General features: G+C 43.1%; 80 protein-coding genes and 3 pseudogenes. 35 read left to right on the forward strand and 48 right to left on the reverse strand.

The annotated features are described in order from the left end of the window. Positions 1 to 51: 51 nt before the first annotated feature. Positions 52 to 2,109, reverse strand: a complete 2,058-nt coding sequence (locus tag BJP37_RS25495) for a tetratricopeptide repeat protein (protein ID WP_158069772.1) — start codon at positions 2,107 to 2,109, stop codon at positions 52 to 54. A 369-nt stretch (positions 2,110 to 2,478) separates the two neighbouring features. Here BJP37_RS25495 and BJP37_RS34920 point away from each other — a divergent pair, with 369 nt between their 5' ends. Further along, the gene (locus BJP37_RS34920) at positions 2,479 to 4,314 is read left to right on the forward strand and encodes a glycosyltransferase family 2 protein (RefSeq protein ID WP_143727787.1); all 1,836 of its coding nucleotides are present in this window, start codon (positions 2,479 to 2,481) and stop codon (positions 4,312 to 4,314) included. Here BJP37_RS34920 and BJP37_RS37400 read toward each other — a convergent pair. The 4 genes from BJP37_RS37400 to BJP37_RS25520 all read right to left on the reverse strand — a co-directional run bounded on the left by BJP37_RS37400 (position 4,270) and on the right by BJP37_RS25520 (position 12,235). Continuing rightward, positions 4,270 to 4,449: a hypothetical protein gene (locus BJP37_RS37400; protein ID WP_143727788.1), complete on the reverse strand. Its 180-nt coding sequence runs from the start codon at positions 4,447 to 4,449 to the stop codon at positions 4,270 to 4,272. The genes BJP37_RS34920 and BJP37_RS37400 overlap by 45 nt on opposite strands. A gap of 90 nt (positions 4,450 to 4,539) precedes the next feature. Continuing rightward, the gene (locus tag BJP37_RS25510; protein WP_075903016.1) at positions 4,540 to 5,037 is read right to left on the reverse strand and encodes a DUF6209 family protein; all 498 of its coding nucleotides are present in this window, start codon (positions 5,035 to 5,037) and stop codon (positions 4,540 to 4,542) included. A gap of 421 nt (positions 5,038 to 5,458) precedes the next feature. Further along, entirely contained in the window at positions 5,459 to 6,142 is a 684-nt protein-coding gene (locus BJP37_RS25515; RefSeq protein WP_158069773.1) for a sulfotransferase domain-containing protein, read from the reverse strand. A 213-nt stretch (positions 6,143 to 6,355) separates the two neighbouring features. After that, positions 6,356 to 12,235, reverse strand: coding sequence for a tetratricopeptide repeat protein (locus BJP37_RS25520; RefSeq protein ID WP_143727789.1), 5,880 nt, complete (start codon positions 12,233 to 12,235; stop codon positions 6,356 to 6,358). A 748-nt stretch (positions 12,236 to 12,983) separates the two neighbouring features. Between BJP37_RS25520 and BJP37_RS25525 the strand changes: the two genes are divergently transcribed. From BJP37_RS25525 to BJP37_RS25555, 7 genes and pseudogenes are all read left to right on the forward strand, one after another. Then, positions 12,984 to 13,478: a TIGR00725 family protein gene (locus BJP37_RS25525; protein ID WP_075903022.1), complete on the forward strand. Its 495-nt coding sequence runs from the start codon at positions 12,984 to 12,986 to the stop codon at positions 13,476 to 13,478. A 378-nt stretch (positions 13,479 to 13,856) separates the two neighbouring features. Beyond that, positions 13,857 to 14,963, forward strand: a pseudogene (locus tag BJP37_RS25530) (NF041680 family putative transposase); the annotation flags it as partial. A 148-nt stretch (positions 14,964 to 15,111) separates the two neighbouring features. After that, the gene (locus BJP37_RS25535; protein WP_198954181.1) at positions 15,112 to 15,276 is read left to right on the forward strand and encodes a hypothetical protein; all 165 of its coding nucleotides are present in this window, start codon (positions 15,112 to 15,114) and stop codon (positions 15,274 to 15,276) included. Positions 15,277 to 15,374: 98 nt separating this feature from the next. Further along, positions 15,375 to 15,755 (forward strand): hypothetical protein, encoded by a 381-nt coding sequence (locus BJP37_RS25540; RefSeq protein WP_075903026.1) that lies wholly within the window; start codon positions 15,375 to 15,377, stop codon positions 15,753 to 15,755. A gap of 201 nt (positions 15,756 to 15,956) precedes the next feature. Next, positions 15,957 to 16,154 carry a DNA-binding protein gene (locus BJP37_RS25545; protein WP_075906455.1) on the forward strand — a complete coding sequence of 66 codons (198 nt, stop codon included), beginning with the start codon at positions 15,957 to 15,959 and terminating at the stop codon, positions 16,152 to 16,154. 328 nt (positions 16,155 to 16,482) lie between these two features. Continuing rightward, positions 16,483 to 16,881: a hypothetical protein gene (locus tag BJP37_RS45340; protein ID WP_198954182.1), complete on the forward strand. Its 399-nt coding sequence runs from the start codon at positions 16,483 to 16,485 to the stop codon at positions 16,879 to 16,881. A gap of 139 nt (positions 16,882 to 17,020) precedes the next feature. Then, complete coding sequence (locus BJP37_RS25555) at positions 17,021 to 17,641, forward strand: hypothetical protein (protein ID WP_075903028.1); 621 nt, start codon at positions 17,021 to 17,023, stop codon at positions 17,639 to 17,641. 23 nt (positions 17,642 to 17,664) lie between these two features. Here BJP37_RS25555 and sodX read toward each other — a convergent pair whose 3' ends face one another. From sodX to BJP37_RS34925, 3 genes are all read right to left on the reverse strand, one after another. Further along, the gene (sodX, locus tag BJP37_RS25560; protein ID WP_075903030.1) at positions 17,665 to 18,012 is read right to left on the reverse strand and encodes a nickel-type superoxide dismutase maturation protease; all 348 of its coding nucleotides are present in this window, start codon (positions 18,010 to 18,012) and stop codon (positions 17,665 to 17,667) included. A 280-nt stretch (positions 18,013 to 18,292) separates the two neighbouring features. Next, positions 18,293 to 18,766, reverse strand: coding sequence for a superoxide dismutase, Ni (gene sodN, locus BJP37_RS25565; protein ID WP_075903032.1), 474 nt, complete (start codon positions 18,764 to 18,766; stop codon positions 18,293 to 18,295). Between the two features lie 154 nt (positions 18,767 to 18,920). Next, the gene (locus BJP37_RS34925; RefSeq protein ID WP_143727790.1) at positions 18,921 to 19,244 is read right to left on the reverse strand and encodes a hypothetical protein; all 324 of its coding nucleotides are present in this window, start codon (positions 19,242 to 19,244) and stop codon (positions 18,921 to 18,923) included. A gap of 212 nt (positions 19,245 to 19,456) precedes the next feature. Between BJP37_RS34925 and BJP37_RS25570 the strand changes: the two genes are divergently transcribed. Both BJP37_RS25570 and BJP37_RS25575 read left to right on the forward strand, forming a co-directional pair. Then, positions 19,457 to 19,669, forward strand: a complete 213-nt coding sequence (locus BJP37_RS25570) for a hypothetical protein (protein WP_008181887.1) — start codon at positions 19,457 to 19,459, stop codon at positions 19,667 to 19,669. Between the two features lie 82 nt (positions 19,670 to 19,751). After that, a complete protein-coding gene (locus BJP37_RS25575) occupies positions 19,752 to 21,977 on the forward strand; it encodes an RNA degradosome polyphosphate kinase (RefSeq protein WP_143728025.1) in 2,226 nt (741 codons plus the stop codon). Between the two features lie 15 nt (positions 21,978 to 21,992). Here BJP37_RS25575 and BJP37_RS25580 read toward each other — a convergent pair whose 3' ends face one another. The 6 genes from BJP37_RS25580 to BJP37_RS37410 form a co-directional block, all read right to left on the reverse strand. Then, on the reverse strand, positions 21,993 to 22,676 hold the full coding sequence (locus BJP37_RS25580; protein ID WP_075903034.1) for an HAD family hydrolase: 684 nt from the start codon (positions 22,674 to 22,676) through the stop codon (positions 21,993 to 21,995). A 528-nt stretch (positions 22,677 to 23,204) separates the two neighbouring features. Further along, entirely contained in the window at positions 23,205 to 25,130 is a 1,926-nt protein-coding gene (locus BJP37_RS25590; RefSeq protein WP_075903038.1) for a thiamine pyrophosphate-binding protein, read from the reverse strand. A 33-nt stretch (positions 25,131 to 25,163) separates the two neighbouring features. Next, complete coding sequence (locus tag BJP37_RS40065; RefSeq protein ID WP_158069774.1) at positions 25,164 to 25,310, reverse strand: hypothetical protein; 147 nt, start codon at positions 25,308 to 25,310, stop codon at positions 25,164 to 25,166. A 161-nt stretch (positions 25,311 to 25,471) separates the two neighbouring features. Further along, positions 25,472 to 26,356, reverse strand: coding sequence for an acylneuraminate cytidylyltransferase family protein (locus BJP37_RS41525; RefSeq protein WP_438941512.1), 885 nt, complete (start codon positions 26,354 to 26,356; stop codon positions 25,472 to 25,474). Beyond that, positions 26,343 to 26,558 carry a hypothetical protein gene (locus BJP37_RS37405; RefSeq protein WP_143727791.1) on the reverse strand — a complete coding sequence of 72 codons (216 nt, stop codon included), beginning with the start codon at positions 26,556 to 26,558 and terminating at the stop codon, positions 26,343 to 26,345. The genes BJP37_RS41525 and BJP37_RS37405 overlap by 14 nt, the downstream gene beginning before the upstream one ends. Before the next feature lie 503 nt (positions 26,559 to 27,061). After that, the gene (locus BJP37_RS37410; protein ID WP_143727792.1) at positions 27,062 to 27,253 is read right to left on the reverse strand and encodes a hypothetical protein; all 192 of its coding nucleotides are present in this window, start codon (positions 27,251 to 27,253) and stop codon (positions 27,062 to 27,064) included. A gap of 225 nt (positions 27,254 to 27,478) precedes the next feature. Between BJP37_RS37410 and BJP37_RS25605 the strand changes: the two genes are divergently transcribed. After that, positions 27,479 to 27,937 (forward strand): hypothetical protein, encoded by a 459-nt coding sequence (locus tag BJP37_RS25605; RefSeq protein ID WP_075903042.1) that lies wholly within the window; start codon positions 27,479 to 27,481, stop codon positions 27,935 to 27,937. A gap of 174 nt (positions 27,938 to 28,111) precedes the next feature. Here the strand turns inward: BJP37_RS25605 and BJP37_RS43935 are convergent, their stop codons facing one another. After that, complete coding sequence (locus tag BJP37_RS43935; RefSeq protein WP_269087066.1) at positions 28,112 to 28,237, reverse strand: hypothetical protein; 126 nt, start codon at positions 28,235 to 28,237, stop codon at positions 28,112 to 28,114. A gap of 11 nt (positions 28,238 to 28,248) precedes the next feature. Here BJP37_RS43935 and BJP37_RS25610 point away from each other — a divergent pair, with 11 nt between their 5' ends. Further along, positions 28,249 to 28,641, forward strand: coding sequence for a hypothetical protein (locus tag BJP37_RS25610; protein WP_075906459.1), 393 nt, complete (start codon positions 28,249 to 28,251; stop codon positions 28,639 to 28,641). 202 nt (positions 28,642 to 28,843) lie between these two features. After that, on the forward strand, positions 28,844 to 29,221 hold the full coding sequence (locus BJP37_RS25615; protein WP_075903044.1) for a hypothetical protein: 378 nt from the start codon (positions 28,844 to 28,846) through the stop codon (positions 29,219 to 29,221). A gap of 141 nt (positions 29,222 to 29,362) precedes the next feature. On the opposite strand, the gene BJP37_RS25620 is transcribed toward BJP37_RS25615, so the two are convergent. Continuing rightward, positions 29,363 to 29,938: a CAP family protein gene (locus tag BJP37_RS25620; protein WP_075903046.1), complete on the reverse strand. Its 576-nt coding sequence runs from the start codon at positions 29,936 to 29,938 to the stop codon at positions 29,363 to 29,365. 142 nt (positions 29,939 to 30,080) lie between these two features. Here BJP37_RS25620 and BJP37_RS37420 point away from each other — a divergent pair, with 142 nt between their 5' ends. Continuing rightward, entirely contained in the window at positions 30,081 to 30,221 is a 141-nt protein-coding gene (locus BJP37_RS37420) for a hypothetical protein (protein ID WP_158069776.1), read from the forward strand. A 15-nt stretch (positions 30,222 to 30,236) separates the two neighbouring features. On the opposite strand, the gene BJP37_RS25625 is transcribed toward BJP37_RS37420, so the two are convergent. Further along, positions 30,237 to 30,935, reverse strand: coding sequence for a PEP-CTERM sorting domain-containing protein (locus BJP37_RS25625; protein ID WP_229415447.1), 699 nt, complete (start codon positions 30,933 to 30,935; stop codon positions 30,237 to 30,239). Between the two features lie 136 nt (positions 30,936 to 31,071). Here BJP37_RS25625 and BJP37_RS25630 point away from each other — a divergent pair, with 136 nt between their 5' ends. Then, complete coding sequence (locus BJP37_RS25630; RefSeq protein WP_075906463.1) at positions 31,072 to 31,602, forward strand: GNAT family N-acetyltransferase; 531 nt, start codon at positions 31,072 to 31,074, stop codon at positions 31,600 to 31,602. A 344-nt stretch (positions 31,603 to 31,946) separates the two neighbouring features. On the opposite strand, the gene BJP37_RS42865 is transcribed toward BJP37_RS25630, so the two are convergent. From BJP37_RS42865 to BJP37_RS25645, 3 genes are read right to left on the reverse strand one after another with little or no spacing between them, the layout of a single operon-like run. After that, positions 31,947 to 33,443, reverse strand: coding sequence for a tetratricopeptide repeat protein (locus BJP37_RS42865; RefSeq protein ID WP_081431329.1), 1,497 nt, complete (start codon positions 33,441 to 33,443; stop codon positions 31,947 to 31,949). Further along, positions 33,443 to 34,900 carry a caspase family protein gene (locus BJP37_RS25640; protein WP_075903048.1) on the reverse strand — a complete coding sequence of 486 codons (1,458 nt, stop codon included), beginning with the start codon at positions 34,898 to 34,900 and terminating at the stop codon, positions 33,443 to 33,445. The genes BJP37_RS42865 and BJP37_RS25640 overlap by 1 nt, the downstream gene beginning before the upstream one ends. After that, positions 34,897 to 36,093: a hypothetical protein gene (locus tag BJP37_RS25645; protein ID WP_075903050.1), complete on the reverse strand. Its 1,197-nt coding sequence runs from the start codon at positions 36,091 to 36,093 to the stop codon at positions 34,897 to 34,899. Before BJP37_RS25645 ends, BJP37_RS25640 begins: the two co-directional genes overlap by 4 nt. Before the next feature lie 14 nt (positions 36,094 to 36,107). Here BJP37_RS25645 and BJP37_RS25650 point away from each other — a divergent pair, with 14 nt between their 5' ends. Next, complete coding sequence (locus BJP37_RS25650) at positions 36,108 to 36,272, forward strand: hypothetical protein (protein ID WP_158069777.1); 165 nt, start codon at positions 36,108 to 36,110, stop codon at positions 36,270 to 36,272. Between the two features lie 522 nt (positions 36,273 to 36,794). Here BJP37_RS25650 and BJP37_RS25655 read toward each other — a convergent pair. After that, positions 36,795 to 37,028 carry a hypothetical protein gene (locus BJP37_RS25655; RefSeq protein WP_075903054.1) on the reverse strand — a complete coding sequence of 78 codons (234 nt, stop codon included), beginning with the start codon at positions 37,026 to 37,028 and terminating at the stop codon, positions 36,795 to 36,797. 599 nt (positions 37,029 to 37,627) lie between these two features. On the opposite strand from BJP37_RS25655, the gene BJP37_RS25660 reads away from it, so the two are divergent. The 3 genes from BJP37_RS25660 (at position 37,628) to BJP37_RS43940 (ending at position 39,471) form a co-directional block, all read left to right on the forward strand. Further along, the gene (locus BJP37_RS25660) at positions 37,628 to 38,251 is read left to right on the forward strand and encodes a DUF938 domain-containing protein (protein WP_075903056.1); all 624 of its coding nucleotides are present in this window, start codon (positions 37,628 to 37,630) and stop codon (positions 38,249 to 38,251) included. 725 nt (positions 38,252 to 38,976) lie between these two features. Beyond that, entirely contained in the window at positions 38,977 to 39,180 is a 204-nt protein-coding gene (locus BJP37_RS45160) for a RelB antitoxin-like protein (protein WP_081431526.1), read from the forward strand. A 168-nt stretch (positions 39,181 to 39,348) separates the two neighbouring features. Beyond that, positions 39,349 to 39,471: a hypothetical protein gene (locus BJP37_RS43940; RefSeq protein WP_269087067.1), complete on the forward strand. Its 123-nt coding sequence runs from the start codon at positions 39,349 to 39,351 to the stop codon at positions 39,469 to 39,471. Here the strand turns inward: BJP37_RS43940 and BJP37_RS25670 are convergent. Both BJP37_RS25670 and BJP37_RS40075 read right to left on the reverse strand, forming a co-directional pair. Further along, a complete protein-coding gene (locus BJP37_RS25670) occupies positions 39,446 to 40,918 on the reverse strand; it encodes an aldehyde dehydrogenase family protein (protein WP_075903058.1) in 1,473 nt (490 codons plus the stop codon). The two genes, BJP37_RS43940 and BJP37_RS25670, sit on opposite strands and share 26 nt — an antisense overlap. A gap of 67 nt (positions 40,919 to 40,985) precedes the next feature. Then, the gene (locus tag BJP37_RS40075; protein ID WP_158069778.1) at positions 40,986 to 41,138 is read right to left on the reverse strand and encodes a hypothetical protein; all 153 of its coding nucleotides are present in this window, start codon (positions 41,136 to 41,138) and stop codon (positions 40,986 to 40,988) included. Between the two features lie 132 nt (positions 41,139 to 41,270). On the opposite strand from BJP37_RS40075, the gene BJP37_RS40080 reads away from it, so the two are divergent. Next, positions 41,271 to 41,429, forward strand: coding sequence for a hypothetical protein (locus BJP37_RS40080; RefSeq protein WP_158069779.1), 159 nt, complete (start codon positions 41,271 to 41,273; stop codon positions 41,427 to 41,429). Here the strand turns inward: BJP37_RS40080 and BJP37_RS25675 are convergent. The 8 genes from BJP37_RS25675 to BJP37_RS25705 all read right to left on the reverse strand — a co-directional run bounded on the left by BJP37_RS25675 (position 41,422) and on the right by BJP37_RS25705 (position 49,541). Next, the gene (locus tag BJP37_RS25675; RefSeq protein WP_143727794.1) at positions 41,422 to 42,309 is read right to left on the reverse strand and encodes a phytanoyl-CoA dioxygenase family protein; all 888 of its coding nucleotides are present in this window, start codon (positions 42,307 to 42,309) and stop codon (positions 41,422 to 41,424) included. The genes BJP37_RS40080 and BJP37_RS25675 overlap by 8 nt on opposite strands. A gap of 108 nt (positions 42,310 to 42,417) precedes the next feature. After that, the gene (locus BJP37_RS25680) at positions 42,418 to 43,224 is read right to left on the reverse strand and encodes an SDR family oxidoreductase (protein WP_075903062.1); all 807 of its coding nucleotides are present in this window, start codon (positions 43,222 to 43,224) and stop codon (positions 42,418 to 42,420) included. A gap of 15 nt (positions 43,225 to 43,239) precedes the next feature. Continuing rightward, positions 43,240 to 44,313, reverse strand: coding sequence for an N-acetylneuraminate synthase family protein (locus BJP37_RS25685; protein ID WP_075903064.1), 1,074 nt, complete (start codon positions 44,311 to 44,313; stop codon positions 43,240 to 43,242). Between the two features lie 276 nt (positions 44,314 to 44,589). Next, positions 44,590 to 45,528, reverse strand: a complete 939-nt coding sequence (locus BJP37_RS25690; RefSeq protein WP_075903066.1) for a glycosyltransferase family 2 protein — start codon at positions 45,526 to 45,528, stop codon at positions 44,590 to 44,592. Positions 45,529 to 45,570: 42 nt separating this feature from the next. Then, positions 45,571 to 46,335 carry an FkbM family methyltransferase gene (locus BJP37_RS25695; RefSeq protein WP_075903068.1) on the reverse strand — a complete coding sequence of 255 codons (765 nt, stop codon included), beginning with the start codon at positions 46,333 to 46,335 and terminating at the stop codon, positions 45,571 to 45,573. 19 nt (positions 46,336 to 46,354) lie between these two features. Continuing rightward, entirely contained in the window at positions 46,355 to 47,326 is a 972-nt protein-coding gene (locus tag BJP37_RS25700) for a glycosyltransferase (protein ID WP_075903070.1), read from the reverse strand. Positions 47,327 to 47,607: 281 nt separating this feature from the next. After that, entirely contained in the window at positions 47,608 to 47,826 is a 219-nt protein-coding gene (locus BJP37_RS37435) for a hypothetical protein (protein ID WP_143727795.1), read from the reverse strand. 26 nt (positions 47,827 to 47,852) lie between these two features. Beyond that, a complete protein-coding gene (locus BJP37_RS25705) occupies positions 47,853 to 49,541 on the reverse strand; it encodes a capsule biosynthesis protein (RefSeq protein ID WP_075903072.1) in 1,689 nt (562 codons plus the stop codon). Positions 49,542 to 49,846: 305 nt separating this feature from the next. On the opposite strand from BJP37_RS25705, the gene BJP37_RS25710 reads away from it, so the two are divergent. From BJP37_RS25710 to BJP37_RS25730, 5 genes are all read left to right on the forward strand, one after another. Then, on the forward strand, positions 49,847 to 50,653 hold the full coding sequence (locus tag BJP37_RS25710; protein WP_075903074.1) for an ABC transporter permease: 807 nt from the start codon (positions 49,847 to 49,849) through the stop codon (positions 50,651 to 50,653). Further along, entirely contained in the window at positions 50,654 to 51,403 is a 750-nt protein-coding gene (locus BJP37_RS25715; protein ID WP_075903076.1) for an ABC transporter ATP-binding protein, read from the forward strand. It begins immediately after the preceding gene. Positions 51,404 to 51,546: 143 nt separating this feature from the next. Beyond that, positions 51,547 to 52,518: a glycosyltransferase family 2 protein gene (locus tag BJP37_RS25720; protein WP_075903078.1), complete on the forward strand. Its 972-nt coding sequence runs from the start codon at positions 51,547 to 51,549 to the stop codon at positions 52,516 to 52,518. A gap of 125 nt (positions 52,519 to 52,643) precedes the next feature. After that, positions 52,644 to 55,982: a glycosyltransferase gene (locus BJP37_RS25725; protein ID WP_075903080.1), complete on the forward strand. Its 3,339-nt coding sequence runs from the start codon at positions 52,644 to 52,646 to the stop codon at positions 55,980 to 55,982. Positions 55,983 to 56,179: 197 nt separating this feature from the next. Next, positions 56,180 to 57,634, forward strand: a complete 1,455-nt coding sequence (locus tag BJP37_RS25730) for a class I SAM-dependent methyltransferase (protein ID WP_075903082.1) — start codon at positions 56,180 to 56,182, stop codon at positions 57,632 to 57,634. A gap of 125 nt (positions 57,635 to 57,759) precedes the next feature. Here BJP37_RS25730 and BJP37_RS25735 read toward each other — a convergent pair. Further along, positions 57,760 to 58,059 (reverse strand): annotated as a pseudogene (locus BJP37_RS25735) (IS4 family transposase); the annotation flags it as partial. Positions 58,060 to 58,228: 169 nt separating this feature from the next. Here BJP37_RS25735 and BJP37_RS25740 point away from each other — a divergent pair. Both BJP37_RS25740 and BJP37_RS25745 read left to right on the forward strand, forming a co-directional pair. After that, on the forward strand, positions 58,229 to 59,257 hold the full coding sequence (locus BJP37_RS25740; RefSeq protein ID WP_081431330.1) for a glycosyltransferase: 1,029 nt from the start codon (positions 58,229 to 58,231) through the stop codon (positions 59,255 to 59,257). Further along, positions 59,254 to 59,961, forward strand: coding sequence for a class I SAM-dependent methyltransferase (locus BJP37_RS25745; protein WP_075903086.1), 708 nt, complete (start codon positions 59,254 to 59,256; stop codon positions 59,959 to 59,961). Before BJP37_RS25740 ends, BJP37_RS25745 begins: the two co-directional genes overlap by 4 nt. A gap of 83 nt (positions 59,962 to 60,044) precedes the next feature. Here BJP37_RS25745 and BJP37_RS25750 read toward each other — a convergent pair whose 3' ends face one another. Continuing rightward, complete coding sequence (locus tag BJP37_RS25750) at positions 60,045 to 61,403, reverse strand: hypothetical protein (protein WP_075903088.1); 1,359 nt, start codon at positions 61,401 to 61,403, stop codon at positions 60,045 to 60,047. 521 nt (positions 61,404 to 61,924) lie between these two features. Here BJP37_RS25750 and BJP37_RS37440 point away from each other — a divergent pair. Then, positions 61,925 to 62,125 carry a hypothetical protein gene (locus BJP37_RS37440; RefSeq protein WP_143727796.1) on the forward strand — a complete coding sequence of 67 codons (201 nt, stop codon included), beginning with the start codon at positions 61,925 to 61,927 and terminating at the stop codon, positions 62,123 to 62,125. Positions 62,126 to 62,202: 77 nt separating this feature from the next. Here BJP37_RS37440 and BJP37_RS43945 read toward each other — a convergent pair whose 3' ends face one another. Continuing rightward, positions 62,203 to 62,337 (reverse strand): hypothetical protein, encoded by a 135-nt coding sequence (locus BJP37_RS43945; protein ID WP_269087068.1) that lies wholly within the window; start codon positions 62,335 to 62,337, stop codon positions 62,203 to 62,205. A 632-nt stretch (positions 62,338 to 62,969) separates the two neighbouring features. On the opposite strand from BJP37_RS43945, the gene BJP37_RS34955 reads away from it, so the two are divergent. After that, positions 62,970 to 63,950, forward strand: coding sequence for a hypothetical protein (locus tag BJP37_RS34955; protein WP_143727797.1), 981 nt, complete (start codon positions 62,970 to 62,972; stop codon positions 63,948 to 63,950). Between the two features lie 491 nt (positions 63,951 to 64,441). Here BJP37_RS34955 and BJP37_RS25760 read toward each other — a convergent pair whose 3' ends face one another. The 5 genes from BJP37_RS25760 to BJP37_RS40085 form a co-directional block, all read right to left on the reverse strand. Next, positions 64,442 to 65,308 (reverse strand): hypothetical protein, encoded by an 867-nt coding sequence (locus BJP37_RS25760; protein WP_075903090.1) that lies wholly within the window; start codon positions 65,306 to 65,308, stop codon positions 64,442 to 64,444. Between the two features lie 96 nt (positions 65,309 to 65,404). Next, positions 65,405 to 66,523, reverse strand: a complete 1,119-nt coding sequence (locus BJP37_RS25765; protein WP_075903092.1) for a glycosyltransferase family 4 protein — start codon at positions 66,521 to 66,523, stop codon at positions 65,405 to 65,407. A 430-nt stretch (positions 66,524 to 66,953) separates the two neighbouring features. Continuing rightward, positions 66,954 to 68,003, reverse strand: a complete 1,050-nt coding sequence (locus BJP37_RS25770; protein ID WP_075903094.1) for an FkbM family methyltransferase — start codon at positions 68,001 to 68,003, stop codon at positions 66,954 to 66,956. Positions 68,004 to 68,023: 20 nt separating this feature from the next. Next, the gene (locus tag BJP37_RS25775; RefSeq protein ID WP_075903096.1) at positions 68,024 to 68,719 is read right to left on the reverse strand and encodes a class I SAM-dependent methyltransferase; all 696 of its coding nucleotides are present in this window, start codon (positions 68,717 to 68,719) and stop codon (positions 68,024 to 68,026) included. A 25-nt stretch (positions 68,720 to 68,744) separates the two neighbouring features. Continuing rightward, positions 68,745 to 68,882: a hypothetical protein gene (locus BJP37_RS40085; RefSeq protein WP_158069780.1), complete on the reverse strand. Its 138-nt coding sequence runs from the start codon at positions 68,880 to 68,882 to the stop codon at positions 68,745 to 68,747. 136 nt (positions 68,883 to 69,018) lie between these two features. On the opposite strand from BJP37_RS40085, the gene petP reads away from it, so the two are divergent. From petP to chlG, 3 genes are read left to right on the forward strand one after another with little or no spacing between them, the layout of a single operon-like run. After that, a complete protein-coding gene (gene petP / locus BJP37_RS25780; protein WP_071106221.1) occupies positions 69,019 to 69,213 on the forward strand; it encodes a cytochrome b6f subunit PetP in 195 nt (64 codons plus the stop codon). 42 nt (positions 69,214 to 69,255) lie between these two features. Continuing rightward, on the forward strand, positions 69,256 to 70,356 hold the full coding sequence (locus tag BJP37_RS25785; RefSeq protein WP_075903098.1) for a Get3/ArsA fold putative tail anchor-mediating ATPase NosAFP: 1,101 nt from the start codon (positions 69,256 to 69,258) through the stop codon (positions 70,354 to 70,356). A gap of 9 nt (positions 70,357 to 70,365) precedes the next feature. After that, positions 70,366 to 71,337: a chlorophyll synthase ChlG gene (gene chlG, locus BJP37_RS25790; protein WP_075903100.1), complete on the forward strand. Its 972-nt coding sequence runs from the start codon at positions 70,366 to 70,368 to the stop codon at positions 71,335 to 71,337. Positions 71,338 to 71,610: 273 nt separating this feature from the next. Here the strand turns inward: chlG and BJP37_RS25795 are convergent, their stop codons facing one another. Next, the gene (locus tag BJP37_RS25795; protein ID WP_075903102.1) at positions 71,611 to 72,363 is read right to left on the reverse strand and encodes an FkbM family methyltransferase; all 753 of its coding nucleotides are present in this window, start codon (positions 72,361 to 72,363) and stop codon (positions 71,611 to 71,613) included. Positions 72,364 to 72,377: 14 nt separating this feature from the next. Here BJP37_RS25795 and BJP37_RS37450 point away from each other — a divergent pair, with 14 nt between their 5' ends. Further along, complete coding sequence (locus BJP37_RS37450) at positions 72,378 to 72,596, forward strand: hypothetical protein (RefSeq protein ID WP_143727799.1); 219 nt, start codon at positions 72,378 to 72,380, stop codon at positions 72,594 to 72,596. 77 nt (positions 72,597 to 72,673) lie between these two features. On the opposite strand, the pseudogene BJP37_RS25800 reads toward BJP37_RS37450, so the two are convergent. Both BJP37_RS25800 and BJP37_RS25805 read right to left on the reverse strand, forming a co-directional pair. Beyond that, positions 72,674 to 73,096: pseudogene (locus tag BJP37_RS25800) on the reverse strand (SPFH domain-containing protein); the annotation flags it as partial. 20 nt (positions 73,097 to 73,116) lie between these two features. Further along, a complete protein-coding gene (locus BJP37_RS25805) occupies positions 73,117 to 74,424 on the reverse strand; it encodes an RNA-guided endonuclease InsQ/TnpB family protein (RefSeq protein WP_075903104.1) in 1,308 nt (435 codons plus the stop codon). Between the two features lie 136 nt (positions 74,425 to 74,560). Between BJP37_RS25805 and tnpA the strand changes: the two genes are divergently transcribed. Continuing rightward, on the forward strand, positions 74,561 to 74,758 hold the full coding sequence (gene tnpA / locus BJP37_RS44720; protein WP_158069781.1) for an IS200/IS605 family transposase: 198 nt from the start codon (positions 74,561 to 74,563) through the stop codon (positions 74,756 to 74,758). Positions 74,759 to 74,993: 235 nt separating this feature from the next. Here tnpA and BJP37_RS43950 read toward each other — a convergent pair whose 3' ends face one another. From BJP37_RS43950 to BJP37_RS25820, 3 genes are all read right to left on the reverse strand, one after another. After that, the gene (locus BJP37_RS43950) at positions 74,994 to 75,116 is read right to left on the reverse strand and encodes a hypothetical protein (protein ID WP_269087069.1); all 123 of its coding nucleotides are present in this window, start codon (positions 75,114 to 75,116) and stop codon (positions 74,994 to 74,996) included. Between the two features lie 102 nt (positions 75,117 to 75,218). Continuing rightward, entirely contained in the window at positions 75,219 to 76,400 is a 1,182-nt protein-coding gene (gene hpsP / locus BJP37_RS25815) for a hormogonium polysaccharide biosynthesis glycosyltransferase HpsP (protein ID WP_075903106.1), read from the reverse strand. A gap of 446 nt (positions 76,401 to 76,846) precedes the next feature. After that, complete coding sequence (locus BJP37_RS25820; protein ID WP_075903108.1) at positions 76,847 to 79,030, reverse strand: DEAD/DEAH box helicase; 2,184 nt, start codon at positions 79,028 to 79,030, stop codon at positions 76,847 to 76,849. A 455-nt stretch (positions 79,031 to 79,485) separates the two neighbouring features. Between BJP37_RS25820 and BJP37_RS25825 the strand changes: the two genes are divergently transcribed. After that, the gene (locus BJP37_RS25825; protein ID WP_075903110.1) at positions 79,486 to 80,028 is read left to right on the forward strand and encodes a cysteine hydrolase family protein; all 543 of its coding nucleotides are present in this window, start codon (positions 79,486 to 79,488) and stop codon (positions 80,026 to 80,028) included. On the opposite strand, the gene BJP37_RS25830 is transcribed toward BJP37_RS25825, so the two are convergent. From BJP37_RS25830 to BJP37_RS41530, 3 genes are all read right to left on the reverse strand, one after another. Then, positions 80,011 to 80,697: a hypothetical protein gene (locus BJP37_RS25830; protein WP_198954183.1), complete on the reverse strand. Its 687-nt coding sequence runs from the start codon at positions 80,695 to 80,697 to the stop codon at positions 80,011 to 80,013. The genes BJP37_RS25825 and BJP37_RS25830 overlap by 18 nt on opposite strands. A 128-nt stretch (positions 80,698 to 80,825) precedes the next feature. Beyond that, positions 80,826 to 82,136 carry a zinc-dependent metalloprotease family protein gene (locus BJP37_RS25835; protein ID WP_075903114.1) on the reverse strand — a complete coding sequence of 437 codons (1,311 nt, stop codon included), beginning with the start codon at positions 82,134 to 82,136 and terminating at the stop codon, positions 80,826 to 80,828. 1,621 nt (positions 82,137 to 83,757) lie between these two features. Further along, a complete protein-coding gene (locus tag BJP37_RS41530; RefSeq protein ID WP_214607778.1) occupies positions 83,758 to 87,699 on the reverse strand; it encodes a baseplate J/gp47 family protein in 3,942 nt (1,313 codons plus the stop codon). Positions 87,700 to 87,782: the final 83 nt, after the last annotated feature.

An 87,782-nucleotide genomic window follows, 5' to 3' on the forward strand; every position in this document is an offset into this window, starting at 1 on the left:
GCCTATTCCCTATTCCCTATTCCCTATTCCCTACTCCCTACTCCCTACTCCCTACTCCCTACTCCCTACCTTGCCTTGTTTTTCCAAAACCCTGGTCAACTGAGCGTTTACTTCATAATTTTCGGGTTGGATCTCGAGGGCGATTTGGTAGAAAATAATGGCTTGGTCTAACTGATTTTGTTTAACTAATGTATTGCCTAACTGTAGATACAGTTCAGGATCGTTGGATTGTATCCCTAATGCCTTGTGATAATTATCGAGATTATCTGGATTAGTCCGAATGGCTCGACGATAACAGCTGATTGCTTGATCTAAATCTACTTGGACTCTTTCTCGAAGCACATTTCCTAATTTTTCGTGTATCTCGGGGTCATCTGGCTTTAACTGTATAGAGCGACGGTAAGACGCTACCGCCTGATCGGACTTTCCCAATTGAACCAATACACTTCCTAAACTACTGTGTAACTGAGGATGGCCTGGATTTAATTCAATAGCACTGCCATAGGCGGTAAGGGATTCATCCCAACGGTGGAGTTTGCTGAGGGCATTTCCTAAGTTTTGGTAAAATTCAAAGTACTGGTTGGGGGATAGGCCTATGGCTTGGTTTAAGGCAGCTACTGCTTCGTCTAACTTGCCGTGTTCAGTTAAGGCTAGCCCTAAATTATGGTGAGACCAGGGATTGTAAGGATTGAGTTCTATAGCTCGCTGGTAAGCTATTGCTGCTTCATCCCAATTCTGTTGTGTTAAGAGTAAATCCCCTAACCAATGGTAAGACTCACAACAGTTGGGATTGATATCGAGAGCATAGCGATAGGCTGCGATCGCTTCCGCTATTTTTCCCTGTTCTCGCAAACTATCTGCCCATTGGTGAGCCGCTAGCCAAGGGTCTTCTGATGGCGGTTCATAGTCTGGTTCTTGCCACTGTCCCAATGCTTCCAATGCTTTGCGCAAGGGGTAGTATAAATCAGGATTTTCTGGACTGAGGTCAATGGCACGACTATAAGCGATAACTGCTTCCTCCCAGTGCTGGAGTTGGGTGAGAGCTTCCCCTAATTTTTGGTAAAACTCAAAGAACTGGTTAGGGGATAGGGCTATGGCTTCTTGATAAGCAGCTACGGCTTCTTCTAGCTTCCCTTGTTGGGCTAAGGCTAAGCCTAAATTATGGTGAGTCCAAGCATTGTAGGAATTGAGTGCTATGGCGGATTGGTAAGCTGCTGCGGCTTGCTCCCAATTCTTGTTTTCTCGATATAAATCCCCTAGCCAATGGTGAGACTCAAACCGGTCGGGATTGGTGTCAATAGCATCGCGATAGGCTGCGATCGCTTGATCCAATTGTTTGGTTTCTCGCAGAGCATCGGCTAAGCTCTCTTTAACCCCATTGATGGTGGGGTTAATGGCTATAGCGCTACGGTAAGCGGTAATGGCTTCATACCATCGAGTTTGCAAGCTCAGACTATCCCCGAGATTTTGGTAAACCCAAGCTGGCTGGTCTTGATTGAGTGCGATCGCATTTTGGTAAGAGGCGATGGCATCGTCTAAATTTCCCTGTTGCTGCTGACATTGTGCCAAGTTAGGATATACTACTTTGCCATTTTCTGGGTCACACTGACTTGCTTCCTGGTAAGCGCAAACTGCTTGATCAACTCGATTGGTTTGCCTCAGAGCATCCCCAAGATTTTTGTAGATCCAAAACGGATGGCTAGGATTGAGTGCGATCGCATTTTGGTAGGATGCGATCGCATCGTCTAAATTTCCCTGTAGTGCTTGAGCTTGTCCTAAATTGTGATAAAAATCCGGATGGTCTGGCTCGAACTGCATCCCATTCTGGTAAGCCACCATCGCCTCATCCAGTTTTCCTTGGGCTCTCAGAGCATCCCCGAGATGTTTGTAGACCCAAAACGACTGTTGGGGATTGAGGGCAATTGATTTTTGGTAGCTTGCGATCGCACCTTCTAAATCCCCCTGCTGAGCCTGAGATTGTCCCAAAAGGTGATAAATTCCTGGATTATCTGGCTGTAACTCAATTGCTTCCTGGTATGCTGCAATTGCTTCACTCTGTTGTCCTTGCTGTCTCAATTGATTTGCAATACTTACAGAAGTTTCAACCATAGCTAGTTCTAGTTGGGAGCGCATCCTAATACTGTTTTTTTATACAATTATTTAACGATGGTTAAATAATTGTATTCGTTCTAGCAGTTTCTCATCGAATTGATTGTGGGATCTTAGGGATTTCGCCAAAACTTTATTATAGCTAATCGCTTATACCTAACCGATTCTATTTTCTTATCTAAAATAGCGTTTGTATTGGATATATAAACCTTTGAGGTCTTTTTTTCTTAGACAATAAAACTTCGGAGCTCTTTACCCTGTTGCCTTTTGGCTCTTGCATGCATGGCTTTTTCGGCAACAAGTGTGTTTACAACTCATATACAAACTCTATAACCATACCATCAATATCAACCATTAGCAATCAGCAAAATGGCGCAACCGTTGTATATCAAGCCAGATATTCGATCAACCCTAGGCATCAGCATTTTCACCATACCTAAGCCTTTTCTAGGTAACATTGGTATCATCCAGCACAACGCTATTACCAGCTGGACTTTGCTCAAACCCAAGCCAGAAATCATTTTATTTGGTGATGAAATTGGTACAGCTGCGATTGCTCAGGACTTAGGACTTAATCATGTTCCTGATATCGAGTGCAATACCGATGGCACTCCTCTACTCGATAGTGTGTTTGCCCAAGTCCAGGAGCAAGCAATTCACGATATCATCACTTACATCAACGCTGATATTCTTTTACTGAAGGATTTTACCCAAGCCATTGAACAGGTCTGCCAACACCTAGACACATTTTTAATCACTGGACGACGCTGGAATCTTGACTTGTCCAAGCCCATAGAATTTCAGTCCCCCACCTGGGAAGAAAGCCTGTGTCAACAGGTCGATCAGACCGGTTGTTTAGGGGCTCATGATGCTAAGGATTACTTTATCTTTCCTAAAAATTTATTTCCTACTATTCCTAAGTTTGCGGTAGGACGGGGATATTGGGATACCTGGATGGTCACTACTGCGGCTATGAAGGGTTATCCCATAGTCGATGCCAGCGAAGTGGTGATGGCAGTGCATCAAAATCATAGTTACGGTCATCTGATCGGGGGCAAAAATGAGGCTCATATGGGTAAGGAAGCGCAACAGAATAAAACCATTGGCAATGTCCAAGGACAAGGCACGATTGCGGACAGCACCTGGCAGCTAAAACCCTGGCGTAATAACTATTCACCACGAGTTAGTGTGATTATTATTAGACGTCTTTCAGACGTTGGGAACAGGGAACAGCAGGGAACAGGGAACAGGGAACAGGGAACAGGGAACAGTGGACAAGAATTCAGGGAAACAGTATCAAAAAACTACTTTGGCAAGAGGTCTATATTTGTTCAAAACAATAGCGCGATAGTTAACCGAGCAGTGGAGAGTGTGCTCGCTCAAAACTATTCCGACTATGAAATTATTGTGGTGGATGGGGCTGGTAATAAGGGAGTAGGGAGTAGGGAGCAGGGAGCAGGGAGTAGGCAGCAGGGAGTAGGGAGTAGGCAGCAGGGAGTAGGGAGTAGGCAGGGATCCCCCCTAGCCCCCCTTAATAAGGGGGGAACAGGAAGTAGGAACCTTAGTAAGGGGGGAATTGTTATTAAAGGGGGATGCGTTCGCGTAGCGTGGCCTACGGCCAATCGCAAATGGGGGGCGTTGTGCGATCGCGGTCTTGAGATGGCTCAAGGAGAATTTGTCACTTTTCTCGATAGTGACAGTGTTTTACTACCAGATGCCCTAGAGAAACAAGTAGCAGCATTTGACCGGGAATCCTCTACCCTAGATTTACTATTGAGTGGGTGGCAACTGGTTGAGGGAGACAAGATCACCCAGGTAACGCCATGGCAAGACTTACCGGATTTAGAAGACTTACACATCTGGAAGTTAGAGAAACTGTGGCAACCGTTGCGTCAAAGTAATATTATGTTTCGTCGCAGTCGTTTAGACCTAGTAGGAGGCTTCAATAGGGAATTAAATCAAGAGGCTGCGATAGTAGAAGTAATAATAAATCTAGTATTTTTGAGAGGAAGCCGAGCCCTGTGGTTGCCAGAAGCAACCTGTCGCTATTTTGGGCAAGGTAATACTATTGAGAAACAGTCTAGTCCAGTTGCTGAAGATATGAAAGAGGTGATTGATAGTATTTTTAAGCAACCAACTGTCAAGGGATGGATGCAAAAATTAAAAGCTAGAGCCTATCCTAAGGGAGTAGGGAGTAGGGAGTAGGGAGTAGGGAGTAGGGAATCGGGAATCGGGAATCGGGAATCGGGAATCGGGAATCGGGAATCGGGAATCGGGAGTAACAAAAAACATTGAACCTTTAACAACCTTATTGAAAAAGCAATGCAGCGCGCGCTGCATCGCTTTTTCAGTTGCTTCCTTGGGGAGAATTCCAGTAGCAAAGGCTAAGTTACTTCACTGCTGAGAATTTGCTCCAGACTCAACAACTTATTATTTGCAAGTCACTGGAAAAGAGTAATTTTGGCCGAAATCACTATCGTAACAAATATTGCCATAGTCGTCGATGCCACTGAACCAGATCTGGATCTCTTCACTACCGTAATAGCACTCAGGGGTAGTAAACACTCCAACCTTGACGTAACTCACTGCAGAGCGGCTAAGGGAATTAAGGCGGAAGTTAGTAACATCGCCGCTGTTATCAGACATCACGTGGCCTGTTACAGTAGTTAAATCATCAAACTTAGGACAACTTCGATTTGCAGGCGAAGCTAACCTGAGGGAGTCATAAAAAACATTAACTTTCTGCTTCGGCGACGATATCGGACCGCTTTGGAATTGAACAAAATCCCCTGTTCCGGGCTGGATTGAAAACTGGAGTCCAGGAATATATTCAGCAGCCTGTGCAGAAGCTACCGTAAAGGAAGGCATCCAAGTCAGAGCTATGGCAATAACTAATGCCAATAGCGCATTGCGTAGTTTTTGCATCATTAAATTTTCTTTCCTTATCGTAATGATTTGCTTGGCAAGTAATTAACCGAAAGGTTAAGCACCTCGTAACTATTTTTTCTGTACCCCTACAGAAGTTACTGCCCCAGCTTGTTTCTAGTAGGAGCTCAAGTAACCTCCGGTTACATAGATTAAAGGAAAAACACTTGTCAAGAGGAAAGAAAGGAAATCTGCGGCGGGTGGGAAGTGTGGGAATTTTACCGGGAATTTTTGCCAGCGGCAAAAGGGGGTTTCACCCACTGGGGCTTTGCATAAAGACCGTGAGATTTACCCGATAGGGAGTGGGAAAAACCTTAAACAAATTTTAAGAATGTAGAATTAAGAATTAAGAATTTAGAATTCTACCTTAACCATTCTTAATTTGGCCTTGACCATTCTTAATTCTGCCTTCTGACAGACCACCTTAATTCTCATATCCATACTTGATCAAAATAGCTTTAAAACATTCATTAAGCTGACCAATAGTGGCGGTTTGCAACTTTTCTTTATAATCTCCTGGGGTGACTTTACGGATGTGTGAAGCGGGATTTTCTTTAGTTGGAAAAATATCGTGTTTTTTAGCTATTTGCTCTATTTTGCTATCCTCAAGCTCTAATTCCAAAAAGCTAATAATATCTGCAACCCACTGACGCTTCTTGAAAACGATATCTTCATACCTAAACAGTTTGAATAACTGATCTTCAATCTTGCTGTACCTTTGAATTATTTTGCGAAATATAGGTGCTTGTTGAATCGCATACTGGTCTATATCCATCTCTTGTAGTCGCTGGCGATTTTTTGAAAGGGTATCACCTATCTTACCTGGGGGAATAACATGACTGTTCTTCATGGAAAAATAATGGGATACTACAATATCCCTGGGATCGCGAATCAGTAATATTTTTTTGAAACCACTCAAATCGAAATCATTAAGATAGGCAGGGAGATATCGAGAGCCATAAAAGCCATATCCAGTTTTGACAAAAAGGTCACATATATCCTTACCAAAGGCACTTTCTTCTACCCCTTGATTAAAGGAAGTTTTGGCAACACTAATCAGTGGTATTTTTAGGGTAAAACCGATATCTTCAATAATTTTGTCCTGCATCACACTCCCTGATTTGTGGAGCGCGAAGACGAAGAAACTAGGAAGATCACCAGGGGGAGGTACCTCAAGATAAACTTTCTGATTGTCTCGTGTATATATAATTTTTTCCATTGATCTAAAGCTACTAGATAGCAGTTCTCAAATCGGTTTTGAGAACTGCTATAGATATTTTTATTCCTAGAGATAGTTTTATTCTATTACTCGATTATGCCATTAGCCTTCAGCTGGTCCAATGGTAACCGACTTCACTAATAGGCTAGCTAATCTCGAATCAATAGATGATAACTTACCTACCCCTGGTGATTCGATCGATAGCACAAATGGAGCGTTTAAGGTTACGCGGCCAGAGGGAATAATTCCTTCAAACACCCAAGATTTATCAGATTGTTCTTGAACCTCTCCATCAATAGCGTTGCCATTTACCTTAACTAGCATATCGCTAATAAACCGTTTCTCCACCGCCATCATTCCTGAAACTCGCACTTGCAACGGCTTGATAGTATTAATACCGTCAATAATCACACTACCTACCTTCTCCATCCAGCGAACTGGTGTGCCATTTAATGTATCAGGTGATAACCAACCGATACCATTGAGATGGTCATCCATGAGGATGGATAATTGATTGCGTTCCCGCAACGGTTCCCAATCGAGTTGCTCTGTAAATGTAATTCTCTCAATCAGTACCCCTAAATGACGATTGGACTGATCAACATGATAGGTCTCGGTCTTCAGGGAAAATAAATTGAAGCCTTCAAGTAACGAAATCGGTAGGGTAAATACATTAACTTGATCGATCCCAGAGTGATGCACTGCCACCCGCAATAGTAACTTACCCTGTTGCCAAACTTCAAGGAACTGACCCTGGGAGACGTTACGGCAGGCAATGACTAGCTGACCTTTCCTGGGATTATCGGCAATGATGGCAAACTCTCCCTCTGGCCACAGTAACCACTGGCTGGGACGAAAAAGACCAATTTCTGGCAAGGGTTGTTCTAATGCTCCAAAACCCTGACGGGTATAACCTTGAATACCAACCCCAGAGATAATACTACTGTTGTTTTTGGGAATGCCGCTTTTAATCGCTAGGGGTTGAGTAAGTTTGGGAGAGTCTACTAAAAATTTACTTGCCCTGGGAATTTGGATCTGATCGACCCAACCGCTTTGGTCTAAGGCCACCATAAAACTGTGATAGCTCGACTGTAAGGAGAAGTGGTTGGCAATATACATAGCTGCGGTTTTCCCCAACAGGTCTAATTTGTCGGGGTCATAGTACAATTCTTTGATTACCTTAGCTAAGGCTTCTGGGGTTTTTTGGGTCACTACTCGTCCTGACACTCGATTCAAGATGGCTTCTTTGACACCACCTACTCCATAGCCAATGGCTGGTGTGCCACAGGCTGCTGCTTCTATAAAGGTTTGACCAAATGCTTCTTGAAGGGATGGCCCAATAAATACATCGGCAGCGCTGTAGTAACATGCTAGAATAGAGGGGTGGTAAATATATCCTGTACTCCAAACATTAAGGTTTTCTGCGATCGCAGAGCCATGACCAAAACTCACCAGTAGGATATTATCGAGATTGGCGATGTCTAGGGCTTTGAGTAAATACTTAAATCCTTTGCGCTGATCGTTTACAGATTGACTACCAGTGAGTATAATAAATTTATCGAGAGGTAAATTTAGCTGGCTCCGACATTCAGCCTGGTCTAAGGGCCTAAAGATATCTAAATCGATGCCATAGTAAATGCTCTGAAATTTACTTTCGCATTCTTGGAAATTCCGTCGAGGCTGGTGATAGTCAAAGGCATAACGAGCCCAATTAGTGGTCCAGTGACTATCTCCTAGCACTAACACAGTTTTATAGCTCCCTAAAAGCCGATGTTTTTTATGAAAAGCATCGGCTATTTTCTCTGATCCTAAGCTCGGGTACTCATGGCTAGTGGGACATTCGTGATCACATAGGGTGGTATAATTCTCACAATCCCCTACATAAGCACAGCGTCCGGTAAGTAACCACTGGTCGTGCATCACAAAGATGGTGGGGAAATGAGTGGTAAGTATTTCCAAAATGTCCAAGGGATTGGTCATATTATGGATATTTCCCACTACGACTAAATCCGGATTGAGACTAGCAATTAATTGATAAACCTCTTCTGCTGTGCAGTCTACGGGAGTCAATGACCAGTCTAATGTGCCTGCAACGGGAATTACTTGATGTCCTGCTAAGGCTAAGGATTTGGCAATGCGTTGGTGAGCAATCCCAGCCCCTCCCAGAAATCCGGTATCGTTGAAGCACACAATGCGGAGGCTGTGGCGTTGCCCAGGCTGTTCTGTCGCTTCAGACTTAGGACAGTTAAATTTAGTCCGTAGAGCCTCTGATACTGATAGTAATTCCGGCTCATACTTATCTTTAGTGCTAGTCTTTTGGTTTTCATGGATACGGTATTGAGCTACGGGATAACCAATTACTTGTAAGGTGGCTCCCTTAGCAGCAAATCGCGCCCACAACTCGTAATCCATACTGTAGAATAGGGATTGATCTACTGATGCACCACACTTTTCCCAAATGGTGCGGGTAAACATAACTTCTGGCTGATAAAAGAATTTCCCTGTTAGCCAATTCCTTTCTACATCTAAGATTTCTTCAAGGCATATCAGTCCATTAGCACAGGATGTCAAGTGTTGCTCTAGGGCTACGCCATCCTTAAACAGTTGACAGACACCGGCTACCACATCAGCACCACTGGTATAAAACCCTAGGGCTACCCTATATAATGCTCCTGGCGCTAATCGGTCATCACTATTAAGCCAAGTCAAGATTTCCCCAGATGCGATCGCAAATCCTTTGTTCAAGGCTTCACTTTGACCACTATCGGGTTCACTAACCACATAGGTAAGGTAGTCTCGATATTGATTAACAATGGTCATGGTTTCATCAGTAGAGCCCCCATCAATTAGGATATGTTCGACATTGGGATAGTGCTGATGAATCACTGATAATATAGTTTCTTCGATAAACTCACCTTGATTCAGCGAAGGGGTAACAATCGATATCTTTGGCCAGGGGCTGCCATCGGGGAGAGTTTGGGGGGGATGATAGGGTTCAATGAAAACGTGAGGCCACTTAGAGATATCGTCTTTTGTCCTAAGCTCTGGATTGCTATGTCCAGGGAGCAACCTAGAGTTATCGTCTTTTGTCCTAAGCTCTGAATTGCTATGTCCAGGGAGCAACCTAGAGTTATCGTCTTTTGTCCTAAGCTCTGAATTGCTATATCCTTTTCGTTCTAAGGCTTCCCCTAAATTCTGGTAGACGGAAACATGAAGACTGGGGTCAATATCAATGGCTTGTTCGTAACAGATAATTGCTTCATCCCACTCGCCAATTCTGGCTAAGGCTTCACCGAGATGGCTATAGGCGTTAGCAAAATTCGGGTCAAGTTCGATAGCTTTACGATAGGCTGCGATCGCATCAAGCCACTGTCCGGTTTTTGCTAATGCTTGTCCCAAGTTATAGTAAGACCATGGCCAATCGGATTTCACCTCAATCCCACGGCGATAGGCAATAATTGCTTCATCCCACTGCTCCAAGGCTTGTAGAGCATCACCTAAATTTTGATAAGACCAGGGGAAATCTGGCTTGAGTTCAATGGCTTTTCGGAAGGCATTGGCTGCGTCTTGCCACCGTTCTAACTTAAGCAAAGCATCGCCCATGTTGTTATAAGACCAGGAAAATTCTGGCTGTATCTCAATGGCTCGACGGTAAGCTGTTACTGCTTCTTCCCACCGTTGCTGCTTAACTAAGGTATCTGCCAAATTATGATGGGCTTGTGCAAGATTCGGTTGCAGTTGAGTGGCTTTGAGATAACAAGGGTAAGCTTGCTCCCATGCTTCTTGGTCTGTGAACAGGTTTCCTAAATAGAAGTAAGCTTTAGCATCTTGGGGATTGTTTTGAACTGCTTGCTGATAAAGGCTTAGCAGCTCTTGCTCTTGTCCTTGCTTTTTTAGCAAATCCCCTAGTCGATGGTAAGCTTCAGACAAATTAGGTTTCAATTGAATTGCCTGACGATAACAGGCTATCCCTTGGGCTAATTTCCCTTGGTTAGTTAAGGTATTACCCAAATTCAAGTGTTCTTCAGCCGATACGGTATTTGGTTCTAAGGTCAGAGCTTGATACCAATAATCCGCTGCTGCTTCTGGTTGATTGGTTTGAGTTAGAACTTTTGCTAAGTTACGGTAAGCTCCAGCAAAGCTGGGATTAATTGCGATCGCTTTTTGATAACATGCGATCGCATCTTGCCACTGCTGCCGCTGAGCATAAGCACTACCTAAATTTGCCTGGACTTTAGCTGAATCTGGATTTTGTTGAGCTGCCTTGATAAACGACTCAAGCTCTTGATCTAGGTCTAGATTAGACTGAGACGTTCTAGAGTTAGGAAGTTGGAGATGATTGCCGCCGCAGAGTCGTGGTGTGCGATCGCGAATTCTGTCCAATTGGTCTCGGTCTAATTGCTCTGGCTTTAATTGCTCTGGCTTTAATTGCTCTCGGTCTAATCGTTCTGGAGCAGTAGGGATAGGCTTTACGGTTGGATTGGTGGGATTAACGGTAATTTGAGATGGGCTAGGCACGATGGCAACAGTTGACGCTTTTATCGTCCCTCCTCTGTAACGTTTAGGGGGAGTAATTGACACCTGCTGCTGCTTCTGGTTGTCTACCAATTCAGGAACAATAGCCTGTTTCAGGGCATCAGAGGCGTTAGCTTGATTGTGGGTGTGACCATTGATCTGACTAGTTAACTGACCATTTATCTGATCAGCTGGTAACTGAGAAGCTGTTAACTGAGAAGCTGGTAACTGAGAACCGGTTCGATAAAATTGCAGTAATTTACGATAGCAAGCATTGGCCTCTTGCCATTTCCCCTGGCGATTCAATGCTTCTGCCAGGTTTTGGTAAGCTACCACCGACTGGGGATTCCGCTCAATTACCTGGCGGTAACAAGCGATCGCTTCTGTTACCAGACCTTCCTTAAATAACTGATTGCCTAGATTAAGGTAGTCCTCTGGTTTAGATTTATCCAACTCTAGCATCAGCTGATGATAACAGCATTTAAGCACTTCCTGTTGGTTTCCCACCTCAGTCCATACTTTAGCTAAGTTGCGATAAGCCCCAGTCAAATCGGGTTTTAGGTTAATCGCCTTTTGATAATAGGCGATCGCATCTTCCCAATCCTGCTTACCAGCACACAAGCTACCGAGATTAGCATAAACTTCGGCAAAATCCGGCTCAATTTCCAAAGCTTGGCCATAGTGACCCATAGCTTCAGTAGTCTGACCCATAAACTGTAGCGCATTTCCCCAAATCTTGTAAGCCTGAGCCGTATCTGGGGCAATTTTAATGGCTCGCTCACAGGCAGCGATCGCCTGTTGCCATTGTCTTTGGTTCAAGTAAGTCTGCGCCTGTTGTAGATAAACCGTGACTGCTTCCAAAAGACCTCCTGACTGATATTGTTTACAATCGCCCTCACCAGAGCTAGGAACACATTGATCTATAGATTGTTCTCTTGATTGTGACCGATCTAACTTGACGGTTTCTAGTCCAGCCAATTCAATCGCTTTGCGATAATAGGCACTGGCTTGTTCAAATTGACCTTGTTGCTTTAAAGTTGCTCCTAGACGTTGGTAACCCAAACTCGATTTAGGGTCTAGTTCAATCGCTTTGTGATACTGGGTCACTGCTTCATTTAGTTGACCTTTTGCCCACAGGTAATCCCCGTGATTAATACATGATTCCGCTGTTTTCTGTTCTCCTGCTAGGGGGATAGTTCCTAGTTGCGATGCTCCAAAAGAGCCGCTACGCGAATGCTGATTATTATTTTGATTATTGTTTTGTTCTCTAGATGCTTCTGATGTCGATAACCAGTTAACTAAAGCAACAGGGGGCAGATCACCATTAGTCCCATGCCAATGAGGATAATGGAGTCGATGGGGAGTGATCAGGGTATCTTCTGCCATTGAGGGCAACAGATGATGTTTGGGGGATGGCGAACTAATCAGAAAGTATCGTTTGAGTCGATGGAACATTTCCAAAGGCAACAGAGAACAGCTGATCTGGGAGTAGGGAGTAGTGAGTAGGGAGTAGGGAGTAGGGAGTCGGGAGTCGGGAAAGAGAGGAAAGAGAGGAAAGTGTGGGAGGTGTGGGAGGTGTGGGGAGATGGGGAGATGGGGAGATGGGGAGGGGTAATAAAATTGACTATATCTGACCCTTACTAGGAAACGCTATCCTCTCAATCTACAAATTAGATATCGCTAGGAATTATAGCTAATTTTTATTAAAAAATGGGTTAATCAGTTATTGATAACTCAGTTTTGTTAAGGAAATTATTGGCAAACAAAATTATTAGCAGATAACTCCAATTGTCTGTGTGATTTAATTGACAATTAAGCACACCTTTACCTAAGTTTTACACAAGGTTTACAGACGCTTCATACTATAGCATTCAGCCGTCAGCCGTCAGCCGTCAGCCTAAGGCTCATGCTGCTTGAGGTGCTTATTTTATTGAAAAGCACCTCAAGCAGCACCATTTGTAGCACATACAGCGGTTTGCACTTCAATTAGGTACAAATTTATGGGTTTTTAGGGAGCAGGGAGCTTCGGAGCAGGGAGCTTCGGAGCAGGGAGCAGGGACTGAGGCCGTGGGCCACGCTACGCGAACGGAAGAGGAAAGAAGGAGAAAATCCTGTGTACTTGATAGTTATGCAAACCGCCGTAAGCTGATACGCGACACGCTGATAGCTATCTTAAGAGTTACTTTATTAACAGTCTCTGAGAGTTAAATAAGCCATGAGAAAAATAGTGGTTGGGGTAATGGGGCCTGGAGACAAGGCCACTGCTACTGACATTAATCGTGCGTATCGTCTCGGTCAACTGATTGCTGAGAATGGCTGGGTACTGCTGACCGGTGGCAGAAATGTGGGAGTAATGGATGCTGCGAGTCGGGGAGCCAAAATGGTTGGTGGCTTAACGATTGGTATCTTACCCACCAAGGACACTAGGGCCATGTCTGAAGCGGTGGATATTGCCATCGTTACGGATATGGGCAATGCTCGCAATACGATTAATGTACTCTCCAGTGATGTGGTGATTGCCTGTGGTATGGGCATAGGAACAGCATCAGAAATTGCTCTGGCTCTCAAAAGTTGGAAAAAGGTTGTTTTGTTGAGTGACCATCGAGAGAGTCAAGAGTTTTTCTGTAGTCTGTCCCAGGAGAATGTATTTCTGGCAACAAGTCCAGATGCTGCTATTGAGTTGGTTAAAACTATTTTAAGTCAGGCTTAGATCTGGAGTTTAGACTATGACAAAATAGCCCAGTCTTCTTTTTGGGCTGAGAGTTTAGTCTGGAGTTCAGAGTAACTGAGGTTTCCCAAGACTGCGATTGCCTACCGCACCAGCTTCCGCTGATCGCTAATCGTGGCCAACGCGATCACTAATCCAGAAATGCGATCGCTAATTCAGAAACGTGATTGCCTACGGCACCAGCTTCCGCTGATCGCTGAGCTTAGCAACAGCGTGCTCACTCTTTGGGTCACCTGATCGCCAGAGGCTGGAGTGAGTCACGACTATCGGAGCCTTATCCGTTACAAATATTCATAAAAACACCCATTGTAAAAAGGGAGAAAATTGAAAAGCTAAAACAATAAAGTTACTCCCTCACTTATGAATACTAGCATAAGTAGACTGCAACAATTTAGAATTGATAGTTATAATTTACTGGGTCGGGCATCCGATGCTACAATGGATTTGATTGATGCAGTTTTAACTACAAGAACTGCCAATTCTTTGGCTGACTTTTCTCTGTCTCCAGTATTTAGAAGAGAATGGTCTTCTACCTATGAATCATTACAAGATTGTCGTCCATTACGACAAAAGTTAATGAAGAGGTATCTAGAATAAGTAGGAAAAGATACAGATGAATCATCCTATTTGATGGTAGCAATTGACCATACATCGAGTCCGAGAGTAGACTCCCCAACATTGAAAGACCGAGGTTACCATCACTCGCCATCGGCAGAGAAAAAAGTCACGACAGGACATAGTTATAGTACTATAGCATGGATACCAGAAGAAAAAGGCAGTTGGGCACTGCCGTTAAGACACGAGAGAATAACAAGTTTTGAAACTCCAATTAGTAAGGCAGCGTGGCAACTAAAACAAGTAGCAAAAAATTCAAAACAACCAATTTTAGCCCTATTAGACAGTGAATATGGCAATGCCTCTTGGGTCAACACAACAAAAGATATCGAAGCGGATTGCTTGATCAGAATTCGCTCAAACTGTTGCTTATATGGGTTACCAGGAAAGTATAGTGGTCGAGGGCGACCCAAAAAACATGGTGATAAATTTAAGTTAAATGATGAAAATACTTGGTGGTCAGCCAAGGAAACTATCGAGGTAAATGACCCAAAATTAGGTCTCATAAGAATCCGAAAGTGGTCAAAATTACACTTTCGTAACTCTTCATCTGTGTCAAGGGAGTTGATTTTAGTTGAGAGGCTTAAACCCAATAAACAAGGCATCTTACAAAAACCATTGTGGTTAGTTTTCATTGGTCAAAAAAGGCCGACATTAGAAATGATATGGAACAAATATTTAAGACGTTTTGCCGTTGACCATTGGTATCGGTTCATTAAACAAAGATTACATTGGACATTACCCTCCCTAAGTACACCACAGCAATGTGAAAGATGGAGTGATTTGATGCCATTAATGACTTGGCAGCTATGGTTAGCTAGGGATATAGTGAAAGAACACCATCTTCCTTTGAAGTTACCGTAAGAATAGTGGAGCCTTTATAGTTGATCGGCTATGGGTATCAGGGTTAAATCTCTTGCAGTAAGGCTCCACTATTCTAAGGTTTCGTCTCCGGCAAAAGCCCCAGTCAAATCTAACGCCTGGAAGAGTTGCACAGTCGATGTTAGGACTTTTAGTTGAGATTGGAACTCCAGCACAATCTCCCAAACCCCGTGGAAAATCAACGGGATGGAAAACTGGTAAAAAAAGAAACAAACGAACCCGTTATCCAGTAGTTAAAAAAGGAAAAAGTAACGACAAAAAAGCTAAAAACAAGAAGACTTAGACACTTATTTTGAGTCAATTTACTCAACTCTCAGCCCAAAAAGAAGACTGGGCTATTTTGTCATAGTCTAAACTCCAGTTAACCGTTACCTTGAAAAATTGACCAAAGACTATGGTAATGATTGGCGTATCAGTCAAGAAGAGTCCTTATTCGACTACGCTTCTGGTCAATCTACTCAAACCTTTACCTTGAATAACTTTCCTGATGAGTATCTTTCCCTTGAGCAACTTTCTTCCACTGAATTGAGAGATGCTAGGAAAATCTGTACAGATAGAAAAGTAGAACCAGAGCTTATGGAAGGTTGTATCTTTGATGTAGCTTTTTCTGGATATAGTGATTTTGCTCGCGCCGCTGCAAGACTATCTGAAGTTGCTAACCTTTTACGTGATATTGGTATTGATATTCCTGGTATAAAACCAAAGCCCCCAATACCAACAACACTTCCAGGGGGTATTAGAATACCAAAATTACCATTTTAATCATCATAGTGTGATATTGTTGCTTGACTCCATCGGTTTTACGGGATTAGCGTCCCGTTTTTTTTATGAGTCTATTAAACAGCTTTTTAAAGGACGCACTAGCTTAGTGATTGCTCATCGACTGTCTACTATTGCTGATGTTTAGTTGCCCACCTCTCCATAAATGCTATAATTGCCATACCCGATTAAGCTTTAATGGCTATGAGTTCTATCCAGATTACGATACCGGATGAGCGTTTGCAACAACTCCAAGACATTGCAGCTAACCTAAATGTTTCTATAGAAGAGTTAGTGTTGATGAGTGTTGAGCAATATTTAACTCAGTCAGAACTATCTTTTAATGATGCTACAGCATACGTTTTGCATAAAAATGCCGAACTTTATCGCCGACTGGCTTAATGCGTTATCTCACCGTCAGTGAAGTTTTAGAACTCTACTATCGAATTATTCACACCACCAGCGCTGGGACTTTACTCCCATAAACACCTTCAGTAGCGTGAGCCTAGGGAGTGTTTTCTTGCCTCGGAGATCCCCCATTATCCCCCTTAAAAAAGGGGGACGAGCGAGTATGGCTCCCCCCTTTTTTAAGGGGGGCTGGGGGGGATCATAATCTTGCGGAAAACTTTGAAAACACGCCCTAGCGCATTAGCTGATAGCTGACTGCTGATAGCTGAATTCTTACTATGATAGATATGCTCCTAGAGACGATATCACACTACTCTAATCAATGCCCACGCTGTTGAAATTGGCAATAATTGCCGCCCATCTATCGGTCTATCTGGTTGCTGCGGTTAACATCTGGATTTTTTCTTATCGGAGTCAATTCTATACTTCTGTTGTCAAGCTGCGATCGCTACCACTGATCTACTGTGGCTATGCTTGTTTTGCGATCGCTAACTCCTACGAAATTGCTGAACACATCGGGGATGACTGGATTTATGTCAGCCAAGTTTCTGATCTCAATCAGTTATTCTATACCTTCATTACTGCTGGCATGTGCTTGATTGCCCTAGGACTGAAAAAATCCCGCTTTCTGGATTTGATCTTAGTTGCCAGCACGGTTGCTGTTCCCCTACTTTATGGTGTTCAAGAGGGCAANTTTGAGTATGGCTCCCCCCTTTTTTAAGGGGGGCTGGGGGGGATCATAATCTTGCGGAAAACTTTGAAAACACGCCCTAGCGCATTAGCTGATAGCTGACTGCTGATAGCTGAATTCTTACTATGATAGATATGCTCCTAGAGACGATATCACACTACTCTAATCAATGCCCACGCTGTTGAAATTGGCAATAATTGCCGCCCATCTATCGGTCTATCTGGTTGCTGCGGTTAACATCTGGATTTTTTCTTATCGGAGTCAATTCTATACTTCTGTTGTCAAGCTGCGATCGCTACCACTGATCTACTGTGGCTATGCTTGTTTTGCGATCGCTAACTCCTACGAAATTGCTGAACACATCGGGGATGACTGGATTTATGTCAGCCAAGTTTCTGATCTCAATCAGTTATTCTATACCTTCATTACTGCTGGCATGTGCTTGATTGCCCTAGGACTGAAAAAATCCCGCTTTCTGGATTTGATCTTAGTTGCCAGCACGGTTGCTGTTCCCCTACTTTATGGTGTTCAAGAGGGCAAAGAATTAATGCAGTTGGTGCAATTAGTTCCTTCGATAATTTTTGTCTATAACTGGTACGTAGTTATGCGGGACTGGCGAGTTTTTCTATTCCCATTATTCTCAAATGTGATCACTGTTGGTTTTGGTATTGCCCTGATTGTTACCGGACAGCAGGCGCTTCATCTGTTCGTCGGTTCTGCTTCAGCGATTGGCTTGCTAATTCTTGGGCGAGTGGCGTGGGTAAAACCAAAAAGGCATTCCAAGGGATAGCTTTGGGATGTTAAAGAAAATGACTAAAAAAAACGACTGGTTACTTTACCAATAATTTGTTGAGAATCCACTAAACCAAAAGAGCGGCTATCGGTACTTTCTAATCGGTTGTCTCCTTTCAGGAAACAACGTCCATCTTCGAGCACCAAAGTTACCCGTTTCACCAATCGCAAGTGGTTTTGGTAAGGGTGTCTAGCAACAACAATGTCACCAACTTTGGGCGGAATGTGCCGATAAGCTCTCGGATCAATTAAGATTTCCTCTCCTGGTTTGAGCAGGGGAGTCATGGATACTCCTGTAACTCGGAAGCGCAACCGTTTTCGCAATATCAACAGTGCTAGCTCAGGAATACTGTTTTTGGTAAAAAGCATTTGAATTAAGAATGTAGAATTAAGAATTAAGAATTAAGAATGTAGAATTAAGAATTAAGAATGTAGAATTAAGAATTAAGAATTAAGAATTAAGAATTAAGAATTAAGAATTAAGAATTAAGAATTAAGAATTTTACATTCTGCTTTCTGCCTTCACCATTCTGCCTTCACCATTCTGCCTTCACCATTCTGCCTTCTACATTCTGTCTTCTAAATTCTGCATTCTACATTCTTAATTCACCATTCTGCATTCTACATTCTTAATTCACCATTCTGAGGTTTAGCTAGCCTTATACCAGACGATATCGCGATTCTTGGTTGCCCAGAAAATCTTGTGGATATTCTCTACTGCATCAAGTAGCTCATTGGCGTGCTCAAGGCTAACTTCCACCTTGCAGGCAGAGCATAACTTTGCAGCTTTCCAGAAGGTATCGTGTAGGTCTGGGAACTGCTCCAAGTGTACTGGCTTGAAATAGTCTGTCCACAGGATCAGTATTTCCTCTTTAGTCTTCTGAGCCTGCTCTTCCTTAATAGCAATGAACCGGGATAGGGTATTGTTGTAAGCAGCTAATGCCGGTTGATCATTACTCGCAGGTGGCTCAAGATCAAGGATCTTCTTGGTCATGGAGAGTACTGCCTCAGCGGTGATACGTGCAGCAGCTGGGTCATACACCCCGCAAGGTCCGTCGCAGTGGGCATGGACTTCTGGAGCAGGGAACCAGTCTTTGAGCTGGGCAATAACTTTTTTCAACATATTTTTTAGAGTTCGCTTGTGGTCAGAGCACATGGTAAATATCGGTAAGGGAGGAATAGCCCCAGGATAGCCAATGGCTAATTAGGGTTTTTGACAACCGACTAGACTAAGTTAGTTAACTAACTTAGTTAGCCCAATCTATTCCATCCCCCCCCTACCCATAGTAAGTTATAGCAAGTTGTGTTCTAAATGGATAGTAGATCTGAAGATATGGAATCGGGAATCGAGAGTCGGGAATCGGGAGTCGGGAATCGGGAGTCGGGAGTCGGGAGTCGGGAATCGTGGGAGGTGTGGGAAGTGTGGGAGGTGTGGGGAGATGGGGAGATGGGGAGATCTTATAGAGTTTTGCTTTCGCGTTTGGCCTACGGCCACAAGCGTGACCATTCGCGTAGCGTGGCCCAAAGGCCAAGGTCAATCCCGTAGCGGCTCCAAAGGAGCATCCCACTAAGTTAACTGATGTAAACCCCAGATATAGCACTAGGCATTAAAGTTAGGAAATTGATAGAAGCCGAAAAGCTAATGCACGTGAACTTTTGCCTCTTGCCTCTTGCCTCTTGCCTCTTGCCTTTTGCATTTTGCCCTTGCGCGAATTTTTATACCAGATAACTATTCTAATTTAAAATAAGTTTACAGTTATTAACATTACGTGTTACCTTATTTAAAAAATTAGACAAATTTCAAGTTAAATTGATGAATAGTAAAGAGTTAGCGCAATATATAGAAGCTACTGACGGCATCTCCAAACCCTGGTTACTCGTGCAACTGCGCCTGAAGAAGCTTCAGGAGCGGCGCGCCACCCTATCATCGGAAGCTTATATCAGAGAACTAGAAGATATTCACCAGGATTTGATGAATTTAGGTCAGTGGTGGGTAGGTAGAGAAGACGAAGTTTTTAATCCTTGAGGTTCGTTTAACGGTAGAATCTCACTGACTATTCTCTCGTTGCCATAAAAGAGCCTGATCAAGTGGGTTAACTCTGAGGATGATGGGTAAAGCTAAAAAGAATAAGTCTGAAGTTGAAAATATCCATTTTAAATTTACAAATAATACGCCTGAATTTGAACAGACCACAGCACAGACCACAGCACAGACCACCATTGAGCTTAATCTGAGTGACCCTGACTATTACTTCAATCGAGAACTGAGCTGGTTGGAGTTCAATAACCGAGTATTACATGAAGCAACGGACCCCCGAACGCCTCTGTTAGAGCGTCTGAAGTTCATGGCCATCTTTAGCTCCAACCTTGATGAATTCTTTATGGTGCGGGTGGCTGGTTTGAAACAACAGGTGGAAGCACAAGTTAGTAAACGGACATCCGATGGTCGCACACCCAGTGAACAACTCGATGCCATCAGAGTGCGGCTGTTACCGATGGTAACTCAACAGCATCAACACTGTGAGCAGGAACTGCGACCGCTGCTAGCCAAAGCAGGGATTTACATTCTCGACTACGTGGACTTGAACCAGAAACAGCGGAATTACCTGGAAAACTACTATTGCGAGCAAATTTTTCCAGTTCTGACTCCCCTGGCTGTGGACCCCAGCCATCCCTTTCCTTACATGTCCAATCTCAGCCTGAATCTGGCGGTAGTGGTCAAAGACCCGGAAACGGGAGCAGAATTGTTTGCTCGGGTGAAAGTTCCTAGGGTCTTAAAGCGCTTTGTTCCCCTCCCGGAAAAATTGCAGCAACAACAGAATGGAAAAACGACTAGTTGGACTGGTGTTCCTATCGAACAAATCATTGCCCATAATTTAGAGTCTCTGTTTCCAGGGATGAAGATTCAGGAGTGTCATCCCTTCCGTATTACCCGCAATGCTGATTTGACAGTAGAGGAGTACGAGGCCGATGACCTGCTGATAGCGATTGAAGAGGAACTACGGAAACGACGGTTTGGACGTTCTGCCGTGCGCATGGAAATTCCTGTGACCACCTCCAAGTTAGTCAGGAAAACCCTGATGCGAGAGCTGGAACTTGAAGAAACCGATGTCTATGAATTCGACGGTCTGTTGGCACTGGGTGACTTGATGTCGTTGATGGCATTGCCACGGCCAGAATTGAAAGACCCTGTGTGGGAACCAGTGGTGCCCCGACGCCTGCGCTTTCCGATCGGGGAAGAGAATGTGGAAGATATCTTCAGCGTGATTCGCAGTAGGGATGTGCTGGTACACCATCCTTATCATTCCTTTGGCGCAACGGTAGAGCGCTTTATTACCCAGGCCGCTCAAGATCCAGATGTCTTAGCCATCAAAATGACCTTATATCGCACATCTGGTGACTCACCCATTATCGATGCCTTGATTAGAGCAGCAGAAAATGGTGACCAAGTGTCGGTACTCATAGAACTAAAGGCTCGTTTTGATGAAGAAAATAATATCGTCTGGGCAAGGAAGTTAGAACAGGCTGGAGTCCATGTAGTCTATGGTTTGGTGGGTTTAAAAACTCACACTAAAATTGTGCTGGTGGTGCGTCGGGAGGGAGATAAAATTCGTCGGTATGTTCACATTGGAACAGGGAATTATAATCCTAAGACTTCCAAACTCTATACTGATTTAGGACTATTGAGTTGCCGTGATGATTTAGGAGCAGATTTGACAGATTTGTTTAATTCTTTGACCGGTTACTCACGGCAAAAGTCTTATCGAAAGTTGTTGGTCGCACCATTTAGTTTACGCGATCGCATGATCGCAATGATTCAGCGGGAGATTGAACATTGCCGCAACGGGGCAACAGGTCGTATTGTTGCCAAAATGAATTCCCTACTAGACCCCAAGATTATTGCCGCCCTCTACAACGCCTCACAAGCTGGTGTAAAAATTGACTTGATTGTGCGGGGAATTTGTGGTCTGCGTCCTGGTCTTAAAGGAGTCAGTGAAAATATCCGTGTGGTGAGTGTCGTGGGTCGTTTTTTAGAACACTCACGGATTTTTTACTTCCAAAATCAGGGTCAAGAGGAAGTCTATATTGGCAGTGCGGACTGGATGCGTCGTAATTTGGATCGACGGGTAGAAGCAGTGACACCAGTGGAAGACCCAGAGATTACTAAAGATTTGGAAGAAATCCTGGCAATTATGTTAGCAGATAACCGTCAAGCTTGGGATTTACAGCCTGATGGCACCTATATCCAACGACGGCCAGCTCAAGGGGTTAAAGAAGAATCGGCTCATCAGATTTTGATGGAGATGGCGTTGCAATCAGCAGGGATGGGATAGTGGGAGAATGTAGAATTAAGCCTTCAAGCCAATCTTTTCCATAAACACTGTTGATGATGGCAAGGATGGTATAGTCCACCAGGGCTGATGTTCCTCTAGGGACTTCTGGTCATATTTACCAGAGGCAACCGCAATCACACGAGCACCAATGGCTTTGCCACAGTGAATGTCATGGGGAGTATCGCCAATGACGTAAGTTTTTTCCGATGGAATCGCGCCATACTTCTCAGATGCGATCGCTAAAGCCTGTTGGGCAATATCAACTCTAGTTTCAGTTTTATCGGAAAATCCACCACCACTAAAGTAATCAGCCAAGCCATAATAGGTTAATTTTGCCTGTGCTCCTGCTTCGATATTTCCTGTCAGCAACATCGAAACCACATCAGTGCGATCATGCAAAGCATCTAGAATTTCAATTACCCCTTCAAGGACATATCCTTCTCGGCGGGGCAAACTCTGAGGCAAATAGTTAACGTAGTATTTCAGCAGTTGATCCACCAACTTTGGTTCTGGGGACAAACCGTACTGCTTGAGAATATTAGCGACAATTATTGGGTCTGTCATTCCTGCAGTTTCTATATTTGTCAGTGAAACCGTTTCACCAATTACTTCACTGGCCGCCTCTTCTAGGGCAAATATCCCGGCTCGTTTTGTGGTTAATAAAGTGCTGTCAATGTCCCAAAATAAAACGGTAGTCATTACACTTCTATGGTACTAGAACTTGAGGCAATAGTTGTTAGTTAATTGCCGTTATTATTATAACATTTATGTAAGCTATCAGCTATCAGCTATCAGCTATCAGCTATCAGCTATCAGCTATCAGCTATCAGCTATAGCAATTCTACGACTTGTGAGGTACATTTTAGGGTTTTTAGGGAGCAGGGAGCAGGGAGCAGGGAGCAGGGAAGAGGGAAGAGGGAAGAGGGAAGAGGGAAAAAATAATGTGTACCTCATGAGTCCTAGAAACGCTATATCAGTTTTCAGCTATCAGCTATCAGTTTTCAGCATATGCGCGTAGCGCATATGCTTAGATGTGCTTTTCCTCATACTTTCCATTCTGATTAATCTGGAACTATTAAATTCTCCCGTTCAAGGTTTATTTTAAGTAAGCTGTTCCCGTAGCGTGAGCTAAAAGCTCATGGCTGAATGCTTACCTTGCCTCTTGCCTCTTGCCTCTTGCCTCTTGCCTTTGCTTGAGGGAGTATATTCACAACTTAACTAAAAATGCTACATCATAGTTTTATTAATATCAAATGCTAAACTTTCAGCATCTAGCCCATGAGCACGAAGCACTTCCTGATTTTGACCGCATTTAGGAATATCAAATACTCCAAATTGCCTTACCTGTATTTGCCCAGACAATCCTAATTCTGCCAAACCACTTACAATCCGATCTCCCTGTCCTCCTATTACATAATGGTTATCCAGGGTAAACACCCAGGAGTAACCTTGGAGGATTTGCTCCAACCAGTCTAAATCTACAAAATTTAGCCAAGGCAAATTCACTACTTTTAGGGTGATACCGTGATTCTGAGCCAATAACTGGGCAGCTTGATAGGCTTGTGGCAGCAGCACGGGACCGTAACCAAATAAAATAGCGTCTTGCCCCTCAGTTAAGGCAATCCCCTGACCCAACTCCAACTGATAATCCTCTGGCAATTGATAGGGAATCTGACAGGGGATAGAGACTAGCCTGATATAGCAACTACTGATAGTTCGATGCAAACAGTAGTCTAGAGCTAGGGATACTTCTGCTTCATTAGCTGGTTCAATCATCACCATATTGGGTATTGCTCCTAGGGCAGAAATATCCCTTACCGATTGGTGAGAATGACCAGGACCACCAGGTAGCAACCCAGCTAGGGAGCCAACATAAATAATCTTAGTCCGTTCGGTAGCATTATTATAGATTTGCTCATTGGGTCGGGTGGATAGGAAACAAGCAAAGGAATGCACAATGGGCAGTAACCCTTTCAGTGCCATCCCCCCGGCCTGGGATACCATATCTTGTTCGGCAATGCCACACTCAAAGAACCGTTTCGGGAATTTGTCTTTAAAGGGAATCAACCCACAATCGAGCATTAAATCCGCATCGAGTACCACCAGGTCTTGATTCCGTTCTGCTTGGGCAACCAAAGCTTTGGAATAGGCACTAACCAGTCGTTGCGCTCCATCAACTACAGCAGGTTTGGCATAGGATAGCATGTCTACCGCTAAGGGGGATGCTCCAATTTGTTCCAACTGGGTATTGGCAGCAGCAATTAGTTCTGCCACTCCCTTAGTATAGGCTTCATGATCCGGTGCGCCACTATGGAAGCGATATAAGTTGTCTTCTGGGTTGTCTTCTGGTTTGATGGCCGTATGTTCCATAAAGGAGATTCCTTTTCCCTTAATGGTGTCAGCAATCAGGATTTTGGGCCCTTTTGTGACTGCTTTCAATTTTGCGATCGCATTCCCTAAAGCCTTGACATTATTGCCATCACAGCGGTCCACATACCAGCCATAGGCCGCAAACTTCCGTTCCAAGTCCCCTAAGTCACTCACTTGGGACACCCAAGTATCGGACTGGATTTTATTATGATCCACAATCACAGTCATCTCATGGAGTCCCAGATTTGCTGCTGGTTGGAGAGACTCCCAAAACTGACCCTCCTGCAACTCCCCATCCCCAGTTAAGAGATAAACATTTCCCTCTCGACCCATCAGGCGATTTGCTAGGATCATCCCCTTAGCCTTAGAAACCCCCATTCCCAAGGAACCGGTATTGGTTTCCAAGAACGGAATAGAAATATCTGGATGACCAGGAAGTCCATCTAGCCGCCTCAAGCTATGGATACGCTCAAACTCCAGCAAACCATGGCCAATCAAAACCGAGTACAAACCTGGTACATCGTGACCTTTAGAGGAAAAATAAATATCCCGTGGTTGATTAGAGTTAGTTTTCCTAACCCGTAATTCATTTAAAAACAGCCAACAAACAATATCTAAACTACTAAAACTACTACCAATATGCCCGGAACCCGCCTGTTTTATCATATATAAGGTATTGATTCGACAGTAGGTAGCAAAAAGCTCAGTATGAGTTTCGGGAGTAATGTCTAAATCCTTGAGGCGTTCAAACTCCCGAAACGGGACTAGAGATAGATTTGTCATTGGTTATTGGTTATTGATGATTGGGGTTGTTGGTTATTGGTCAGGTTTTTGGTTTTTGGTTTTAGGGAATCGGGAATCGGGAATCGGGAATCGGGAATCGGGAATCGGGAGTGTGCGGAGGGGGGGGGAGTGGAGAAAAATTCTGTGTACCTGATAGTTATGCAAACCGCCGTAATTCATGATTTTAATTAATTAAAACTAAATTGATTATAACTAATTTTTTAACCAATATATCTGTTTTCATAGTAACGATTGACCAAGTTTTTTTCCACTTACAACTTTCCTCTTATTTCTTCTCTACTCCCTGTTCCCTGTTCCCTGTTCCCTGTTCCCTACCTTGACTAAATTGGTTTCTGGGAAACCACAGGTAAGTGAGCTTCTCCTTGTGCTATTAAATAGTCCAGATACCACCAATCCTTCAAGTCATTAATATCTAATCCCTCATGATCATGGGTAATAAATGGCATAATCACCTTTCCAGCAATTGTATACTCTTTCAGTACCACTTTTGACCAAGCAATTTCTAAGCTAGCATTTTGCACATAGACCTCTGGCAAGGCCTGATACGGAGTACTATGCCAGGGGGTATGGCTGGTTGTTGGCCTTTGGCCTTCCCGTAGGGTAGGTTGGAGGTTGGGGGGTTGGAGGTTGGGGGGTTGGAGGTTATGGTTGACCTGAGAATTGCCTAATTCATTCGCGTAGCGTGGCCTTGTGGCCAAAGTGTTCTGCTCAAGCAACGGTTTCATCAGGCTGCCCTTGAGTACCCACATTTTACCAGGATGCTGCTGGCATTTCTCTACTGCCCGTAAGGAGTCTACTTGATTAGCTTGAGCCAAAAACGCCTGCCAAGCTCGTTGAATGGTCTGTGGTTGGCGACAAGGACTGGTTGGTCGCAGGATGCTGAAGCAATCAAATTCTCGCCCAAGATTATTCAAACGCCTCAGGGTGTAATCAATCCACTCAATATCTGGTGATTTGTCGCTAGCATACTCTGGCGGGCGCAAAAATGGTACCTCAGCGTTATAGTAACGAGCAATTTCCGCCACCTCCTCTGAGTCAGTGGAAACAATCACTGCTGAGAACACTTGGCTTTGGGTTGCAGCAGCAATAGTATAAGCAATTAACGGATGCCCTTTCAAAGGACGAATATTTTTACCAGGTACTCGTTTAGAACCAGCCCGGGCTGGAATCAGGGCAACTACTGTCGGAGTTTTATAATCCACCAATTTTACTGATCTTAGACAATAATCTTGCTGGCAAATTTTTGTTCACCACTTTATAGTTTACAGAAATAGGGAATAGGGAGTCGGGAGTCGGGAGTCGGGAGTCGGGAGTCGGGAGTCGGGAACAGGGAACAGGGAGTACTGCGTACGCTCTTGTAGGGTGGGCAAATGGATATGATAACTGATCTAATTGCCAAACTCTCAAAATTTGCCCACCCTACCCTACCGAATGCGATCGCCCTATATTTTAAAATAAGGGAAAAACCCCTGGGGGGGCGACATGAGAGCTAAAAAGTAGACTGTATAAGCTNGGAGTCGGGAGTCGGGAGTCGGGAGTCGGGAGTCGGGAGTCGGGAGTCGGGAGTCGGGAGTCGGGAGTCGGGAGTCGGGAGTCGGGAGTCGGGAGTCGGGAGTCGGGAGTCGGGAGTCGGGAGTCGGGAGTCGGGAGTCGGGAGTCGGGAGTCGGGAGTCGGGAGTCGGGAGTCGGGAGTCGGGAGTCGGGAGTCGGGAGTCGGGAGTCGGGAGTCGGGAGTCGGGAGTCGGGAGTCGGGAGTCGGGAGTCGGGAGTCGGGAGTCGGGAGTCGGGAGTCGGGAATCGGGAGTAGTAGGAAAGAAATAGGAGTAATTTTTGGTTTTATAATAAATCACCATTGCAGTTAATTAGCTATTAGTAAATATTAGATTTAATACTTGTCAATATTGATATTATTATTGTATAATTATTGTAGCAGTCATAAAATCGTTGAGGTACAATTTACTAGGTTTTATGGAGTAGGAATTAGGGAGTAATAATTTCCCATTGCTACCGTGAACTAAATCCCACATGACTTCCTTAATAAGGGAAGAAACTTGTTCGCGTAGCGTGGCCTTTTGGCCAAGGTAAATCATCTGGTAAATCATAAGTAGTAAAAAACCGTTCTAATAAAGCAATACTAGGTAAAAAATAACAATCACAGCTTGTAATCGCAAATCACACTATAAAAATCACACAATAAACAGAATCTGCACTAGCTACCTGTAGGGTGGGCAAAACCTTGCCCACCCTACAAATGGAGTCTGTGCGTAAGTCCTGAATCAGAAGGATAGCGGTGATACTACTTATGATTTACACAAATTTTTTATCCTATGCCCTATTCCCTGTTACCTAAAATCCAAAACGTACTTCAAGCAATTGATAACTGCTATCGTAAACATTCTATTGCAGCAAAACAAATGACAAACTCAGACCAGTTTGATACCCGTTTCAACCTTTTACTAACTGCCATCGAGCGGATCAGCCAACAGATTGAACAGCTCGGTCACAGAACCGATTCTAATGCTCGTGCTATCGATCAAACCAACCAAAAGATTGAACAGCTCGGTCACAGGATCGATTCTAATGCTCGTGCCATTGAAGCTCTAACCAATACTGTCCATGAGTTCAAACGAGATCGCGCTCAAGCATACTCTTTGATGGCAGATTTAGCTCAAAATCAATCCCGAATGTATGGCATGATGGCCAACTTAGATGAGCGACAGGAACAACTTTCTAACCGACAGGGTGAGATTGTGGAAATTATGAAGTTACTGGCTAAATCTAATTAGGATGCGCGAACCACTAGCCTAAGCATTTAGCTATCAGTTATCAGCTATCAGCTTTTGAATAAGCGATGCAGCGCGGTCTTGGGGAGGCAGCGCGGTCTTGGGGGTCTCCCCCATGAGCGACTGCCGTGGTTTCCCCCACTCGCTATTGCATCAAGACAACAGGTAAGCATTTGTTTAATCTGAGTTACGGAAAGCTGTTTGCGTAGCGTGAGCCATTCCCGTAGCGTGGCCTTTGGCTGACCGCTGACCCCTGACTGCTGACTGCTGACTGCTGATAGCTCTTGAAAAAACACTAAACACTGTTGCAGCAAATGACAAACTCAGACCAGTTTGATACCCGTTTCAACCTTTTACTAACTGCGATCGAGCAGATTAGCCAACAGATTGAACAGCTTCGTCAAAGAACGGATTCTAATGCTCGTGCCATTGAAGCCTTAACTGATACTGTTCATGAGTTCAAACGGGATCGCTCTCAACTGTATTCTGTGATGGCTAATTTAGCACAATCTCAGTCTAATTTATTTCAATCTCAGGCTAATTTAGCGGACAGTCAATCCCGAATGTATGGCGTGATGGAAAACTTAGATCAACGACAGGAACAACTTTCTCAGGGACATGAACAACTTTCCCAGCGACAGGAACAACTGTCTAACCGACAAGGGGAGATTGTAGAAATTCTGAAGTTATTGACTCAATCTAATTAGGATGCGCGAACCACTAGCCGTCAGCTATCAGTGATCAGCTATCAGCCTATGGGCTATCAGCCTATGGGCTACAGATGGTGCTACTGTTCGCGCAGCATGCCCGTAGCGCAATTGGTGCTTTTGAAGAAAATAAGCTGACGGCTGACCGCTGACTGCTGATAGCTTACAGATCTTGAGAAAACACTAAACACTCTTGCAGCAAATGACAAACTCAGACCAGTTTGATACCCGTTTCAACCGTTTACTAACTGCCATTGAGCGCATCGACCAACAGATTGAACAGCTTGGTCACAGGATCGATGCTGTTACCCAACAGATTGAACAGCTCGGTCACAGAACTGATTCTAATGCTCGTGCTATCGAAGCTCTAACCGATACTGTTAGTGAATTGAAACGCGATCGCTCTCGACTGTATTCTGTGATGGCCGATTTAGCACAATCTCAGTCTAATTTAGCTCAAAGTCAATCCCGAGTGTATGGCATGATGGAAAACTTAGATGAGCGACAGGAACAACTTTCTAACCGACAGGGGGAGATTGTAGAAATTCTGAAATTATTGACTAAATCTCAAGCAGGGTAAATCTAAGCTATCAGCCGTCAGGATTCAGCGGTCAGCTGAATCCTGACGGCTGAATCCTGATAGCTTAAGCAAAAATAGTGGGACGCTCATCATCGATAACTGTTAACATCCGAGTCACCCCTTCAGCTAACTGACACACAACTAAGGTGCCATAACGTTATCAGAAAACTGCCCAAGCACATTACCCGCAGGCCCATATTGGCAGACGACATAGAAGGCGTTATATTGTCTACCTTGAATAGTTTTGACGCCCTGGGCTGCACCACACCCTAATTGGGTACTCTTCTTCCACACCACCTGAGTAAAATGCCCGGTGCTCCCAGAAAACCCTGGATTGGCATAGTCATAGTTAGAAACCTCTTGGTACCAGTTAGTCACTGCTTGGTTCCCTAGGGTAGCTGTGTCTATAGACGATGCTGTGGTATAGGAGACAAAGAGATTTTCTCCCACATTATTGGTTTTACTGTGTTGGAAAATGCCATTGCTTGCCAGATGATTCGCCCAGCTTTGAGCACTGTTGTTGAGAGAACTACTCAGGGTCATATTAGGACTATGATGGGTGCTCCGATAGGTATTGTGCTTAGACAAACTTGTGCTGCGCAATGTACTTAAGTTTATTCCTGTTTGCCCCATAACTGAGTTACTATTGATTATCCCCAAAGGAATTATCGTTGCCAAGCCGAGATAAACAACCCTCAAGAATTGCTTCCGATTCATGGACTTACTCCTTACTAGGTAGGGAAAAAATTTTTATGTCTCAGATAACAAACCAATAGACTTCTGTGCAGCAAATAAAGTTCCACATTGTCGGATGTTTCTGGGGAAATATAAGTTAACATCCAAAACACTGATTCTGCCGTTGATTACGTTACAAAACTATAAAAAGTTTTTCGGGCTCTTCCGACTTTACTGCTCCCTACTCCCTACTCCCTACTCCCTACTCCCTACTCCCTTTCCTAATACCTTACTCACAAATCAGTTTTTTCCTACTGATAAGTAATTGAGGCTAAACCTTTTATTTAGATGGGGAAGGTTTCAGCTTACGTTTGATGGTTGAAGCTAAGCCGAGAGTGGCAAGGGTAAAGATACTTATACTATGAGTGGGTTCAGGGACAATCACCGGTTTGGCAGAAAAACTAATGGGCAACTCACTATCTTCTGGTCCCAAATTTTCAAAACCAGTGATCAATGGCGGTGCTGAAAAAACTTCAAAAAAACTAGGGGGCTGCAAAAAACTAGCGAAAAAGACATTAACAAAGTTTCCAGCTGAGGTGGAAAACCCAAAGCCGTCAGTTGTTAACTGATTAGCATCAAGACTAATTAAATTGTCAACTTCGAAAGGTTCGTTTCCCGGTGTAGAAGTACCAGTAGGTTGCAAACCAGTAATTGTTTCGCTGTTGCGCGTGCCAGTAATTTCAGAAATCAGGAAAAAACCCAAATCATCAGGAGTATCATTAGTAGTGAAAGTACCACTGGCTTCGATACCAGGAGCAGAATAACTCCAGTTCCAATTTAAAGCTGAAGCTGCCTGGGGTGCCACCAAAACTAATCCAGAGGTAGCAATCAGGAGTGTGGTAGATAGCAGAGTTAGATTTTTCATCGCCAATTTAGGGTTGAACAAAACTATACCAAAGGGAACAGGGAACAGGGAACAGGGAACAGGGAGTAGGGAGTAGGGAGTAGGGAAAAGGGAACAAAAATTATCACAATTCATTTAGGATTGGTATATCAGTTATGAGGTACGCTTTTCAACCTCAAAGTCCCCCTTATTAAGGGGGATTTAGGGGGATCAAGTTGTACCTTATCGGATATAGAATTAAATAATAACTCAATACATGAAGCCGCACAACATGATTATCCGAGATGCAGAAATAAGGGATCGTGAGAGCGTGCGCTCCTTACATATGTCGGCCTTTCCGATCGGGGAGGGTGATCTTGTGGCAGGTCTCGCTGATGACCTCATATCCAATATTACGGAGCCATGTACACTATCATTAGTAGCCGTCGATAACAATGAAATAATTGGAAACATTGCATATAGTCCTGTATTTATTTCCGAAAAACAAGATTTACATGGGTATATTCTGGCACCACTGGCTGTTAAGCCAGAATGCCAAGGTAATGGTGTGGGGAGTAAACTAATTGATGCTGGGATTAAGCGATTGCGTAGTATGAATGTGACTATTCTCTTCGTGTATGGTGATCCTAGGTATTATGAAAGATTTGGCTTTCAAGCAGAGTTGGCAACATATTTCATTCCTCCATATCCATTGCAGTGGCCTTTTGGTTGGCAGGCGCTATTACTTGGCGAGATAGAAGAGCCAAGTGCTGCTGTGAATATCAAATGCGTAAAGTCTTTAAACAATCCTAAACTATGGTGAAAGGTTGGTAATATCAAGTCAGGGTTTTATAACGCTACGCGAAAGGCAAGAGGCAATAGGCAATAGGCAATAGGCAATAGGCAATAGCGATCACTGCATCAAGATAAGGAATCAACATCAAAGATGACTGTATCTCATAACTGCGATAAACACTATAGTAATCTTATCTAATTCATGAATAATAGTGGTTTTAGGAATAGGTGTAACTATTGTAAAGCCATGATTTCATAGTTTTAATAATTTACAACTGATTTAGGATTTATATAAAAATAAATTGTTATTAAAATTGCGTTTTTAAATCACTAAAAGCGTTACATATTAAAGTTGATAGCAATTAGTTGATACTAATTGCTCATAGCTACCCTAGGAGATGAGTCATACTTTAGTACCACTTTACTTAAATAAGGTTTTAATTGGTGTTTTAGAATCAGTAAGGCAATCTTTCTATCTAAGACTTCATGTTTTTCATCAGTAATTTCGGTAGACCACAATCCTTCTGATCCAGTCAGATAAACATCTGGCTTAAAAACTTCAAAGGTAGCTTCTATATAGCAAGGTTTTGCCATTACATCTATTGTTCCCAGCTCGACTTCCTTGAGTAATCCTTTAAACACGGGTTGACCCGTTTTTACCTCAAAAACCCAAGCTGGAGTTTCCTCTGACCCCTTCGTTGTGATCTGAGGGTCAATGAACTGAAACTCATCGGTTGTTCCTTCTGTATTTTTTTGACCATGGTTACCTTTAACTCCAGGTTTATTTTTATTCCAAGAAGCCTCGACTTTACTGTGATTTTCCTTACTCTCTTGCTGCTTCCTCTCTTTCTCAACATCAGGGTCAAATGAGGCACTGAAGTTACGGGCTTCCCAAGGGATCTTGCCATTTTTCAGTCTTAGCCTGAGTTCTCCACCTTTGAGTCCGAACCTAACTCGACCGAATGGCATCTGCAGCCACTGTTCATTAAATTGAATAGTCAGGTATAGCTTCAATTGCTTTATCTTGGAAGATGAAAAAATGCCTGTCGAGACTGGCTCGACTTTAAGCTCCATCGTCAGACAATCTGGAAATTTATTTTCTTCAATTAGTAGGATAAACGGTTTCGCCACATCTGCGTATTGTTGACCCAGCAGGCGTTTCCTCAAATCTAAGGCTTGCTGGTACAGGGGTTCCGCGTCTTGGTAGCGCCCCTGACTATAGTACAGTAAAGCCAGGTTGTTGAGGCTGTTTGCCACATCTGGGTGTTCTTCACCCAAGCGCTCTCTAACCGTTGATAAGCATTGCTGATACCAAGGCAATGCTTGCTCGTAAGCGCCTTGACCTTTGTAAAAGCGGCCTAAGCCCACAAAAGGCCAGATTAAATCTTCGTCATTTAAGTAATCCTTTTGGTTAGTAGCAACTTCCAGCAGGTGAGGGATAGCAGGGGTAATTGCTAGAATGTCTGACTGAGTTGGGGTCTTAGGAATATCCTTTGCTATTGCTACGATAGCTGAACAAAAGCCCTGTTTTAGGGTTTCAATATCAGCTAATTGTTCCCCCTTGATACTCAAAAATTTTCTAATACGATCGTGAAGTTGGTAGGTATTATAATCCAACTGCTGAAGTAAATACTTTTGAACTAAGATATCCCGATTAACGACCAAATCAAAGTCCAAGCTAGCAGCTCTAGCCGCCTCGGATACTAATGACCAGGGAATAGGAGCCAAGGCAAACAAACTCAATAGACCAGCCATGGTTTGAGCTGAAGACTCTAAAGCATCCCAATTGAGTTCCAGTACAACATCTGTACCAGAGTCCCCTTCTTGAGATTGCTTTTCCTGTAGGAGTGATAAAATTTCTTCTAGCATCATGTACTCCCTGGCTTTGAGTGCTGTACCGGTATATTGTATAATCGTATCTGTGCCGCTATATTGTATAATCCTAGAGGTATACAGCTAACTAATTGACAGAGTTTTTTAGCAAATTCTAACTCTTGTTGAACCAACTCCTTTCCTAACAACTGTGCTAATAACTCTAGAGCCTCAGTTTCTGGTAATTCTCCCAGAGGAACTGATGGATAGGGTAACTGTGAGCTACGTGTAGTGATTAATACCTTGAATCGAGAACCCATGGGCGGTAAGTAGTCTTGGATTTGCTTAATATCAGTGACATTATCGAACACCAATAAAACTTTACCTCCTCGCCACTTTTTCCAGCAATAAGCAAGTTGGCTAGCAATGCTTAACTTTTCAGGAATCTTAAAATCATAAAATTCATTCACATATTGAAATTCCGAGAGCTGGGTGACAATATCTACTCCCTGGAGATTTAACCAACAACAGCCACCGGGATAATCTTCTAATTTGTACCAAGAGTATTGAATTGCTAGTTCTGTCTTGCCTACTCCCCCCTTACCTGTGCGATCAGTAATGGCTACAATATTGTTTTGCTCCAATAGCTGATCTAACTCTTCCAGTGGCTGGTGTCTATCCACAAACTTACGCGCCTGACTAGTAGGTATATTGTGGGCAACCTCAAAGGGATTAGGATGATAAACATCGATATCACCATCCCAACTGCGACGATAAAAATAGGTTGGTAGTTGTTGTTTATTTAAACTATCAAATTGTTGCTTAACGTGATCAGCAACTACTTTCATATCTGGCAGCCAGTCATGGTGCGCCAACGCTTCTCTTACCGCTTGGGAAAAGTATCCCGTTTTTTCTGAGGAGTTAACTCTGGCTTTCTCCCCTTCTCTCGTAGCTAGTAAGACAAACTGTTGACTGTTTTTCCTAGGTTTACCACTAGGAAACTGTTTCCCTCCCAAATTAGTTGGTCGCCCGTTTGACTCTAAAAGATAATTAGCACAAGCCTCGACTATACAAATCTGATGGGTAATCTTAAATGACTCTGAACCTAAAAGCAGTAACAGGGAATGTAAATCTAGATTTTGCCAATTCGTTTTACTAGCATCAGCACAAAGTAGCCTGCGATTCCGCTCTGAGGTAATCAAACCATGGCCTGCCCAAAACATAAACAGTAACTCTCCCGTTTTTTGGGATAGGTCATTGGTAATGATATCAAATAGATTCTGCTCCGTTGCTGGGGTTGACGTTATCTCAAAGTTATTAACCAGTGTACTATTTTCAGTTAAAGGAGACAAACAGAGCTTGATATTATCTGTTGGCACTCCTTGTGATAACAACCAATCAGCAAACTTGATGGCATCATGAACGGGACCATCAACATTCCAGTTTGTTGCTTGATAGTTTTCAATACCGACAATTAACCCATAGGTTTTTTCTGGCTTAGCAGTAATAGTCATGGTAATCGTGGGATAATTGCCTTCCAGGTAGCAGGGTTTGTCCAATAAGCACTATGAGCTTGGGGAAAGGGTTGTTTACTGTCCACCAAAACATCCTGGACTTTATTAGGGAATAGAGTAGCACCAATGTAACTAAGGAAATCGCGTAAATCATAAATATTCAACCACTCCGGAAAAAAGTCTGGCAGAGGTTGACCAAATTCTAGGCTAGATAAGGCATTAATTTCGTATAAAAAGGGAGCTTGAGAACCCACTGTAATTAATACTGTCACTTGTGCCATTGGTTGAGTCACTAATAAATCAACACAAGCAATCCCTCCTAAACTATGAGCTAATATAACAACTGGTGGTTCAGCCTCTTCTATGGTTTTCTGGATAAAATCACGTATTTTATGGCCGCGACTTTGATAAAGTATAATGTCACCAGGTGTAGGAGTATTTGCTTCAGTAATTGCACCCCTTTTATTCCTCACCAAAGCTGTGGCTGGACCTGCCAATAAGGAAAGTGGTTTCTGGAGCCAGTCACCCAATCCCAAGTCTTCCTCCTTACCCAAAGCATTACTTAGTAATTTCACCAGTTGATCACGCAATTCCGGATTAGGAAGTATGATGAAATCCTGATTTGGCTGCTGACAGTCAAACATTGCCTGAGCAATAATTGCTCTTGGGATCGCTCTAGTTATGATATCACCATCTTCACTATCTACATCAGAGACTTGGTTTAATACTTCTTGATAAACAGCACTACTGGTAACATGGCGTCGTGCCTGATCAAACCCCTCTGCTATGCCCGCTGCTTGTAATTTTTCTTGCAATTCTCCAGTAGGAGTCAAAGCCAGCAACCGGTCATGTAATTGATCACCTGGTTGTTCTCCAAAGGGATTACTATCACCACCAGTGCTAGGTTGAAACGACAACAATCCCAACTCATAAAGGGGATTCTGATATAACTGCTGCCAAAGAATAATTTCTTGATCCTCTTCTTCTCCCTGATCCAGAGCTAAAGTAGCATCATACAAGGGTATCGAAGCCCCTTTAGCATTGAGCTTACTCCCAAATTGCTCACCCCAAAAGCAAGGAACAACGGTAATGTCTGGACGTTGTTCAGTGACAAACCCCTCAACTATCTTAAAAGTTTGCTCATAGGCAGGTTGCCTAACCCCTGTGCCATGGACAAATACTAGCGTTGTCATAGTTTAGAAGATAGTTGATCAATATCTATATATTTTACTGTCAGCGGTCAGCGGTCAGCGGTCAGCGGTCAGCCGTCAGCCGTCAGCGGTCAGCGGTCAGCGGTCAGTGGTCAGCGGTCAGTGGTCAGCGGTCAGCGGTCAGCCGTCAGCTTATTTTATTCAAAAGCTGTTCGGTGTAGCTTGGCCTACGGCCAATGGCTGTTCGCGTAGCGTGCGCGTAGCGCTTAAGCTGATAGCTGATAACTGACCGCTGATAGCTGATAGCTGACCGCTGATAGCTTAAAAAAAAAAATCGGTCAAGTTTTGGTTAACCCCAATGCTTGACCGACTTCTATTGTGTAAACCTAATTGAGTACAGCTTAGCTTTACTCAAATCCAAACAAAAACTGAATCAAGGAATTCATTCTTATCAAGTTACTCAGTAACTGCTTTCCAGCAAACACATCCTAACTCTCTTTACATTATACCCCTCCACGTAAGCATTCAGTAGTCAGTGGTCAGTAGTCAGTGGTCAGTAGTCAGTGGTCAGTGGTCAGTAATCAGTTTTCAGATTATTTTATTCAAAAGCTGATAGCTGATAGCTGTTCGCGTAGCGTGCGCGTAGCGCTTAAGCTGACGGCTGATAACTGATAGCTGATAGCTTAAAAATAACCTCTGGAATTTTTGGCCGCCAGGGCGGCAAACCCTGGCAAACTCCTATCCTAGTCTAAGTACAAATACCGAATCAAAGTGGTCATAACCTCACCAGGATTTTCCGTAGGCTCCGGAGTGCTCCACTCATCAGGATAGGCGTATTTAAGGGCATAAATGGCATAAATAGTATGGCGAACTTGTTTAGGAGAACCGATCAAGATGTGCTTGACTTTCTTAGGTTTGCGACCTTGATTGTCAGGGTTCTGATTTTCATCGGAGTTGGGGTTAATGTTTTTGGTCATGACTAGTTTTTGTTTGAAACTGTTGACATGATTAATTTATCAATAAATAAATATATTGTCAAGGGGTTTAGAAAATTTTTTTTATTACGAAATATGGAGATTGTGGAGAGAGTGGGGAGTGTGTTAATTGTGGGTATTTTAGGAATATAAACTAGTTTTTAGTAAGTAATCGTAGGGTGGGCAGTGCATAAGATCAATTACAAAGCTTATATTAGGTTTAATCGGCACTGCCCACCGACAGTAACAGTAATCGTAGGGTGGGCAGTGCATAAGACCAATTCCAAAGCTTGTAATCGGTTAAGTCAGCACTGCCCACCGACAGACAGTAACTTAAATATAAAAAATAGTTAATTGTATTATTTTTTAATAATGTTAATCGTCAGGTGGGCAGTGCTTCATACCAATTAAAAAGCTGACAATCTCGAAGGTAAGCACTGCCCACCCTACATCTCAAATACTGCTCACCGACATAAAATTAATGGTGTTGCCTAAATGTGGGATGATATTAATAGCTTTGTGGAATGGGCATCTTGCCCATAGCTTTGTGGAATGGGCATCTTGCCTGTTCCCACTCTTATCATTATCGGGGATAAAAATTAGTGGACAGCCGAAAATACGCCCCAGCAACCCAGCGCAACCGGGAAGCAATTTTACAAGTACTTTTAGAGATATTACCAGCCACTGGCACAATTTTAGAAATTGCTAGCGGTACCGGAGAACACGCTATCTATTTTTCACAACAGTTAAACCCTCGAAAATGGATTCCTTCGGATATCGATGCTTCCCTCCGTGAAAGTATCATCGCCTGGGCTAACCATTCCCCTAGCGACAACCTTTATCAACCCCTTGATATTGATGTCAGTCAGCCAGTTTGGAAAGTAGAAACGGAAATACTATCAGAAATACCAGATATTGTAGCGATGGTGAATATTAATATGATTCACATTTCACCATGGTCTACGTGTTTAGGATTAATCGCAGGTGCTGGTCGTATCCTTTCATCAGGAGATATTCTATATTTATACGGTCCCTACAAACAAGGTAATAAACACACTGCACTTTCCAATGCTGATTTTGACTCCTATTTACGAGAACAAAACCCAGAATGGGGAGTACGTAATTTAGAAGATGTTGTAGAGGTTGCCAGTAATCATAATCTCATCCTTGAAAAAACTTATCAAATGCCAGCTAATAATCTTTCGGTAGTATTTAAACACACCTAAGTAAATAAAACTAATCGTAGGGTGGGCAGTGCCTAAGACAAATTACCAATGCTGTAGTAGCTTTGATAAGCACTGCCCACCAACAGTAAATAAAATTAATCGTAGTAAATAAAACTAATCGTAGGGTGGGCAGTGCGTAATAGAAATTTCCAAGCCTGTAGTAGCTTTAATAAGCACTGCCCACCAACAGTAAATAAAATTAATCCTATGGTGGGCAGTGCCTAAGACAAACACTAAAGCTTGTAGTATGCTTGATAAGCACTGCCCACCCTACATCTACTTATCTGTCCACCCTACATCAAATGAAATAATTGAAAATGGCTATAATAAAATTAAGCATTTAAACCGAATAATTTATGATTACAGTTACACGAGAAGAAATTGAGCAATTTCGGTATCAATTGGCAAATTATCCAGAGGCTTTGGCTGCCCTAAATGAGATAGAAGAAGAGGAAGGAGATTTGGAGTATGCGACTGAAATTATAGCTTCGGAAGCCGGAATAGAGAGAATAGATATACAAGAGAGTTGGTTGCAAAATTTAGCCAGGCGGTGTCGCCATATAATTTGTCAAGATGAATTTACAGACGATCGACTCGCTGGAGTAACTACTGCGTTGGTTGCATCTCTAGCTGCATCTGGTAATTTGCCCCTGGCATTGGCGACTCCAGTAGCTATTTATATAGTTAAGATTGGAGTCAAAAGTTTCTGCAATGAAGAGGAAACAATAAACCTTAAATATTATCCCTTAGCACAAGAATTAATTGCCGATAATCAAGGTAATATCCAGAAAGTAGTCATTAATTTTCAGGACTATGAACGTTTAATTGAAAGCTTTGAAGATGAAGGACTATATCGTGCTATGATGGAAGTTAAAGATGAAACCCCCTTAAGTTTGGAAGAAGCATTAGCAGAACTCGACAAAGAATGAAAACTGAATATCTTCCAACCTTGTCTTGATGCAGTCGCTCATGGGGGAAACCACGGCAGTGGGCAGAATCGTAGGGTGGGCAGTGCCTAAGACCAATCCCAAAGCTGGTAGTCGCTTTGATAAGCACTGCCCACCAACAGGTAAATAAAATTAATCCTATGGTGGGCAGTGCCGAAAACCAATTTCCAAAGTTACCATCAGTATGATACTTACTGCCCACCCTACATCAACTACTCCCTACTCCCTACTCCCGACTCCCTAATGATCAAAATTGCTCAGGATCAATATTAATATAGATATCCTTCAACTCAGAATAGACATCCAAGGCTTCTGTACCTGGTTCACGGGTACCATTACCAGATTGCTTGAGTCCACCAAAGGGCATATGGGGTTCACTGCCATAAGTACCGGCATTCACTACAGCTACGCCAGTTTGGACTTTCTCACAAAACCGTACTGCACGGTGGATGTTGCGAGTGTGAATCGAAGCAGTTAAGCCATAGGGAGAATCGTTGGCAAGAGCAAGAGCTTCCTTAAAGTCTTTGACCCGGTAGAGACTAGCAATCGGACCAAATAATTCACATTGAGAAATTTCCGCGTGGGGGTCTACATTCTCTAGCAGGGTCGGTGCCATATAGAAACCAGTAGCATGGTCAGAGTCTGTTAAGCGATCGCCTCCCACCAGCACCGTTGCTCCTGCTTCTTGTGCCTGTTTCACCGCTGCTATCATGTTAGTCAACTGTTGCTCATTAATCACTGGACCAAGGTCATCCTGGTCAGTGGGACCTAATTTTAATTCCTTAGTTTTCTCCACTAATTGGTCACGGAATTGATCATAAATGCTGTCAAAGACAATGATTCGACTAGCAGAAGCACAACGTTGACCAGCATTACTGAACACTGAGAGTAAGGTCCACTTGACGGCATTGTTCAAATCCGCATCATCACATACCACCAAGGGATTCTTACCCCCCAATTCCAGGGATACCCTGCCAAAGCGCTCCCCAGCTACCCGTTGCACAATTCGTCCTACTTCTGTAGAGCCAGTAAAGCTAACCACAGCCACGTCATTATGAGCAACCAAGGGAGCGCCCGCTTCTTCACCATATCCCTGAATAATATTGAGTACACCAGGGGGTAACCCAACCTCTTGAGCAATTTGTCCAACTATCCAAGCCGTGGCAGGAGTGTCTTCTGCTACTTTTAATACCGCGCTATTGCCACAAATCAGGGCTGGAAAGACTTTCCAGGCTACATTAGCAATGGGAGTATTGGCCGCAATAATTAATCCAGCGACTCCCAGAGGTTGACGCACAGTCATGGCATATTTATTAACCACACCGCTGGTAGTGGTGCGACCATACAACCGTTGTCCTTCACTAGCGTAGAATAATCCTAATGCGATCGCACCGCCAGTTTCTCCATAAGCTGAACCATAGGACTTACCCGTTTCTGCTGCTACAATCCTGGCAATCTCTTCCTGACGGGCTTTCATACCCAGGACAATCTCGTGTAAGATGTTTCCCCGTTGTACCGGAGGAGTATCAGCCCAAGCCGGTTGAGCCTGTTTAGCTGACCTTACCGCTTGCTCAATATCTGCTGCTCTTGAGCGAGCCACCTGACATAGCACTTGACCATTAGTGGGGTCTAGCTTATCAAACCATTCTCCTGCCACTGCTGTTACTTGTTGACCATCAATCCAGTTCAAGACTTGGCTCGGTAAATAGTCTGGTGCCATTATTTTTTCCCCCTTGGAAGTATCTCATGGTGAGTAATCATACCAAGAGAAGCTCAAACAATAGCAATCAAGATAGGGAACAGGGAATAGGGAACAGGGAACAGGGAACAGGGAGTAGGGAGTAGGGAGTAGGAAAGAGATCCAAAGAGTTTTTGATGTTATGAGAAAGCGATGCAGCGCGGTCTTGGGGAGGCAGCGCGGTCTTGGGGGTTTCCCCCATGAGCGACTGCCGTGGTTCCCCCCATGAGCGACTGCATCAAGACACAGCAATATTGTTCATAACCTATTTATATAGGCTATAGTAATTAAGGTAGGTAACTTCGGATTAGGAAACATAAAAAAGTAATAATAGTTGATTACTTCAGTACTTAAATTAAGTTTAATAGCGTTTTTTATAGCTCTGATATACACAAAAAAAATTCCCTGTTACCAGATCCGCTGTTCCCTACTCCCTACTCCCTACTCCCTACTCCCTACTCCCTATTCCCTATTCCCTATTCCATCTATTTAACTCCTAAAAGATATTGGTCTATCATTGAAGTATTGTGATTAACCAAGTGAGCATGGAGTGGTTTTCTAACCCACCCGAACCAGGGAAAATTGATGGCAAAGGGGGATATATATTGTAGTATAATCACAAACCTGGGTTTTTTTCCTGGTCGGCTACCGAAATGGAAACATCTGGATGTATCGGCAAATATCATTGTCCCGGACGCACCAGTGATCGAATAGAAATGTTGCGGATCAATCAAGCGACTGATCCACTCATCCGTTAGTCTTCCCCCTGGGTATAATTGGTAGATTCTTTGGGATTCTTGTGCTGGGATTAGGGTCAGAGGACCAGACTCTTCTGTCACATCCTCTACATGAATATATAGCTTGATTTGCCTAACGCCTTCCGGGTCTAAATGAAAAAATTGAGCTCCTCCTTCATAGAGTTTTTTATTGGGCGAGTAGAGTAACTTAACCCCATTGATAATTGGTAAGATGCCAATGTATTTTGTTACTATACTTACTAACGTTGGATCACAAGCTAGTTTTACTAAAGACTCCGTAAGTCTAGACTTATCTGGATGGATACCTCTGAGGTATTGTTCCTTTCCTTCACCTTGTTTGGTAAAAATAGATTGATCAACAGTAGCGATATAGTCCCGACATTCTCCAATCACTTCGCTAACTGGATCAAAAGTTTTGGGAAACCACACTAAAAATCCATCTTTTTTAGAGATACTAGGTAATTTACCTTGACAATTAATAACGCTAATTCCTAAATATTTGCGAATACTATAAGTAGGAAAGCTGAAAAATTTACTAATCCTTTCGTAAATCTTTCGCTTGCCGTAGGGATAGTTAAAGTGCTTCTGGTTTTCAATAAACAGTTTAGTGATCAAAGGGTGCATCTAAACGTTGTAACTCTATAACTCAGCGATGCAGCGCCGACCTGAGCAGGTTTCTTCCCTCAGGGACTGCATTAAGACAGTCAGATGCACCAGTTTAGTCTACCAAACGGTAAAACCGCCATCGACTCGGAGTTCGATACCTGTGACATAGGCAGAGGCATCGGATGCTAGAAACACCAATGGGCCAAGTAAATCATCAAACTCTGCCATCCGTCCTAGAGGAACGCGATCGCAAAATTGACCTTTGAATTCCTCATCTTGTCCACCCAATACTCCTCCCGGAGAAAGGGCATTAACCCGGACACCAAAGGGTCCCCAGTGGGTAGCAAAGTACCGGGTTAAATTCACCAGTGCTGCCTTCGATGCCCCATAGGCAGGGGGTTTCAAAAAAGGAGGGTCGCACTCCAGATGCTCATAAAACCGGGCATCTGGAGATACGCTCCCATACAACGAACCGATATTAATGATTGAACCTCGTCTAGCTTCCACCATCGGGCTACCGAAGACTTGGGTCACCTGGAATGCTCCCAAGACATTCACCTCAAACACCTTGCGGCAAATCTCTAGGGGGATCTCGTCCAAGCTGTAGGTTTTCACTGGACCAGGAGGTTGGTCAATCCCAGCATTGTTGACAATCACGGCAGGAATGCCAATGTCGCTCAGGATGCGATCGCGGATTGCGGTCATGGCAGTGCGATCGCATATATCACCCCGCTCCAAACACAAACGAGTCTTGGGATAATGCCCTTGAAGTGTCTCAAAGGAGCTTGGCACCTGAGCCAATGGTAGGTCTATGCCCACAACCGTTGCGCCAGCATCCAATAATGCCCGACTCCACACCGGTCCAAGTTTACCTAAGACTCCAGTCACAATAGCGATTTTGCCAGAGAGGTCAAAATAATTCACAAAGCCAACAACACCCTACAAAGCAACCTTTTCAACATTTTCCACCAACCCAGCCAAGGTAATTGACTCATCCACCCTTAGGGGTTTGGTTAAGACTTTACCAATTACATTGTCCAATTCATAGGGGTGCAAACCATCCCCTGGGGATTTCATCGCGATATCCTCTGCTCTTAAAACATGTCCTACAGGTAAATTATCCGCAGCCACCAGTTTTTTACCCATCTTCAAGTAAGCAGGACGTTCATTCAGGTGTACCTTCTTCACCCCATCCCCAAAAGCTTGGCGAGTGCGTCTGAGGTCTCTTACCATCTTGCGCAACCCTGTCGGTTCTAACGAGAAAGCATGGTCTGTTCCTTTCATCGCCCGGTTCAGGGTAAAGTGTTTCTCAATCACACGAGCCCCGAGAACATAAGCCGCCACTGCCATCGCGATACCGTTATCATGGCTAGATAGACCTATCACAATATCACTGAACAGTTCCCGATAGGTCTCGATCACCTTCAGGTCAAGTTCTTCAAAGTCCGCTGGATAGCTTGCCGTACATTGGAGGATACACAGCTGGGGGTTAATCGGCATGACCGCATCGTAAACCCGTTGCACATCCTCTAAAGTAGCTGCACCCGTGCTAACGATCATCGGCTTCTGGAATTGGGCAACATGTTTAATTAGGGGCAAGCTCTTAAGGTCTCCAGAAGCGATCTTATAGGCTGGCATATCCAACTCACCCAAAAAGTCCGCACTGGGAATATCAAAAGCAGTAGAGAAAAACGTAATCCCTACTTCTTCAGCATACTTTTTCAGTTCCTGATATTCGTAAGCACCAAATTCTAAAAACTCCCGATGCTCACCGTAGGTCAAACCAAAACTATTTTCATGGTCATAAGGTCTGTCAAAAGCTGCTTTCGTGTAAAGGGCACGATTGTCTCGTTTTTGTAGTTTTACAGCATTCGCTCCGCATTCCTTAGCAATCCGGAACATTTCTTTACACTTTTCCAAGCTGCCTTGATGGTTATTCCCAATTTCAGCAATTACAAAGCAATCGCTATCATCATTAATTTCAAAGCCATTAATAGTCAGTCTTCGAGACATTTTACACTCCTACAACCAATAAATTCCTATCGGTTTTTCACCACTGACCAATGGTTTACCATTAATTACCTGGGATTTCAATACGTATTGATCTTTTTGTCAGGATATGCGCTACGCGCACGCTACTTGAGGTGCCGTCAGCGGTCAGCCGTCAGCGGTCAGTTGTGGCACAGGCTTCCAGCCTGTGACCTAACCTATAAGCTGATAGCTGATAACTGATACGCGACACGCTGATACGCGACACGCTGATAGCTGACCGCTGATAGCTGATAGCTATTACGATAACGGCTCCACTTGAAATGATCTCGGTCGTAGATATCCTGGACAATGTTGAATTAAGTGATAACTTTTACCTTGGGTAGTCATCGGATCAGTGATACTAATATACCGACTGGTCATGATATTGTGCCAATCCCGAGGGATGAGATTCCAGAAGATCGGTTGGTCTGAATTGTAGTGTTGATCAAACCCGATACCTTTACGAAACAATGCCCAAAGATACTTTTTCAGTTGCCAGAACCAACCCCCTTTCGCATACTTTGAGTACCGTTCCGCATAAAGGGCTTTATACTGCTTTTGCCTCTCCATCATTTGGGCATATTCTGGAGTATTAGGATCCGAACTCCAATTGCGGTAATGATGAATAGCAATTTTTTTAGTATAAACAATATCATGCCCTGAATATAAAACTTTCGTGGTCAAATCCGGATCAATCCCATAATCTCGAAATACTTCACAGAATCCACCCACCTGTTTTAATACTGAAGTTCTCAGCACACCTTGGTTAACATTTAATACACCAATTACTGAGACCCCACCAATGTAGGGAGCACTCACGAAAGGCCCTTGTTTATCCCTTACTTTCAGGGCTACCATCCCGATCTTCCGCTTTTCCTCAAGTATTTTTACCGCCGTATCTAGACCCTGGTTAACGATTACATTATCATCACTGACCCAACACACATAGGGAGTATCTACCAGTCTGAACACATCATTATAGGCTTTAGCTTGACCAAGCTTTTCGCCCACCAAAACCGGAATCACCTGTGGATTTTCCGATGCGATCGCATTTAAGTACTCAATCGTGCCATCATCAGACCCCGCATCAGTCACATAAATTTTTGTAGGGGTTGATGTTTGTTCAATAATACTAGTAATACATTGCTTCAGAAGACTCAATCGATTATAGGTACCAACAACAACAGAAAGTTTCATTGTTCCTTCACTCCTCACCTTCACTCTTAAAAATTAACCACCCTAACGGACATACAAACAATGGCAGAATAATGGCTGTCCAGACTTAATAGAATTAATCTGATTTTTAATTCCTGCAAATCGGTAACCCAACTCTACCAAACAGTCATGTACCTCTTCAAACAATGGTTGTTCCTTATACAGGGGGACAAATGACATTTCTACCAGAACACATCGCCCTAGGGAAAATAGCTTTTTACCTCCCTTAATCACCCTATCCTCAACCCCTTGGACATCAATTTTTATAAAAATATCTTTATCAAATTTCTCAGACTCTAATTCTGACTGTAATAGGTCATCCAGGGGGCAAACCTTTACTTTAACCTCAGTTTCTCCTGATGTCTGTGGAAATTCCTTCTTACATAGTTCACTTATGCGTAACATCGAAGAAGCTGGCCCGTAAGAATTCTCATATAATAACTCTTCTCCTTCATAATCCGACAAAGCCACATTAAAAATTTTTAGATTAGGAATCTTAGCCGCTTTTCCTTCTAAATCTGATATATAAGATGGCAATGGTTCAAATACATAGGTTTGTTTAGCATTGAAGTAACAGGCTAAAAATTCCGCAAAATCCCCATTATTTGAGCCAATATCAATCACCGTCTTAATCGAATAATTTTCACGAACCCATCGCCATAGCTCCCTGCCTGGATCCGGACTCGCTTCCACAATTTGTTTGTAGTCTGAAAGCCTTAACAACTTTAAATTCATCGACGCTAACAGACGATTTACAAACCGAATTATTTTCTGTTTCAACGAAGCCATTTAGTTACTCCTAGACAACTTAATGAACTAAGTCCATAAACTGGTCTGCTGTTCTAGTTTTGTCCTCATATAACCTAGTTACTCGTCTCCGGAGATCCCGCTTATATCGATGATAATAAATTCCTTCCCATCGCTGCAAGTAAGCCTCTCGGTCATGATCTAAAACAGCATTGTTAGTTTGGCGAACCCCTTCATTTCGATCATAATAATGTTCAACATAAGCCCCTGGACAATCTACAATCTCATAATTAAGCTGCCACATCTTTAAACAGAGATCACCATCAGCTTTATAAAAGACATATCGGTCTTCATCCGCCCAGTCAACTGCTGCTAGGGCTTCTTTTAAGTACATACCATGATTAACAAACAGCTTGCCCCCAAGGGTATGTTGTACATAGTACTCTTTATCCTCTGGCCAATTCCGAAAATAGAAAGCTACTCCCCCTATTTTACCGCCAGCTTTTTCCACCTCTTCAAACTTATCCAGCCCTAAATTCACCGCATTTGGTAATAGCAGACAATCATCACTGATCATCAAAATGTATTTTCCTTTAGCGGATTTAAAGCCAAGATTCATAAAATACCCCCAACTGCGACGCTTGAGTGGCTTTCCTTGGAATTCCCCTCGGTTATGTTGGATGATAGTAATAATATCTTTCTGCTGAATTAGCCATTCTAAAGATCCATCCGTTGACCCCCCGTCAATCACAATGATTTCATAGGGAACGCGAATCTGATTATCTCGAACACTTTGAATCGCTTTTTCCAGTAAAGGTCTACGGTTATAACTCCCAATCACCACCGAGACCATGCACGTTTTCTCAGAACTAATTACCGGTTTAGCTAAAGACTTTAATATCTTAAAATGACTCAATTGTCCTGGATTAGCTTGTCCTGGATTAACTAGTTGAGTAGGATACTGAGTCAATGAGCTGTGATAAAAATTTTTGACTTGACGAAAAGGCTTAGCCAGAATTCTGATATAGTCCATAATACACTCCTGAACACACCTGTCTAGAGCCATCACCAAGCCATTTAGCTTAACTTGATGTGGCCGTTATAGTGGCACCCTCGGGGATAATGATATCAGAATATCCCATTGTTTATGTTATAATAGCAAGTCATTATGCATAGATAAATCTAAAAATTTTTAGATTATCAAACGGAGCAGTAGGGTGCGTAGGGTGCGTAGGGTGCGTTAGGGGCGCGCCTTGCCATCATATTCAACGTCGTAGCCAGTAACCCCGTAACGCACCACCAAAAGGCTCACCCTTATTTTTCGCCTTTTCTTCCCTGGTTGAGAAAGTCCGCTTGGGAATTGTAACGGGCAAGATGCCCGTTCCACAGATGCCGGAAATTGATAACGGGCAAGATGCCCGTTCCACAGATGCCGGGAATTGATAACGGGCAAGATGCCCGTTCCACAGATACCGGGAATTGTAACGGGCAAGATGCCCGTTCCACAGATGCCCATTCCACCAAAATCCTCATTCCAGCTTGATGCCCATTCCAGCAATCTAGACGCGATCAATTCCCAACCGTTCCGCTGGATAGATAAAAGGAGAACCAGACAAGATTCCATCACAGATAATATCCAAACCCCGATCTGCACCAGGAAGTAATTGCTCTAGGCTAGTAATATTCAGCTTCACGAAAGGATTTTCCGATAGCGGTTCCGTAAACTGTAGGGGAATCATCCGTCTAAAAAAGAAATGGTAGGCGTACATCCTCGCCCGTTTAAGGGCATTGGAATCCAAGCGTTTACCAAGGGGTAGCTGATCCAAGCACTGGAAATACTCCTGTGCTGTTGAAGGATCCATAGTGATGCCCTTATCTCGGATCCAAGCTTCACCACCAACGATCACCGGAATCCCTACACTGGTCAACTCTACTCCAGTTTTTGTCCCATAAATAATCACCGAGTCGCACTCCATCATCGCTGCGTAGGTACTCACAGGACTTTCTGGAGCAATGATGAAAATATTCTTAGGCAATTGAGGCCAGACCTTCTTGATTTCTGGCAACAAGGGTTGGCGAGAAGGCAACGTTCCCCGAATCTCTGCCGGATGAATCCGAATCAACAGTTGTAAGTCAGGACGTTTAGCAAAATACTCAATCGTTTGGAGTACCCACGTCAGCATATTGGGAAAAGCATTAGCCCGATAGTGCAACTGGGCATCCCACATTACATTAGTGAGCATCCCAATCACCGGCTGGTTCAGGTCAAGCCCCATCTCCTCAGCATTTCGGCTAAATTCTTCATCAGGTTTTTCATGAAACCAAATCCAATCCCGAGTGCCCTGCCATCGACTTTTCAAATACTGTAGGATGTCATCTGTCATTGCCTCAGTCCAAGGCATGGTTTCCCAGGCATGGAGAGGCTCACTGAGCATAGTGTGGTGATAAGTGTCTCCGTGGCTAAAAATAAAGCAACGCTTGCGGTAGGCAATAGTCCAGTTAACCACCCGCACTTGGCGTGAGCGACAGACTTCACCAATGATGCCATGAGGTAAGTAGATGCCATGATTGAAGCAAGCAGCCTTAAAATTATACTTAGACAGTAGCTTACTGATAGCATACGCAGTCAGCAAAGCCCCTTCAAAATACCGACGCACCACAATTTCACTGTTGGGTTCATTATCTAGATTCCCGCTGGTAAAATAGCGCAACGCCCCAGCATAGGCGTGTTCACCGATATTCCAGTTGCCCAGACAATAGTTTTCAATCTCTGATAGCGGCACGTGGGCTGCGATCTGTTTTGCCTCTAGCCTGTCGAGCCCAGTGAGCAGTTCACTGAATACATGGTTAGTCAAATGCAACGGTTGATAAAGATAACCACCGGTTGCGAAACACTTTTGGCATTTGATCCTTTCTAGATCATAGTTTTCAATCCTTTCTTGAGGTGTATCCAGTTTTTGAAGATTAAGGCAGGCAGGCAGAGAATGGTCACACAGGAGAGTATGAACCTCTGCTCCTCTGAGAGTAAGGGCTACTGCTAGTAGGCTTTCTGGTAGTGACAGTGGCGCTGACCCCCCTACGGCAGTTGCTATTAGCACCATTGGTCCGAAGTGAGACCGTTGCTTGGCTTCTCTCCAGAGGGAGGGGTTAGTTTCGATAATAGGTCGCCAATCTAACAAGTTACTTTGGCCTAGTTGCCAAGAAAGCAAGGGACTTGGCTCTAGTTCGTCAGCACTACTCACAGGCATATAATCAAGTCAGATACTAACTTCTCAAGGGATTATAGCAACTTCCTACTCGACAAATTTCCCTAAACTATGATAATAATATACAGACCGAAACAGAACGGGTGCGCGATGCTCCTTTGGAGCCGCTGCGCGAACGCGCCGTAACCAAAAGTGCGGGGTGGGAACACGACAGGGCGAATTTCTTCGCAGTATATGTTATGGTTCTAAAAATGCGCATCTACGAACCATTGGGGAGGCTCAATTGAATCCCTATATATTCGGTTCTATATACTCATATTCGGTTCTATATCTTCGGTGTATAAATTATGACCTTATCCCTCAAGGCTAACACCGCACGGTCGCCATTCCAGCGCTATTGGGAGTTGCTGTCTATATTAACAGAGCGAAATCTGAAGGGACGTTATCGAGGATCGCTTCTGGGAGTATATTGGTCTTTGTTAAATCCTTTGATTATGACAGGACTATATACAGCAATTTTTGGTGCTACCTTTGCCTCCTATTATGACAACTCAACCATTAACTATATTCTGGCAGCTTTTACTGGGTTGCTTGTCACTAACTTTTTCTCCGCTTCAACCAACCAAGCATTAGTCAGTATAGTTGGTAATGGTGCCCTGTTGAATAAAGTTCGCTTACCAATCAGTGTCTTTCCAGTTTCAACCATTGCTGCTAACGTGTTTCAGTTATCTGTTGGCAGCTTTCCTCTCCTAGCTATTGTCACGTTGCTTACGTCAAAAAGTGTAGTCAATTTGCTAGCGTTGAGTCTTCCGTTAATCGCTTTAATTTTGGTTAGTATCGGCATCGGTTTTTTCGTCAGTGTTCTCTATGTGTTCTTTAGGGATTTACCTTATTTCTACGAACTAGTATGCTTTGTGCTCTGGATTAGTTCTCCAGTCTTTTATCCAGCAGCAATTGTTCCAGAGGCGGTTAGACCTTTTTTGTTCTTAAATCCCTTATTGCCGATTATTGAAAGCATTAGACAGATTTCTTTGTCAGGAGGTTTGCCAGATGTAGGGTTAATTGGACACTCATGCCTAAGTGCCATAGTAATTGTATCCTTAGGCTGGACTTGCTTTCGAGTTTGGCAGCCGCACTTCATGGATTTGTTATAAATGACAGAAGAAGTTATTAGACTCGATCGGGTTTCATTGTGGCGAAGAACCCAAGAAGAGTTTTCCTATGACCTCAAGAAAACCATACTATCGTTTGTGGAGGGAAAATACCGCAAACCTTCCAAGAATTTAGTCCTTGATGACATTCATCTAGCCGTAAAAGCTGGGGAAAAAATCGGTATCATTGGACCCAATGGTTCAGGAAAATCAACCCTGCTTAAAGTTATCTGTGGAATCTTACAGCCCACAAGGGGTCAGGTATGGATCAGAGGTGAAATCGCTCCTCTGATTGAGCTAGGAGCTGGATTCGATCCAGAACTTTCCGTACTGGATAACATCAAACTCTATGGGGTGATGCTAGGTTTCTCTAAACAAGAGATGAAACGCAGAACCCCATCGATTTTGGAGTTTGCTGAGCTAGAAGACTACAAGTTAATGCCAGTCAAGGGATTATCCTCAGGGATGTCAGCGCGGCTAGGCTTTGCCATTGCCACTGATGTACAGCCAGATATCTTAATTTTAGATGAAGTGTTATCCGTAGGGGATCAAAGTTTTAGAATTAAGTGCCAGCGACGCATGGAAAGATTTTGGGAGGCTCATGCCACTGTTTTAGTGGTCTCCCATGATTTATCCTTTGTGCGCCATTACTGCAAGCGAGTGATTTGGTTAGACAAAGGCAGGATAAAGTTAGCGGGAGAAAGCAATGAGGTAGTCGATTCCTACTTGAATAGTGTCAAGGAAGTGGTTTAACCTTAAAAAAAGTTAAAACTTTTAAACAAAAGTTAAAAGCTTAAGGTAAATGAAAGATGGTAATCTGACAAGTTGGAATATAGTTAAACCTATAGTTAAACCAGTATTATCACCCTAATAGTGATAATTCCGAGGAGGAGTGTGTGAGGATTTCAATTATCACTGTATGTAAAAATGCTGAGCGGTTTATAGAGCGAGCGATCAAGAGTGTCGTCTCTCAGACCTATGAGGATATAGAGTACATTATTATTGATGGCAACTCCCAAGACAAAACTAAGGAGATTGCTCATAAATATAGTGATCAGATTAGCCGATTCATTAGCGAACCTGATGGCGGTATCTATGAAGCAATGAATAAGGGAGTTAGGTACTCCTCTGGTGAGTTTATTGGTTTTATTAACTCAGATGACTATTATCTTGATGATCAAGTTATCCAAGATACCGTTAACTTCCTGTTGGCAAATCCCTCCTGTGATTTTGTGTATGGAGACCTAGAGGTTAGAGAGCAATCAGGGTCTACCATTGTAGTCAAGCCTCCCTTGCCTGAAGATGTAGCTGATGAACTGATTTGTGGATGTTTGCCTCACCAAGCCAGCTTCTCCAGAGCTAACTTATTTTTCTCTAAGATAGGGCTTTTCAATGAACGCTACAGAATATCATCGGATTATGAATGGTTTCTGAGGCTAATCCAGAATGAAACGGTGAAATTGTGTTACTATCCTCGGAAAATGACATCCTATTATGCAGGAGGCATTTCTAGTCAGTTAAGACTATCCCTACCTGAATCCTATAGTATTCAGAACCAATGCCCAATGTATCAAGATTCCTACTGGTTGAACAGAAGAATCCTAAAATATCAGGAGTTCGTCATTAACCTAAGAGAATGGCTTCAAAATGTAGAAGACGGGAGAAATACAGTAAATCTCAACTATAAATCCCTTGAAAAAAAATATCAAGCCGTTGAAACGGAATACCATGCCCTAAAGCTTGAATTAGAGCAAGCCCGGGCGAAAATTGCTGAAATTGCGAAAATTGTTGAGATGGAAACCGGGATGAATCAGAATGGACAAAGTTCTAATCTAAAACTAAACTTTCCAAATTTGGAACAAGTATGATTAGGATACAACGTTATACTAATAGATTAGACTAATAGGTTATTAAATTAACAGCTTAGACGTTATATCTTTCTTGCCAAATTTATTGCAATGTTTTTTCAGGTGTGTGTGAGGGGCTGTTTAATATGCCAAGTAATAGGTCAGGATCCGAACTAGATTATGTAATTCCTCCTGAGATTAAAGACGACGATTTTTATAAAGCGATTCAGAGGATAGCTCAGGAAGAAGATATCAAGACGGTTCTAGAAATCGGGTCTTCATCCGGTGCGGGAAGCACCGAAGCGTTTGTCAAGGGGCTGCGAGAAAATCCTTCTAATCCAGTGTTATTCTGTATGGAGGTTTCAAAACCTCGTTTTACTGAGTTAAGGGAACGCTATCGCCAGGATTCTTTTGTCAAATGCTACAATATTTCATCAATTTCCCTAGAGCAGTTTCCTAGAGAAGATGAGGTTAGGGAATTTTATCATGCCCATCGCACCCCTCTAAATAACTACCCTCTTGAACAAGTCTTGGGTTGGCTTCGTCAAGATATCGATTATGTTAGGGAAATGGGAACCTCTGGAGATGGGATTGAAACGATTAAGCAAGAAAACCAAATCGAATATTTTGATCTGGTCTTAATCGATGGCTCCGAGTTCACAGGTGAGGTGGAATTAGATCAGGTTTACGGAGCCAAATACATTTTACTTGATGATATTTGTACCTATAAAAATTATACTAATCACCATCGGTTATTAAGAGATAAAAACTATAAACTGATTGAGCAAAATGCGTCTGTGCGCAATGGTTACTCCATTTTTGCTAAAGCGGGTAGTCACCACTCTGTTGGGAAGTCAGGTCAAGCCTCAACCCCTCTTCCCATCCATTTTTTTACCATTGTTCTCAATGGTGAACCCTTCCTTCGCTACCATATTGACGTCTTCAGTAAACTACCATTCCCATGGCATTGGCACATTATTGAAGGCGTAGCGCAATTGAAGCATGATACTGCCTGGAGTTTAGCGACGGGTGGGCATGTCAGTGATGAAATTCACCACAACGGTCGTAGTATTGATGGCACCACAGAGTATCTCGACCAACTGATGGAACGCTACCCTGACCAGATCACCGTCTATCGCAAACCAGATGGGGTTTTCTGGGAGGGCAAGCGAGAAATGGTGAATGCTCCCCTTGAGAATATCCAACAAGAGTGTTTGTTGTGGCAGGTAGATGTGGATGAGTTGTGGACAACTGAGCAAATCTGTAAAGCTCGACAGATGTTCATCGACCAACCTGACAAGACCGCTGCTTTCTTCTGGTGTTCGTATTTCGTGGGAGAAAATTTAATTGTTAGCAGTCGCAATTGCTATACACAAAACCCCAAACAGGAATGGTTGCGTCTGTGGAGGTTTAAACCGGGAGCTTTCTGGGCAGCCCACGAACCCCCAAGGCTTGTCCAACCGTCGTCAACTAATCAGTCAAATCAGTCAAACAATCATGAGCAAGATATAGCAAGCATCAATCCATTCCTACATCGAGAAACCGAAGCACAGGGACTGGTCTTTCAACATTTTGCTTATGTCACACCACAGCAATTGCAGTTTAAGGAGAGCTACTACGGCTACCAGAATGCTCTGGCCGAGTGGCAGGCACTACAGCAGCAGTCTGAATTTCCGGTTTTTCTGCGTCAACATTTATCTTGGGTTAAGGATGAAACCCTGGTTGAACCGGCGGATATCTGTGGTATAGTGCCGATTGCTCAGAAGGAGCCTGACGGCGAAAAATGGCAGTTTTTGCAACTGGAAGAATTTCAGCAACAAACTATGAAGATTGAAAGACCATTCCCCCAAATTGTGGTTGATGGGGTATTTTTCCAATTTTTTCCTAACTCTGGAATTTCCCAAGTCTGGAAGTCTTTGCTAGAAGTATGGGCAACTAATGGCTTTGGGAACCATGTGATTGTTTTAGACCGGGCTGGAACGGCTCCGAGGATTCCTGGAATTCGCTATCGCCCGATTCGAGCTTACGATTACAACAAAACGGGAGCAGATGCTGACTTGTTGCAGGAAATCTGTGATGAAAAAGGGACTGATCTATTCATTTCCAGCTACTATACCGCGCCCCTATCTACTCCTTCTGTATTTATGGCTTATGACATGATTCCAGAGGTGATCGGTGCCAATCTTAACGAAGCAGGTTGGAAAGAAAAACATTACGGTATCTTACACGCTTCACGTTATATTACGATATCCGAAAGTACGGCTCGAGATCTGATTAAGTTTTTCCCCCATATTTCCCGGTCAAAGGTAACGGTAGCTCACTGTGGAATCAAAAAAGTTTTTTCCCCGGCAAGCGATGATGATATCAATGAGTTTAAGACTGAATTCAATGTGACCAAGCCCTACTTACTATTAGTAGGAGAAAGAACTGGTGTTAATGGCTATAAAAACGCTATCTTTCTGTTCAGAGCATTATCTAAGCTGGTGGATAAGGAAGAGTTTGGGGTGATTTGTGTCGGTGGTAGACCTGAGTTAGAACCTGAGCTAGCTGCCCTGGCAGCAGGGATAACAACCCAGGTTCTGCCCCTGAGTGATGAAGACTTGAAAGTAGCGTATTCTGGTGCGATCGCTCTGGTTGTCCCCTCTCTGTACGAAGGCTTCGGATTACCAGTTACCGAAGCAATGGTTTGTGGTTGCCCTGTGATTACCTGTCGTCACTCCTCTCTTCCTGAAGCGGCTGGGGAAGCAGCATTGTATGTGGATCAATCTAATCTTTACGAGCTGATTGATGCGCTGTACAAAGTTCAAAACCCAGAGGTTCGTAAGCAGTTGATTGCTGATGGGTTTGAACACGCGAATAAATTTTCCTGGTCAAAGATGGCCGATACTGTGGCAGAGGTTCTGGTCGAAACTGCTAAGACAATCAAAAATGAGACTACTGGTATAGGTTCCCCCCTTTGGGGAGAATTCAGGAAGTTACAGGCTCAAATCCAACAAAAGCTACCCCCAAGTCCGTCCCTAATTCAAGTTCAGCCAACTCAGCTTCAGTCAGGGGATCTCGAAGAGCAATTGAGGTATGCAGAGGCTCAACTTCAGCAAAAACAGCGGGAACTTCAAGAAGCGGGGTCAACTCTAGCTGCAATGCAGTCCAATCAATTCTGGAAATTGCGGTCAGGCTGGTTTCGACTAAAACCCCTGTTAGTTCCACTAGTTAGTCTAATTTTAGGGATAAACTTACTACTGCTATCTACCGCCATGTATGCTGACAGGACTCTTCTGCAACTAATCTCATTCGTTTCTCCTGTCCAAGGAAATCTATTCTTTAGTCTTGGCGGTAGTTTGTTGTCCATTGCACTAATGTTAGGTATGGTGGGCTATCTTGGCTATATGAAGCCTCAGGTTCTCCGCAGGGTCAGAATTGTCATGGGTAGTGGGGGATTAGCGTTGATAGGTTTGACGGTACTACAAAACATTAACCTGTTGTAGATAACTGCCCAGTTTTCCAAGTCTTAATTCTTAAGACCCTTTATTTTTATTCCCTTTAGCCAAGAGGAGGCTTAGGTGGTGCTTCAACAAACTTTCGTCCACCTCCGGGGACTGAATTAAAACAAGGGTTTTCAATCTGGACTTGTGACCAGACTTAAGTTCGAGCTAATTTATCAACACCTGGGTGTAACAACAAGATGACACAAACCTTTAGAGATATCTGTTGGTGTGGAAATACTGAGCTAACTGAATTTTCCCCTGACTACTTGGCGTGCTCTAAATGTGGCACTCTAGTGTCAAAAACTGGTTTGAGGTCTGAGCAGCTCCGTGTACAGGATGATAACCATGACTTCTACGGTAAAGAATACTGGTTGTCTTATCAGACCGAGCATTATGGTTTTCCTGATATTCGTCAACGAGCCCGTCAAGATTTACCAGAGCGATGCCTCCACTGGTTGCGTACACTGATGGCTTATAAACTACCACCAGCCAAAGTGCTTGAGTTAGGTTGTGCTCATGGTGGCTTTGTGGCAATGATGGGTTGGGCAGGTTTTGATGCTATGGGTCTGGAGCTTAGCCCTTGGGTGGTGGAATTTGCACAACAGACATTCAAGATGCCCATTTTGTTAGGACCGATTGAGGATCAGCAACTAGGAGCCGAATTGTTTGATGCCATCGTACTCTACGATGTCCTAGAGCATCTACCTGATCCAGTGGCTACCATGAGCCATGGGGCATCTCTTCTGAAGGAAGATGGTATTTTCATTGTCCAGATGCCAAATTATGAAGAGGGTAAAACCTATTCAGAGATGGTTGCTCAAAAGGATAATTTTTTACAGCTAATGCAACCTATTGAGCATATCCATCTTTTGAGTAGGCGAGGGGTGTCGCAATTCTTTAAGAACCTCGGTTTTGAGTTTCTGCAATTTGAACAACAGTTGTTCGACTATGACATGTTTTTCGTAGCTAGTCGGCAGCCTTTGGTGCGCTATACTGATGAGCAAATTAGTTACTATCTTCTCAAGAGTCCATCTGGGCGAATGGTTCAGGCATTACTGGACAAATCCTCTGAGTTTAATAAACTCAAATTTCAGTATCAAAACATGCAAGTTCAGTATAAAACTAGCGAGACTAGGCGTGCTGAGCTTCTGAAAATTATTGAGCAACAGGATCAAGAGATAGCTTCCTTGCGATCTCAGGTTAATGCAACTGTCACAGACCTCCAGCAGACTAAATCACAATTAACCCAAGCTCACTCAGACCTTCAAGATACTCAGTCACAATTGACCAATGCCCACTTAGACCTTCAAAATACTCAGTCACAATTAAATCAATACCACTCAGAAATTCAATATAATCAATCACAATTAACTCAGATACACTCAGAAATTCAACATACTCAGTCACAATTAACCCAAATACATTCACACCTTCAGCATACTCAATCACAATTGGCACAGTCACAGGAAAAAATTCAGGATTTTCAGCAAAATCAATTACAGCAGATTCAGAACCAACTGAACGAAGCTGAGGCTAAGTTGAAGGTAATTAATGTAGAAATTGCGGCCATGAAGACCAGTAAGTTTTGGAAACTGCGATCGCTCTGGTTCAAATTTAAAGGGTTTGTCGGTCTCCCTACAGATAACGAATAAAATTTTAAATAATTAACCTCAGCTAAAATAGGAGTGTAATCATGGTTGATAGGGTGCTCGATCAAGTTGTTACTGCTAAGGAACCATTCAACAGTTATGAGACGGTTAAAGACGCTGTTGAAACCAATGTTATAGGAATGCTGCCCCAACTCCCAAGTCCTACGGTCATTACTCACTATCGAAGGCTCAGGGATTTGCATCCACTTGAGCACAATTGTTGCCTACGCCTTGTCATCTAGGTCAAACCCGCGAAAAAATCGTTGCAGTCGTTTGTAATTTGACTCGGCCAGAGCCTTTCCCTCACATCCCAATGCCAGTTCACTCAGGTTCACTGTCTTTACTTTCAGCAATGCCAGCTTGAACTTGGCTAGAAACGAAACTCTCGCTCCGTGCCATCCCACATGGGGTTGGAGGGCTTTCTTCAATTCGCCCTTATTAGTTCATGGGGTTTGATATCACTCTCTTAAATTCGGATGAAACCCCATCCTGCTCTTCTTTTCAACCTTTTTGTCCTGTACTGAGGTTAGGGGTAGACTTTTTGCAGGAAAACATGTACTCTAATCTATTAGTTTTTCATAGTCTGAGAGAAAATAAATGGGACTCTCAAAGCTCTCACCGCCAAAACAGTCTCTAAATCAGTCTCTAATTACTGACTTGACTGATAGGAGAAATCTAGTCATTGTCATTCCTTCATTTAATGACTGGGAAGCTCTGGAAAAGCTACTGCTGCTTATTGATGAGATTATTATTCCTCAAGGCACCAATTTAGAAGTTGTCATTGTTGATGACTATTCAACTATGCCCATCCCAGATTCACTGACTCATCAAGAACATCTCCAGATTCGAGCAGTTAACATCCTTCGACTTCGCCGCAACCTTGGTCACCAGAGAGCGATAGCGGTTGGCTTGTCCTATGTATATAGCCACTCAGACTGCGACTGGGTTGTGGTGATGGACGGTGATGGGGAAGATAATCCCTTTGCCATAGAGCACCTCCTGAATGTCTCAGACAAGACAGGTAACAATAAAATAATTTTTGCTAAGCGCAGTAAGCGGTCTGAAAGCTACACATTTAAGTTTTTCTATTTCATTTACAAAAAGCTTTATCTCCTGCTTATAGGTAAAGAAATTAGCGTCGGTAATTTCAGTTTATTACCTGCTTATTTATTGAAGAACGTCGTAGTGATTTCAGAAATTTGGAATCATTACTCATCAGGAATTTATCGCTCTCGAATTCCCTATCTTGAAGTAGATGTGCCCCGGGCGAAGCGACTAGCTGGACAACCCAAGATGAACTTAGTGTCCCTAGTGACACATGGCTTGAGTTCTATTGCAGTGTACGGAGATATTGTCGGGACGAGAATCTTATTAAGTATTGTAGTTTTGTTAATTATTTTATTGTTGCTCTTAGGCTTTGTTTTGCTGATTAGAGTCTTTACCGATTGGGGGATACCAGGCTGGGCGACCTACGTTTCGGGTTTATTAGTTCTATCTATGTTGCAACTTGTCTTAATCGGCACTGTTTTCAGTCTGATAATCCTGTCAAGTCGCAATCAGTCAAACTTGATTCCAGTTCGAGATTATAAATATTACGTTGATGATTTCTTTACTTTAAAACCATGAGCCAGTTTACCTATGTCGGGACAGAGTTAGAGCTGTTTGCTCAAGCCAAGAATTGGAAAAACTATATAAGAGTTTTATTAAGCAAATATATCCAAGGTGATGTCTTAGAAGTTGGGGCGGGGATAGGAAGCAACACCCGTTTACTCTGTCGCTCCCCATATAGTCAGTGGTTGTGCCTAGAGCCAGACAATCAGCTTTTCCATGCTCTAGAACAATCGATTGATTTAAATGGTATCATCAACTGTTATGCCCGCAATGGAACTATTGATAGTTTGAATAATGAGCAATTCTTTGATTCAATTTTATACATTGATGTTTTAGAACATATCCACAATGATAATCAAGAAGTCATCAAAGTGTCTCAACATCTAAAAGCTAATGGAAATTTAGTTATTTTAGGTCCGGCTCATCAAAGATTGTTTACTCCCTTCGATGCAGCTATTGGTCACTATCGTCGCTATAGTCAATCCAGCCTTAAAGCAATAATACCAGATAATCTCAAGATTGTTAAATGTCTCTATTTAGATAGTGTGGGTTTACTAGCTAGTCTAGCTAATAAACTGATACTTAAGCAAAGTCAACCAACTTTAAAACAAATACAAGTATGGGATAGCTTAATGGTTCCTCTTTCTAGAAAGTTAGATCCTATCTTAAGATATAGATTAGGAAAATCAATTCTGCTAATAGCAAAAAAAATATCCTGATCAAAAAAATAATTGTCAGGGTTAATTTTATAGTTTAAAAAATTAACCCTGACAATTATTTTTGGATAGAACCATTTCCTAATTCATTTGGGAGGGCTATAAAAACTTCTAAAACCTTTCCACACTTTACCACCTTGTTGAATGTTTTTATTAGCTAAAGACACCCAATACTCGTGAGACTTACGTTCAAAATATTCTATAGACTCTAAATCCTCAAAAGAATCTTGAGATTCTTTTGAGATTACCGAAATTTGAGCCAACCTTTCTCTAATATCTTGATAATTATCAATAGCTACTTTCTGAAATTGAAGAACTATAGGAGTAAAACAAAGCATTATCCATAAAAAAGCTATAATTATATGAATTTTAGCAAAAATTTTTGAGATTTTATACCCAAGCCAAACAAAAGCCAAAGGAACAAGTGAGATTGAAGCTACCCATTGTCTTGGTAAAATCCAATAGTTACTCCGAAAAGAGACATAAGATAAAAATATAGATATTCCCAAGGCTATAATTATTAGAAAAATAGGACTGATGAGCTCTTTAAGATAAACTTTCCTAAGTTTTGGATAAACTATAATAATTGAGAAAATTACGAAAATGGTAATAAGCAATGGTTCTAAAAATTTTTGTAAGAATTCAAAATGACTGAAGCCTATAAAAGTGGTGATTAACTCATCCTTTTTGCTCCAATAAAAAGGATCGAATGTAAACTCTGGCTGCCCTCGTAACCAAGTTAATAATCCCAAAGTAAAATAGACTATTGTGCCGAGTACACAAAGAGGAATATTCGTATGTTTAATGACAGAGTTAATGGAAATTTTTTTGCCAATTTTAATTAATTTTTGCAAGTATGTAAATACAATAATTGCTAACCAATAAACATAAAAGTAAGGGTGGAATAGTACGCCCATTAAAATAGAAAATAATCCAAAAAATGTCAAAATCGGACGGGTTCTTTGGGGCAAAGGGGTACTGTAATAGGCCAAGGTACAAACCGTAGCAGTTACTAAAGGCATATAAGGGCGGGCTTCACCCACAAAATACATTAGCTGAGTTTGATCAAAAAGAGCAAGAATACCAATCACTTGCCAGAAAAAAGGCATGCCCCAAAGACGGAACAGATAAATTGCTGCTAAAAACAAGACCAAACCAGAGAAAATACTGGGAAATCTTAGCCAAAAGATGTTAGCACCAAAGAGCTGCATTAACCAGTAGTTAATAAGCATATAAATGCCTGTCTGTCCATGATTAATCGTTAGAATAGACTGACTGATAGCGTTCCAAGCTTCAGCCGTTGTCTCATAGCTGCCGAAAGCAAAATGTAAAAACTCATCAATCCAAATTGGCCGACCAAAAGATGAGTGTAATGCTACGCAAAACAGAGATAGTAGTAACAAGCAAATATTAGAAATATGGTAATTGATTAATTTATTTTTCATCACCCTCAATAACCATTGATAAAAAGACCCTTAAAACGGTATTAATATGAAGATGTTAAAAGGTTAGCACTAAAAATATTTCAGATTGTAATAAAACTTTACATAGCGGTACTTAGACAATTATTAAAGCAAAAATCAGGTATAATGATTGCTCTAGTTAGCAGCTATTATGTCGTTATGTTTAGGGGATCGCTCCCACGAGAGAAACTCCCCCCGCAGCAATGCCTCCCGTTTCGCTTAAATGATGTAGTACTATGGGTAATTTGGGAATTAGCGATCGCCCGTTTCTGGAATCATACCCCCATTCAGGAACGCCAAAAAGTTTTTTTAGATTGGCATCTTTTTTAGTAATTGATCCTACTTAGTCTAGGAGAGCCACAAATGACTTAGGATTGCTAGAGTACAATATACCGTGCTTGATAATACCGTGCTTGATAATAACGATAGACAGACATCAGGGATTTTTGTAAACTTTTATTACTGGATTCAACACTTCTGTTCCCATTGCTTATAGTATATTCTTGGCTAACACCGATGAAAGGCTAGCAGTCGTTGCAATTCTGGATTCGGTCAGAGACTCTCACATTTATGGAGACTTTGGTTTTCTCGGTAACTCGTGGGCATTGCCAATGCACCAACAGACCCAAAACCCCATTCAAGCAAAGATAGCCAGCCTACTTTACGCTGGTTACTTCGCCGTCACTATAATCAAGATGTCTTAACTTTTCAGACTGTTTCCTCTTCCCTTTAATTTCACAGTAAGTATTCAGCCGTCAGCCGTCAGCCGTCAGCTAAAAGCTCACGCTACTTGAGGTGCCGTCAGCTGAAGTAACTCAGCATTATTCCAATGCTTACCTGTTTTCTTCAAAAGCACCTCAAGTAGCGATGCAGCGCGGTCTTGGGGAGGCAGCGCGGTCTTGGGGGTTCCCCCCATGAGCGACTGCCGTGGTTTCCCCCATGAGCGACTGCATCAAGACAGCGTGCGCGTAGCGCATTAGCTGATAGCTGATAGCTGACGGCTAAATGCTTAGAAATTAAGATTATTGAGAATCAGCCTTGGGGGAAATCTTTGACTGAAGGGATTGTCAGAGATGCCGTGAAAAGTCAGCTCGTGTATTAGAGTATTGAAACCACTTCACAGTAAGAAGATGGCTGTAGACCTTTTAAAGTTGAACTAATACAGTTTATGTTTAAATTATGTTTAAAACTCTAAATAACCGCAAACTATTAAGCAATTTTATTGTATTAGCATTGATGCTAATTACTTTTTTTAGTATAGCCTATCAAACCGGACTAATTACCTCTGGTTTTCGTTATTTTATTGACGATCATCTTATCCCTCAAGTCTCTTACGATTTAAGCACTAAAGGATTTTTTTAAACTGTATCTACTTGGATAAATATTGATAAAAGCTTAAATAGGTTTAGGCCTTTTTATATCATTCATTTAGTCACGGTAACCAAACTATTTGGAGTTAATTCAACCTTATGGTATTCGTATATTACTCTCTTAGCAACTTTGACCACTTTTTTTATTTTTCTATTTGGGAGATTATTGAACTTTTCATTGTTAATTGCATTTGTTTTTTCGATATCAACTTTGCTAGGAAGGCAATCCGACATATGGACAAGGCCAACACTTCCAGAGGCTTATGCAATGTTTTTTCTATCGGTATCACTAGTATTTTTGGGACTAAGTTGTAAAGAGAAATATAATGAAGCATTTACTAATGTAGTCTTTGTTATATTGACTATTGTTATGTCTCTTTGTAAAGAATCTTTTATTATTTTTATTCCTACATTAATGGTTGGTAAACTTTTTTTATATAAATATGAAAGACAACATTCCCTTTGGCAAACTATCAAGCATAATAAATTTCCTTTACTATTTATAGCTTCTACATTTGTCTTAGAAATTTATTATATTCTTTTCTCTTTGGGAACTGCTGGGATGGGATATGCAGGAGTAGATGAAAGTAGCTTTAAATTTTATTCAATTTTATCAACCAGCAAGGTTTTTTTTACAGAGAGTCATTTAGTCATAGCTTTTATTGGTTTAGGATTATCTCTAATTTTGACCAAATTAAATCGAGATTCAATCTTAATACCACTCAGGGAGTTTGCCCCTTTTTTGATACTCCTATTGGTTTCGGCAGCTCCTCACATTTTGCTCTATTCTAAATCTGGAATAAATCCTGGTTATTATTTATTTCCTGCCATTGTAGTAGCTTGCCTTTTTCTGGCAAAAGTTTTGTCTTATATTGCTCGTTATTCTCAATGGTTAAGTCTTTCCCTAGTAGCCATATTAGTTGTGATTCTGTTAAATAGAGTTCCCTTAGTTTGGAATATGTACTCTCTACAAGCAAAGGATAGTAAGTACATGAATAATTTCTTGAAACAAGTTGAATTATGCACTCCTAATAATGACAAACTTTTAATAGTTGCTAATCCGCGCGTGCGTTATGAAGTACTTGCAGGAAGTTTACCAACAGTGCTTAAACACGTTATTAACAGAGACAAGTTTTTAATAGCAACCTATGGGTTATAAAAGACTAATTTTTATTCAGATACACTAAAATAAAGTGAAAAAATTTGGGAATTTATCAACCCGGAAAGCGTTCTTGGATTATATCAAAACAAAACTATTTTGAATACAAAAAATAAAAGTGATATTGAAGCCGTTATAATTTTTGATGGTTTAGATAATGATTTTATAAAGACAAATAAAGACTGGTTTAGCCCTCAAGACTATAAGTTACATGAATTTAAAATTAGCTTTTCTCTAGTTCATTTATATTGTAAACAATAACTTAGAACGCAGAAATGGTGAATGTATTAATAAAACTTTACATTTACAAAAAGTTGATTCCTATTGACAGGCGATCGCTTCAAAATCCGGTAGTGGTACACAGGTAGTGATTTTAGCTCCCGTTAAGCTCTTAGGCATTTAAAATGCCTAAGAGCAAGGCAGAAGCCAGAAGCGATGCAGTCGCTCATGGGGGAAACCACTCGCGCTTTGCATCAAGACACTGGTTGGATTCAATTACTTTTTCCCAGGATCTGGTGCAATAATTGCTCTGTTTTTCTTTTCACAAACCCCCCGATTATCTTAAAGGGATGAGAGTTGCTTTCCTTTGTCTCCCCCGCAGCTCTAGGAGGAAAACTCACAATTTTTTGATAGTCTAAAGGGTTAAAAAAACGCTCAGGAGTAAAGGGAGGAGAAAAGGCATCATTTACTAAATCTTCACGGACATAAAATCCATTGGCAGAATATAATCCGCAACCTACTAACACCATCCCCTTACTGCGAGCTAGCTTCTCTAAAGCTACAAGAGAAGCTCCATAAGCACTAGAATTACAATCCCAGCGAAAATTAGGGTCATAGGGCATGATCCATTCTTGAGGTGGTGGATAGGAATGATTATGCTCTAAACAAACAACTCTAGGTTGTATAACCGAAATAGCCTCATAAACGTAATAGTCATTACTATCAATATCCACTGAAAGAAAATCAATTTCTCCAGTAATACCACCCCTTTCAATTAAATCATTAATATTTTCGGCGTTAACTACCGCTTCGATAAATTTTAAGCGACCTTCCCCAATGGCATCTTGATAATTTTCTCTAATAGTTTTTGCATAGTCTGGCAAGGATTCTATCCACAATCCTGTCCATCCCTTTTCTAAAAGATAATGACTATTGTTTTCTCGCCCTGTTTCTGCTCCAAACTCCACAAAAATTCTTGATTTTATCCCAATTCTATTAAATATTTCCTCTATAATGCCGTCTTCATCCGATTGAGAGTGTATCTTAAACCCAAAATGCTCTAACCTTCGTGGATCATCCCCTGCTCGAATCTTGCGGTCTTGTTTAATTTGTTCTATAACTGAATCCTGTTTATTCATGACTGTATTACCTCACACCGATCCAAATATTACCGTCTTCGGGGTTTGATTAGCAACTGATACTGCTGACAAACTTATAGCGGTGTCCAGGATTCATCAGCTAATTGAACGATAGCCATCCCAAGTCAGTTGAGCAGTCTTTTGCCACGTGAAAAGCTTAGCACGTTGCCGTCCTTTCTCAATCATAGATGCCCGCTGTTCTGAGTCTTCTACAACTATCTCCATAGCGTTAATTAGTCCATCCACAGAATCTGGCTCAAATAAACTAGCTGCATCTCCTACTACCTCAGGCAAGGAAGAGGTTAAGCAGCAGATAACTGGACATTGGCATTCCATTGCCTCTAGGGGCGGTAAACCAAATCCTTCATAGCGGCTGGTATAAATTAGGGCTTGGGCATTACCATATAGGGTTTTGAGTAGGGCATCATCACCCCTAAGATAGATGAAATTTTGCCGCATATTATGCTCTTCCATAACCCTTAATTCGGATTCCAAAAAATCACAGGAACCCCCAAAACACACTAATTTTAAATTATCCCGTAATTTAGCACTAGCAGCAAACGCTTTGAGGACTATTTCAAAATTTTTATATTTTGAACGAGTTCCCACATACAGGAAGTAAGGCTGACTACGGCAATCCTTTGGTAATTCACATTCGTTAGCGTCTTTAATTCGACTTGCCCAATAGGTGACTTTAGTTTTTTCCGGATTAACTCCCAATAATTCTACTAAATCATTTCGGGTATTTTCGGAAGCTACAAAAATTAAATCAGCTTGTTCAACTAGCTGTTGCTTATTTTTAATTAATGGCTGAAACTTAGCTTGTCCTGAGAGAAATTTTTCCGGAATCATATCATGGATCGTGATCACAAGTTTCTTAGGGTTAACAATTTCTACTAAGTCAGCATCATAGTAGGTAGGATGATAGATATCATAATGTCTACCAAATTTACGGACAAACCATTGAAAGGATAGTTTATTGATAGTGTCATTAATAGCCTTACCTGTTGGAAAGGGCAATTTTGGTATCACCCCATATCCGGTGAGTTGAGCGCGATACTCTGAAATATCATACCCATCGGTCTTGATGCCACGATGCCAATGAATTGAGCAGTCAGAGTTTGGCGATAACTCTCGCATTAACTCAATAAAAATTCGGGATATACCACCAAATTTCTGGATAGCAAACATCTGATGGTCGTAGAGAATATCCATGGTGACTTTTGAGTTGTAAACAGACTACCTTATGGGAAGGCAATAGGCATGCTAGCAATAGGCAAGAGTCAAGAGACAAGAGCAACCCACCCCTAACCCCTCCCAGGAGGTAAAGGCAAGAGGCAAGAGGCAAGAGGCAAGAGTTAATTAACTATATAGAAAATTTTGGTAACCTCAAAAACTCTAATCCTTAGTTACTATGCTAAAGGCTACTATATTTCCAGTTGACTAATGATCATCTCTGAAATTGGCTTAGGGATTACCGATTACCCAACCACCCTTGTTAAATGCTTTTTAGAGAAAGAATATAGCGTTTGTATTTGAGATGTAAACCTGTATGGTCTTTTTCTATTGTCAAATGAAACTCCGTATTTTTTTACCCTTTTGCCTTTTGCCTTTTGCCTTTTGCCTTACTAAAAATTAGTTTAAATTAGTTTGATCTTATAGCAAAGATATCAGGTTCTTTTAGTTTATCACTATCTTCCTTTGTCTCTAAATTATGATAGACTTTACTCAATTGATGTTCACGCTCTGAGCCAGAAACCATTAGGAATAAATTAGCGCTTGTTGCACTCCCTAAGGTTAGTGCTGCTTCTGGAGTTGGTATAGATTTTAGTACTCTTGGGTTAGAATCTACGATCCAGCCCCGGAGGTTTTGATTGTAAAGATTCACAAGAGAGGACATCAATGCTTCACGTCTGTGCTCATTTAGATTCTTGGCACTCACTTCCATCATGATCACTAGATTTGGTGAGCGCTGAATGGTTTCCATGGCACCATTTAATACGGCAAATTCGTATCCTTCTACATCAATCTTGATGGCATCTATTTGGGATAATCCCAACTCTGGAAGTATGGAATCTAGACTACGGACTGGAATTGAGATCTTTTCACGCAAGGCAGACCGTTTAGTATCATCCATACCACTAAATGCGGATTCCTGGGTAATATAAAAGTCTGTTTCTCCATCTTCACCACCGATGCATAGGTCATGGCAAGAAACTAACTGTTGTAAGTGGTTAACTTCTACATTTTGTTGTAAAAGCTGGTAGGCATCTGGGTTAGGTTCAAAGGCATGAACACAACCGGTGGGAGTTAATTTTGTAGCTGATGAGACGGCGTAGTAACCAAAGTTTGCTCCTACATCTAGCACAATGGAATTGGCATCGAGCAGACCTAAAAAGAGTTGGGCATCAAAGTATTCTTGGTAATGGCCGTAGTAAAAGTCGCACCCCAGTCGATCTCCGACATCAACGTGGAATGTCAAGCCTGATGGCAAATTCACTGCTTGGATATCCCGGACCCCTACTGGATGGAGTTTCTCTCGAAGCGATCGCAAAAACAAGGTGTAGGGTACCGCCAAGTTGGGAAAATCCATCGCCTGAGGCAGAAAATGATGGAATACCTGAAGATAAATCTCCATCTTCTCCAACTCATTTATGGACTCATGGCTAGGTAAATGCTCTTCCTGACTATCCATTAATTCGTAAACTCGTTTAGTTATTGTTTAGCAAAATTATACTTTGGCGTGACAATCTCAGGTGAGGGAACTAAATCACTGACTTGTAACTCAACTGTAGATGCTAAAAATATTCGGCGTCTTTGGTGCTTGGTTTCCGTTTCCCAGAAATCTTCATGGTCTACATAACCATGATAGTCGTATAGATAAGGAAATCCTGAAACTTGGAGCATTTTAAGCAAGCCACTTCTGCTAGGAATCATGGCATGGTAGGTTAAGCCCTGAGTTTCGTTTTTGCCTTCTTCAACTAGATAGGTAACTGGTTCATCAAAAGGAACATTCATACTTTCAATAAATAACATTTTTTTGGTTAATAACTGCAAATTACGAATGACTTTGAAGGGATTTTCTGTGTGATAGAGCAAGCCGAAACAAAACACTAAGTCTGCTCCAGCAAATTGAGACATCTGTGGGGTAGATTCAACATCAACCTGATAAAACTTAGCTTCAGGTACCCGTTTACTAGCCTCTTCAACAAGTTCTTGTCTCCCCTCTAAACCAATTACATTTACTCCCCAATTCACCAGCTTTTTAGAAAACCAACCAGGACCACATCCCACGTCAAGGCAAGTGGTAAAACTTAATCCCTGATTGAGTTTAAGCTGATTGAGAACGTTTTCTGCTACAGCCCAGCGGGCTTGATTAATCGCAATATAGTAAGGTTCATCAAATAACATGATTCTAATTTGACTAAAATTTCGATCACAAACTTATATAGCAAAGGGAACAGCGGATCTGGGAACAGGGAGCAGGGAGTAGGGAGCAGGGAGCAGGGAGTAGGGAGCAGAGGCACCCTCCCCACACTACCCACACCTCCCACACCTCCCACACTTCCGACACTTCCCTAGATTATGGGTATTCAACCGGACTTGATATCAGTCCCAGGGGCAGCAGTCGAACTTATGGCAGTTTTCCCTGATGTGATCGCGACAGATTCCGGTAAACTGAGGGGTGGTTTATCGTATGATCTAGAGCAATGAAAATCGGGCAACAAGTAAAAGTGTTTCGTCTAAGAGACCGGGTAGGCAAGGACATCGCAAATAAACTGGGGAAAGTAGGCACGATCACAGATTATAAAATGACCGATGGCAGTGGAGTTGGCGTGACAGTGAAATTTGAGGACAACAGCTCTACCTGGTTCTTTGAGGATGAATTGAAAGTCGTAGACTAGATTTTAATAAACGCGATCGCACCGAGGCACGAGACTTGCACTATGGCACGGATTCTAACATTTCTGGGTAAAGGCGGCACAGGTCGCACTACTGTGGCAATTGCTGCCGCTAAGCAGCTGTCGAGCCTCGGTCAACGAGTGCTACTGGTAGGACAAGACCCAAGTCCTAGCTTTGGACTGCTGCTGGGGCTATCCCCAACGTCTGACCCGGTGGAAATAAGTCCTAACCTCCGGGTAGTACAGCTAATGACTACAGTACTACTGGAACGCAGCTGGGAAGATGTCAAAAAGCTAGAGGAGCAATATTTGCGATCGCCTACCCTAAAAAATGTCTATGGTCAAGAACTGGGCATCTTACCGGGGATGGATCATGCTTTAGCCCTCAACGCCCTTCGGGAGTACTACCAAAGCGGTCAGTATGACGCGATCATCTACGATGGCACCGGCTCTCAAGCTACCCTGAGAATGTTGGGAATGCCAGAAATTATCAGTTGGTATAGTCGTAGATTTCGCCAAGTCATGGCAGATTCTGACCTGGGCAAAGCCATTTCCCCCTTTATCCAACCAGTCACTAGCGCCATCCTAAATGTGTCATGGACGAGTGAGGACTTTGCTGGTGAACCAACTAATCAGGCCAACAATATGTTGGAGGAGGGAAAAAATGCGATCGCAGATCCCAATCGGGTCGCATCCTATCTGGTCACTACCGATGACCCCCTAGCCATTGCCACAGCCAAGTATTTGTGGGGTAGTGCCCAACAAGTGGGTGTTACTGTCGGTGGTGTGGTGGTAAACCAAACCCCGGTAACCCCAGCAATAGAATCGGAATTTGCCCCTCTAGTCGTTAATACTCTTCCCACTTCCCCACCAGGGGAAGATTGGCAATCCCTGATCGATGCCCTGCCAGATTTTAAACAGGCATCCCAGGCACCCAGACCCATGACTATCGACATTCCTGGTCGCAACGTTCGTTTATTCTTACCAGGTTTTAACAAAAAGCAGGTGAAACTCACCCAATACGGTCCAGAAGTCACCGTTGAAGCGGGGGATCAACGGCATAATATCCTGCTTCCCCCACAACTTAGTGGTCAATCCGTCAAAGGGGCTAAGTTTCAAGATGGCTATTTAATCATTTCATTCTAGGTAGTCATTATGACTGAAGAAAATCTAACTGAACAAAGTGCCAAAACCCGTCAGCTACTGGGTATGAAAGGCGCAGCTCCTGGTGAAAGCAACCTCTGGAAGATTCGCCTGCAGTTGATGAAGCCAATTACCTGGATACCCCTGATGTGGGGGGTAGTGTGTGGTGCTGCTTCCTCCGGTGGCTACACTTGGACACTCGAAGACCTTCTGATGGCAGCCGCCTGTATGTTGCTTTCTGGTCCGTTGATGGCAGGGTATACCCAAACCCTGAATGATTTCTATGACCGCGAAATCGACGCCATTAATGAACCTTACCGTCCTATCCCATCAGGAGCCATCTCTATCCCCCAGGTGATCACCCAGATTGTGGTGCTACTCCTAGCAGGTATCGCTCTTAGCTACGGACTCGATGTTTGGGCTGGTCATGAATTTCCCACACTCACCTGTCTTACCCTAGGCGGTGCCTTTCTAGCCTATATCTATTCTGCCCCACCCCTGAAACTGAAAAAAAATGGTTGGCTGGGAAACTATGCTCTCGGTGCCAGCTATATCGCCCTTCCTTGGTGGGCAGGTCATGGCTTATTTGGTCATCTTAACCTGACTATTATGATTCTGACCCTGTTCTACTCCCTGGCAGGGTTAGGTATTGCAGTAGTTAATGATTTCAAAAGTGTGGAAGGCGATCGCGAATTGGGCTTAAAATCCCTACCAGTCATGTTTGGTGTTACCACAGCAGCTTGGATTTGTGTGGTGATGATTGATGTCTTTCAAGCAGGGATTGCTGGTTATTTAATCAGCATTGATCAGAAGCTCTACGCTGCTATTCTCATCCTATTAATAATCCCCCAAATCACCTTCCAAGATATGTACTTTCTTCGTGACCCCCTGAAAAATGATGTCAAATACCAGGCTAGTGCGCAACCGTTTTTGGTACTAGGGATGCTGGTTGCTGGTTTGGCTTTGGGTCATGGAGCCATTTAAAATAGGGAATCGGGAATCGGGAATCGGGAATCGGGAAAAAATCCTGTGTACCTAACTAATAGCTATGAGAAAGGCTATATATAGGGTTAAACCGGACTCGATCTGAAGGCTTATATGATGTTCAGCTAATCAGTTATGAAACAACGTAGCTTCCTTCTGGTAGGCAATCTCCCTCCTAATTCCCTGTTCCCAGATCCGCTGTTCCCTGTTCCCTATTACCTACTATTTATAAGTGTTCAACCGAGCATGATATTAGTACTTACAGTGAATCGGTCAACCAGGGTAAGAAGCAATCAAATCAAGGTTTTTTGGAAGTTCTCCACCATCAGGTTTGTCTAAGACTTGAATCTTGTAGCCTAAAGATTCTAACAACTGACAACATTGCTCATAGACAGGTCGTCCATGGATAGACAAGAAAATGGTAGGATGAGCACTTTCCAACAGAGATTTGGCACCAAGTAGAACGAACTTCTCATGGCCCTCCACATCAATTTTGATGCAGTCGGGCACAGGAATTTCACCACTGGCAATCAGTTCATCTAAACTAACCATCTTGACTTGAAGTGTTCCTTGAGAAGAAATACCCCCCTGATAGCTGCCAGAGGTTTCTCTAAAGGATGCCATACCAGAGCGGTCTGAAAGCGCTGCTGCCATAACTGTTGCATTGGTAATGCTGTTGATAGACAGATGTTTTCTTAAGTAACCAAGGTTTTGGGGTAGGGGCTCAAAGGCAAAAACTTTTCCATTATCACCAACTAGCACCGAAGTCAATAGTGTAAAGAAACCAGCGTGAGCTCCAATATCAAATACAGTGTTTCCTAATTTCAGAGTTTTCTCAAGCACCCGTTGGTTCTCATACTCATAAGTCCCTAACCAACAGCCGTTTCTCCCAGCACCAACTATCCATTTTTTACCCGCGAGCTTACCTAGCCAGATTGGCATTGTCATCTCAGGAGGAATTAGCCTTAAGGGCAAACGTAAAACCTGACCAAAGAGGCTTTTTCGGGAAATCTGTTCCAAATCCATAGTTTGATTACCTGATGAAGCTGAAAACTATTAGAGTTTCTATTGATACAATTCCCGAAAATTATCTTCAAGTAACAGCTTTACCATTTACCGTTAGCGGTCAGTGGTCAGCCGTCAGCCGTCAGCCGTCAGCCGTCAGTGGTCAGCCGTCAGCCGTCATTGGTCAGCTTATTTTATTCAAAAGCTGTTCGCGTAGCGTGTGCTTAGCATATAAGCTAATAGCTGATAGCTAATAGCTGATAGCTAATAGCTGATAGCTGTTCGCGTAGCGTGCGCGTAGCGCTTAAGCTGATGGCTGATAGCTGATAGCTTAGAGTTTAAGACTACCAGTATTGACCACAGGTTGTATATTTTGCTCAGCCGTCAAAACCACTAGCAAATTGTTAATCATTGCTGCTTTTGTTTCCTGGTCTAGCTCGATAATTTGGTGATCGTTTAGCCGCTTGATGGACATTTCCACCATGCTTAAGGCACCTTCGATAATTTCTTGACGAGCTGCGATGATTGCTTGTGCTTGCTGACGCCTTAGCATCACTTGGGCAATTTCCGGAGCGTAGGCTAAATAGGAAATACGACTATCTATCACCTCGACACCTGACACCTCCAAGCGAGCCTGTAACTCTTCCTTGAGAGCTGCTGCAATCTCTTCGGGGCTGCCTCTGAGTGAGGCTAGGTTTTCTTGATTAGTATCGTAGGGATAGCGACTAGCTAAACCACGGATAGCAGTCTCACTGTGACTACTCCCACATCAAATCAAAGATTATGATGTGGGCTTCTCAAACTCACGTATGAGACTTGCTGCTCCTCGGCGGAGGCCGACGCTACGCGAACGACATCCTGTGTCGATTTACTACAGCCATCAAGCGGTAGTCCAACCGCCAATAATCCACGATTCAAAATGTTGATACCACTGTTCCAATCACGATCAATTTTGACATGGCAGCTAGAACAGCAATGAACACGATCGCCTAAACTTTTTTCGACCCTAGAGCCACAGTTGAAACACTCAATACTTGTGCCACGTGGGTTAACTTCCTGAACTAACAAACCGCGTTTGACCGCCACTGCTTGCAATATTTCCAAGAATGCTCCCCAGGCTGCATCATGTATTGATTTTGCTAAATTAGTTCGTGCAAGTCCTTTGATATTTAAGTTTTCATAAGCTATTAAGTCATATTTGTTGCACAGCCAATGAGCAACCTGATAATGAAATTCTTTTCGACAACGGGCTAAATGAAGGTGTAATAAAGCGCCTTTATTTTTAGCTTTTTTCCAGTTACTAGACCCTTTAACACGACGTGACATTACTTTTTGAGCTAATGCCAGTCTGTCTTGAGCCTTCCTATAGAACTGTGGAATAGGTACAGCTTCACCGTCAGACGTAGTTAAAAATTTTTCTAAGCCAACGTCAATCCCAACAGCAGATTTAACCAAATTTATAGGCAATATTTCAGGTACGGTGTCATCCTTCATTGAGATGCAACAATACCAACCGTCAGCTTTTTTGACTATAGAGCATTGCTTGAGAGTAAATCCATCAGGTAATGGTCGATGCATCACCACAGGGATTGAACCAATTCGGCTTAGTTTTAAAACCCCATCAATTAAATGCGCTCCGGCTTTAGGACTGTTAATTCTAGGAAAGACAAACGATTGACCTTTGGTCACGCTGCGCGATCGAAGTTCGCCAGCCTTCTTGAACCGAGGTCTACCTCCACGTTTGCCGCTAGCATCAGGTTTTCGCCACCTATCCCACGCCTTGTTAAGACGTTGTAAATTAACCTGTTGGGTTTCTGCGTAAATTTTTTTGTATTCAGGAAATAGTCGTTTTGTTTCTTTGAGAGCTGCCTGTTGAGTGTAGTAATTTACCGTTTCTGGAATTTCACCAATCGGCTCACTTACCAAGCTGCACCTGTCAATCGGACAACGAGTCCGATGAAGCCAATCAAGTCGTTGTCCCAAAGCGTAGTTCCAATGACGACGCAACAATTCAAGCCATTTTTCCATGATGGCGATTTGTTCAGGGTTTGGCTTGATTCGGTAGCAATAAGTGAGTATCATGGTTTTATTGCAATATTTATCGCAAAATCATGAAAGGCAACTATACAAGAGAGAACAGGTCGGTTGATCGTATTACTGTACATATTGTACTAGTAACCAAGTACAGACGATAAGTCATATCATAACAAATTTTGATGTGGCCTACGGCCGACGCTGCGCGAACAGGTTAAAGCAAATTTGCTCTGACACTTGTGTTAAATGGGACTGTAACCTAGTAGAATTTAACGGAGAGAAAGATCACATTCACTTACTTGTTGACCTTAACCCTAAAGTCGCTCCAGTTAAACTAATAGCAAATATCAAGACTGTGACTAGTAGATTAATTCGTTACTGATTTTCTGATTACTTAAAACGGTTTTACACCAGACAAAAAGGTTTTCACCGACAGGATATTATTTTGTAGCCTCTTGTGGCGGCGTAACGATTGAGCAACTAAAGAGTTATGTCCACGCGCCAGAATACCCCGTCAGGTAATTCCCAAGGGGCTGTGTGCGGAACCTGCGTCCGCACTTTATACGCCCCGTCTCCCGCGCTTCATGCGCGGGTATAACGGGAGACCCCTTACCTGTTTAGTTGGAAAACCCCACAAGACCTTTACCTAACCACACACCAAAACTAGCGATCGCAATAATCCCTACCAGAGCAGCAAAACCATTAACTTTAAAGGTAGGAATTTCCTGAATACGTTCCATTTGCATGTATCGTTTGTGTATTGCTCTTTTTTGTTTTAGCTAATTGGCTGATACATCTATTTTGCTTGGTTTATCGGGGATTTGACAGTACCCGTAGGGGTACTAATGACTAATTTGACGGTAAACCTGAATCATTTGTTGTGCGATCGCATTCCAACTATAGTGCTTTAAAGCATAGTCCTGAGCCTTGACTCCCCGCAGTTGGCATTCATCCTGATTTTGAAGGGCTTCCCGTAACTGTCTAGTCAAAGCCTGAACCTCGCAAGGACTGACCCATCCTGCTTCAGCATCTTTGACGTTTTCCCAAATATGGACTTGGTCAGAAATCACCACTGCTGTCCCAGCCACCATCGCTTCCGCTACCGCAATCCCAAAGTTTTCGTAGTAAGATGGCAGGACAAATACGTCCGCATCCTTTAACAATGCTGCTTTCAAGTCACCGGTCACGAAACCAGTAATGGTAGTATTTGATGATAGAGTTGAAGCCTTGATCTGGTCTATGATAGTATTTTCATAATTTGGGTCTTGAGGATTAGTTCCCGCCAAGACAAAGTGAAACTGGAATCCCTCGTTTAATAGCTTCTCTAGAGCTGGCATAAGTAAATTCAATCCCTTCTTCGGGTCAATACGAGACATAAACAACACTAAGGGTTGGTCATGGGGAATCTTTAATTCAGTACGTGCTCTCCCTTGTGGTTGCTGGAGTTGTTGCTGGATTGGCGGCGTTACTCCTAAGGGAATCACGATATCAGGGGATGCTGTCCCAAAACGTTCCGAAATCTTAGCTTCCTGTTGACTGGTAAAGTGTATACCAGCTGCTCCAGCTAAATTCGGTTTCTCCCACAGTGCGGCATAGATGCGCTTTAGCTGTTGTTTCTTCCGCAAATCCGCTGGGTCAAGGGTACCTAAGGGACGCAATAGGTAGGGTAATCCCCGTTTTCGGGCGATGGTAGCCGCTGCTGTACTGACTGGGGAAAACAAGGCATGGATATGGGCAAGGTCAAATTCTGAGGCGTGTTGCCATAGCCAGCGTAATAAGCCCAGAGAAAATTTATAGCGGCGAAAGGGAGAGCAACGGAAGTATCTGATCTGATAACCATCCTGTTCTACTGGTTGATCCAGGGGTACATCCAAAGGGGGTTGACCAGCATCCCCATTAGAGTTAGTAGTTAGTACTGTAATTGCTACTCCTTGAGATGCCAGAGCCTGAGATAGTCCCTTTACCATTTGACTCGGACCACCATATACCAGGGAAATCGACGGGACGATTTGTAAAATTCGCATGGGATATTTCTTAATACCAAGTTGGGTCAAAGATAGCACTATTCCTAATCAACCTTAGGAGCAATCACGAGCTTACGCCATCATTGAGCAACCTTTAGGTAAGCATTCAGCCGTCAGCTTTTAGCTCACGCTACTTGAGGTGCCGTCAGCCTTGTGGCACAGGCTTTGGCCACGCTACGCGAATGGCCACGCTGTGCGAACGACGCTGGGAGGTAACTCAGCATTATTCCAATGCTTACTTGTTGTCTTGATGCAATAGCGAGTGGGGGGAACCCCCAAGACCGCGCTGCCTTCCCAAGACCGTAATGGTGCGTTTTCCGTAGGCGAATTAAATTCGCCACGGGTCGCACCTCTGCATCGCTTATTCCAAAGCTGGTAGCTGATAGCTGATAGCTGATAGCTTAAGGATTCCTGTTCCCTATTCGGAAGTTGAACAGTTGTGACGGTTAACCTTCTTCAAGGTCACCAATATCCCGCTTCAGAGGTCGCTTGTAGGTAAAGGTGAAGGTATCGCCACTTTCAATTACCTGGCGGATTTCGCTATACATGGGATAATCACCCACTCCACTGACACTTGCCCAGCCCCGCGCCCTAGTTAATGCTACAAATAGCTGGTTACGCAAACTCACATCACTCTCGTTCCTGGCAACATTATCAATACCGACCACATACACCATATCGGCTTCATTACCCTTAGCACGGGGCACACGAGATATAGTTACCCCACCATCTTTCCAGAAGCGATCGCGATCAACGTGGGGCCATTGAGGCTTTAGTTCATTCAACTCTAATGCTGTGGGAATATAAATATCAATGTCTTGCTCCATCAAAACAACAGCGACATGATTTTCTAATTCAATTGCTTCAGAACTGGAGCCTAAAACTAGCACTAAGATTTCTGTACTCGCTTTAAGGTCATCATCAACCAGATTATGCATAATCTTATCTGCCAAAGCACTCATTTCTTCCTGACGAGAGCCATAGGTTTCAAAGTCTAATACTGGTGCGCTCCACAATTCAGGAACGGGATTGGGGGAGTTTTCTTTTGGACGATGGATGGTGATTTGTTGACCGGGAATAAAGTTTCCTTTGACTTCATAACCAATTTTTTCCCAATCTTCCTTTCTGGTAATTCCAGTTAGCATGCCCTCAGGACGTAGCAACCCCATTCCGAGCCCATGAGCAGCGGTGAGAATTGAGCCAGGAGTGCGGTAACAGCGCCGCATAACTTCAGATTTTTTAATACCACCGGGGTATTGTGGTCCTTGTGACAAAAGTCGGCTGAGATTTTCACCTAACAGTTCTTTTGTGGTAGGGATTTTTAAGGTGTCTAGGCTTTGAGCTTCGTCATAAGCCCAGATTAAGCGCCGTTGTTCTGGCTGTTCTGGGTTAACGGGTCGTAAGGCTTGATAAGCTAGCCAATAAATTGCTTGTTTGCCCTGGAATTTTAAATAATCTTCAGTAACTAAGTCTTGTCCTTCATCAATTAAAATAGCATCAAAGCAGGGTTCAATGTTGATTTCTTCCGATAGCCGTTTACAAAGTTCTGCTAAACCACGATTGGGCTGTCTTTCCCGAGTATCCCGAGCGGATTTGGCTCTAGCTCCATTTAACTGGCAAATTGTGCTGTACAAACCAGGCTGATCCTTAGCACCCCAAGCATGAAGCACTCGCAGTTTGTGGTTAGTCTTGTGGTCATACTGGATATCGCCATTGCTGAAACGACGCAGCCATCGATCCACTAACCCAATCATTAAGTCGTAGAGGGTGCGACTAAAAAACACTAACCCAATCGTCCAGTCTGGGTGCTTCAAGTGCATATGAGCAGCTTTTTGGCATAGCAGCACTGTTTTTCCTGACCCCGCAATCCCCCGCAGCCGCTGAAACCCAGGAGGGATTTCTTTACCAATGTGTTCCTGCTGCATATCTAATTCGTAGAGTTGTTGGGAGTAAGCGGCTACAACATTAGCGCGCGTTTTGCCTTCGGTAGAGACTAGGCTACGCAGAGGTTTACGGAAAATTGGTGCTCCGCTGATCACGGCTAAAAGTAACTTCCACTGCTGATCATCTATGTCTTCTCCTGGTATCACTGATTCAGTTTCTTGAATACACTCTAGGAAGCCAACTTTACCGAGTTGGTCTTGGAAGATAATGGGAGGACAGTCTGGCAGTTGGTCAAAACCGTGGTGTTGCCATTGTTCTTGAGTAATTAGAGGAAGAGCAATCATCGCCCTACCGGTAACTTTGCGCCAAATAGCAGGTTCGCGATCGCAAAAGGCGAGTATTGCTTTTAACTGATGTTCAGCTTGTTGGTAGGGATGTGCTTCAGTGGTGGAACAGTTTTGGAGTTGCCACTGATCACCATCAATAGTAATGATTTGATCAATGGTGATAGATTGGATTTCAATTACTACTAGACCAAGGTCTTGATCAGCAATTAAAATATCAGGCTCTTTAGAGATTTCCCCTACTTTATAAAAAATAGGATAGCGCCAGTAACCAATACAATTGCGTTCTGAAAATGCACTGCGAGTGGCATCCCACACTCTTTGTTTTCCTGTTTCTTCACTTTCTGTGATCGGTTCAGTGGTAATAAACTTGCGACCCTGATCTGTATCGATAACCGACATTTGGGCTAATTTCCTCTGGTAAGATTTACATCGCTTTTAAGGTGAGGTACACAATTTTAGGGAACAGGGAATAGGGAACAGGGAACAGGGAATAGGAACCCAGCCCTACTCCCTGCTCCCAAGCTCCCTAAAACCTAAGACGAAAGTACTTCACCTAATTGAGAACTGCTATACGGCTTTATACAGTCCTAAAGCTAGAGTTCCCAAATTGTGAGCTATGGAATACAGGGTGCAGGGAATTCCAATGAAACGAAAAATTCAGGGTTTAGGCCAGGAACAGAACAAAAGGAATAGGGGAGATTCCTGTTTCCTATTCGGAAGTTGAACAGAAATCTTGCACCATTGTTATTAATCCTAGGGTGGGCAGTGCTTACCAACGCCCTTTGCAAGCTTAGTTAGCGGAATGTGGGTTATAATGTAAAAGGGTTAAGTAAAAACAGGGGCGCAGAAGAGCAATGAAGACAGCACTGATACTAGTAGATATTCAGAATGACTACTTTCCTGGTGGTTCTATGGAACTAGTGGGTATGAATTTAGCTAGTCAAAATTCTCAACATTTACTAGAGCATTTTCGGTCAAACAAGTTGCCAACGTTTCACATTCAGCACTTTTTTGAAGCTGATTCTAATGCAGGCTTTTTTATCCGAGGTACTGAAGGAGTTGAAATCCATGAGAGTATTAAACCCCTTCCTGGTGAAACTGTAATCCCGAAAAATTATCCCAATAGCTTTCGGGAAACTACGTTGCTGGATCAACTCAAACAAGCTGACATTGAACAGCTAGTTATTTGCGGTGCCATGAGTCACATGTGTATTGATGCTACCACTCGCGCTGCTGCTGATTTGGGTTTTAAGTGTCAGGTAGTTCATGATGCCTGTGCTACTAGAGATCTGGTTTTTGGCAATCAGAAGATTATCGCTCAAGATGTACATGGGGCGTTTATGAATGCTTTGGGTTTTGCCTATGCTGATGTGATTAGCTTATCGGATTTTGTGTAGGAATTGATCCGAGATAACCGGGTCGCTACAGTTAAGAAGCGATAGCTGACCTGTCTGAAGATCTACTTTCAGAACTTGATCAGAAGTCGGTATGTAAGCTTTCGAACCAGATTCATCGAGACTAGGGGGTCCCGAGAGCCACCAGCTTCCACCGGTAGCTCTTTGCACAATCTCTGAAGTTGGAACATCCAATATCTCTTGAACATTGTCAAAATCATGTTGGATAATCAATTCATTTTGTGGATTCAAAACCACAATTGCATACTTGCTTTTAACATTAATCCACTCATCGAGCATCAACACCTCTCCTTGTTGGCCTACTAACAAGTAGCGAGGTCCGTATTCTTGAGGTAATTTATCTTCCCAGATTATCTCTGATACATTACCCATCAGTCGTACCAATCTACCGTATCCTTGCGTAGACTTCCATTTGTCTGGCGTTGATACAGTGAAGCGGAAGTCCCCTTGTGGCGAAAAGAACTCAGTTTGTAAAGGTGGTAAACTGATTCGATCAACATCGGGAGCATTTTCCGGTTCACCCATAAGATCTTTAGGTGTAATATTCTGTTTCTGAATCATTTGAGTTGGATGAGCCCATGACCCTCTGGGAACTGCTACTACCAATATTGCGAGAATAACGATCTGGCAGATCAATAGGAAGTATCGCATTAGCACTTCACTACGTTTCAATTAAACTACACTGTAAGAAAACGAACTGCATCGAACTTAATGGTTAATTGCAGTTCGTTTAGGATTTTGCCTAATTACTCGCCGAGCATAGGTCTCCCCTAACTCTATTATGAACGCTTTCTCCTGTAACAGCAGAGACCGCCCAGCCCCATAAGCAATAGAGCGGTTGTATTCTGTGATTCAGGTACTTGCTCTGGATCAGGATCGTCAGTGATTCTCCCCGGTGGGATTTGAGGACCTCCACTAGGTTGCCCAATGAAGGGCAAAATATTCATTGGCTCGATGGAGCTTGCTATGAGATCATTTTCTATTTCTGCCTGAGAGCCAAAGCCATCACTGAAGGTAAATGAGAACAGAGTCCCGATCAATTCCTCCGGCATTGCACCAAACCCATCTATATTGGAGAAAAGATCGATATCGATGCCGAATCTGAACGAGTCGCCTACGGTAAACGAGTTCGGCGCGAAGTTCAGAGTAAGCTGCTGGCCTCCATCCAGAGCAGTATTGCCACCAACGAGGGTAATGTCACCTGCGTCGATCCCGCTCAGGTTCGACAGGGCAAAGGGTGAGCTGTCACCGCCTGGGAATTCCCCAATCGGAGCGTTGTTGACTGAATCAAAAAAGGTGTTAACTGGCGTGAGATCCATGGTAAGACTTGTCAGAAAGACCCCAGCAGGTCCGTCCATAAAATCGACGAGAAAGAAATCATCAGTATTAAACGGTGTGGAACCATTGGTATCCACCATAACTTCAGGTACTTGATTGAGCAGTGGGCTGCTACGAATCTGATCGATCTGAGCCATCGTCAGTTGGCTCAGATTAGCACCGTCAGGAAAAATGTTAGCCAGTCCATTCGGCACGCTGCGAGAGCCACCCTCCGTCATCAGATTATTGGCTGCGGCTGCTCCAAAAGTATCGTGCTCGAGACCAAAGTTGTGTCCAATTTCATGGGCTAACGTGTCCCTGCGACCGTTACCGCTATTAAAGTTTTGGACGGCGGTTCCGTCAACTACTACGCCGTTGGCATTAATCCAAGCTTGACCATATAAGATTCCTCGCGGCTCCACCAAATCCTGTACAAACCAGGTGTTGATAGTGGTGGGATTAGGATGTTGACCATTTCCAGCTTGATCAATGTCGCGTATCCCAGTTGTCATGGTGAGAAGATCGGTATCGCTTAGTTGAGTTGTCGGCAGAAATACCGGGGCTACCCCAGCCTGTTGATAAATCTTCGTCACTTCATCTGGAAAAATGGGTGTCGGCGCACAGTTAGCCCCTGCGTCATTGCACACTTGGATCGGATTAATCGTAAAGTACCGATCTATCACTTGAGCGTTAGCAGCATTGTCGTTAATTGATACCCAAGCCAAGCAGGCGAAGACAAGTGCAGGAAATCCCACCTTCTTAGAGATTTTCATTTTTACTATTTCTTTAGTGTTAATAATTTACTGGTACTCCCCGGTGCTAGTTTACAGGGTAAGGGCAAGAAAAAATCGCTGATAATTTGCATTGCCTGGATATCGGTTAATCGTGCATCCAAATCCCTATAATCTCCTAGAACTTTACTCGCATTAATAGAGTTAATTCGCTAAGAATAATGCGGTTTTTTTATCAATAATCCTAGGGTTATTGATTCTTGCGCTTACCCTGGGGTATAGGGCAAACGCATTTTGTCAATAAACTGGGTATAGTTATCAATCAACCTGGACTTATTGTACTTGTTGACCAGATACCCGATATTTTATACATGTAGTGTTTATTGAATTCAAACAACATTATATTAGTATGTATATGACGACTCAAAAAAATAGATGGATTTCCCTTGGAGTGCAAGTTAAACACATCTTATTTTGAAATGCCTACTGGATCTGAAATTCATAGGATATGAATTTTGAAATTTTTGTTAGGTGCGCTTTCCGTTGGCGAATTAAATTCGCCACGGGTCGCACCTCTTGATGCAAAGCGCAAGTGGGGGTTCTCCCATGATCGTACTGGCTCGCATTTAGCAGTGCTGCATAGGTTTTTAGTAAGGCTTCTAGAATTTAGATGCATTTGTCCTAGGAATAATTGGTTTACTTTGGAACGATAATATTCATACTTCACCCACTAGAATCATGGAGATTATTTCAAACGTGATTAACTCTACAGGCTCCTATTTGGAGTTACCCATATCTATAATCAAGTTTTGGGATAACCAAAGATTATAAAGATTCTAGGGAGTTTTAAGCACCGTGTTTAACCTGGCAACCTCAATTTGCAAGTAAGGGTACCATGAATAACGCCAAGACAGATATCTTAGGGATGGGGGCATAATTACATTTGCCACCTATTTTTTCTATTCTTTGGATATTCTAGTAATTGATTGACTCAAAAAAATCAAGTCCTATGAAGTATTAATTCTAAAATGAAGTAATTATAAAGGATTACAGATCAATTATTAAGTAAGGATGAAGGTAGCAAAAATTATGAAGGATGCCACATTTCGTACTTCATTTCTTCGAAGCATAAAAAGTTACAGAATGGTAAGGATTTAGGTGTGGGGGGTAGCTGGTTGACTGACAAAACATTTCATATCGACTGCTCAATAAGGGTTTCAGCACTATCCGAGCGAACCCTGCGAAGCCCTTTAGTGGCAAGGCTTGAAGGCAAATGATCAAGCTGAAAATCTGAAGCCCAAGACGATCAATGCACAAGTGCATTTCCTGCCAGCCCTATAACCCTTGTCTATAGAGAGTTTCAGGGCTTTGCTCGTAAACTTTTGTCAGTCAACCAGTGGGGGTAGTTGAGATAGGTAACGTTGATGGCAGAGTAAGCGCAAGAAAAATGGTTTTTCCGTACCTTTTATGATAAATTTCAAGTTAAAAAACTCAGAAAGTTTACTGTACAAGGGTAATGAGGCTATTTAACTAACAAAATTTTCTGGATACGGCCTCTTTCCTACTATTCCCGATTCCCGATTCCCGATTCCCGATTCCCGATTCCCGATTCCCGATTCCCGATTCCCTGTTCCCTATTCCCTACTCCCTACTCCCTACTCCCTCAAAAATCCTGACCCAGACTAATCTGATGTTGACCGGAATAAATGAGGAATCGGTTCATTTGTTCGTCAGGTATATTGCCTAGGTCAATGGAGAGAGATTTAACATAATTCACACCTGGAACGGATTCGATTAACCGATACAGGTCTGATTTATGGGGCTGACGACCAAAAGGCCAGCCTTGACCTTCCACTCCACCAGTCAGGGGATGTAAAAAGTGGTTCAGGGCATCGTTGACCCCAATTACAACTGCTTCGGCAAGGTCTAAGGAGAGGGGTACAACCTCTGCTGTGACTGTAACTTCTACCCAATAGGGTCCTGTGACTCGCAGGTCTAGGGTGGGGGCACAGCGAGCCAGGATGTATTCCTCTACTAAGTCCAGCAAAGCAAGACTGGGAGTAGGTTGCCGTGCTGAAGAATCTGGTATAATAATCAGTTCCACTTGACCGACATCGTCTCTGTCTAGATAAGGGCTATTGTCAGCATGGTCACTTGTGGTCTTGGGCGGTAGGTTGAAATTTCCTGTCAGAGAACCATCAGGGTACTCGATGGTGATATCACCGCTAACGTTAACATCGCCCAAGTTGACCATAGTCACGTACCATTCGGTTCCAAGACTGAATTGGCTGGGTGTGACTGGGTAACTCAGTTCGCGATCGCTAGATTGATCAGAGGTAAAGATTTTTTCCTCATAGGCTATGGTCTGTCCTGGACCATTAATCTTGACCTGTAGCTGATAGGTGGTTGGGGGATCATTACCCTGGGACCATAAACTGACCGTGATCGTCCCTGATTGCTCCAACGGCAGGTAGTAGTTTGGCAACCACTGTAAGTCTTTTGGGTTAAATTTGGGAGTAATTGCCCATGCCCTGGCTACATCGGTAGATGCTTGGTAGACCAAATCTTCAATGTCTTCGGCAGTTACAGCTTTGTACCGATGGCGCAATGTCTTCGGCCCTTGTTCCTTAACCCACTCTAGAGACTCCTGATTGGATCCACCACTGGCAGCTTCTAGGTTAGTGACACTATCGACATAAGGCACTGTGGTCTTGAGTTCGGTGATAGTCTCAGCTGGTTTGTTACCCTGTTTACCACCACCTGTGCGGTAGTAAACCATACGGATATTGTTGCTACCTAGGGCAGGTATCCTTCCCTGTTGGTTGTTGCCAAAGCTTACTTCTCCGGTCAGGTGATTGAGAAGATAGTGACGGTCTTCCGGTCCGGAACCATAGAAATCTGATACTTCTTGCCAAACTACCCACACCTCCTCTTGTAGATCCGTTTCTTCCTCTTCCCGGACCTCTAGTTGTTGACCCTCTAACACAGGAAATTGGAGGGTGGAGAAGGTCTGATCGGGATTCCCATTACTCGAACCAAGGATTTCATTCTCAATGGTGCTTGCCTGGGTTGCCCAAGTTGTATTAAGCAGCAACTGCTGTAGTCGGGGTGGCACTCTAAAATCACCCCATTGCCAGCGAATTCGCAGCCAATATAATTCCCTACCAAATTCTGATTGCTTTGTCAAGTCAGTTGGTCCAATAAACCGGACTAAACCTGGTTGACTCATGGCAGCGGTTTCATCAACTTCCACACCTAAACGCACCCAACGGTCAGGGCTAGCATATTCTGGTACGATTACTGCTTTCTGAGTAATCGTCGGACTTGTGGCTAATTCTCCTGGTACTGGTGGTTCTACCTGGGCATAGATCGTGACAGGGCGGTTAGCAAAGGGGGCATCAAAGCCTAAATAAAGAGTGGGTCGGAGGTCTGGAGTGGGAGTAAAAGGCTCAAAGGGGGAGCCATCCTGGTTAGCGTGAGTGGTGCAATCTACATAGGTGAAATCATTGTAGGTCAAGCAAGCTGAGAGTGGGGAATCACCTGAGTTGTAGGTATAGCTTAGGGTGAGGGATTTTACCACTGGTGGCGCTAAAGCTGAGGCTGGTAGGAGTACCACACTGGTTTCCACTGGATGAGAGTCAGTGAGGTTGCTGGTCAGGGTGAGGGTATTCTCGTTGAAATTGATACTAACAATCTCCAAGTCTTCCTGATTGTTAGTACCTGGATCAATCCGGATGCGATCGCTAGGCAAAAAACCTCTAACACTATCTACCTTGATGATGTTGATACCACTACTGACCTCTTGTTCAAAAAGTTCCACTGTGGCCCCACTGGCATGGTCAGAATTGATACTATTGGTCAGAGTTAGAGTATTAGAGCTAATACTACTAATTTCCGCATATTCCGGTTGACTAGTGTTTGCCCCAATCAGAATAGAGTCATTAGCTTGAAAGCCACTAGCACTACTGAGCCGTAGGGTATTGACTCCACTGCTAACAGCTTGAGTGAGTGTGGTGCTAATGGCACGAGATGGCTGGAGTGTGGTACTGGTAGTTTGTTCTGCGGTAGCTTCCTCAGTACCATAATTACCCCTGATTATCCGAGCACGAAGCCAATAATTACTTTCCCCATTCACTGGCTGGGATTCCATCTGGTCAGGGAGAGTGAAAGTAAATGCACCGCCAATCGTGAAGTTGGCAGCAGACAGACCAGAACTATTATGTTTAACTACCTCCCAACTACTACCATTCCAGGCTTCCCAGCGGACTTCCACACCCCCATTAGTATTAACGGCTGGAGCATCACTACTTAAAACCAAAGTAACGGTAACCTCGGCTCCAGGTTTAGAGAAAATTTCCTGACTAGCGAAATAAAAGGTATCGTTGAAACCAGGTTCCTCACCAAAGGGGTAGAAATCTTTGCTCAGATCCAGTTCATCGGTATCGAAAAAGCACAAGTCTGGTGCTATATCACTGCCATGAATCTCCACACTGGCACTAATGTGATTGACCTGAGGCAATGATTGAGGTGGAGGTAAAGGAGTATTGGTAAGCTGAGCTTTAAGCCAGGCAGCATTGATTCCATTAATACTATCCTGACTGGGGACTGGCAGATTCTCAATGGACACCTGCCACTGACTGTTACCTGAGTTGGTCAAGCTTGGGAAGGACTTGCTAATTTGGTTCTGGTCGTCAATGTCTAGACGGGCCAAACGGATATGAGTATTAGCTGGCTTGCTAGTATCCGTCTCAGCAATTAGTTCCAGGACTGGTTCTGATTCACTGTAGGAAATTACCACTAGCCTAGTTTGACTAGAATTAGGACTCCAAGGCAAGGAGTCTCTATCACTGAGATTAATCTCTCGACCTTGATAATCTATCGCCTTTCCAGGTTGGACGATAACCTGACCATAGCCAATTTCAACCTCTAAGCCCTCAATAATTCCTAGTATTGGTTTCCAAACCTCCCCATTCCAGTAAGACCAAGTGATCGGTACTGCTGCTAACCCAACTGCATTAGGAGAGTCAATGGTTAGGGTGAGCGTTTTGGATTCAGGTAAGGTCAGCAGGTGGTCACAAGCCAAATAGAGGGAATGTTCAATGGGCTGATCCCCTGCAAAGGTTAGAAAAGCAGCATTTTCTTGACCCGTCCCTTGCTGTGTGCGATCGCTATAGCGGTCTTGTTCCGGTTCCCGCACAAACACTGCTTGCAGCTGCACATTGGTCAAAACTAAATCACGCTCGGTCTCGAAAATGACCTCTTCTTCCTCTCCTTCTGTGGGCGGTGCTGCCACCTCCGTCTGAGCCGGAACCAAGGCTTCTGTGCTACCAGTTGCCAAATAAAAGGTCAAGGGTACTCGCGCTGGTTGGGGTGGTCCAATGCTAGTGCCAATCAAATCCAGAAAGGCCAGGAAATTTTTATCCGGGACTTGATTAAGGCGATCGCCGACAATCGTTGCCAGATGACCAAAAATACGAATTAGTGACCGACCACCATCCGGCTTGTTATCTGCCAAAGGACGCCACTCTGTGAACGCCTTAGCGCACGCTTCCGTATAGGCAACGATGTCTTTATAGCTACGTTGATCAATCTTTGGAGCTTGCATAAGAAAGTAGGGAGTAGGGAGTAGGGAGTAGGGAGATGGGGAGATGGGGAGATGGGGAGATGGGGAGATGGGGAGATGGGGAG

The organism is Moorena bouillonii PNG, from assembly GCF_001942495.1.
Classification (GTDB): Bacteria; Cyanobacteriota; Cyanobacteriia; order Cyanobacteriales; family Coleofasciculaceae; genus Moorena; species Moorena bouillonii.

Excerpts from the sequence above, each read along its gene's own strand:
- BJP37_RS25775 (WP_075903096.1), bottom strand. The coding sequence starts at position 68,719 with ATGTTATTTGATGAACCTTACTATATTGCGATTAATCAAGCCCGCTGG.
- BJP37_RS25590 (WP_075903038.1), bottom strand. The coding sequence starts at position 25,130 with ATGACAAATCTATCTCTAGTCCCGTTTCGGGAGTTTGAACGCCTCAAG.
- BJP37_RS43945 (WP_269087068.1), bottom strand. The coding sequence starts at position 62,337 with ATGGGGGGAACCCCCAAGACCGCGCTGCCTCCCCAAGACCGCGCTGCA.
- BJP37_RS25535 (WP_198954181.1), top strand. The coding sequence starts at position 15,112 with ATGTTAGGACTTTTAGTTGAGATTGGAACTCCAGCACAATCTCCCAAA.
- chlG (WP_075903100.1), top strand. The coding sequence starts at position 70,366 with ATGACTGAAGAAAATCTAACTGAACAAAGTGCCAAAACCCGTCAGCTA.
- BJP37_RS25830 (WP_198954183.1), bottom strand. The coding sequence starts at position 80,697 with ATGCGATACTTCCTATTGATCTGCCAGATCGTTATTCTCGCAATATTG.
- petP (WP_071106221.1), top strand. The coding sequence starts at position 69,019 with ATGAAAATCGGGCAACAAGTAAAAGTGTTTCGTCTAAGAGACCGGGTA.
- BJP37_RS25525 (WP_075903022.1), top strand. The coding sequence starts at position 12,984 with ATGAGAAAAATAGTGGTTGGGGTAATGGGGCCTGGAGACAAGGCCACT.
- BJP37_RS25700 (WP_075903070.1), bottom strand. The coding sequence starts at position 47,326 with ATGGACTATATCAGAATTCTGGCTAAGCCTTTTCGTCAAGTCAAAAAT.
- BJP37_RS25510 (WP_075903016.1), bottom strand. The coding sequence starts at position 5,037 with ATGATGCAAAAACTACGCAATGCGCTATTGGCATTAGTTATTGCCATA.
- BJP37_RS25705 (WP_075903072.1), bottom strand. The coding sequence starts at position 49,541 with ATGCCTGTGAGTAGTGCTGACGAACTAGAGCCAAGTCCCTTGCTTTCT.
- BJP37_RS25730 (WP_075903082.1), top strand. The coding sequence starts at position 56,180 with ATGACACAAACCTTTAGAGATATCTGTTGGTGTGGAAATACTGAGCTA.
- BJP37_RS25710 (WP_075903074.1), top strand. The coding sequence starts at position 49,847 with ATGACCTTATCCCTCAAGGCTAACACCGCACGGTCGCCATTCCAGCGC.
- BJP37_RS37435 (WP_143727795.1), bottom strand. The coding sequence starts at position 47,826 with ATGAGGATTTTGGTGGAATGGGCATCTGTGGAACGGGCATCTTGCCCG.
- BJP37_RS25750 (WP_075903088.1), bottom strand. The coding sequence starts at position 61,403 with ATGAAAAATAAATTAATCAATTACCATATTTCTAATATTTGCTTGTTA.
- BJP37_RS25605 (WP_075903042.1), top strand. The coding sequence starts at position 27,479 with ATGCCCTATTCCCTGTTACCTAAAATCCAAAACGTACTTCAAGCAATT.
- sodN (WP_075903032.1), bottom strand. The coding sequence starts at position 18,766 with ATGTTGAAAAAAGTTATTGCCCAGCTCAAAGACTGGTTCCCTGCTCCA.
- sodX (WP_075903030.1), bottom strand. The coding sequence starts at position 18,012 with ATGCTTTTTACCAAAAACAGTATTCCTGAGCTAGCACTGTTGATATTG.
- BJP37_RS25715 (WP_075903076.1), top strand. The coding sequence starts at position 50,654 with ATGACAGAAGAAGTTATTAGACTCGATCGGGTTTCATTGTGGCGAAGA.
- BJP37_RS42865 (WP_081431329.1), bottom strand. The coding sequence starts at position 33,443 with ATGCTAGAAGAAATTTTATCACTCCTACAGGAAAAGCAATCTCAAGAA.
- BJP37_RS25575 (WP_143728025.1), top strand. The coding sequence starts at position 19,752 with ATGGGTAAAGCTAAAAAGAATAAGTCTGAAGTTGAAAATATCCATTTT.
- BJP37_RS25645 (WP_075903050.1), bottom strand. The coding sequence starts at position 36,093 with ATGACAACGCTAGTATTTGTCCATGGCACAGGGGTTAGGCAACCTGCC.
- BJP37_RS43950 (WP_269087069.1), bottom strand. The coding sequence starts at position 75,116 with ATGGAACGTATTCAGGAAATTCCTACCTTTAAAGTTAATGGTTTTGCT.
- BJP37_RS25770 (WP_075903094.1), bottom strand. The coding sequence starts at position 68,003 with ATGGATAGTCAGGAAGAGCATTTACCTAGCCATGAGTCCATAAATGAG.
- BJP37_RS25725 (WP_075903080.1), top strand. The coding sequence starts at position 52,644 with ATGCCAAGTAATAGGTCAGGATCCGAACTAGATTATGTAATTCCTCCT.
- BJP37_RS25690 (WP_075903066.1), bottom strand. The coding sequence starts at position 45,528 with ATGAAACTTTCTGTTGTTGTTGGTACCTATAATCGATTGAGTCTTCTG.
- BJP37_RS25580 (WP_075903034.1), bottom strand. The coding sequence starts at position 22,676 with ATGACTACCGTTTTATTTTGGGACATTGACAGCACTTTATTAACCACA.
- BJP37_RS37400 (WP_143727788.1), bottom strand. The coding sequence starts at position 4,449 with ATGCAGCGCGCGCTGCATTGCTTTTTCAATAAGGTTGTTAAAGGTTCA.
- BJP37_RS25625 (WP_229415447.1), bottom strand. The coding sequence starts at position 30,935 with ATGAATTGTGATAATTTTTGTTCCCTTTTCCCTACTCCCTACTCCCTA.
- BJP37_RS25765 (WP_075903092.1), bottom strand. The coding sequence starts at position 66,523 with ATGGATATTCTCTACGACCATCAGATGTTTGCTATCCAGAAATTTGGT.
- BJP37_RS25670 (WP_075903058.1), bottom strand. The coding sequence starts at position 40,918 with ATGGCACCAGACTATTTACCGAGCCAAGTCTTGAACTGGATTGATGGT.
- BJP37_RS25740 (WP_081431330.1), top strand. The coding sequence starts at position 58,229 with ATGGGACTCTCAAAGCTCTCACCGCCAAAACAGTCTCTAAATCAGTCT.
- BJP37_RS25515 (WP_158069773.1), bottom strand. The coding sequence starts at position 6,142 with ATGCAGGACAAAATTATTGAAGATATCGGTTTTACCCTAAAAATACCA.
- BJP37_RS25820 (WP_075903108.1), bottom strand. The coding sequence starts at position 79,030 with ATGTCGGTTATCGATACAGATCAGGGTCGCAAGTTTATTACCACTGAA.
- BJP37_RS37450 (WP_143727799.1), top strand. The coding sequence starts at position 72,378 with ATGAAGCTGAAAACTATTAGAGTTTCTATTGATACAATTCCCGAAAAT.
- BJP37_RS25695 (WP_075903068.1), bottom strand. The coding sequence starts at position 46,335 with ATGGCTTCGTTGAAACAGAAAATAATTCGGTTTGTAAATCGTCTGTTA.
- BJP37_RS25825 (WP_075903110.1), top strand. The coding sequence starts at position 79,486 with ATGAAGACAGCACTGATACTAGTAGATATTCAGAATGACTACTTTCCT.
- hpsP (WP_075903106.1), bottom strand. The coding sequence starts at position 76,400 with ATGCGAATTTTACAAATCGTCCCGTCGATTTCCCTGGTATATGGTGGT.
- BJP37_RS25685 (WP_075903064.1), bottom strand. The coding sequence starts at position 44,313 with ATGTCTCGAAGACTGACTATTAATGGCTTTGAAATTAATGATGATAGC.
- BJP37_RS25615 (WP_075903044.1), top strand. The coding sequence starts at position 28,844 with ATGACAAACTCAGACCAGTTTGATACCCGTTTCAACCGTTTACTAACT.
- BJP37_RS25620 (WP_075903046.1), bottom strand. The coding sequence starts at position 29,938 with ATGAATCGGAAGCAATTCTTGAGGGTTGTTTATCTCGGCTTGGCAACG.
- BJP37_RS25640 (WP_075903048.1), bottom strand. The coding sequence starts at position 34,900 with ATGACTATTACTGCTAAGCCAGAAAAAACCTATGGGTTAATTGTCGGT.
- BJP37_RS25745 (WP_075903086.1), top strand. The coding sequence starts at position 59,254 with ATGAGCCAGTTTACCTATGTCGGGACAGAGTTAGAGCTGTTTGCTCAA.
- BJP37_RS25495 (WP_158069772.1), bottom strand. The coding sequence starts at position 2,109 with ATGGTTGAAACTTCTGTAAGTATTGCAAATCAATTGAGACAGCAAGGA.
- BJP37_RS25805 (WP_075903104.1), bottom strand. The coding sequence starts at position 74,424 with ATGATACTCACTTATTGCTACCGAATCAAGCCAAACCCTGAACAAATC.
- BJP37_RS25555 (WP_075903028.1), top strand. The coding sequence starts at position 17,021 with ATGCCCACGCTGTTGAAATTGGCAATAATTGCCGCCCATCTATCGGTC.
- BJP37_RS25545 (WP_075906455.1), top strand. The coding sequence starts at position 15,957 with ATGAGTTCTATCCAGATTACGATACCGGATGAGCGTTTGCAACAACTC.
- BJP37_RS25630 (WP_075906463.1), top strand. The coding sequence starts at position 31,072 with ATGATTATCCGAGATGCAGAAATAAGGGATCGTGAGAGCGTGCGCTCC.
- BJP37_RS25760 (WP_075903090.1), bottom strand. The coding sequence starts at position 65,308 with ATGAATAAACAGGATTCAGTTATAGAACAAATTAAACAAGACCGCAAG.
- BJP37_RS25570 (WP_008181887.1), top strand. The coding sequence starts at position 19,457 with ATGAATAGTAAAGAGTTAGCGCAATATATAGAAGCTACTGACGGCATC.
- BJP37_RS40065 (WP_158069774.1), bottom strand. The coding sequence starts at position 25,310 with ATGAATTACGGCGGTTTGCATAACTATCAGGTACACAGAATTTTTCTC.
- BJP37_RS34920 (WP_143727787.1), top strand. The coding sequence starts at position 2,479 with ATGGCGCAACCGTTGTATATCAAGCCAGATATTCGATCAACCCTAGGC.
- BJP37_RS25795 (WP_075903102.1), bottom strand. The coding sequence starts at position 72,363 with ATGGATTTGGAACAGATTTCCCGAAAAAGCCTCTTTGGTCAGGTTTTA.
- BJP37_RS41530 (WP_214607778.1), bottom strand. The coding sequence starts at position 87,699 with ATGCAAGCTCCAAAGATTGATCAACGTAGCTATAAAGACATCGTTGCC.
- BJP37_RS25655 (WP_075903054.1), bottom strand. The coding sequence starts at position 37,028 with ATGACCAAAAACATTAACCCCAACTCCGATGAAAATCAGAACCCTGAC.
- BJP37_RS25610 (WP_075906459.1), top strand. The coding sequence starts at position 28,249 with ATGACAAACTCAGACCAGTTTGATACCCGTTTCAACCTTTTACTAACT.
- BJP37_RS37410 (WP_143727792.1), bottom strand. The coding sequence starts at position 27,253 with ATGATTTACCAGATGATTTACCTTGGCCAAAAGGCCACGCTACGCGAA.
- BJP37_RS25785 (WP_075903098.1), top strand. The coding sequence starts at position 69,256 with ATGGCACGGATTCTAACATTTCTGGGTAAAGGCGGCACAGGTCGCACT.
- BJP37_RS40075 (WP_158069778.1), bottom strand. The coding sequence starts at position 41,138 with ATGGGGGAAACCCCCAAGACCGCGCTGCCTCCCCAAGACCGCGCTGCA.
- BJP37_RS25835 (WP_075903114.1), bottom strand. The coding sequence starts at position 82,136 with ATGAAAATCTCTAAGAAGGTGGGATTTCCTGCACTTGTCTTCGCCTGC.